Source organism: Dietzia sp. MNB45 (assembly GCF_051994785.1).
GTDB lineage: Bacteria > Actinomycetota > Actinomycetes > Mycobacteriales > Mycobacteriaceae > Dietzia > Dietzia kunjamensis.
Map to the genome: position 1 here is coordinate 1,020,853 of NZ_CP163397.1, position 115,343 is coordinate 1,136,195.

The window sequence follows — 115,343 nt, forward strand, 5'->3', positions numbered from 1 at the left end:
CCAACGCGGTGATCTCCCACGACGGACGCAACCTCGCCGTGGTGACCGGGGAGGGGGAGATCGGACCGCGCCGTGTCCTGGTGGGGCCGATCGACGGCGCGCCCGCCGAGGCCCTCACCGCCGGGACGGTGGCCGGCCCGACGTTCCACCCGGTGACCGGGCGGGCCTGGGTGCTGGTCGACGACGCGCGACTGCTCCGCATCGGGATGGGCGAGAACGCCCCCGCCGTCCAGGAGATGGACGCCGGGCCGCTGCTCGCCCTCGGGGCGAGGGTGACCGGCCTGCGTATCGACCAGTCCGGAACCCAACTGGCCGTGGTCGTCGACGGCAAGGTGTTCATCGGCGCGTTGTCCGCCGAGACCGGACAACCGCTGCCGGGCACGTTCCGCCAGGTCGGCCGCGCACTCGGGGAGACCGTCACCGCCGTGGCGTGGCGGGACCGGTCCACGATCGTCGTGGGTCGCGACACCACCGAGGCCCCCGTCGCGACCGTCTCCGTGGACGGGGCGATCGCCGAGCCGTTGTCCCAGCGAAACATCTCGGGGCCGGTGACCGCGGTCGCGGCGGCCGGGCGCGAGATCTACGTGGTGGACCGGCGGTCCCTGCTGCGACTCGACACCGGTGCCGACACCGGTGACAGGTACTGGCGGGAGATCGCCGGACTGGCCGCCATCCGCGCGGACCCGGTGGTGGCGGGCTGAGCCGGTGACCGCCGGGGACGAGGGTGCGCCGGCCCGGTGGCGCGGCGGGGAGACCTGGACCGCGGCTCTCGCCGACCTGGTCGTACCCGTGGAATGCGCCGGATGCGGCCGCCCCCGTCACCGGTGGTGCCCGGACTGCGCCGCCACACTCGCGGGCGCCCCGCTGGGAGTGCGGACCCGCGCCGACCTGCGGGTGCCGGTCTGGGCGCTGTCCCGGCACGCCGGCCCGGCCGCCCGGGCGGTGTCCGCCTACAAGGACCGCGGGCGGGCCGACCTGGCACGGCCACTCGGAGCGGCACTGGCCGCGGCCGTCGACGTGCTCCGGGCAGACGGGGAGATCGCGGAGGCGGGCGACCGCCCCACCGTGCTGGTGCCCGCCCCCGCGTCGGCGCGGGCCCGGCGGCGGCGGGGGTTCGACCACGTCCGCGGCGTCGTGGACGTCCTCGCCGCCGAGCTCGCCGGCTCGGTGCCGGGCGGGCCGGTGGTGGTGGCCCCGCTCCTCGAGGTCCGGGGACGGGTGCGGGACGCGGCCGGGCTCGGCGCGCAGGCCCGCGCGGACAATCTCTCGGGGCGGATCCGCCGCCGCCCGGTGGGCGCAGGGTTGCGGGCGACCCCGGGGGCGCCCGCGACCGTGCCCGCCCTGTTGGGGACACCGTCGACCGTGCTCCTCGTCGACGACGTGGTCACCACGGGCGCCACCGCCGCGCAGTGCGTCGCGGTCCTGGACGCGGGCGGGTTGCGCGTCACGGGTGTGCTCGCCGTGACCGCCGCCTGACGGCGGACCACTCCCCGCGGGGGAGGGGTCGACGCGACCTTCGCGGTCCGCGGGTCCGCGCCCACGCGAGGGGGTAGGGTGGGTTTTGGACGCGTTCACCAGCACGTTCGCCGCCTGGCGGCTCCGGTGGACAGCGTCTGCAGAGTATCCACTCAGCCATGTGGGTGGCCCCTTCGGCCGGGATTCCGGGCGGTTACCGGATCGGCCGCAGCGGCCCGCCGCAGGCCCGATGAGGAGGAGCTTCGATGGCGAAGACCCCCGCAGTCCTGCTTGATCCCGCCACCTTCGACGGTCCGTCGACAGACGACCCCGGTACGCCGGAGGCCCCGGTCACCATCCGTGGCCGCAATGTCGAGGTCCCCGAACACTTCGCGAGCCGCATCAACGCCAAGCTCGCGAAGATCGAGAAGATCTCGCCGGCCATCCAACGGTTCGACGTGATCCTGCTGCACGAGAACAACCCGCGGCTGTCCAAGGTGAGCCAGCGCATCGAGATCACCCTCAAGGGCAAGCCCGGCGTCGCTCGCGCGGAGGCGGCCGAGGACACCTTCTACGCGGCCCTCGAGTCGGCGGTCGCCAAGCTCGAGCGTCAGATGCGCAAGGCCCGCACGCGGCGCAAGATCAGCCACTCCGGCCACCGGCGCCCCCAGTCCGTCGCCGAGGCGACCGCCGAGCTGACGGCCGACGCCGCCCCGGCCGAGATGCTGGACGGGGTCGACGGCGCCGAGTACAACGACGGGGTCGACGAGCAGATGCCGGGACAGATCGTGCGGAAGAAGGAGCACGACGGCGCCCCGATGTCGGTCGACGAGGCACTCGAGAAGATGGAGCTGGTGGGCCACGACTTCTATCTCTTCCGGGATACCGAGACCGGACGCGCCACCGTCGTCTACCGCCGGCACGCGTTCGACTACGGGCTCATCACCCTGAGCGACGAGGGCTGACGGCCCCGTCCCGTAACCCCCGAGGGCGGTCCGGTCCCCCCTGACCGGACCGCCCTCGGCGTGTCACGACGGCCCACAGCACCTAGAATGAGGACGGGCCCGCGTGTCGCCACGCAGGTCGCCGTATCCACGACCACTTCCCCGACCACGAGGACGTTCGAGACTGTGTCGATTCTTTCCAAGCTGCTCCGTGCCGGCGAGGGGCGAAAGCTCAAGAAGTACACCGCTCTCGCCGACTACGTGGACACACTCGCCGACGAGACGGAGAAGCTGAGCGACGACGAACTGCGGGCAAAGACCGACGAGTTCAGGCGTCGCGTCGCCGACGGGGAGACGTTGGACGAGCTCCTCCCGGAGGCCTTCGCGGTGGCCCGCGAGGCGGCCCACCGGGTCCTCGGTCAGAAGCCCTACAAGGTGCAGATCATCGGCGCCATCGTGCTGCACACCGGCTCGGTCGCCGAGATGAAGACCGGCGAGGGCAAGACCCTGACCTGTGTGTTGCCGGCCTACCTCAACGCGCTGGCCGGTAACGGCGTGCACGTGGTCACCGTCAACGAATACCTGGCCAAGCGCGACGCGGAATGGATGGGTCGTGTCCACCGCTTCCTCGGCCTGTCGGTGGGAGCGATCCTCGGCGGGATGACCCCGGCGCAGCGCCGCGAGGCCTACCACGCCGACATCACCTACGGCACCAACAACGAGTTCGGCTTCGACTACCTGCGCGACAACATGGCGCACGACACCGCCGACCTGGTCCAGCGCGGCCACAACTACGCGATCGTGGACGAGGTCGACTCGATCCTCATCGACGAGGCGCGGACCCCGCTCATCATCTCGGGACCCGCCGACGGTTCCAGCAAGTGGTACGGCGAGTTCGCACGCATCGCGCCGTTGCTGGAGGAGGGGACCCACTACGAGGTCGACCGCAAGAAGCGGACCATCGGCGTGACCGAGCAGGGCGTGGAGTTCGTCGAGGACCAGCTGGGGATCGACAACCTCTACGAGGCCGCGAACTCGCCCCTGGTGAGCTACCTGAACAACTCCATCAAAGCCAAGGAGCTGTTCACCAAGGACAAGGACTACATCGTCCGCGACGGCGACGTGATCATCGTCGACGAGTTCACCGGCCGCGTCCTCGACGGGCGTCGCTACAACGAGGGCATGCACCAGGCGATCGAGGCCAAGGAGCGGGTCGAGATCAAGGCCGAGAACCAGACGCTGGCCACCATCACCCTGCAGAACTACTTCCGGCTGTACGACAAGCTGGCAGGCATGACGGGCACGGCCGAGACCGAGGCCGCCGAGCTCTACTCGATCTACAAGCTCGAGGTCATGCCCATCCCGACCAACCGGCCGATGGCCCGCGAGGACCAGGCGGACCTCATCTACAAGACGGAGGAGGCGAAGTTCGCCGCCGTCGTGGAGGACATCGCCGAGCGCGTCGAGAAGAAGCAGCCGGTGCTCGTGGGCACCGCCTCGGTCGAGCGCAGTGAGCACCTGTCCAAGCTGCTCACGCGCAAGGGCATCAAGCACCACGTCCTCAACGCCAAGTTCCACGCCTCGGAGGCGCAGATCATCGCGCAGGCCGGACGGCCCGGTGCGGTCACGGTCGCCACGAACATGGCCGGCCGCGGCACCGACATCGTCCTCGGCGGCAACGCCGACATCATCGCCGACCTCAACCTGCGCGAGCGCGGTCTCGACCCGGTCACCACCCCGGAGGAGTACGAGCAGGCCTGGGACACCGAGATCGAGCGGATGCGCACGCTCACCAAGGAGGAGGCGGAGCGGGTCCGCCAGGCCGGTGGCCTGTACGTGCTCGGCACCGAGCGGCACGACTCGCGGCGCATCGACAACCAGCTGCGCGGGCGCTCGGGACGTCAGGGCGACCCGGGCGAGTCACGCTTCTACCTCTCGCTGGGTGACGAGCTCATGAGGCGCTTCAACGGTGCTGCCGTCGAGGCGATCATGAATCGTCTGAGCCTGCCCGACGACGTGCCGATCGAGGCCGGCATGGTCTCGCGGGCCGTGAAGAACGCGCAGACGCAGGTCGAGTCGCAGAACTTCGAGATCCGCAAGGACGTCCTCAAGTACGACGAGGTCATGAACCAGCAGCGCACGGTGATCTACCGTGAGCGCAAGCGGATCCTCGAGGGCGAGGACATCACCGACCAGGTCGAGTCGATGATCTACCAGGTCGTCAGCGCCTACGTCGACGGTGCCACCGCCGAGGGGTACGTCGAGGACTGGGACCTGGACAAGCTGTGGGACGCGCTCCACCAGCTCTACCCGGTGACGATCGCGGCGCAGGACATCATCGACGGCGACGAATACGGGTCGTCCGGCGACCTGTCCGCCAAGAACCTCAAGGACGCCGTCCTCGACGACGTCTTCGCCCGCTACGACGAGCGTGAGGCAGAGATCGAGGGCATCGGCGGGGAGGGTGCCATGCGTCAGCTCGAGCGGTCGGTCATGCTGCAGGTCCTCGACCGGAAGTGGCGCGAGCACCTCTACGAGATGGACTACCTCAAGGAGGGCATCGGCCTCCGGGCGATGGCCCAGCGTGACCCGCTCGTCGAGTACCAGCGCGAGGGCTACGACATGTTCTCGGTGATGATGGACGGCGTCCGTGAGGAGACGGTGGCGTTCCTGTTCAACGTCAAGGTCGAGGCCAACCAGCAGCAGAAGGCGATGGCCGGTCCGTCCGCGTCGCAGGCGGCGGCACTCGCCGGTGCCAATCCGATCCTCCGGGCCGCCGGTACCGGCCGGGATGTGAGTGCGGACCAGATGCGGTTCTCCGGCCCGTCGGAGAGTGGCGACCCGGAGCTGGTCGACGAGGGTGCCTCCGCGAACCGGGCGGAGCGGCGGTCTCAGGAGCGGCAGCAGCGCGCAGAGCGCCGCGAGAGGGCGGCCAAGGCCGCCACCAGGGGCCGCCGGGACTGACCCGGCACCCCCGCGCGGCCCGCGGGATGGTTCAGACCAACCTGAGGGCTACGCAGCCGGCACCGGTGGGGGTGACCCGAATGCGGGCCGCGACGGCGAACAGTCGCGGCCCGCGGGCGTACGTGGCGCAGACCTCGTAGTCGACCGCCTCCGCGTCCGGCGCTCGTCCGGGGTCGGCCGTGCGGCTTTCCGAGCTGCCGGGCTCCGCCCGACCGGGGTCGGCGGCGTGGATGTGCAGCCGGTGAACCCTGGCTGGTCCCAGGTGCTGTCCGGGCACACCGTCACGCGCGAGCGTGCGCAGCATCTCTGCGAGATGGGGTGGGAACGCGCCCCTGGTGTGGTGCGGGGCCCGCCTGCGGTCCACGACCTCCAGCGCCATGACGACCAGGGCGTGCGCGGCCCGCCGCGCGGGGACCGGCACGCCGCGTTCCGGAGCGGGCACCGGCCTGGCGGACGGGGTGACGACGCACTCCCGATCCGTCGGACCCACGGCGCCCGGCACTCCCGGCGCGGGTTCGGTGGAGGGCAGGGGCCGCACGCGTCCGGTGTCCCGATCGGTTCCGGCCGACGGGGGAGGCCGCACCGTCGTGGGTGGTGAAACGGGCGTCGGTGTCATCTGGGGTCTGCTCCCTCCCGCGCCGGACCCGGGGTGGTCTGGCGTGCTCTACCCCTCATGACGCGCCGGAACGGGCGCCCGGTTCCACCTCGCCTACTGCACCGTGCCCGGGTGTTGCCTAGGCTGTCCCCATGCGTGGACTGATAGTCGACTACTTCGGGGTGCTGGACGGCACGGAGGAGGACCGTGAGAACTGGCGGTCGATCCTGACCGGTGCGAGGGCGAATGACGTCCGTCTCGCCGTGCTGAGCAATGAACCCGAGGGGCCGGGGGCGGACCGTGTCCGGGAGGACGCCCGCGATCTCGGGATCGAGCACGTGGTGCTCAGCGGTGTGACCGGGGTGGAGAAGCCCGAGCCCGAGGCGTTCCTGGAGGCGGCGCGCCGGCTCGAACTCGAGCCGCGGGAGTGCGTGATGGTCGACGACGCCATCGAGAACGTCCTCGGCGCCGTGCGGACCGGCATGATCGGCGTGTTCTACCAGGTGTTCGACCGCGCGGCCGTGGAGATCCGGGGACTCCTCGGGTTGGACGAGGTGGTCTGACACCGTGGCGACCAGGTTGGCCACCGCGGACGCGGATCTGCTCCTCGGTGACGCCACGCGTTCCCGGAGCAGGCACTCGTGCTCGTTGGCGCTGGTCGCCAGGGACGAACCGTGGGACATCGACCGCGTCATGGAGTTCGTCGACGCCCGCCTGGCCGACGCGCCCCGGTACCGTCAACGGATCCGGCACATCCCCTTCTCCCTGGCCAGGGCCGTCTGGGTGGACGACCCGGACTTCGACCTCAGTTTCCACGTCCGGCGGTCGGCGCTCCCCGCGCCCGGCGGGATGCGGCAGCTGGCCGACCTCGTGGCGAGGCTCGTCGACAGGCCGCTGGAGGCGGATCGCCCGCTGTGGGAGCTGTACCTCATCGAGGGGCTTCCGGACGGGCGGTTGGCGATCCTCACCAAGACGCACCACGCGCTGCTGGGCGGTCCCCACGCCGTGGATCTCGCCCAGGTCCTCGTGACGGACGAGCGGGCCTCCGCGGATGTCGACGAGGTCGCCACGTGGACCCCGGTGCCGGCGCCCGGGGACGGGGTCCTCGTCCTGGACGCGCTCATGACCATCGCGACCGACCCCCTGGAGCTGGTGCGCCGCTCGGCCCGCCTGGCTCACGCGCTGGAGCGGGCCACCCGCGGACTGGTCGGCGCGGCGAATCTGTCGGTGCTCCGTCCCGCAGGCGGTCTGGCGGAGATGTTCCGCACCACCCGTCCCCGCGGGAGCCGGGTGGGGTTGGCGTCCTTCCCCCTCGCGCAGGCGCGGGAGATCGCGCGCGAGCACTCCTGCAAGGTGAATGACGTCGTGCTCGCCGTGCTCTGCGGGGCACTGCGGTCCTGGATCCTGTCGTGCGGCCACCCCCTGTCCACCTCGGACACGCTCAGAGCGATCGTGCCGATGGCGGTGACCTCGGAGGCCGACGGGTCGGAGAACCAGAGCGAGGCCACCTCGGCGGAGATCGCCTCGGCGCTCATCGGCATGCCGGTCGGGGAGCCCAATCCCCGTATGCGTCTGGCGCAGATCGCCCGCGAGACGGCCACCCAGCGTCATCCGCGTGAGGCCGTGGGGGCCAAGTCCCTGGCGCGGCTGTCCGGGTTCGCTCCGCCCACCCTGCACGCGCTGGCCTCCCGGGCGGCGATCATGTTGCCGTCGGAGAGCTACGACCTGGTCGTCACCAACGCGCCCGGTCCCCAGCGCAAGGTGTTCTGGGGCGATGGCGAACTCGTCGAGGTCTACCCCGTCCCGGCCCTGCTCGAGGGGCAGGCGCTGGCCGTGTCGATGAGCAGCTATGCCGGGACCGTGTACTGCGGGTTCACCTCGGATCGCCAGGCCGTCCCGGACGTGGAGGAGATCGGAGAGCTCATCTCGTCCGCGTTGGACGAGCTCACCGGCACCGCCGGTTGAGCGGCACCGCCTGCTGACCATCACCCGCCCGAGGAGAGTCCATCATGCGTTTGTTCGTCCCCGCCACCATGGCGATGCTCGAGACCCTGCTCGAGGCAGGGGAGATGCCTGTGCGGAGCGGCACCGCGTTCGCGGCGACCCCCGCGCTCATCGAGTCCTACGCCGAGGGCGACATGGAGGAGATCGAACACGTGGCGTTCCTCGAGGCCGCGCGGGCGTCGCTCCGGCTGCTCGGCGGTGAACTCGACTCCGGCGCCGCGCACGAGGCCCACCCGTACCGGCGGGTCGTGGTGAGCGCGGACGTCCCCGACGGGCGGGTGCAGCCGCGGCCGGACCTGGACACCGCCGTGGTGCGGCTGGACGGTGCCACGGTGGGGACCGCGGAGATCGCCGCCGTCCACGTTGATCTGGCCGGGGCCGTGGACCTGGTGAAGGACGCGGTCGAGGTGGTGGACCGTGCGGATCTGGGGGACGAGGACGCCGAGCTCACCGTCGGTGACGCCCTCGACGTGGACCTGGCGTGGTACGACGCGGTGGAACTGCCGTTCCTGCTCACGCTGCTCTAGGGGTGCGGGCGCACCCGGGCCGGACACCGCCCGGATGCCGTGACTGCCCCGATCGCCTGCGGACCCGGGTCGACGGCGTGGAGAATCGGCCCGGGGGATCCCGCCGGACGGGAACCTACGCTACCGTAGGTTCATAGTCCGGAAGCGGCGGTCCGACCCCCGGGCCGCGGGGATCCGTTTTCAAGGAGGCACCAGTGTCCGAGTCGAGAAGTGGGCTCAATCGCGTCCTGCGTGCGGCGGCCGCGCGGGTTCCGGAGCCGCGGGGGGCGCGTACGTTCCTCAACCGCCTCACCCACCCGCTGCGGATGGACGACTACTCGTCGCTCATCTACCCGCTGTGGTCGTCCCGCGAGCTGCGCGGCGAGATCGTCTCCGTGCGTCGTGAGGCCGACGACGCGGTGACCCTCGTGATCAAGCCGGGTTGGGGCGCCACGCCCGAGTACCGCCCCGGCCAGTACCTGGGGATCGGCGTCCTGCTAAACGGCCGGTGGACCTGGCGCTCGTACTCGTTGACCTCGGCTCCCACGACGGGGCGTGGGGAGTACTCGGTGACGGTCAAGGCCCTGCCGGAGGGGCTGCTGAGCAACCACATCGTCGGAACGGTCGAGCCGGGGATGATCGTCCGGCTGCAGGCGCCGGCCGGTGATTTCCACCTGCCCTCGCCCACGCCCGAGAAGCTGATGTTCGTCACCGCCGGCTCGGGCATCACCCCGGTGATGGGCATGCTGCGGTCGCTGGACCGCCGCTCGGCCGACGAGGGGTTCCCCGACGTGGTGCACGTCCACTCGATCCGCGACCGTGATGACGCACTGTTCCACGACGAGCTCCTCGCGCTGGAGCGCACCCAGCCGGGTTACACGCTGCACCTGCGGGTGACCAGCGAGGACGGCCGCATCGACTCCGAGCAGATGTCGGCGCTCGTGCCGGACTGGTCGGAGCGTCCCACCTGGGCGTGCGGGCCCTCGGCGATGCTCGACGAGCTGACCGAGCACTTCGAGGCAACGGGACGGGACGACCTCCACATGGAGCGTTTCACCGTGGACCGCAACGCGGGCGCGTCGGGCGGGACGGTCAAGTACGGCTCGACCGACAAGACGGTGGAGCTCGACGGGGCCACCACGATCCTCGAGGGCGGGGAGAGCGTGGGCGTGCAGATGCCGTTCGGCTGCCGGATGGGTATCTGCCAGACGTGCGTCGTGGGCCTGGAGGAGGGCCACGTCCGCGACCTGCGCAACGGCACCGACCACGGTCCGGGGGAGCGGATCCAGACCTGCGTCTCGGTGGCGCTGGGGGACGTCGAGATCAAGATCTGATCGGCCGCCCGGCCGGCGCCCCCGTGAGGCCCGGGTGCCGGCCGGGCCACACCCGGCCGCCGGGCCACGCCCCGCCGCAGTCCACCGGATCAGTCCTGGTCGAACCCCAGCGCCCACGGGTCGTTGGACTGTAGCGCCCCGAGGAGTTCCCGCACCGCGAGCGCCCGCCGGTGCACGGCGGGGTCGGTGACGGCGTCGAAGGCACACTCGGGGTCCGCGGGCGGACCCTGGTGGGTGCATCCGCGCGGGCACGCGCCGGCGATCTCGTCGAGGTCGGAGAACGCGGCCACCACGTCGTCGGGGGAGACGTGCGCCAGCCCGAAACTGCGGATGCCGGGGGTGTCCACCACCCAGCCGCCCGTCGCCAGTTCGAGTGCGACGGACTGCGTGGAGGTGTGTCGGCCCTTGCCGACGCCGGAGACCACGCCCGTCGCCCTGTATGCATCGGGGACCAGGCGGTTGACCAACGTCGATTTGCCGACGCCCGAGTGTCCGATCATCGCGGAGATCCGGCCGTCGATCAGGTCGTGGAGGTCGTTCAGCTCGTCGTCGACCCCCACCCGCAGGACCGGCACGTCGAGTTCGGCGAATTCGGCGGCGAACACCGACGGGTCGTCCAGGTCGCCCTTGGTCAGGCACAGGACCGGGTCCAGCCCCCCGGTGTAGGCGGCGACGAGGGCGCGGGCGACGAACCCGGCGCGCGGCGGGGGGTCGGCGACGGCCACGACGATGAGCAGGAGCTCGGCGTTGGCCACCACGACCCGCTCGTAGGGGTCAGAGTCGTCGGCGGTCCGGCGCAGCACCGTCGAGCGTTCCTCGACGCGAACGATCCGGGCGAGGGTGTCGCGCGCGCCGGTGAGGTCGCCGACGACGCCCACGCGGTCACCCACCACCACGGGGGTCCGGCCGAGTTCGCGGGCCCGCATGGCGACGACGCGGGTCCCGGCGGTGTGGTCGGGGCCGTCGTCGAGCAGGACGCAGCCCCAGCGCCCGCGGTCGACGGCGACGATCATCGCGGCGGCGGCGTCGTCATGGCTGGGCCGACGTTTGGTCCTGGGGCGTGAGCCCTTCCCGGGCCGGACCCGGACGTCGGACTCGTCCCACCCCCGTGCGCTGCCCGCACCCCGTCCGCTCGGCATGGCCGCCCGTCAGCCCTGTCCGGCCAGCATGTCGGCCCACATCGCGGTGAAGCCGGGCATGGTCTTGGAGGTGGACTCGACGTCGTCGACCCCGACGCCCGGGGCCACGAGGCCGATGATGGCGCCGGCGGTGGCCATGCGGTGGTCGGCGTAGGCGCGCCAGGGCGCGCCGTGCAGCGGGGCCGGGGTGATCTCGAGGCCGTCGTCGAGCTCGGTGACGCCGCAGCCCACGGCGCCGAGTTCCGCGGCGAGCGCGGCGAGGCGGTCGGTCTCGTGTCCGCGCAGGTGCGCGATGCCGGTGAGCCGGGAGGGGCCGTCGGCGAGCGCGCACAGCGCGGCGACGGTGGGGGTGAGCTCGCCGATGGCGGACAGGTCCAGGTCGACGGGGGACAGGCGCTCGGGTCCGACGACGACGAGGGTGCCGTGGCCCGCACCGTCGGCGTCTTCGAGCGTGACCGACGCGCCCATGTCCCGCAGGATGCCACGGATGGCGTCCCCAGGCTGGGTGGTGGCGGCGGGCCAGTGCGGGACGCGGACGGTCCCGCCGGTGACCGCGGCGGCGGCGAGGAACGGGGTGGCGTTGGACAGGTCCGGTTCGACGACCCTGTCGACGGCCGCGATCGCACCCGGCGCGACCCGCCACGAGGACGGGGTCGGCTGGTCGACGGCGACGCCGGACTCGCGGAGCATCTCCAGGGTCATCTCGATGTGCGGCCCGGAGGGGACCGGCGAGGCGCCGACGTGGACCAACTCCGCGCCCTCGTCGAACCGCGCGGCGGAGAGCAGCAGGCCGGAGACGAACTGCGAGGAGGCGGAGGCGTCCATCTCGACGCGGCCGCCCCGCAGAGAGCCGGTGCCGTCGACGGTGAACGGCAGGCTGCCCCCGGTGATGGCGGCGCCCAGTGCGCGCAGGGCGTCGAGCACGGTGGCCTGCGGGCGGACACGGGCCGCGGGGTCGCCGTCGAAGGTGGACCGGCCGGTCGCCAGGGCGGCGACCGACGGGACGAAGCGCATCACCGTGCCGGCCAGTCCACACTCGACGTCGGCGCCCCGCAGCTCACCGGGGGTGATGACGAGGTCGGTGTCACCCGGGCCGAGCGGTCCGGACGGTCCCTCGATGCGTGTCCCCAGCGCCTGCAGCGCGCCGACCATGAGATCGGTGTCCCGACTGCGCAGCGTGCCGACCAGGCGGGAGGGGCCGTCGGCCAGCGCCGCGAGCACCAGAGCACGGTTGGTCAGTGACTTGGACCCGGGGATGGTGACGTCCGCGTCGACGGGGCCGGCGGCGACGGGCGCGTTCCAATGACTCACCTGGTCATTGTCGCCCATCGCGGCGGCATCCGCCGGACCCGGGTGCGAGGATGTCGGCATGTGTGGACGGTTCTCCCTCTCCTCGGACCCGGCGCTGCTCGCGGTGGAGCTGGACGCGGTCGACGAGGCGACGTCCCCGCCTCCCGGCCTGTTCCCCGCCAGCGCGCCCCGGGCCCCGCGGTTCAACATCGCGCCCACCACCACGATCCCGGTTCTGGCACTGGACGTCCCGCGGTCCGAGAGGCTCGTCGAGCCGGCCGGAACGGCGGCGACGGCGGGTCAGGGCGCGACCCCGGGCCCGGGCGCGGCGGCGGGCACGGCGACGCCCCGGCGGGTGCTCCGGGCGATGCGGTGGGGGCTCGTTCCCTCGTGGGCGGGGGACTCACAGCGGCTGCCGAACCTGTTCAACGCCCGGGTGGAGACCGCGTACTCCAAGCCGTCGTTCCGGTCCGCGGTCGCCCGCCGGCACTGCGTGATCCCGATGGACGGCTGGTACGAGTGGGTGCCGGGCGAGCCCGCCACCCCCGGCGGGAAGGCCGGTCCCAAGCAGCCGTACTTCATGAGCCTGCCGGGGGACCGCGGCCTGCTCATGGCCGGATTGTGGGAGGCCCGACGTGACCCGGTGGACGAGACGGTCACCCAACTGTCGTGCACGATCCTCACCACGGAGGCGCTCGGGTCACTGCGCCGGGTGCACGACCGGATGCCGTTGGTGGTCCGCCCCGAGGTACTCGGGGACTGGCTCGATCCCGCTGTCATGCGTGACCCGCGCGCCCTGGTGGACGGCGCGGGCGGTGACCTGGGCGAGTGGGCCGAGTCGGTGGAGATCAGGCCGGTGTCGCGGGCGGTGTCCACTGTCCGCAACGACGGTCCGGAGCTGGTGCGGCCGGTCGACCCCGCCGAGGGGATGCTCTTCTAGGCGGTCGCATCCGGACAGTCCTGTCCAGGCGGCCGTGTCTGGGCGGCCGTGACCGGGGCGGTCAGCCGGCCGTGATCGGGGCGGTCACCGCCCGGGTGATCGCCACCAGATCCACGGGGGCGAGCTCGATCTCCCACCCGCGTCTGCCGGCGCTGCACAGGATCGTGGGATGGGCCAGGGCCGAGGCGTCCACCACAGTCGCCAGGGGGCGTCGCTGGCCGACGGGCGACACGCCCCCGACGACGTACCCGGTGCTCTTCTCCGCCACGTCGATCGGCGCCAGGGTGGCTTTGCCGCACCCCAGGGCGGCGGCCGCGGCCTTGAGGTCCAGCGAGGAGGTCACGGGCAGGACCGCCACCGCGAGCGGGACCCGTGACCCCTCGGGAGGTCTGCCGGTGGCCAGGACCAGTGTCTTGAACACCCTGTTCGCGGCCACCCCCAGTCGGTCGCCCATCACGCGGGCCGCCTCGTCGCCGTAGGCCGCGTCACCGGTCACCTCGTAGGTGTGCACGGTGTGGTCGATGTCGGCGTCGCGCAGCGCGACGATCGCCGGGGTCGCCGCGGCGCCGCCTCGTCCCTTCCTGCTGCCCACGGGACGGGAGCCTAGCGGGTGACGGGGTCCGGAATACCGCGACGGCCCACCGCGTTGATTCCCAGCAGGTACCCGGGGTAGGTCCCGGGTCGGAAGGGAGGGTGCGATGCGGACCGCGGTCCTCGACGCCCCGGGCGTGCGGTTAGACTCCGGGACACCGACAGGTGAGGAGTTCCGGTTGCCGACCGAGTTGCAGCCCGACGAGGCCGACCAGCGCGCAGAGAAGTTCGAGGAGCTGGCGATGCCTCTCCTCGACCAGCTCTACGGCGCGGCCTTGCGGATGACCCGGAATCCCGCCGATGCGGAGGACCTGGTGCAGGAGGCCTACGCCAAGGCCTTCGCGGGATTCCACTCGTTCAAGCCGGGGACCAACTTCCGCGCGTGGATGCATCGCATCCTCACCAACGCGTACATCAACCACTACCGCAAGCGTCAGCGCCAGCCCGCGCAGTACCCGACCGATGAGATCACAGACTGGCAGTTGGCCGCCGCGGCCGAGCACACCTCGACGGGCCTCCGCTCGGCGGAGGTCGAGGCGATGGAACTGCTGCCGGACGACGAGATCCGGGCGGCCCTCGCCGAGCTGCCGGAGGAGTTCCGGATGGCGGTGTACTACGCCGACGTCCAGGACCTGCCGTACAAGGAGATCGCGGAGATCATGGACACCCCGCTGGGGACCGTGATGTCGCGTCTACACCGCGGTCGCAAGCAGCTGCGCGAGCTGCTGCGCGACGTGGCCACCGAGCGGGGTTTCGGCCGCGACCGAGAGGAGGGGGCGAAGTGATGAGGGAGCACGACCCACGACTCGACGAGATCGACTGTCGGTCGGCGAAGCGCGACCTGTCCCTGCTGGTGGACCTCGAGTGCGACGACGCCTGCCGCTCTCGACTCGAACATCATCTCGCGGGGTGTCCGGACTGCCGGGAGTTGTTCCTCTCGGAGCGCCGCCTCAAGGCGAAGCTCTCCAGTTCGTGCTGCGAGAAGGCTCCGACGGGGCTGCGGGAACGCCTGATGGTGGAGATCCGACGCACGACGGTGACCACGACGGATGCGGACGGCACCACCGTGGTTCACAGACACACGACCGTCGAGAGACGCGACTTCGGCTGATCCGCGGTCGCGGTGACGGACGACGAGGGGGCGGGCACCGGTCAGGTGCCCGCCCCCTCGTCGTCCACGGCGTCCGTACTCAGCTGTTCGGACGCTTACCGTGGTTGGCGTTCTTCTTACGGCGATCCCGCCTCTTGCGGCCACGCTTGCTCATGGTCGCCTCCTTTCGTCGGTGTACAAGTCTTCCATGCGCGGGCCCGTGTGGTTGCATTGGAGGTGTCCGGGGGCCGTTGTCGAGGAAGCAGAGGAATAATCCATATGACTGAACAGGTCCGTGCCGAGATGGTCGCGAACGTCTTGGAGGTCGTCGCGGCGGTCGGCACCGAGGTCGCCGAGGGCGACACGATCGTTCTCCTGGAGTCGATGAAGATGGAGATCCCGGTGCTGTGTGAGGGCTCGGGAACCGTGACGGAGGTCGCGGTGAAGCCCGGCGACGTCATCCAGGCGGGCGATCTCATCGCCGTCATCGACTGACCGATCGGCCGCCACAACGGCGGGAGGCCGGTTCCCACCCTGATCGGGTTGGGAACCGGCCTCTCGTACGCTGGCCGTCCTGGGGTCGGGCGACGTACGCGTCAGACGGTCGGGGTCAGACCGTGGTCCGGGTGCGGGCGCGGCGACGCTTGAGGGCGCGACGCTCGTCCTCGCTCATGCCGCCCCACACGCCGGCGTCCTGGCCGGACTCGAGGGCCCAGGTCAGGCACTCGGCGGTGACGGGGCAGCGGTTGCAGACGATCTTCGCCTCGGCGATCTGCGCGAGGGCGGGGCCGGAATTGCCGACGGGGAAGAACAGCTCGGGATCCTCGTCGCGGCAGATGGCCTTGTGGCGCCAGTCCATGGGAACTCCTTCGTCGTGAGACCGAGGTCGGGTGCGCCGGGCAGCACGAAAACGCCGTTCAGGCGTGGACCTGTACGATCGACGTGAGAACGTTCGTGTTCGGTGACACCCGACGGGGTGGTGGGGGTTGTACCCGCTCCGCGGGCTCGCTCCTGCTGGAGTGGCTCCCGGTTAAGGCAAGGCAAACACGGTGTGTCTGCGCTGTTACAACTGATCGTCCCACGATTCCCTGACAAGTCAACCCTCTTGAATCTCGATGTGGTAAACGTCACGCGCTTTGTCAAATCGGCGCGAAAGCGCACACCAGAGGCTGTTATCGCCTAGGCGGAGCGCGCCCCACCAGGGGTGTGGGGCCCGGTGGATCCGGTGCCACATAGTCTTGAGAGGTGAACGTGAGACGACAGGACGAGCCCCGTGTTCCGGCCGACCCCCGGATCGCGATCCCCGGCCCGGTCCGCCTCGCCGGCTGGATCGCCTCTGCTCAGGGGCTCATCGGCGTGGGCATCGCGGTGGTCCTGTTGGTCCGTGCGATCGGCGGCCACCGCGAGGAGACCGTGGTCATCAGCGGGTACGGGACCGCCGTGTGGTTCGCGATCCTCGGGGGCGGGTTGTTGGCCGCCGGGCTGGGACTGCTGCGCGGTCGGCGGTGGGGCCGCGGTCTGGTGGTGATCGCCGAGCTGCTGCTGCTCTTCGTCGCGTGGTACGTGGGGGTGGGGTCGCACCAGTACCTGGCCGGGATCGCTCTGGCGGTGGTGTGTGCCTCCGCCCTGGTGGCGTTGTTCCGGCGCGACGCCGTGGAGTGGTACGCCGCCTGACCGACTGGTACGTCGCCTGACCGTCTGATACGCCGCCTGACCGGCCGTCCGCGGCCCGGTCAGGCCAGCAGCTTGTAGGCGTGGATCGAGCCGCCGCGGCGTTCGTAGAGGATGTCGCCGATCTGCGCCAGCCCGGTGACGCCCTCGCCCTCTGCGGAGGTGGCACCCAGGCGGAGCGTCTCGACGCCCGAGTCGTGGTCCAGGAGTCCGAATCCGCCGGCGACGGGCAGCAGCACCCAATCCCGCGCGGTGGTGACGTCGGGGTCGGGTGACCACCCGCCGGTCAGTCCCGGGCCGGTCGTCCCGCCGGCCGTCCAGGTGTGCTGGCCGGTATCGGTCCGGAAGGCGTGGGTGGAGCCGCCGTCGAACCACCGTGCCTGGGTGTCGTCGCCGGAGAGTGTGGTGGCGCCCGGTTTGGCCGCGGGTTCGGAGTCCAGTCGCAGGACGGGGGAGTACTGGCGCGGGGAGGTGAACCATTCGACGGCCCAGGCGCCGTCGCGGTCGGTCAGTGCGAGGACGCCCTCGTCGGTGACGTCGATGATCCACAGGCCCCGGGCGCCGGTGGTCTCCGAGGCGATCTCCTCGGGCTTGCGGCTGTCCTCGGGGACGGTCTCGGCGAGCGTGAGCCGTGTGGAGTCGTCGCCGGGGCAGCGTTCGGCGACGGCGAACCGGTCGTCGGTGAGGTCGGCCGTTCCGAGGGTGCAGTCGGCGCGTGGTTGCATGTCGGCTTCCTGGGGCGCCTCGACGGCGCCGTACTCGACGGTGCGGACGAGGTCGTCGCGCCAGATCTCGAGCCGCTCGGGGCTGGAGGCCAGCGCGTGCCGCCAGGTCGAGGTCAGTTCCATCGCGTCGGGGAAGGCGCTCTGCCGGGTGCTCGTGTACTGCTGCGTCGTCGGATCGAGGGCGGTGACGTCACTGCACCCGGCGGCCCCGTCGAACGCCGCGGCGAGGATGTCGGCATAGAACGTGGCCGCGCAGGGACGCCCGGCGTGCGAGTAGGTCCACCGCTGCTCGCCCGAGCCCGCGTCGCGGCCCACGAGGGTCCCGTCGTCGTCGAGAGTGACGAGGTTGCCCTTTGTGGTCAGTGGGGCGCCCGCGCCCCCCGATGCGTGGGACCACAGGGGCTGGAGGGAGGTAGGGCGCTCGACCGCGGGCCCGTAGACGGGCTGCTCGTCGTCGGCGGCGCCGAAGTCCGATCGGTTCGCGCTCCCCGACAGCAGGACGGCGGCGGCCACCACCGCCATGACGACGACGATGACGGCTGCGGTCGCCAGATCGCGGCGTGTCCCCCGTTCCGAGGGCACACCGGGGAACCGTCGGCCCGGGCCGCCGGTGGCGTGTCTGTCTGCGCGCACGTGCCGTATGTGGGGAGGTGGTGGCCCGGTCAGTCCTGACCGGCCTGGTCGGGCGACGACGACGAGGGGCGCCGACGGCGACGGCGGCGCCGCGGGGGTGCGTCGCCGGGGGTCGCCGAACCGTCTGCGCTGTCGGTCCCGGGAGCGGGGTCACCGGACGTGGCGGGCGTCGAGGCCTCGTCAGCGCCGGAGGCCCCGGTCCGGGTACGCCGCCGACGGGGTCCCGATCCGGTCCCGGACTCCCGGGCGGGCCCGCGGGAGTCGCGGTCGGCCGGGCGGCGGCCGGAGCCGGTCCCGGTGGGAGCGCCGACGCGTCCGCCGGCGCTCTCCGGGATCCCGAGGTCGGACCGCAGGTGCGGGGACGTCGAGTAGGTCTCGGCGGGCTCACCGGACCCGAGCCCGAGGGCCTTGTCGATCAGGCCCCACCGGGGCAGGTCGTCCCAGTCCACGAGGGTGACGGCCACACCCGTACGTCCGGCGCGGCCCGTGCGGCCGATCCGGTGCACGTAAGTCTTCTCGTCCTCGGGGCATTGGTAGTTGATGACGTGGGTGACGTCGTCGACGTCGATCCCGCGGGCCGCGACATCGGTGGCGACGAGGACGTCGACGTCACCGGTGCGGAACGCCTTGAGGGACTTCTCACGCGCCCCCTGGCCGAGGTCGCCGTGGATGGCGCCCACCCGGAAGCCGCGTTCCGCGAGATCGTCGGCCAACTTCTGGGCGGTGCGCTTGGTGCGGCAGAAGATCATGGTGGCGCCTCGGCCCTCGGCCTGGAGGATCCGCGAGACCACCTCGGGCTTGTCGAGCGAATGGGCCCGGTAGACGTACTGGGTGGTGTTCTCGTGCGTGGCGCCGGAGTCGGCGGCCTCGGCGCGGATGTGGGTGGGTTTGGTGAGGAAGGTGCGGGCCAGGGTGATGATCGGGCCCGGCATCGTGGCCGAGAACAGCATGGTCTGGCGCTTCTCCGGGACCATGCGCAGCAGCTTCTCGATGTCGGGCAGGAAGCCCAGGTCGAGCATCTCGTCGGCCTCGTCGAGGACGAGGGCCTCGACCTTGCCCAGCACGAGCTTCGACTGGTTCGCGAGGTCGAGCAGGCGGCCGGGGGTGCCGACGACCACGTCGACGCCCTTCTCCAGGGCCTCGGTCTGCTGCTCGTACGGCGTTCCGCCGTAGATCGCGAGGACCTTGAGCGGGCGGGTGCCGGACCCGGAGGCCGCCGGCGCGGTGAGGCCGGTCGCGGCGATCTTGAGGTCCTGGGTGACCTGGACGCACAGCTCGCGGGTGGGGACGATGATGAGCGCCCGCGGGGTGCCGTCGAGCGTCCTCGTCGCCTCGCCGGTGGCGATGCGGTGGAGGAGCGGGACGCCGAACCCGTAGGTTTTGCCCATGCCGGTCCGGGCCTGACCGATGAGGTCGGATCCGGCCAGTGCCAGCGGGAGGGTGAGTTCCTGGATGGCGAACGTGTGGGTGATCCCGCGCTCGGCGAGCGCGGTGACGATCTCCGGGCGGACGCCGAGCTCGGCGAAGCTGGGGGAGGAGTCGGAGGACGGGGCGTCGACGACGGCGGTCGTCGTGGCCATGCCGTCGACTTCTTCGGTGGTGACATCTGTGGTGGACAGGGCGGTGCCTTTCTCGTCTCGCGCGCGGATGGTTCGGGCCGCACAAGGTCCGGCCTCGCGAGCGGGGCGCGCGCACATTTCCACGGGACCTGTCACGCCCGGCGCCGGAGCGATCCGGACCCGGGGAGTGATCCACGTGCACACATCCTATCCCGTGCCGCCGCCTTTCGAGCGCGTCGGGCTAGCCTGGACCGCACGCACCGCCGATGACGGCGTGACATGCGCCTACGACGAGAAGGGCAGGCACCGTGGAGGTCAAGATCGGCATCGCCGACAGCAACCGTGAGCTCGTGTTCAAGACCGGGATGACGCCGGAGGACGTGTACAAGCGCGTCGAGGCGGCCCTGACCGCGGAGGCCAAGGCGGTACTCGAGCTCGAGGACGAGAAGGGGCGCCGTTACCTCGTGTCCACCGATCGGGTGGCGTACGTCGAGATCGGCGAGACCGCGCGCCGCGCGGTCGGGTTCCTCTCCTGAGGGAGTGAACCCCGGGCCGGGGGCCGCCCTCGCGGCCCCGACCCCCGGGGGTCAGGCCTGGTTGTCCGGGTCGGTCCGGTCCCCTCCGTGACGCGGGATCTTGGACAGGCCGCCCCAGCACAGCGTGACCGTCGTCGAGACGGCGTCCGCGCGGGGGATCGGTCGGCCGGCGTCGAGCCAGTGCCCGGCGCTGACCCGGCTGGCCCCGACCAGTCCGACGGCCAGCAGTCGCGAGCGGTGGGCGTCGAGCCCGGAGTCCCCGCGGACGAGGTCGTGGACCGCGTCGATGCACCCGTCGGTGGCCCTGTCGAGTTCCCGCCGGACGTCCTCGTCACCGGACTCGGAGTAGAAGACCAACCGGAACCCGCGGGTGTCGGCGTCGGCGTACGCGAAGAACGTGTCGACGGCCGCCTCGACCCTGCGCCGGTTGTCGGAGGTCGAGTCCAGCGCGGCACGGATGCGTCCGAGCAGTTCGTCGACATGGTGGCGCAGCACCTCGATGTACAGGTCACGTTTGGAATCGAAGTGCTGGTAGAGCACCGGCTTGGAGACGCCGGCCAGGACGGCGATGTCATCCATCCCGGAGGCGTGGAAGCCCTGGTCGACGAACACGGTCCCGGCGGCGTCGATCAGCTGGCTGCGCCGGGCCCCGCGGGGGAGCCGGGCCGCTCGGGTGCGGCCCGGTGCGGCCGGGAAGGGTCCGTCCGGGCTCGTCATCTGCTGGCTCCTTCTCCGCCCGGGCGGGAGTCGACATGCGTCCGGGCCAGACGGACAATACCCGCAGCCGCGGAGTGCGGGAGGAGGCGCCTCACCCCTCATGTGGGATCGTGTAGGCCTTGACTTCAGGAGTGGACGTGGAGGTGTACGGATGAGCGACGGCCGTCGCCGGACGCCGGGCGGTGCGGACGCCGAGGGTCGTCAGCGACCCCCGTACTACCCTCCGCACGGCGAGCCGCTGCGCGCGCCGTGGGACCCGCAGGAGTCGACCCCGGGGCGCCGCCGGTCGGTGCCCGGATCCCGGGACCACCTGCGTCGGCAGACCCCGGTCGGCAGGTTCTTGGCTACCTGGGGCTGGCGCGCGTACGCGATCCCGGTGCTCGTGGTGCTCACCGCCCTGGTGATCGGGGACGCCATCGTCTCGCCGGGCGCGTCCGACGAGGACCGGGTGGTCCGGGCGGAAGAGACCCCGGCCGTGGTCGGGGTACCCGCGGCGGGTGAGGTCCCGCCCAGTGGTGAGTTGCCGGAGGGCGGCTCCTTCATCGGGGCCGCGAGCGGGGAGTTCAGGATCGTGCCCGGCGGCACCGATCCGGTGGGACGCCCGACGGCCGAGCAGTTCAGCTACACGGTCGAGGTCGAGGACGGGATCGACACCGTCGACTTCGGCGGGGACGACTCGGTCGCCAGGATGGTCGACGCGACCCTGGCCAACCCCAAGAGCTGGACGGCCGACGGCGCAGTCGCGTTCCGGCGGATCGCCGGTGACGAGCCCGCGTTCCGGGTCTCGCTGGCGAGCCCCATGACGGTCCGCGAGAACTGCGGGTACGACATCGAACTCGAGGCGAGTTGCTACAACTCGGCCACGGGTCGCGTCTACCTCAACCTCGCGCGCTGGGTGCGGGGAGCGAGGTCGTTCCAGGGCGACATCGGGTCCTACCGGCAATACCTGGTCAACCACGAGGTCGGCCACGCGATCGGCTACCCGGCCCACGAGCCGTGCCCCGCGGACGGCGCCCTGGCGCCGATCATGATGCAGCAGACGTTCGGCGTGAACAACGGCGACATCCACCAGTTGGATCCCGAGGGCGTGGTCCCGGACAACGACGACACGTGTCGATACAACGCGTGGCCGTTCCCCGACGGACCCCCGGTGGCGGGATGACCGCCGCGGGCGGACCGGGGGACCGCGGCCTTCCCCCGCTGGTGGACCCGGTACCGGAGCTGACGAGGGACGAGCGGGAACGGTACTCGCGGCACCTGTTGCTCGGCGCGATCGGCGACGAGGGGCAGCGTCGCCTGCGCGCCGCGTCGGTGTTCGTCGTGGGTGCCGGCGGCCTGGGTGCCCCGGTGCTCATGTACCTCGCCGCGGCGGGTGTCGGGCGGATCACGGTCGTCGACGACGACGAGGTGGACCTCGGCAACCTGCACCGGCAGGTGATCCACTCCGTCGGGGCCGTGGGCCGACCCAAGGTGGACTCGGCGAGGGACCGCCTGGCCGAGTTGGCGCCCGGGGTCCGGGTCGACGCGATCCACGCCCGACTCGACGCCCTGAACATCGAGTCGCTTCTCGAGGGCCATGATCTGGTGATCGACGGCAGCGACAACTTCGCGACCAGGTACCTGGTCTCCGACGCCTGCGAGATCGCGGGGATCCCGCTCATCTGGGGGACCATCGACCGCTTCCGGGCGCAACTCGCCGTGTTCTGGTCGCGCCCACCGGCGCCCGCCGACCCGGTGACCCTGCGGGACCTCTACCCGTCCCCACCGCCTCCCGGGTCGGTGCCCAGCTGTGCCGAGGCCGGGGTCGTGGGTGCGTTGTGTGGCACGGTCGGGTCGATGATGGCAATGGAGGCGGTCAAGCTCGTCACGGGAGCGGGCCGGCCCCTACTCGGACGCCTGGTCCTGATGGATCTGCTCGAGTCGACCCACCGGGCGGTGACGATCCGACCGGACCCGTCGAGGGAGCCGGTCACCCGACTGCCCGACGGGGCCGACGACGTCTCCTGCGAGATGCCGGCGGCCGGGCCGGCGGCCGGGCCGGTCGTCACCGCCGCCGAGCTCGCGGAGGAGTTGACGCAGGCGGGGTCCCCCGGCGCTGCCGCCCCGGTCCTCGTGGACGTCCGCGGGGCGGGTGAGCGGTCCATCGCCCGGATCGAGCCGTCGGTGTGGGTGCCCCTGGACTCGGTCGCCGAGGACGCCGCGGACCCCACCGGTGTCCTCGGTCGCGCCGCCGCCCGGGGGCGCCTGGTCCTCTACTGCAAGTCCGGTGTGCGCTCCGCGCGCGCCGCCACGACCCTGTCCGGGGCCGGATTCACCGGCGTCCGGTCGTTGGCGGGCGGAATCGACGCGTGGACACGCGACGTCGACCCGTCCCTGCCCGGGTATTGACCGAGGAGGTGGGTAGCGTGGGCGGCGTGAACGATGCGAGGGTCCCCGAGCACGTCCGTGGCGCGTTCGGCGTGACGGACGGCCCGGCCGTCCCCGTGGTCGCCGGCTCCGGGACCGGCTGGCTGGTGTCCACCTCCGGTGCCGCCGTCGTGCTCCGCCCCGTCGCGGACACGGCGCTGGCGAACTGGTCCGCCCGGGTCCGGGAGGAACTGGACGTGACGGGGCTACGGGTGGCCCTCCCCGTCCGCTCGACCGATGGACGCCACGTCGTGTCCGGCTGGCGCGCCGACCGGGTGGTGTCCGGTCGCCCCGAGGCGCGCGCCGACGAGACCATCGCGTGGTCCGCGCGGATCAACGCGGCGCTCGCCGACGTGGAGCCCCCGCGGCCCGCCACCCGCCCGGCGAGGCGGCCGTGGGCCGAGACCGACCTGTTCGCGTTCGCCGAGGCGGCCGCCTGGGACGGTGACCCCGAGCACGACCTGGCGCCCGGGATGGAGGACCGCGGTACGCCCTTCGCGACCCACCGTGCGGCCGCTCTGCTCGGTGCGACGGGCCTCATCCGGCACCGCAGGCCGGTCGGGATCCCCGTGACCGGCGTCGTCCACGGGGATCTCGCCCGGGGTCTGCTCTTCGACTCGTCCGCCGAACCCGCACTGACCGACGTCGTGCCCTATGCCCGGCCGACCTCGTGGTCGGCCGCGGTCGTCGCCGTCGACCACCTGTCGTGGGGGACGGCCGACATCGGGGTCCTCGGCAGATGGCGCCATCTCGAGCAGTGGCCCCAGATGGTGTTGCGCGCTGCCGTGTTCCGGTTGGCGGTACACGCGCTGCACCCCGGTTCGCGGCCGCACGCGATGGACGGGTTGCAGTCCATGGCCCGCGAGGTCGGCGAGTTCGTGGGGGACACGTCGGCATGACCCCCCGTTCCCCGCGGGCATCGTCCCGCCAGGGTGCCCTCGCGTTTCCGCTCGTGGCCCTCGTCGGCGTCGTCCTCGTCTCGCTGAACCTCCGGACCGCCGTCACCTCCCTCAGCCCGCTGCTCGGGGTGATCGACGCCGAGATCGGCCTCGGCGCCGCCGGGATGGGGCTGCTCGGGATGGTCCCGACCGCCATGTTCGCCGTCTGGGGTGTGCTCACCCCGATCGTCCTACGCCGGGTGGGTCTGGAGATGCTCACGGTCCTGGCGATGGTCGCGGCGGCCGTCGGGCAGCTCATCCGGGCCGCCGCCCACGACCCCTGGGTGATGGGCGCGGGATCACTCATCGCGCTGGCGGGGATGGGGATCGGCAACGTCGTCGCCCCGCCCCTGGTCAAGAAGTACTTCCCCCGGCACGTGGCCGCGGTCAGCATGGCCTACATCACCGGTCTGCAGCTGGGCACCGTCGTCCCGGCGCTGGTGGCGGTGCCGGTCGAGGAGGCCGCCGGGTGGCGGGTCTCCATCGGGTGGTGGGCGGTCCTCGCCGTCGTCGCCGCGATCCCCTGGATCGTCGAGGTCGTGCGGCCGGGCGTCCCCACCGACTCCCCTCGTGCCACCGGGTCCCCCCGCCCCGCAGACGGCTCCACCGGCAGCGCCCCCACCAGCGCCCCCACCGGCGCCCCCGGCGGCTCCGCCGCGACCCCCACCCGGCGCATCCGCCCGTGGCGTTCGCCCGTCGGCGTGGCGCTGGCCCTGTTCTTCGGAACCAACTCCTTGTGCACGTACGCGTTCTTCACCTGGCTCCCGGCCGTGGCCGAATCGATCGGGATGACGCGCGCGGAGGGCGGGTTGGCGTTGGCGGTGTACTCGGCGATCGGCCTCGTCGCGGCGTTGGTGGTGCCGTGGGCGGCGGGCCGCTTCGAGGACCCGTACGCCGTCGTCGTCGTCTCCGTCGTGTCCTACCTGGCCGGGTTCGCCGGCCTGCTCTGGGCTCCCGGCGCGGCGTGGGTGTGGATCTGCCTGCTCGGCGTGGGACCCAGCACGTTCCCGCTCTGCCTCACGCTGATCAACCTCCGCACGCGCACCCAGGCCGGCTCCGCCGCGCTCTCCGGGTTCTCCCAGGGCGTGGGGTACACGGCCGCGTCCCTCGGGCCGCTCGTGTTCGGCATGCTGTTCGACGGCCCCGGGCTCGGGGCGGGCCTGGCGTTCCTCACGGTGGTGTTGGCGATCATGACGGTCGTCTCGCGGACCGCGTGCCGCCCGAACATGCTCGAGGACACCCTGCGCTGACCCTCGCGGCGGGGCGATGTCGTAGGCGTGTGGTCTCATCGAGCCGTGACAGAGCCCGTCGACACCCCGACCGCCAGCCGCGCCGCCCGCGCCGACCGCGCGGTCGGCCGTCCCGGGACATCCTGGCCGGCGGATTTCGACGACCTCCTCGGTCGTGACTGGTCGGGCACCCGGACCGGTCGGCAGGATCGGTGGGTGGTCCGCGGGGGCCCGGGTAGCGGGAAGACCTCGCTGATCGTCGACGTGGTGCGTTCGGCGGTGGCCGGCGGGGTGGGCATGGACGGCGTCCTGGTCCTCACGGGTTCGGCGACGGCGGCGGCCGCCCTGCTCGAACAGTCCACTCGCGGCCTGCCTCCGGAGCTCGTGGTGGGCACCGATGCGCCGGTCCGTACCGTCCACTCCCTGGCCCACGCGGTCGTTCGGTTGGCGGCCGCGCGGGCCGACGCACCGCCCCCGCGGTTGCGCACCGGGGCCGAGCACGACGCGGTGGTGCGGGAGACCCTGTCGGGCGAACTGGCGGACGGGGCGCCGCACTGGCCGGAGCAGATGCGTCCGGCCCTGGCCACGGTCGGGTTCGCTCGCGAACTGCGCGACCTGCTCCTGCGCTCGCTGGAGAGGGGCATCGGACCACGCGAACTCGCCCGGTTGGGACGGACCGCGGGTCGGCCCGCGTGGGTCGCCGCCGCCGGGTTCTTCCGCCGCCACGAGGAGCAGATGGCATTGCGCTCCGGTGTGCGTTCCGGGCAGTCCGACATTCCGGAGGCGCTCAACGCCGCGGAACTGGTGGGGGCCGCCCTCGACGCGCTCACCGCCGATCCCGATCTCCGTGAGATCTTCCGGTCACGCCGGCTCGTCGCGGTGGACGACGCGCAACACCTCGATCCGCTCGCCGCCGAGTTCGTCGCGACGGTCGGTGGCGGCGCGGATGTGCTGCTGGTGGTCGAGGACGGCGACCAGTCGGTGTTCCGGTTCCGCGGGGCGGACGGCGGGCTCGCGCGGGCCGTGGTGGACCAGGGCGGCCGCGCCGTCGACCTCCACGCCGGACACCGCATGTCGCCGGCGATCACGGTGGTCGCGGCGCGTGTCGCGTCGCGGCTCCCCGGGGCCGCGCGCCACCGCCCCCGCGAATCGACCGGTGGTGCCGAGGGCTCGGTGGGGGTGACCGTCGCGGGCTCGGCCGCCGCGGAGGCGGCCGTCATCGCGGATTTCCTCCGCCGCCGCCACGTCCTGGACGGTATCGACTACGGGGAGATGGCCGTGGTGAGCCGCTCCCTGCCGCGGGTGGCGGATGCGGTCCTGGCAGCCCTCGACGCCGCGGACGTCCCCGTCGTCGACGCGGGTGCGGAGATCCCGCCGGCTCACGATCCCGTGGCGTCCGGGCTGCTTCTCCTGGTGCGCTCCGCGGTGGAGGGCGAGACCGGGACCGACGCCGAGCGGACCCTGGCCATGCTCTCGGGCCCGATCGGTCGCGCCGACGCGGTCGCGATGCGTCGTCTCCGGCGCGGCCTGCGGCGCTCCGGGATAGGCGGCACCGAACCGAGCGCGGACACGCTGCGTCGTCTGGTCCTCGCGGCGGAGGACCAGATCCCGCCGGGCCTCACCACCGTGGAGCTCGCGCCGGTGACGAGGATCCGACGGGCCCGGGCGGCTGTCCTTGCGGAGCTCGAGGCGGGCGGGACCGCGGAGGAGGCACTCTGGGCGGCGTGGTCGGCGTCCCGGCTGGAGCGACGGCTCGTCCGTCAGGCGGTGGCCGCCGACCCGTGGTCCCGGTCAGCGGACCGCTCGCTCGACGCGGTCGTGTCGCTGTTCGACCACGCCGCCGACTTCGTCGACCGGGTGCCCGGCGGATCCGTGGCGCTCTTCTGCGACATCGTCTCCGGCGAGGACCTGCCCGCGCCCGGTCGTGCGGACACCAGGGCCCGCGGAGGGGCGGTCAGCGTGCTGTCTGCGCACGCCGCGGTGGGCAGACAGTGGCGGGCCGTGGCCGTGTGCGGCGTGCAGGACGGGGTGTGGCCCGCGCCCCGCCGACGGTCCGGGCTGCTCGGGGTCGACGAACTGGTGGATCTGACCGAGATCGCCGGCGACGGTCCCGTGCCGTCCGAGGCCGAGCGGGCCGTGTCCTCCGCCGCCGCCCGCTCGGCCGAGGAACGGCGCCTGTTCTACGTCGCCTGTTCCCGCGCGAGCGATCATCTCCTGGTGACCGCGGTCGAGTCACCGGAGCAGGGGGATGTCGCCCCGTCCCGGTTCATCGACGAGATCTCCGACCTGGCCACCGTGGCCCCCACCACAGCCCCGACCGGGCAGGTGGCGGGCCTGCCCCCGCACGCGCCCACCGTGTTCACCCTGCCGCACCTGGCCGTCGATCTGCGGGCAGCTCTGCACGACCCGGCGACCGACCCGGAAGACGCCCGTCACGCGGCCGGGCTCCTCGCCGGCCTCCGCGACGCCGGGGTGGGGGTCGCCGATCCGCGGACCTGGTTCGGCGCCGCCGAGCCGTCCACGGCCGAGCCGGTGGTCACCGCGACGCCCGGAGTGCCCCTCGCGGTCCTCTCGCCGTCCGGTTTCGGCGCCCTGGAGGAGTGCCCCCTCCGGTGGTTTCTCCAGAAGGTGCGTGGCGACTCGTCGGACGCCGGATCGGCGGCGCCGCTCATCCGGGGCTCGGCGGTCCACGCGCTGACACAGGCGGTGGAGGGAGGGATCTCCGAGGACGCGGTACGCGCGGCCGTCCTGCGCCGAGCCGAGGCGCTCACGATGGCCCGCGGGTGGTTCGCCGAGCGGGGAGCGGAATCGATGGTCGAGATGGCCGAGACGTTCCGACTGTGGCGCTCCTCGACCCGCGACGAGTACACCACGGCCGGGGTCGAGGAGCCGTTCGAGTTCGAGGTCGAGGGCCCCGTGCGCGTCCGGGGTCGGATCGACCGGCTCGAGGCGACCACGGCGGGGCAGGTGATCCCGGTCGACGTGAAGACCGGCGGTGCCGTGGCGAGCCAGGCCGATGCAGCGGTCCACCCGCAACTCGCCCTCTACCAACTCGCCCTGGCCAACGGGGCGGTCGACTCCGCCGCGGGGCGGGAACCGGGCGGAGGCCTCCTGCTCTATCTGGCGGGTCGGGAGGGTCGCATGCCGTCCGAACGGACCCAGGACCCGCTCGGTGCCGAGGCGGCCGAGGCGCTCACCCGGCGGGTGACGGAGGCGGGCCGCGCGACCGTCGGGCCGTCCTACTCGGCGAGAGCGGGCCGCTGGTGCGACCACTGCGACGTCAGATCCAGCTGCCCCGCGCAGCCCGAGGGAGAACAGGTGATCGGATGACCGCGACGATCGAGCCCGATGCCATCGCCGACGCGCTCGGGGTCCACCGGCCGACCCGCGAGCAGGCCGAGGTGATCGCGGGTCCGGCGGAACCGACGCTGGTCCTGGCGGGAGCGGGTGCCGGAAAGACCGAGACGATGGCCGCCCGCGTGGTGTGGCTGGTGGCCAACGGGTACGCACGACCGGGGGAGATCCTCGGCCTGACCTTCACCCGTAAGGCCGCGCAGCAGTTGTCCCGCCGGATCCGCCGGCGACTCGACGCGCTCGCACGCAGTCCTCTGTGCACGGGCCCGGGAGCCGCCCCCGGGGTCGCCGAGGCGATCCGCACCGAGGATCCACAGATCTCGACCTACCACGCGTTCGCCGGGACACTGCTCGGGACGTACGGACTCCTCGTCCCCGTCGAACCGGACTCGCGGCTGCTCACCCCCACCGCCGCCTTCCAGCTCGCGCACGACGTGGTGTCGAGGTGGGAGAGCCCCCTGACGACCGGATCGAACCCCGGCAAGGTGACACGGGATGTCCTGGCGTTGGCGGGCCAATTGTCCGACCACCTCGTCACCACAGACGATCTGCGCACACACCCGGACCTGGTGACCACTCTCATCGCAACCCTGCCCCCCGGCCCGCGGCAACGCCAGACCCCCACGCTGTGGCTCCAGGAGACGGCCGACGTGCAGGGGCATCGCGACGAACTCGCGGACCTGGTGGACGCGGTCGCGGAACGCATGCGCGCCGAGTCGGCTCTCGACCACGGTTCGCAGATGGCCCTGTCGGCCACGGTCGCCCGCGACCACACCCAGGTCGGACAGGTCGAGCGCCGGGCGTTCCGGGTGGTCCTGCTGGACGAGTACCAGGACACCGGGCACTCGCAGCGCGTGCTGCTCGCGTCCCTGTTCGGAGGCGGGGCGGGGCCGGTGCCGGCGGTCACCGCAGTCGGGGACCCCATGCAGTCCATCTACGGTTGGCGCGGGGCCTCGGCCTCGAACCTCGACCGGTTCCGTGAGGACTTCCCCCTGGCCGGCGGTCAGCGCTCGCACCTCCGCGAACTCACCACCTCGTGGCGAAACCCCCCGGAAGTACTCACACTGGCCAACAGGATCACCGAGCCGCTGCGGGGCCGACCGGGGTCGATCCCCGTCCCCGAGCTGCGAGCCCGGCCCGGTGCCGAGCCTGCCGACCTCAAGGTCGCGGTCCTGGACACCGCGGCGGACGAACGGGAATGGCTGGCGGACGCGATTGCCGAGCGATACCGTGCGGCCGCCCGGGACGGGCACACACCGACCGCCGCGGTTCTGGTCAGGCGCAACGGGGACTCGGCGGCGATCGCCGACGCACTCGAAGCGCGCGGCCTGGCCGTCGAGGTCGTGGGCGTGGGAGGACTGCTCGACGTCCCCGAGGTCGCAGATGTGGTCTCACTGCTCACGGTGATCGCACGCCCGGGGGCCGGAGCCGCGCTGTTACGCCTGCTCACCGGCTCACGTTTCGCACTGGGAGCCGCCGACCTCGCCGCGCTCGCCCGGCGTGCCTCCCGCCTGTCGCTCCGTCGGACAGCGACCCCGAGCGGGGCGGTGACCGAACTCGATCAGTTGGAGGACATCCTCGACGCGATCGCCAGGGGAGAGGAGACCGACTCGGCCGGGCTGGCCGACGCCCTCGCGGACCCGGGTCCGGCGCGCGACTACAGCCCCGCCGGCACGGCGCGCATCGGCGAACTGGCGGGGATCATCTCGGGTCTGCGCGCCCGCTCCTCCGCACCCCCCGCCCGCCTGGTCGCTGCCGCCGAGCAGGCGCTGGGACTCGACGCGGAGGTGCGTCTCCGCCAACGCGCCGGGGCCGGGGAGGCTCGCGAACAACTCGACGCGCTGCAGGAGGTGGCGGCGGGATTCCGACCGGACCGGGGAACGGGGTTGGATGCGTTCCTGGCCTACCTCGACCTCGCGCGCACGGTCGACAGCGGACTGGCGCGCGGTGAGGTCGCCGCGACCCCGGGGCGGGTGCAGATCCTCACCGTCCACTCCGCCAAGGGGCTCGAGTGGGAGATCGTGGCCGTTCCGCACCTGGTACACGGGGTGTTCCCCTCCGACCAGGCACCCGAGACGTCGGTACGCACGGCGACCCAGTTGCCCGAGCAGTTGCGGGGGGACCGCGAGTCAGAGGACAACCCGGGCGGCGTCCCGGTGCCCCGGCTCGACGACGTGACCGACCGGAAACTCCTCCAGAACGCGCTGGAAAGCCACATCAAGCGGGTCAAGCGACGCTCCCTGGACGAGGACCGTAGGTTGTTCTACGTGGCGGTGACACGAGCGGAGCGGACGCTGCTGCTCTCCGGGTCGCACTGGATCGGAGCGACCGCGAAACCCAAGGGGCCCTCCGAATTCCTCGACGAGGTCGTCGAGGCGTGCGGGGGAGACGACCCACTAGGCGAGATCGACCACCTCGTCGTCACACCCTCGCCGATCAATCCCGCCACGGCGACTGTCGTGGAGGCCACGTGGCCGCGACCGGCCGCGCCGGACCGCGTCACCGTGGCCCGTGCGGTCGAAGCGGCCGCGCCCGTGGACCCGGAAAACGAGGACCCACCGGAAGCGGGACCGGCACGTCGCTGGCACCTGGCCGCGGCACCGTTGCTCGCCGACGCGCGGCGGGCGGCCGAACAGCGGGACGAGGTGGTGTTGCCCCGTCGGCTCACCGCGGGCCAGATCGTCGCCCTGGCGTCGGATCCCCAGGAGTTCGCGGACCGCCTGCGCAGGCCGGTCCCTTTCCGCCCCGACCGCTTCGCGCGGCGCGGCACCCGGTTCCACCTCTGGCTGGAGCACCGCTTCGGTGCCACCCACCTGTTGGACATCGACGACCTGCCCGGCGCCGGCGACCAGGGTGCTGTCGACGGGCTGTCCGAGGCGGACCTGACCGCACTGCAGGAGGCGTTCGAGTCGTCCCCGTGGGCACGGATGACTCCCGATGCGGTCGAGGTGCCCTTCGAGGTAGGACTCGGCGACCACCTGCTGCGCGGCAGGATGGATGCCGTGTTCGGGGCCGCCGGGGACGGCGACGGGTGGATCATCGTGGACTGGAAGACCGGACGCGTGCCTGCCGAACGCGACATGCCCGCTGTGGCCCTGCAGTTGGCGGTCTACCGCTACGCCTGGGCGAAGATCGCCACCGCCCGCCTGGGACGACCCGTGGAGCTCGAGAGTGTGCGCGCCGCGTTCCACTATGTGCGATCCGGGCGAACGATCGAACCAGCCGACCTGCCGGACGCCGACGAACTGCTCCGTATCCTCTCGGAGGGCCCCGGGCGGGGTCGGTTGTTGTCCCGGGGCGTGCGATAGGCGACTATTCATCTCGAAGATGGCAGGGTCCCCCGAGGGACACGTCGCGGAAACGGAGTCCCATGGTCAACAAGCGCGCACTGGCGTCGCGATTCCGTGGCCATGACCCGCTGGACGAGAGCCCCGACCACGCCCTCGTGGGCGTGGTGAGCATCCCGGAACACAGTGAGACGCCCTGGCGGCTGATCGGGAAACGCGTCGCGATGGCGCTCGCGGCGCTGTGTCTCGGGGTCCTCGTGGTGTGGCTCGACCGCGGTGGTTACACGGGCGGCGGCGGACCGGGCGGTGAGATGACGCTCGTCGACTGCTTCTACTACGCCACCGTCTCCCTCTCGACCACCGGGTACGGCGACATCACCCCGATCACCCAGCAGGCGCGGTTGATCAACACCATCGTCGTCACGCCGCTGCGCCTCGTGTTCCTCATCCTGCTCGTCGGCACCACATTGGCCGTGCTGACAGAGCAGTCCCGTCAGGCCTTCAAAATCCAGCGATGGAGGAGTCACGTGCGCAATCACACCGTCGTCGTCGGGTACGGCACCAAGGGCAGGTCCGCCATCGCGGCGATGCTCGCCGACGACACAGCCCCGGACGACATCGTCGTCGTCGACACCGACCCCCAGGCGCTCAAGGCCGCGGCCGCCCACGGACTGGTCACCGTCCACGGCTCGGCCACCCGATCCGATGTACTCAAACTGGCGGGACTCACGCGGGCCTCCGCGGTCGTGGTCGCCACCAACTCGGACGACACGGCCGTGCTGGTCACCCTCACCGCGCGAGAACTCGCGCCCAACGCCAAGATCGTCGCGACGGTCCGCGAGAGCGACAACAAACACCTGCTCAAGCAGTCCGGCGCGGACTCCGTGGTCGTCTCCGCCGAGACCACGGGACGGCTCCTCGGCCTGGCCACCATCACCCCGACCGTCGTGGGGATGATGGAGGACCTGCTGACCCCCGACGAGGGCTTCTCCATCGCGGAGCGGCGGGTCGAGGAGTCCGAGGTGGGCGGCTCGCCCCGACACCTCGCCGAACTCGTGCTCGGGGTGGTGCGCAAGGGGCAGCTCATCAAGGTCAACGAGTCCGAGGCGGACGCACTCGAGAGCGGCGACCGGTTGCTCTACATCCGGATGGTCTCCGGCTGAGGCGCGGGCAGCGCGAGGATGCCGAGGGGACCGGGCTACGCTCGGTGGCGCCCGTCACGCCCCCGCGAAAAGGACCCCACACGATGCCGCTGGACTTCACCCTCGACTCCGACCCGGTGCTCGCGGTGGCGGCACCCGACAGGGCTGCGCCCCTGCGGCAGGACACCGACGAACTGACCAGGGGATGGGCGACGGCTCGCGTCATGAAGGTGGACCGACGCAACAGGTTCGCCGTCGAGCCGGCGCCCGGTGACCGGCAGCGGATCCGCCTGGAACCGGCCGTACATCTCGCCGACGCGCTCCCCGAGGAGGCCGTGTTCCTCGGGCGGACCGAGGACGCGCGGCACATCTGGGCGGTCCCGGTCGAGGAGCTCCCCGCCGACCCCGCGGTGACCTCGCTCCGATCCTGCGGGGCGGACCTGGTCGAGGGTGACGGGTCTCTGGCCGCCCAGGCCATGGCCCTGCTCGGATGGCATCGCGACAACGTGCGTGGGCGCGACCGCACCCACCACCCGCGCAGGGTGGACGCGGGATGGGCGATCGAGGACCCGTTCCACGGTGGCCTCGAGTACCCACGGACCGACCCCGCCGTGATCTGTCTGGTCCACGACGGGGGACGACGAGTGCTCCTCGCCCGCCAGCCGATCTGGCCCGAGGGCATGTACTCGCACGTCGCCGGTTTCGTCGAGGCGGGGGAGTCCCTGGAGGGCTGCGTTCGACGTGAGGTCGCCGAGGAGGTGGGCGTGGTCGTCGACCGCGTGCGCTACCTGGGCAGCCAACCCTGGCCGTTCCCCCGGTCCCTCATGGTCGCATTCCACGCCATCGGCGACCCGGAGGCTCCGATCGTGCTCGAGGACGAGGAGATCAGTGAGGCCGCGTGGTTCGACGTCGACCGGGTCCGTGACGCGCTGGCCGGCCGTGGCGACCTCATGGTGGCGCCGGCCGTCTCCATCGCGCACGTGATGCTGCAGTCCTGGGTCGCAGCGGTCGACGGCGACACCGACGCCTGAGGGTGCTGGTGCCCGGCGTCGCCCCCCGGCCCGGACGAGCGCGTCAGGCCCCGACGAGTTCGGCGAGCTTGGCGCGCACCTGCGAGGCCGTGGGATTGGTGGCGGTGGTGCCGTCCGAGTACAGCGCCGTAGGGACGACCCTGTTGCCGCCGTTCACGCTCTCGACGAAAGCGGCGGCATCGGCGTCCGCCTCCACGTCGACCTCGGTGTAGCCGATCGCCTTCTCGTCCAGCAGCTTCTTGAGCCGCGTGCAGAAGGGGCACCACGTGGTGGTGTACAGGGTCAGGGCGCCGGCATCGTCGTTCGTCGTCACATCGCTCATGACGGGGTGTAACGCGCACGACCGCGGGAATCATCCCCGGGGGGAGGCCGCGGACGCGATGTCGGAGGCGGATGCCACGATGGGTGCGTGAGTGACATGCGGCGCGGACGGGGAGATGGTCGCGGACGGGGAGACGGTGCGGAGTCGGCCCTCGAGGGTCTCGACCCGCAGCAACGCCGTGCCGTGCTGGCGCCACGTGGACCCGTCTGCATCCTCGCCGGCGCCGGGACGGGGAAGACCCGCACGATCACCCGACGGATCGCCCACCTGGTGACCACCGGGCACGTCCGCGGCGACCAGGTGCTGGCGGTGACGTTCACCGCCCGCGCCGCCGGGGAGCTGCGCATGCGGTTGGCGGGGCTGGGAGTCGCGGACGCCCTTACGGGACCCGTACAGGCCCGGACCTTCCACTCGGCCGCCCTGCGGAACCTGTCGTACTTCTGGCCACGGGTGTACGGGGAGGAACCCTGGCAGCTGTTGGACGGGCAGTTCCGCGCGGTCGCCCAGGCGGTGCGCCGGGTCGGCCTGGACCCCGCCACGGAGACCATCCGCGACGTGCTGACCGAGATCGGCTGGGCCAAGTCCAGCCTGCTCACCCCGGACACGTACGCGGAGCAGGCCGTCGCACTGGGTCGCGACCTGCCGGTGCCGGCCCCCGAGGTCGCGCGCGCGTTCCGGGCATACGAGGACCTCAAGGTCTCCGGACCGGTCCGGATGCTCGATTTCGACGACCTCCTGAGCCACATGGCCGAACTCGTGGAAGAGGTCCCGGCGATCGCCGAGGAGTTCCGGGACCGCTACCGCTGCTTCGTCGTCGACGAGTTCCAGGACGTCACGCCGGCTCAACAACGGCTGCTCACCGCGTGGCTGGGCAGGAGGGACGACCTGACGGTGGTCGGTGACGTCAACCAGACCATCTATTCGTTCGCCGGCGCAGAACCGGACTTCCTGCTCGGCTTCGCGGACCGCTACCCGGGTGCCACCGTCGTGCGCCTGGAGTCCGACTACCGCTCCACGCCTCAGGTCGTGGACCTGGCCAACGCGGTGATCAGCGCCGGCAGCGGCCGGTTCCGCAGCGCCGGGCTCACCCTGCGGGGAATGCGGCCGCCGGGCCCCGAGCCGGTCCTCGCCGAGTACCCCGACGAGGACGCCGAGGCGGAGGCGGTGGCGGGGGCCGTCGCCGATCTCGTCCACGGCGGGATGGACCCCTCGGAGATCGCGGTGCTGTACCGCATCAACGCCCAGTCCGAGCGGGTCGAGGCGGCCCTGGACGAGGCCGGGATCGGATACCGGCTCAAAGGGGGAGAGGGCTTCTTCGAGAGGCCGGTGGTCCGTCGGGCCATGTCGGCGATCGACCGACTGATCGACGGCTCGGACGAGGCGCGGGCGCAGGCGTACTCCCAGCTGTCGGACCCCACGGAGATCGTCGCAGTCCTCAGGCAGGCGCTCGAGCCCCTCGGTCTCACCGCCGCCGAGCCGTCCGGTGCCCAGGCCAGGGAGACCTGGAACGCACTGAACTCGCTGGTGGGTCTCGCGGAGGAGATCGCCACGGCCGAGGCTCGCGAGGGCCTGCTACCGGTGGTCGCGGGGCTTCGAGAACGGGCGGCGGCACGTCACGCCCCGGACGAGCGGGGTGTGACGCTGGCATCGTTCCACGCCGCCAAGGGGCTCGAATGGGACGCGGTGTTCCTCATCGGAGTCCACGAGGGGAGTCTGCCGATCAGCCACGCGATCAACGCCGGACCGGACGCGATCGAGGAGGAGCGGCGCCTGCTCTACGTGGGCGTCACCCGCGCCCGCGAGCACCTGACGGTGTCGTGGAGTCGGAGTCGACGCGCCGGTGGCCGGGCCAGCCGACGCCCCAGCCGCTTCCTCGACCCCGTTCGCCCGGCCCAGTCCCCGGTCGGACCGCGCGGGTCCACCGACACCTCGGACAAGGGACGGTGCCGCGGGTGCGGGGAGAAGCTCACCGGGCCCATGCACCGCGCGCTCGGGCTGTGCCCGGAATGCTCGGTGGAGGTCGATACCGGCCTGTTCGAACGACTGAGGGACTGGCGCAAGGAGACCTCGGAACGGATCGGCAAACCCGCCTACACGGTGTTCACCAACGACACGCTCGCCCAGATCGCCCGGGAGCGGCCCGCCGACACCCGCGCACTGGGCCGGATCGGCGGGATCGGGGCGCACAAGCTGAGCGAGTACGGCGACGACGTGCTGAAACTGATCCGCGCCACCTGAACCCGCCCCGCGCGGGAGGCTCCCCGAGCCCGGGGCTGGTCAGCCCTCGTCGGGGAAGATCTCCGGCATCCAGCGCTGCACGATCTCCCGGTACGGGGCGGACGCCTCGAGTTGGCACAGCATGCCCACCGACGCGGACAGCACCCGGTGGATCAGGACGTACTCGCGCGGAAGGGTGAACGAGCGGGAGGTCCGGAACTCCCGCCCCGACACGTCACCGTAGACGGACATGATGCTCTGCATCCACGCGCGGCTGAAGTGGAAAACAGGCTCGCGCATCGGCTCGATGAACGGGTTCAGGAACGCCATCGCGTCGGCGGGGTCGAGGCCGTTCCGGCCGACGTATCCGGCCCGGGTCATCAACCGCACCAGTTCATCGGAATCACCGGCCAGGGCGAGCCGCATCATGGAGGTGAGAACCTCCGGCACGCCCTCGGGCAGGGGGATCGACGCGCCGAAGTCCAGGACCACCAGTCGACCGTCATCGGCGAGCAGGAAATTTCCGGGGTGGGGATCGCCGTGCATCATCCGGGCACGGGTGGGTGAACTGAACTGGAACTCGGTGAGGAGCTCGCCGGCCCGGTTGCGCTCTGCGGGGGTGCCGTCGCTGGAGATCCGGCTCAGGGCCCGCCCGTCCACCCACTCGGTGACCAGCACCTTGGGCGACGAGGCCAGCACGGAGGGCACCCGGACGAGGCGATCGTCGCGATAGGCGGCCGAGAACCCCCGCTGGGTGTCAGCCTCCGCGCGGTAGTCGAGTTCGCTCACGGTGCTGTCGTAGAGCTCGTCGATGATGCCCCTGATGTCGGTGCCGGGGTTGAGCGGCCGGAACAGGGGAGCCAGTCGCCGGAGTTGCCGCAGGTCCGAGCGGAGGGCCTCATCGGCGCCGGGATACTGGATCTTGACGGCCACCTCCCGACCGTCGGACCAGACGGCGCGGTGGACCTGCCCGATGGAGGCGGCCGCGGCGGCGTCACCGTCGAACTCGGCGAAGCGTTCACGCCAGCGCAGCCCGAGTTGGGTGTCGAGGACTCTCTCCACCTCGGCGGCGGGCATGGGGGGTGCCTCGGCCTGGAGCTTGGTGAGGGCCTCCCGGAACGGCTCGGCGTACTTGTCGGGCATCCCGGCCTCGAACACGCTGAGGGCCTGGCCGACCTTCATGGCGCCGCCCTTGAGTTCCCCGAGAACGGCGAAGACCTGCTCGGCGGCCTGATCGGCCAGTTCCTCGCTCAGATCCCCGTCCCCCCGCCCGAGGGCGCGTCGACCGAGTGAACCGGCGGCGCGACCGGCGATGCCCAGTGGGAGTCCCGCGAGGCGTGCTGCGCGGCGGGACGAGGTGCGGGGTAGGTCGGACACGCCTTCAATCATGACAGAGGACGGTCATGCGGGGCGGCCCCACAGTCGCAGGCTGCGTCGGCCTGCCATTCGAGCCGGCGCCACAGTCCCTCGGACGGGTTGATCTCGACGGTGGCCCCGATGGTCTGGAGCCGGGTGCGGGCTTCACGGCTGGCGGCGACCTCCGCCAACACCAGGGCTGCGGCGGCGGTGAGGGCGGGAACGGCGGCCTCGGGGCTGTGCCCGATGAGTTGGGCTGCGACGAACGGCCACCGCGGGTCCCGGCGGGCGCGGTACAGGTCGGTGCAGCGCAGACACGGGGTGACCCCCGGAACCACGGTCGGGCCCACCACCACACGGCCGTCCCGGCAGTACACGTGCATGTGCGTCTGTCCGGACCGGGCGAGGGCGGTGGTGACCACCGGATCCACGGAGACGGTGCCGGTGAGGATGACGAGGTCAGGGGCCACGCCCCGTCGGAACCAGGGCGGCCGCTCGGCGTCGAGTGTCAAGCCCGGGCTGGGGCCGGTGGTCACACGACAACCGTTGACGGACAGCGGCCCCCGGAGCACCTCCGAGATCTGGCCGACCCCCAGGATGTGGACGCGTCGCACCGGCGCGGGCCTCTGAGTGGAGCCCGTCGCGTGCGCGTCTGCGTCCGTGGCCGTTCCCGGCTCCGGCGGGTCGAGTCGTAGATGATCGAGGTCGGCCAGGTGGACGAGGATCCGGGCCACGGTCGCCATCCCCGCCGCGTCGATTCCAGCGCGCGCGGCGACGTCGTCGAGAGGAGCCCCGCCCTCGAGGCCACGGAGTAGTGCCGAGAGGCTGCGGGCACCCACGGTGGCGGGGGCGTCGACCACCACCGCGCGGTCAGGCGCCAGTCCCACCTGGACGGTGTGGTCATCCCGTGCGACCACCACGGTGCCGGGACGCAGGGTGGCCCGGACCCGGGAGGCAGAGGCCTCGGCCTGCACGGCGATGACGGGGGCGGTGGTGCGCGGGGAGACGGTCGCCACCGCCGCGGTGCCGGCACCGGTGCCGGTGGAGTCGACGGTGGCGGCGCGTGGCGGGTCGTCGGCAGGAGCGGTCACTGGGGTCACGGGGCACATCGTGGCACGCGGCGGTCCTGCCCGGGCCCTGCTCGGGCGTCGTTGTCCACAGGCGCCGGTCTCGTCGGTGCCTGTGGATAACCGCGCCGTGTGGGGTGGTCTACCGTGGTCCGCGTGTCGCCAGCCCCACGCCCCGCCGCCGTGTCCGCGAGCCCACCGTCACCCGGCCCGGGCCCGGCACCGGCGCTGCCCACCGAGCCTGATGATCCTCGGATCGAGGTGCGCCGCTCCACACGCCGTAAGAGGACGGTGTCAGCGCGGGTGGAGGGCGAGTCAGTGGTGGTCCTCATGCCGGCGGGGCTGCCACGCGCGGAGGAACGACGCCTCATCACCGACATGCTCGGCCGGCTCGCCCGGTCCGGTCGCCGCAAGGGTCACCGGGCGTCCGATGCGGACCTGATGAGGCGCGCCACGGAACTGTCGACGACGTGGCTGGAGGGTCGGGCGCGGCCGGCATCGGTGCGCTGGGTGCCGGCGATGACCACCCGCTGGGCGTCCTGCTCACCGGATTCCGGGGAGATCCGGATCAGCGAGACGTTGCGGGACGTGCCTGCATACGTGCTGGACTACGTCGTGGTGCACGAGCTGGCCCACCTCGTCGTCCCCGGGGGTCACCCGCCCGAGTTCTGGGAGGCGGTGCGCGGGTATCCGCGCACCGAGCGGGCGATGGGGTATCTGGAGGCCTACTCGCGGGTGCTCCGGTCGGGGGCCGGGTCGGACGCCCCCGGTGGCGCGGGAGAACCGGGGGTCGGGGGCGAGGGCGTGGGCGACCTGGTCGAGGGCGACGACGACGAGCCCGGCCTGTACTAGGCCGGCCCGCCCGTCACGACGCCCGCCGGTCATGCCCGCCGGCCTGTACTAGGCCGGCCCGCCCGTCACGACGCCCGCCGGTCATGCCCCGTCGCGCGGCCCCTTGGAGTCGGAACCCTCAGTGCCGGAACCCTCGGTGCCGGAGCCCTCGGTGCCGGAACCGGAGCCGTCGGCCCCCGAATCATCCGGGCCGGACGCCTCGGGTCCGCCGTCGCCGGCCTCTCCGGTCCCGCCACCCGATTCGCGGAGGAAACGCTCGATCTCGTCGACGCCGCTGGAGTCCCCGGTCGACTCGTCGAGGAGCCGGTCGATGACGGCGGCGGGGTTCTCGAGGTCCTCGCCGACGGGCAGCAGGTCGGGGTGGCTCCATAGTCCGTCGCGACGTTCGGTGCCGACGGCCTCGCCGACCCGGCGCCACAACTCGGAGGCCTCACGCGCCTTGCGTGGACGCAGTTCGAGTCCGACGAGCGAGGCGAAGGCCTGTTCGGCGGCGCCGCCGGTCGCCCGGCGTCGCAGCCACATCTCGCGGAGCTTGTCGGCGCTGGGCAGCCGGTCGCCGACCGCCGTGGCGACGACGACGTCGACCCAGCCCTCGACCAGCGCGAGCAGCGTCTCGAGCCGGCCGAGCGCGGCCTCGTTGACGTTGGTCACCTTGGGGCCGATCGCCCCTGCCCCGCCGGAGAGCAACTCCTGGAGCTTGGCGGGGTCCTGCAGGATGGACGGGTCGAGTCCGGAGGCGAGGTCGTCGAGCCCGGAGGTGTCCACGCGGATGCCGCGCGCGTACTCCTCCACGGTGGCCAGGAACCGGGCGCGCAGCCAGGGGGCGCCGGAGAACAGTCGCAGGTGTGCGGCCTCGCGTGCGGCGAGGAAGACCACGACCTCCTGCCGGGGCAGTTCCAGCTCGTCGGCGAACTCGTCTATCGCGGCCGGGCTGAGCGCGGCCACCCCGTCGTCGCCGAACGGGATACCGACCTCGGAGGAGAACAGCACGGCCGGCGCGAGCTTGCCCAGCCCCTGTCCGAGCTGCATGCCGAAGCCCATGCCGCCCATCTGGTCGAGCATGCCGAGCAGCGGGCCGGCGAGCTGGCGGGCCTCCTCGGGCATGGCGCCCTTGGTGGCCGAGTTCATCTGCTCGGCGACGGGCGTGCAGATCTTCTCCCAGGTGGGCAGGGAGTGCTCGACCCACTGCTGGGGCGTCCACACCTCGGTGCGGTGCACTCCGGAGGGGAACTGGGTGGTCTCGTCGAGCCACAGTTCCGCCAGGCGGACCGATTCCTGCGCGGCGGTGCGCGAGGCGTCGGTGATCACGGGCGTGCGACCGAGGGATTGGAGGGCGACCGTCCGCGCCAGTTGGTAGTTGACGGGCCCCGAGCTCCCCGGGCCGGACATGGCCGACCCCATGGAGCCGAGCATCTGTCCGAACTGGGAGAGCATCTGGCCGAAGTTGCCGAACTGCGAGGGGTCGAAGCCGCCGGGACCGTCGGGACCGCCCTGGCCGCGGTCGCGGTCGTCGTCGCGCCCGTCGTCGTCGGAAGCGGAGAAACCGAAGGGCTGGTTCATGCCACAACGGTACAGCGTGCAGGGGTGGGGGGTCCGGCCGCGACGCGGCCGGCAGCGGGTGCGGTCTACCCTTGCCCCGTGAGTCGTCGCCTGTTCACCGTTCTCGCCGCGCTGGTACCGGCGGTGCTGCTGCTCGTCCTGGCGACGTCGGCCACCGTCCCCCTGGTGTCGATGGGGCCCGGACCCACCTACGACACCTTCGGCACGGCCGAAGTGGAGACGGAGGACGGCGACACGGAACGGGTTCCGGTGGTCGACGTGGCGGGCAGGGAGGCGGACGAGACCGCCGGGTCCCTGTTCATGACGACGGTGGCGGTCCGCGACCGGCTGACGCTGCTCGACGCGATGCGGTTCTGGGTGGATCCGGCGCAGGTGGTGGTACCGCGCGACCAGGTGTTCCCGCCGGACCGGTCACGCGACGAGGTGCGCGAGTCCAACGCCGCGGAGATGGTCGGTTCGGAGAACTCCGCCGAGGCCGCCGCCTACCGGTTCCTGGGGATCCCCATGCAGCCGCGCGTCGAGGGGGTGGAGCCGGACGGTGCCGCCGCCGGGCGCCTGCGCCCGGGCGACGTGTTGACCTCCATCGACGGGGAATCCGTCGACGACGCCACGGCCGTGGTGGAGCGGGTCGGTGAGCGCCGCGCGGGTGACGAGGTCCGCATCGGGTTCACCCGGGACGGGCGTGAGGAGACGACGACGGCGACGTTGCAGTCCGCCGGACCGGACGGCGATCCCGAACAGGGCCGACTGGGCATCCTGGTCGGCGACACCCCGGCGGACGGCACCGACGTCGACATCACGGTGGACCCCGCGGTGGGCGGCCCCTCGGCGGGCCTGGTGCTGGCCGTCGCGATCGTCGACAAGCTGTCGCCGGGTGAGGCGACCGGGGGGACGCGGGTGGCGGGGTCGGGCACCATCCGTCCCGACGGGACGGTGGGGCCCATCGGCGGTATCCGGCACAAGATCCGGGCGGCCCACGACGCGGGGGTGAGCGAGTTCCTGGTCCCCGCGGCCAACTGTGCGGAGGCTGTGCAGGGCCCGCCGGAGGGCGTCCGGCTGATCGAGGTGGAGACGTTGGAGGGCGCGCTGGAGGCGCTGGAGACGGCGGCCTCCGGGGGCGAGCCACCGACCTGCGGCTGAGGCACGGCTTTTCCGTAAGGTGGGGGTCACGAGCATGTCCGCCCCAGCAGTGCAGGAGCTTTCCAGGTGTCCGTCCGCCCACCCGGCAATTCCCCCGGTCGGCCGATCGCGATCTCTCGTCGCGGTCGGGCCGTCGCCGTCGCCGTCGTCGTCCTCATCCTCCTCATCCAGGTCCTGCCCAGACTGAACACCGCGTACACGGACTGGCTGTGGTTCGGCAGTGTCGATGCCACCAGCGTGTTCCGGACCGAGTTGCTGGCGCGGCTCGGTCTTTTCGTGGCCGTCGCCCTCCTGGTCGGCCTGGCGGTGGGCGCCGGCATTCTGCTGGCCTACCGGTATCGCCCGGTGTTCCTGGCGCAGGCGGGCTTGCCGGACGCGCTGTCCCGCTACCGGGCGGCCATGGGGGCCTCGCCCGGCAGGACCGTGCTCTGGATCCCGGTCGTCCTGGCGATCCTGGCCGGGTCGGTCGCGCAGACCGGGTGGCAGACCGTGCTGGCGTTCTTCAACTCGACGCCGTTCGGTGAGACCGACCCCCAGTTCGGTCTGGACATCTCCTTCTACGCCTTCGAGCTCCCGATGTGGCGCGCGATCGTCACCTGGCTCATGGTGGCCGTCGTGCTGGCCTTCCTGGCCAACCTGTTCACCCACTACCTCTTCGGCGGACTGCGTCCCGGCGCCCGCGAGGGCGCCCTCACCCGCGCCGCCCGGATCCAGCTGGTGACGCTCGCCGGGCTGTTCGTGCTGGCCAAGGCCGCCGCGTACTGGCTGGATCGCTACGAGCTGTTATTCAGCGAGAACAGCACGTTCACCGGCGCCAGCTACACCGACGTCAACGCCCTGATGCCGGCGAAGATCTTCATGTTCTCGGTGGCGCTGGTGTGCGCGGCCGCGTTCTTCTCCGCCATCGTGATCAGGGATCTGCGGATCCCCGCGCTGGCCACCGTCCTGTTGCTGTTCTCCGCGCTCGTGGTGGGGTCGGCGTGGCCGCTGGCCGTCGAGCAGTTCTCGGTGAAGCCCAACCGTGCCGAGAAGGAACGGGAGTACATCGCGCGGAACATCGACGCGACACGCGCCGCGTACGACATCGGTGAGGAGCGGGTCACCTACATCGACAACTGGGGGGCGGCCGATCCGAACCCCCGCGACGCGGCCTCGGATCTCACGACACTGTCCAACGTCCGCGTGCTCGACCCGAACGTCCTGGCGCCGACGTTCACCCAGCTACACCAGTTGCGCAACTTCTACGGTTTCCCCGAGACGCTGGGCATCGACCGCTACACGATCGACGGCGAGATGCGGGACTTCCTCGTGGCCGCGCGTGAGCTCAACCCCGAGTCCCTGCAGGCCAACCAGCGGGACTGGATCAACCGCCACACGGTGTACACGCACGGCAACGGGTTCGTGGCCGCACCGGCCAACCGGGTCAATGAGATCGCCGACGACGCCGGCTCGGACCGCGGCGGCCTGCCGAATTTCCAGGTCTCCGACCTCGAGGCGATCTCCAGTGGTCAGGAGATGATGATCCCGGTGACCCAGCCGCGGACCTACTTCGGTCCGCTCATCGCGCAGGCGGACCCCGACTACGCCATCGTGGGGGACAACGGCGACGGGCCCCGTGAGTACGACACCGACACCGAGCAGTACACCTACACCGGCGAGGGCGGTGTCCCCGTCGGTGGCTGGGTCAACCGGATCGCCTACTCGCTCAAGTTCGCCGAGCGCAACATCCTGTTGTCCAGCATCCTCGGGGACGACTCGAAGATCATCTACGACCGCGACCCGCGGGACCGGGTGCAGAAGGTGGCCCCGTGGCTGACCACGGACACCAACACCTATCCGGCGGTGATCGACGGCCGTATCAAGTGGATCGTCGACGGGTACACGACGCTCAAGACCTACCCGTACGCCGAGCTCAGCTCGCTGGAGGCCATGACCTCGGACTCGCTCAACGACGCGAACGGCCGGGTCCTGCCGGACGAGGAGGTCTCCTACATCCGCAACTCGGTCAAGGCGACCGTCGACGCGTACGACGGCACCGTCGACCTGTACGCGTTCGACGAGTCGGACCCCGTGCTGCAGACGTGGATGAAGGCACTGCCGGACATCGTCCAGCCACGCGAGGCGATCTCCGAGGAGTTGGAGGAGCACCTGCGCTACCCGGAGGACCTGTTCAAGGTGCAGCGTGAGCTGCTGGCGAAGTACCAGGTCGACGACCCGGGTCAGTTCTTCACCAATGACGCCTTCTGGTCGGTGCCGTCCGATCCCACGGTGACCTCGTCGATCCAGAACCCGCAGGGTCCGCCCGTGGGCGGACCCGCCGGTGGTCCGGCAAGCAGCCCCGCCGGTGGTCCCGCCGGCGCCCAGACCGTCGACCGTGACGGGCCGGCCCAGCCGCCGTACTACGTGGTGGCCTCCGATCCGACCGACCCGGAGTCCGACGAGCCGTCGTTCCAGCTCATCTCGGCGTTCCGCGGCTATGAGCGTGAGTTCCTCGCCGCGCACATGACGGCGAGCTCGGACCCCGAGACCTATGGGCAGATCACGGTGCGGGTCCAGAGGCCGACAGAGCCGCTGTCGCAGGGGCCCAACCAGGCGCAGGACATCATGATCGCCTCGCCGGCGATCGCCGAGGACCGGCGACTGTGGGGTGAGACCGCCGAGATCACTGAGGGCAACCTCCTGGCGCTGCCGTTGGCGGACGACTCGGTGCTCTACGTGGAGCCGATCTACACCCAGCGCAAGGACCAGGACTCCGCCTTCCCGAGGCTTCTGCGCGTGATGGTCTCGTACGACCGGGCGGTGGGTTACGCGCCCACGCTGTACGAGGCGCTGCGACAGGTCGGGATCGAGGCAGACCCGGACGTCGTGCGGATCGACGAGAGCGGGGAGGCGGAGGCCGAGGCAGAGGAAGGCGCCGCCCGGCCCGCCGAGGGCGCCGCCCCGCGACCGTCGTCGCCGGCCACCGGGGGAGGCGCTGACGACTCCGAGCGGGCAGCCGCCGTGCGCGAGCTCAACTCGGCGCTGAATTCGGTCCGCTCGGCCCAGAGCGGGGGAGACCTCTCCGATCTGGGGCAGGCGCTCGAGGACCTGCAGGCCGCCGTCGACGCTTATCAGGGCCTGGGGAACTGAATTGACCTGCGGCGATGGGTGCGGGGGTGTGAGTTACGTCATCTTCTAGTCGTCGAGCGTCCACCGATTTGCAATGTCCGGTGAATGGCACGTAGTGTCATAGACGCAAACGACGCGGGGTGGAGCAGCTCGGTAGCTCGCTGGGCTCATAACCCAGAGGTCGCAGGTTCAAATCCTGTCCCCGCTACCACGCACCAGGCCCGGTTCCCGAGAGGGAGCCGGGCCTGAGGTCATTTCGGAGACCAGCCGGTCGGCCCCGCCGCCGAGCCGTGGCAGCTCCCCGCCACGCCCCCGCCGCGGCATGGTGCGCGCCGCCGGGCCCCCGCCGCGGCACGGTGCGCGCCGCCGGGCCCCCGCTGCGGGACGGTGCGCGCCCGGAATGGACCGATAGGGGCGCGCACCCCGCCCGATCGCGTACCGCGAGGGCGCGCACCCCGAACGTCCGGCGATGCGGTCGGCGGATCCCTGCCGCGCGACGGCGCCCGTGGCGACCTGGCCGGTCGAGCTGACCGACGCCGTGGTCGAGAGTGCGGAAGTAGTAGTTGCCTTCGGAGCGCTCGTCGCGCCTGTCCTCGTGTTCCGGCCCACGCAGCGGTTCGGTCCTCGTATGGTGGACAGGTGTCTGTTCGCATGTCCGATGCGGCCACGACGACGCCCGTGACGGCAGGAGAGCCCCATGACCACTTCACTCGACCGCGATGTCCTACTGATCGGCACCCAGTGGCGTTCCCCCGCCACCGATGACGTGATCGAGGTGATCAGCCCGCACACCGAGGAGGTCGTCGCCCGGGTACCCGAGGGATCGGTGGCGGACATGGATGCCGCGGTGGCTGCCGCGCGCGAGGCCTTCGACCACGGCCCGTGGCCCCGCATGAGCCCCGACGAGCGGATCGAGGTCGTCGCCAAGCTGTCCGCCCTGTACGCGGCGCGGCTCGACGACATGGCGACCGTCATCTCCACGGAGATGGGTTCCCCGATCTCGTTCAGCAAGCTCGCCCAGGCGCCCGCCCCGTGGATGCAGATCGAGGCCTTTCTCACCATCGCGCGTGAATTCCCGTGGGAGGAGACCCGCCCCGGCGTCCTCGGCGGGGAGGTGCTGGTGCGACACGAGCCCGTGGGCGTGGTCGCGGCGATCCCGCCGTGGAACGTCCCCCAGTTCACGGTCCTGTCCAAGCTGATCCCGGCCCTGCTGACGGGGTGCACGATCGTGATCAAGCCGGCGCCGGAGACGCCGCTGGACACCTACCTGCTGGGCGAGCTGCTCATCGAGGCGGGCGTGCCCGAGGGCGTCGTGAGCATCGTCGCCGGCGGCCGCGAGGTGGGCGAGCACCTGGTGCGGCACCCCGCGATCGACAAGGTGGCGTTCACCGGATCCACCGCGGCGGGCCGGAAAATCGGCGCGATCTGCGGCGAGCAGCTCAAGCGCTGCTCCCTCGAGCTGGGCGGCAAGTCCGCGGCGATCGTGCTCGACGACGCGGACCTGACGACCGTGGTCGAGGGGCTCAAGTTCGTCGGCGTGATGAACTCCGGCCAGGCGTGCGTGGCACAGACCAGGGTGCTGGTGAGTCGCGACCGCCACGACGAGGTGGCACAGGCGCTGGCCGACGGCATCGGGTCGATGGTGGTGGGGGACCCGCTCGACCCGGCCACGGAGATCGGGCCGATGGTCGCCCGTCGCCAGCAGGAGCGGGTGAACTCCTACATCGAGATCGGGCAGCAGGAGGGTGCGACGCTGCTCACCGGGGGCTCCGACCGCCCCGACGGCCTGGACACCGGCTGGTACGTCCGCCCGACCGTCTTCGCCGGGGTGGACAACTCCATGCGGATCGCGCAGGAGGAGATCTTCGGACCCGTGCTCTCGGTGATCGCCTACGACAGCGTGGACGACGCCGTGCGGATCGCCAACGATTCGGAGTACGGGCTCGCGGGCACCGTGTGGACCGCCGACCGCGAGGCGGGACTGGGCGTCGCGCGGCGGGTCCGGACCGGCACCTACGGCGTGAACACCTACACGATGGATTTCTCCGCCCCGTTCGGCGGCTTCAAGGCCTCCGGGGTGGGTCGCGAGTTCGGCCCCGAGGGGTTGGCCCAATACACCGAGCTCAAGTCCGTCTACCTGGAGCAGAGCTGACCATGGCGGGAGACGAGAGGACGACGGGCCTGTCAGTGTGCGATGCGGACCGGGTCCGCACCCTGACACTGGCGCGTCCCGATGCCCTCAACGCCTTCAACGAGGCGCTGTACGACGCGGTCACCGAGGCGTTGCACGCCGCCGCGGCAGACCCCACGGTCGCGGTGGTGCTGCTCACCGGTGAGGGCAGGGCGTTCAGCGCGGGCACCGATCTGTTGGAGATGGGCGAGCGGATCACCAACCCCGGGTTCGTCACCGGCGAGCACGGATTCCTTGGTCTCGTCGACGCGCTCGCCGGGTTCGACAAGCCGCTCGTCCTGGCGATCAACGGGCTCGGACTGGGTATCGGCATGACGATCATCGGCTTCGCCGACCTGGTGTTCATGGCCGATGACGCCCGTCTCAAGTGCCCGTTCACGAGCCTGGGAGTGGCGCCCGAGGCGGCGTCCAGCTATCTACTGCCGAGGCTCGTGGGTCGGCAGAACGCCGCGTGGGCCCTGCTGTCCTCGGAGTGGATCACCGCCCGCGAGGCCCACGAGATGGGCCTGGTCTGGCGACTGTGCACCCCGATGGAACTCCAGCAGGTGGCGGGCGAGCACGCCGCACGGTTGGCGAGACTCCCGATCTCGAGTCTGCGGGCGGTGAAGCGGACGATGACCGAACCGCTGGCGCGCCAGATCGCAGACGCCCGCGAACGGGAGAACAGAGCCTTCGCCGACCTCATGGGTGGACCGGCGAACTCGGAGGCGCTGGCGGCATTCGCCGAAGGGCGCACGCCGGACTTCGCCTCGTTGCCCGACGGGTCCTGACCCCGGAGCCTGCGCCGATCCCGCGCCCGCCCGTCCTCGCCGGAGCCGTATGGCCGACGATGGTGGCGTGACGCCCGATCAGGAGAGCCCCACCCGTCCGGTCGACGTGGTGGTGATCGGCGCCGGCCAGGCCGGACTGTCGGCCGGCTACCACCTCAGGCGGCGGGGATTCGCGCCGGTCGGCCGTGCCGAGGCGGGGGAGCGCACCTTCGTCATACTCGACGCCGAGGACGCCCCCGGCGGGGCCTGGCGGCACCGCTGGGAATCCCTCACCATGAGCACGGTCAACGGCATCTTCGAGCTGCCGGGCCGACCCGTCCCCGATGTCGACCGCACAGCCCCGAGTCGGGACGTCCTGCCGCCCTACTTCGCCGACTACGAAGAGCGATTCGACCTCGACGTCCGGCGGCCGGTCCGCGTGCGCTCGGTCCGCAGACCCACGCCCGGGCGGGACGGGCCGGAGTCCGACCACCTCGTCGTCGTCACCGATCCAGGCGGTGACACCCGCCCTGAGGCATGGGCGGCGCGCTACGTCATCAACGCCACCGGCACCTGGACCCGACCGTTCTGGCCGTACTACCCCGGCCAGGAGACGTTCCGCGGCCGACAGCTCCACGTCCACGACTACGTCGACGCCGAGGAGTTCGCCGGACAGCGCGTCGTGATCGTCGGCGCGGGGATCTCCGCGACGCAGCTGCTCGAGGAGATCTCGCGCGTCGCCGACACGCTGTGGGTGACCAGGCGGGAGATCGAATGGGAGACGGATCCCGCGCCGGAGAACTTCTCCGCCGCGATCGACCGGGTCGCCGAGCGGACCGCGCAGGGCTTGCCCCCGCAGAGCATCATCCGCGTCACCGGCATGTACCGCGCCCCGTGGATCGAGCGCGCCGACGAGCGTGGTGTCCTGGTCCGCCACCCCATGTTCACCCGCATCGAACCCGAGGGGGTGCGGATGCCCGACGGGCGACACGAACCGGCGGACGTCATCCTGTGGGCGACCGGGTTCCGGCCCGCGGTCGCCCACCTGGCGCCCCTGGGGCTGCGCACCCCGGAGGGCGGCATCCGGGTGGCCGAGGGACGGGCCCTCGACGAGCCGAGGCTGTTCCTCATCGGCTACGGCCCGTCCCAGTCGACCGTGGGGGCCAACCGGGCGGGCCGTGACGCCGTCCGGGCGATCGTCGCCGAGCTCTAGTGGACGCCGACCTCTACAGGGTCCGTGAGATGAGCTCCTTCATGATCTCGTTGGTGCCGCCGTAGATCTTCTGCACGCGGGCCGAGGCGTACATGCGGGCGATCGGGTACTCCGTCATGAAGCCGTAGCCACCGAAGACCTGCAGGCAGCGGTCGATGATCTCGCACTGCTTATCGGTGCAGTAGTACTTGGCCATCGACGCCGTCGACGGATCCAGCTCACCCTCGAGATGCAGGGTGATGCAGTGGTCCAGCAGGGTGCGCGCGGCGAGCGCCTCGGTCTTGCACTCGGCCAGCTCGAAACGCAGGTTCTGGAACTTGAGGATGGGCTTGCCGAACGCCTCGCGCTCCTTGGCGTAGTCCGTCGCCAGCGTCACGGCGGTCTCGGCCGCCGCGACCGCTGTCACAGCGATGATGAGGCGCTCCTGCGGGAGCTGCTGCATGAGCTGGATGAACCCCTGGCCCACGCCCTCCTCGCCACCCAGGGCGTTCCCGGCGGGCACGCGCATGTCGTCGAAGAACAGCTCCATCGTGTCCTGGTATTTCAGGCCGATCTTGTCGAGCTTGCGGCCGCGGTCGAAGCCGGGCAGGTCGGTGGTCTCCGCGACCAGCAGGGACAGGCCCTGCGCGCCCTCGCCGCCCGTGCGGGCGACGATGATGAGCAGGTCGCAGTGCATGCCGTTGGAGATGAAGGTCTTGGCGCCGTTGACCACGAAGTCGTCGCCGTCGCGCACCGCCGAGGTGCGCAACGCCTGCAGATCCGACCCGGCGCCCGGCTCGGTCATCGCGATGGCGCCGACCATCTCACCGGTCGCCAGCTTCGGCAGCCAGCGCTGCTTCTGCTCCTCCGTGCCGTACTGGAGGATGTAGTGCGCCACGATCGTGCTGTGCACCGAATTGCCCCAGCCGTCGTCGAGGGCTCGGGTCTGCTCCTCGGCGATCACGGCCTCGTGGGCGAATGTGCCGCCGCCACCGCCGTACTCCTCCGGGATGGAGATGCACAGCAGGCCGGCGTCGCCGGCCTTGTTCCAGAACTCACGGTCGACGGCGCCCTGCTCGGCCCAGCGCCCGAGGTGCGGGGCGGTCTCCTTCTCCAGGAACGCACGCGTGTGGGCGCGCAGTGCATCCAGATCGTCGGTCATCCACGGGGATCGGAACGGGGCGGTCTCTAGCACGGGGGACTCCAGCGATGGGGTGGGGGCCGGTTGTCGGCCATGACGATCCCCACCATACAACTGCATTGCTGGACATGCATGTGTATGGTCGACCTCCCGGCGGCACCCTCGGGCGTCGTACGTCGCGGCGAGACGAGGTGGGGCGAGTGAGCGCAACGGAACCCGGGTCGGGGGACGGTGTCCCGCGCTCTGCCGACGGTGACCTCACCGCTCGCGCGCGAATCCGCTACGCGGCGCTGGAGCTCTACTCCGATCACGGCGAGGACCGCGTCTCGATGCGGCGGGTCGCCGCCCGGGTGGGGGTCACCATCGGGTTGATCCAGCATCACTTCGGCACCAAAGAAGGGTTGCGCCTGGCCGTCGACGAGCTCGTGGTGGAGCAGGTGGTCGCCGCACTGGCGACGGTCGAGCACACCGGATCGGCAGCCGAGGTCGTGGCGGCCCGCGATGCCGCGGTGAGGGAGATGCTCGAGCGCAACCCGATGCTGGTGAAGTACATCAACCGGGCCCTCCTCGAGCCCGACGGCCGGGGTGCCCCGCTGCTCGAGTCGATCGTCGAACTCACCACCAGGGAGGTCGACAGCCTGCGGCGAGGAGGCCACGCCTCGACGCGGGCCTCGGACAAGGTCCAGGTGGTCCGCACGCTCATGGGTCAGGTGGGCGAGCTGTTCCTCGAGCCCGTCGTCGCGGGGATCTGGGCACAGATCGGCGGAGACCCCGACGCGCGGCCCTCCATCCGCATCATCGTCGAAGGGCGCTGACCGGGGGATCGGACCGGATTCGACGTGACGGGGCCAGCACCACACGGGTGGTGAGGGTCCGGCGGGTCCGCCCGTGGTGCACCGGCGGCTGATCGCCGCTACGCTGTCGAGGGCGTATACCCGGGCAGTCCGCCCGGGGTGGGAAGGACACATTCATGAGGCTCACCCGACTGGCGAAGCTCGCCGCGACGGCCGTGATGGCCGGTGCCGCCACGCTGATGGCGCCCGCAGCTGCCCAGGCCGCCGTGCCCGTCGGGGGTGCGACCCCTGTTCTGGTCGGGGGAGTGGCCGGATGCACCATCACCGCCGCCGGGTACGACGACTCCGGAGCGCCGGTCGCGTTCACCGCCGCCCACTGCAGTGAGCGGATCGACGCCCCGGTGATCCTCCGCGACGACCCGGGCGCCGGCGTGATCGGCACCATCGCCACCCGCAACGAGATCCTCGACTACTCCGTGATCCGTCTGGACCCGGGCGTCGCCGTCCCCGTCCGACAGGCGGGCATCGTGGGCCGCGGACCCGCGCCGCAGTTCGGCGACGTCGTCTGCAAGGACGGGCTGACCACCGGACACACCTGTGGCATCACCTGGCAGCGCGAGGGCGACCGGTTCTGGACCCACACCTGTGCCGGTTACGGCGACTCCGGTGGCCCCGTCACCCGCGAGGGGCGTCTCGTCGGGCTCCTCTCCGGCGGACACATGCCGCCGGACGCGGGATCGGCCGGCAGCGTCGGCCCGATCCTGCCCTCGTGCATCCACCCGGCGCAGACCCCGTTCTTCCTGCCGGCGGTGGCGTACTCGTTCGACGCGATCGTCGCCGACGCCACCGCGCGCGACTGGCCGGGGAGCGGCTTCCGGATGGCGTGATCGCCCGGCACCCCGCCCGTGGGAGAGGGGCGGACGAGGGCCCGGTGCCGACGCGGTCGGTACCGGGCCCTCGTCTGTGTCCGACCCCGTCGCTACCGTCCGCTCCATGCTCTGGACCGAGGACGCACCCACCCACTGCCCGTACGGGCATGAGCTGGGGCCCGACCGGGTCCTCGTCGGCTGGGATGCCGGTCGCAGCGGCAGTCTCGACCACGGTCACCGTGTCCACATCTGCCGGCAGTGCGGAACCATCATGTCGTGGACGCCGATCAGTCGGCTGGAGTGAGCCGGCCGAAACGGGCGGCGCCCCCGCGGACCGGATGTCCGCGGGGGCGCCGCTCAGAGCGGTGATCGCGCCGGGGTCAGCTCACTTGAGCTCGGCGCTGGACAGGTCCAGGATCCGTCGCGCGATCACCAGCTGCTGGATCTGCTGGGTGCCCTCGAAGATGTCGAGGATCTTGGAGTCGCGCGACCACTTCTCCAGGAAGCTGCGCTCGGAGTAGCCGTAGCTGCCGGCCAGCTCGACCGCGCCCAGGGTCACGGCGGAACCCGTGCGCCCGGCCTTGGCCTTGCACATCGACGCCTCCTTGGTGTTGGGCATCTTGTTGTCGGCCATCCACGCCGCGCGCAGCGTGAGCAGGTAGGCGGCCTCCCAGTCGGCCTCGAGCTCGAGGTACTTGGCCACGGCGGCGGGCTGGCTGGTGGCGGGCCGGTCGTAGTCGATCTCCATGCCGGCCTCCTCGAGGAGGGTGCGGATCTCCTCGAGCGCGGCGCGTGCGACGCCCACGGCCATCCCGGCCACCAGGGGACGGGTGTTGTCGAACGTCTGCATGGCCCCCGCGAACCCCTTGTCCACGCGGATCTCGGGGTCGCCCAGGAGGTTCTCCTTGGGCACCCGGCAGTTGTCGAACGTGATCTGCGCGGTGTCCGAGGCCCGGATGCCGAGCTTGTGCTCGAGCCGGTCCACGGTGACGCCGGGGTGCTCCCGCGGCACCACGAACGACTTGATCGCCGCGCGGCCCTTGCTCTTGTCCAGGGTCGCCCACACCACGATGTGGTCCGCGCGGGCGCCGGAGGTGACGTAGATCTTCGTGCCGTTGATGACGTACTCGTCACCGTCCAGCCGCGCGGTGGCCGAGACGGCGGCCGAGTCGGACCCGAAGTCGGGCTCGGTGATGGCCATCGAGGCCCACACCCGGCCGAACTTCTCCATCTGCTCGTCGTTCGCCACGGCGGCGATCGCGGAGTTGCCCAGGCCCTGACGGGGGATCGACAGCGTGAGGCCGACGTCGCCCCAGCAGGTCTCGATGATGTTGAGCAGCGACTTCATGTTGCCGCCGTTGGACACGCCCTCCCGCTTCGGGGCGCCGCCGGATCCCATGGTGGCGCCGGAGGCGGCCTGACCGGCGTCCTCCATGGCCTCCATCATGGCCTTGAGGGTGTCCAGCTCGACGGGGTACTCGTGCTCGGCGAGGTCGTACTTGCGGGAGACGGGTCGGAAGATCTGCGTGGCCACCTGGCGGGCCTGGTTCGCACCCGCCTGCAGCTTCTTGGGGAGTTCGAGGTTGATCATCGCTTCAGGTCCTTGGTCCGGTTCGGGAGGGTGGCGGAATGGGCGGAGGTCACAGGACCACCACGCCCTCGGCCACTCCCACGGCGCGCAGGTCGCGGTACCACCGCTCGACGGGGTGTTCCTTGGTGAACCCGTGGCCACCGAGCAGCTGGACACCGTCGAGGCCGATCTTCATGCCCTTGTCCGCGGCGATCTTGCGGGCCAGCGCGGCCTCGCGGGCGAAGGACAGTCCCTGCTCGGCGCGGGCGGCGCCGCGCCAGGTGACCAGGCGCATGCCGTCGAGCTCGGTGGCCATGTCGGCCACGGCGAACGCGACCGCCTGTCGGTGCGCGATGGGCTCGCCGAACGCCTGGCGCTCCTTGACGTACGGGGTCACGTAGTCCAGGACGGCGTGGGAGGTGCCCACGGCGAGGGAGGCCCAGCCCAGGCGCGAGAGTCGGATGACGTCGGCGTAGGCCGAGGACCGGTCCTCCGGCGAGACGTCGGGGCCGCCGAGGATGGCGTCGGCGGGCAGGGAGACGTCGGTGAGGACGAGTCGGCCGAGGCCGGCGGCGCGCAGGCCCATGGACGGGTCGGCCTCCACCACGAGTCCGTCGGTGTCGGATTCCACGACGAAGAAGGTCGGCGCGCCGTCGAGCGAGGCGGCGACGACGAAGAGTTCCGCGCTGCCGGCCGTGGGCACCATCGACTTGACCCCGCTGAGCGTGAATCCGCCGGCGGTCCGGGTGGCGGTGGTCTCGAGCCGGAACGGGTCGAAGAGCGGCCGCGGCTCGGCCACCACGACGGCGGCTGCGGGGACCTGCTCGGAGGCGAACGCCGGGAGGTACGACTTCTGCTGGGTGTCCGAGCCGAACTGCGTCAGGGTCGTGGCCACGCCGGACGGGGCCAGGATCGGCAGGGCCAGACCCATGTCGCCGTAGGCCAGGGCCTCGGCGACCAGCGAGTTGGTCACCACGCCGCGCTCGGAGGCGATGCCCTCGAACTCCTCGGGGACGTTGAGCATGGTGGCGCCGATCTCGGCCGAGCGCTCGAGCAGCGACGCGGGTGCCTCGGCGGCGGCGTCGGCGTCGTGCGCGGCCGGCCGGATGACCTCGGCGGCGAACTCTCGCACGGTCTGCGAGATCATCTGCTGGTCCTCGTCCAGCGTGAGGTCGAACAGGTCGGGCCGGGCCTCGGAGTCGGCGTCGGGAAGACGCTTGGGTGCGCCGCCGCCGGTGACCTTCTTGAACGACTTGGTCGCGGCACCGAGGGTCTTGAAACCGGTCTTGGTGGCCTCGTAGGTGACCCGGTCGACCTTCTGCCGCAGTCCGAAGCGCTCGGCGAACTCCGACCCGGTAATGGTGGTCAGCGCGCGCATGGCGGCGCCGATCGCGTCGATGCGCGCGGGGTTCTTGCCCGGTGTCGAGGTCTCCGCGCGTCCGGTCGTGGACGGGGCTGTGGGGTTCTTGCTCATCATCACCAGCTGTTCTCGTGACGGACGGTGGACTGTGCTGTCCCCGACACCTTACTTCGGAGTAAGTTCCGGGCGCCACACTTTCCTCGAACACGTCCCTGCCGCCGGCGGGAGGGGTGGTGTCAGCCGCGCAGGAGGTCGACCGCCTGCTCGACCGCGCCCGGGCGACCGGCCACGAACCAGTCGTAGCCGTTCACCTCGACGGTCGCGCACACCCCGCCCGCTCCCTCGACGAGTGCGCGGCCCGGTAGCCAGTCCCACTCGGGGCAGGAGTGCTGGCACCACACCGTGTGGATCCCACACGCGACGGAGGCCAGGTCCACGGACCCGGACCCGAGCATCCGGATGGTCGCCGCGCCGCGGCTCACGCGGTGGAAGGGCTCGGCGAGATGGGGATCGTCGAAGAACGGCGGGTGCAGGTAGGTGGCGAGGCTGCCGGCGGCCAGGTCCCCGGGGGCCAGGCGCGCGACGGGCACCCCGTTGCGGCGCGTCGGTACGTCCGAGCCGCCGACGAACGTCTCCCCGGTGACGGGTCGGTGGACCGCCCCGAGCAGGTAGTCGTCACCACCGGTGACCGCGACGGCCGAGCACCAGTAGTCGGAGCCGGAGACGAAGTTGTAGGTGCCGTCCACCGGGTCCACGACCCACCGCCTTTCGCCGCTGCCGGTGACGAGGGAACCCTCCTCGCCGAGGACGCCGTCGGACGGGCGGTGTTCGGCGAGGAGTGCGGTGATGTGTCGCTCGGCCGCGTCGTCGGCCTCGGTGACCACGTCGGAGACGGAGGTCTTGCGGCGGACGTCGAGCCCGTCCTCGCGCAGTCGCCGCGCGAGGTTTCCGGCGTCGACGACGAGGCGGGCGGCCAGATCGGCGTCGGTCATCCCCCCGGTGGACTCGTCGTGCAGGGGGCCCGGGTGGCGGGTGTCCATGGACGTTCACTTCCTCCGCTTGGTCGTCGCGGCTCGCTGACCACGAGCGGTAGCGGGTCCGAGGCATCCGACGCTACCGCCGGGGGGTGACGATCGGAGGGGTGGCAGGCCACGGGGAGGGGGCGGGTGGGCAAACGCTGGAAGGCGCCCGGGCCGCGTAGAGTTGGTAGGCGTGCACCCTGAAGTTTCTGCCGACATCGCTGCCCTCGACGCGACCCTGACCACGGTCGAGAAGGTCCTCGACATCGAGGAGCTCGCCCGCCGCGTCGACGAGCTCGAGCAGATGGCCGCCGACCCGGACCTGTGGAACGACCAGGACCGGGCGCAGAAGGTCACCAGCGAGCTGTCGTACATCCAGGCCGATCTGCGCCGCTGCCGTGATCTGCGTCAGCGGATCGAGGACCTGCCGCTGATGTACGAGCTGGCGGAGGAGGAGGGCGGCGGCGCCGTCGAGGAGGCGGACGCCGAGCGCTCCAGCCTGCGTGAGGACGTCGAGGCCATGGAGGTCAAGACGATGCTCAGCGGCGAGTACGACCAGCGTGACGCCGTGGTCAACATCCGTGCCGGCGCCGGCGGCGTGGATGCCGCGGACTTCGCCGAGATGCTCATGCGTATGTACATCCGGTGGGCGGAGAAGGCCGGCCACAAGGTCGAGGTGTACGACACCTCGTACGCGGAGGAGGCGGGGATCAAGTCCGCCACCTTCGTGGTCAAGGACCCGTACATGTACGGGACCCTGTCCGTCGAGCAGGGAGCGCACCGGCTGGTGCGGATCTCCCCGTTCGACAACCAGGGCCGCCGCCAGACCTCCTTCGCCGAGGTCGAGGTGCTGCCGGTCGTGGAGACCGTCGACTCCATCGAGGTCCCGGAGAACGAGGTCCGGGTGGACGTCTACCGCTCCTCCGGCCCCGGTGGCCAGTCCGTCAACACCACCGACTCGGCGGTCCGCCTCACCCACGTCCCGACCGGGATCGTCGTGACCTGTCAGAACGAGAAGTCCCAGCTGCAGAACAAGGTCGCCGCCATGAAGGTGCTGCAGGCCAAACTGCTCGAGCGCAAGCGTCAGGAGGAGCGGGCCGCCATGGACGCGCTCGGTGCGGGCGGCAACGCCTCCTGGGGGAACCAGATGCGGTCCTACGTGCTGCACCCGTACCAGATGGTCAAGGACCTGCGCACCGAGTACGAGGTCAACAACCCGTCCGCGGTCCTCGACGGTGACATCGACGGGTTCATCGAGGCCGGCATCCGATGGCGCATGCGGGAGGGGGCGGACGCCTAGTGGCCTTCCGGACAGACTTCAGCGGAGTCCTGGCCTGGCTGAGCAACGACGGCCTGGAGGTCGTCCTCCTCATCCTGGGTGCCGCCCTGATGACCCGGGCGATCGGCAAGGTCGCCCGGATGTGGACCGGCCGGATCGACGCAAGGAACGCCGACAAGGAGTTGTGGTCGGAGGAGTCCAAGCACCTCCACTCCCTCGTCCAGGTCGTCTCCTACGTCGCGGTGGGAATGTTGTACATCCTGTTCGGCATCCAGATCCTGCTCCGGTTCGGCGTCAACCTCGTCACGCTGGTGGCGCCGGCCACCGTCCTGGGCGCCGCGCTGGGTTTCGGCGCGCAGAAGATCGTCCAGGACTTCCTCGCGGGCTTCTTCGTGCTGGCCGAGCGTCAGTACGGCTACGGTGACATCGTCGAACTCACCACCGCGACCGGCGTCGCCGCCGGGACGATCGAGGACGTCACGCTCCGGATCACCCGGCTGCGCACCCTGGACGGCGAGGCGGTCATCGTCCCCAACGGTCAGATCGTCACCGCGATCAATCAGTCCCAGGACTGGGCTCGTGCGATCATCGACGTCCCCGTGCCCAACAACGCCGACATGGACAAGGCGCACGAGGTACTCGCCGAGGTCTGTCGCGACATCGTCCACGACGACCGTGTGGGTGAGTACGTGCTCGACGAGCCGTCGGTCATGGGTGTGCAGTCGATCAAGCTCGAGCAGACCGTCATCCGCCTGCTCGCCCGGACCAAGCCGGGAATGCAGTGGGAGGTGGGCCGTCGGATGCGTGCCGTCATCCTCCGCCGCTTCCGCCAGGAGGGGATCGTCCTGGAGCCGGAGGCGCTGGCCGCCATCCGCGCCGGGATGCTGCGACCGCAGACCGGAGAGGGGAGCGTCTGATGGCCCGGCACAGGGACGAAGACATGACGAGGCCCGACGGGACAGCCCCGCAGGGCGCCGCGATCGACAACGACCCGATCCTCGACCGGCCCGACCCGCTCGGATTGGGCGGGACGCCACCACCGGACGCTCCCTCGCGGAGTCCGAAGCCGCGGATCGTCGCACTGCTCGGCGAGTTCTTCAGGATGTCCCGGACGACCGCGATCCTCCTCGGCGCGTTCGTCCTGGCAGGCGTGCTGTATCTGCTCGTCCGCGACGAGCCGGTGGTCGCTTTCGGGCCGCAACCCGCGCAGGACCCCACCGGGACCTCGGAACCGGCCGAACCGGTCGACCCGTCGTCCACGCCGACGGATCAGACCACCGACACCACGGCCCCGACCTCGAGCTCGCCTCCGACTCCGACGGGAACGGGTTCCCGCACGACCGGCACCACCGTGACGGGAGGGACCGCGACGACGGGTCCCGATGCCGAGGGGCTCCCCGGTGGCGCCGATCAACAGTCCCCGCAGCAACAACAGCCACAGCAGTCGCCGCAGCAGCAGCCCGATCAGCAGTCGCAACCGCAGTTGCAGCAGGAGGCCCCGGGCGCCGGGGAGACCTCGGTGCCCGGCGGCGCCCTCGAGGGGTAGCGCCACCGGGTGGCCGCGCCGCGGCCGCCGCCCGCGATGATGTTCACTCCCGCATGACTGTGGCCTGTGTGGCGCTAGGCTATTGGTGTGATCACTGCTTCCCGTGTGACGAAGTCGTACCCGTCCTCGACGCGTCCGGCGCTGTCCGACGTGAGCGTGGAGATCGGTGACGGCGAGTTCGCGTTCCTCATCGGTGCGTCGGGATCGGGCAAGTCCACGTTCCTGCGGCTCGTTCTCCGCGAGGATCGCCCGGATTCGGGCCTCCTCACCGTGGCCGGCCACGACCTCACGCGCATGAAGGGCTCCGACGTGCCCGTGCTGCGACGCTCTCTCGGCTGCGTGTTCCAGGACTTCCGTCTGCTGGAGAACAAGACGGTCGCGGAGAACGTCGCGTTCGCGCTGCAGGTGATCGGCAAGTCCCGCCGGACCATCGACAAGGTGGTGCCGGAGACCCTGGACATGGTCGGGCTGGGCGGGAAGGCAGATCGCCGACCTCACGAACTCTCCGGCGGGGAGCAGCAGCGGGTCGCGATCGCGCGGGCGTTCGTCAACCGCCCGGTGCTCCTGCTCGCGGACGAACCGACGGGCAACCTCGACCCCGAGACCAGCGAGGACATCATGCTCCTGCTCGATCGGATCAACAGGACGGGGACCACCGTGCTCATGGCGACCCACGACAGGCACATCGTGGACCGCTCGCGGCGCCGCGTGGTGGAACTGGTCGACGGCTCGGTCGTCCGCGACGACGCCCGCGGAACCTACGGGGTGGACCGCTGATGGCCGCCGGGTTCGTCGCCTCCGAGGTCGGGCAGGGACTGCGCCGCAACCTGTCCATGACGTTGGCCATGATCATCACCACGGCGGTGGCCCTGGGCATGCTGGGGGCGGGCCTGCTCGTGGCCATGACCGCGTCCGCGAGTCAGGGCAAGTACGACTACCTCAACGAGTTCCGCGTCTACGTGGACCGGTCGATCTCGCTGGAGGATCCGGACTGCGCGGCGGAATGCGGCCGGATCCTCCAGCGGCTCGAGACGACGCCGGGCGTGGCGTCGGTGGAGTACAAGAATCCCGAGGAGACCTACGCCGAGTTCGTCGACCTGTTCTCCTCGACAGACCCGGTGCTGGTGGAGTCGACCTCGCCGGACGCCCTCGGCTCGCGGTTCACCCTCACACTGACCGACCCCACGCGGGCCGAGGCGGTGGCGCGTGACCTGGCGGAGGTGGACGGCATCGAGATCGTCCAGGGGCAGGGCGAGCTCGTCGAACGGGTCTTCTCCGTCCTCGACGGCGTCCGCAACGCTGCCTTCGCGATCGCGGTCGTCCAGCTGCTGGCCACCGTCCTGCTCATCGCCAACATGACGCAGATCGCCGCGTTCACCCGGCGGACCGCCCTGGGGATCATGCGACTGGTGGGCGCGAGCCGCTGGTACACGGAGTTGCCGTTCGTCCTCGAGGCGGTGATCGCGGCGGTGACCGGCGCCCTCCTCGCGGTGGGTGGCCTGCTGGTGGCCAAGAACGTCTTCCTCGACAGGGTGCTGGCGGAGGCCTACCGCGCGAACCTGGTCGAGCGGATCACCACCCCCGACATCCTCCTCCTCGCACCGGGGCTGGTCGTGGCGGGCGCGGTGGTCTCCGCGCTCACCGCCTGGATCACCCTGAGGCTCACGGTTCGGCACTGAACGCGCCCTCCATCTAGACTCTGGGGGCTGCGGAACGGCGGCGAGGGCACGGCAATCAGGAGGTGACGCGACGTGGCCAAGAAGAACAAGAAGAAGGGCGCGTCGTCCCTCGGCTCCGACGGGAGCATCGTCGCGAGCAACCGCAAGGCCCGGCACGACTTCCAGATCCTGGAGACGCACGAGGCCGGCATCGCGCTGGTCGGGACCGAGATCAAGAGCATGCGTGAGGGCAAGACCTCGCTGGTCGACGCGTTCGCGACGGTCGACGACGGCGAGGTGTGGCTCCGCGGGCTACACATCCCCGAGTACTCGCACGGGAGCTGGACCAACCACGCCCCGAAGCGTGCCCGGAAGCTCCTGCTGCACCGCCGCGAGATCGACTCGCTCGTGGGCAAGGTGCGCGACGGCAATGCCACCCTCGTCCCGTTGTCGCTCTACTTCGTGGGCGGCCGGGTGAAGGTCGAGCTGGCCGTCGCACGGGGCAAGCAGGCGCACGACAAGCGCCACGACATCGCCCGCCGGACCGCCGAGCGTGAGGCCGTGCGTGAACTCGGCAGGAAGATCAAGGGCATGCGGGCATGATGCCGGTCGCGTTGGCGTCGACTTCGGCGGTGGCGTACGGCATCAGCGACTACCTCGGCGGTGTGGCCTCCCGCCGCGCCCGCGTGCTGCGCGTGGTCAGCGTCTCCTATCCGCTGTCGATCGTGCTGGTGGGCGTCGCTGCCCTGGTCGCCGGTGGGTCGCCGACCGGGGTCGGTCTGGGGTGGGGCCTGGCCTCCGGGATGGCCTCGGGTGTCGCGGTGTGGTCGTTCTACCTGGCGCTCTCCCGCGGGCCGATGAGTGTGATCTCGCCGATCACGGCGGTCCTGGCGGCGGCGGTTCCGCTGGCGTTCGGTCTGGCGGCGGGGGAGCGGCCCGCGCCCGCGGCGGGGGCGGGCATGGCGCTCGCGCTGGTGGCGACCGTGTTGGTCTCCATGGAGAGCCGGGACGGCTCGTCCGCCCTGCACGGGCGCCTCACCCGTCGTCTCCTGGTGCTCACGCTCTTCTCCGGGCTGGCGTTCGCCGCGTTCTTCGTGTTGTTGGCGCAGGTGCCGCCGGGCCAGGGCCTGTGGCCGGTCGCGGCCTCGCGGATCGGGGCGACGGTGATGCTGCTGGTCGCCGCGGTCGCAGCCCGTGAGTCGTTCCGTTTCTCCCGGCGTCTCATCGCGATCGGCGTGGTGATCGCCGTGTTCGACGCCGTCGCCAACGGTGCCTTCTACTTCGCCTCGCAGGCGGGGATGCTCTCCCTGGTCAGTGTGATCGCTGCGCTGTACCCCGCTTTCACCGTAGCGCTGGCGATCGCCCACGGCGGGGAGCGGATGCGTGCGGTCCAGATGGTCGGACTCGTCCTGGCGGGGGTGGCGATCTCCCTGCTCGCACTCGGCTGAACCGGGTGCTCGGCTGAACCGGGTGCTCGGCTGAACCGGGTGCTCGGCTGAGAGGGGAGAGCGGGATCACTCTGGCGGGCGGCGCGTCACCGGGGTAGGGTGGGGAGTCCGTCGGCGGAAGTCGGCGGTCCTGACGGGGCTGACTTGGTTTCGACTACGTGAGTTGACGCAGGGGAAGCGTGCCGGTGCAGGCCAGAGACCACCGTAAGCGTCGTGGCAACCAATTACGCGCCGATACCAATCAGCGCGACTACGCCCTCGCTGCCTGATAGCGAGCCCGTAGTCTGTCGGCCCGGGGTCGCTCTCGCCCCGGTCACCGGCATCATCTAGAGAGATCACCGGCTCACCCGGTCACGGGGTGGGTCGGGACATCACACAGTGACTGGGATCGTCATCACCGACATGTCCGCATGAGGGTGAGATCCGAGTAGAGGCCAACGCGGACTGCGCACGGAGAAGCCCTGCCGATGCTGCGGAGGACCCGGGTTCAATTCCCGGCAGCTCCACCATTCGGGCCACACCCCCGGTCGACGCCGACCGGGGGTGTGGTGCATTTGCATCGACGGTGCGCGCGCGGGGTCGCTCCCACCGCTTCGGTACCCTCTGGCGTAGTGCCGGTCACCCGGAAGAGGTCGACGGTCTCCCAGTAGAGAAAGGCCCGCGTACACGTGAACGCCAAACCCAACAAGAACACCAAGGTCCTCCAGACCAAGTCCAACAACGGGATGCTCATCACCGTGGTCGCGCTCATCGCGGTCGCCGTCGTGGTCCTCGGTGGCGTCGTCTGGATGGCCCAGCGGGGCGGAGAGGCCAACCCCATCACGTTCGGCGAGACCAATGACGAGCTGATCGACATCACCGAGGCCGGCGTGGTCGTCGTCGGCCCGGACGAGGCGCCGACCGTCCAGATCTGGGAGGACTACATGTGCCCCGCATGTGGCTCCTTCGAGGCGCAGTACGGTGAGTCCATCTCCGAGGCCGTCGAGGCCGGGGATCTGCAGGTCGAGTTCCACGCCCTGAACTTCCTCAACGGCCAGTCCGGCTCCGGTGAGTACTCCACCCGCGCGCTCGCGGCCATCCAGTGTGTCGCGGCCAAGGACTCCCTGCCCGTGTTCTTCGACGTCAAGAATGCGTTCTTCGCCGAGCAGCCGGGGGAGGGCGGCGGCGACCTCTCGGCCCGCGAGCTCGCGGACATCGCGGAATCGGCCGGCGCGAACGCGGACTCGGTCGAGTGCATCGGCAACGTCGAGTCCAACGGCGGCATGGACAAGGCCTCCGACAGTGCGGACAACGCCCAGCAGAGCATCCGCGAGATCACCGATCGCGTGTCCACCCCGACGGTCGCCCACGAGGGCGAGGTCGTCGACATCGGCAACGCCGCCTGGCTCCAGGACATCATCGCGTAACTCGTCCGGCGAACCGCCCGGTGCTCGTGCCGGGTGCGCAACTGTGGCCCGGCCCCGCCCCTCCCGGTGGGGCCGGGCCCGATTTGGAAGCCCGAACCGTGGTGGTGTAACTTAGGTCGGGCCGGTCACCGAGAGGTGAGCGGCGGACAAATGGATACGGGGCTATGGCGCAGCTGGTAGCGCACCACACTGGCAGTGTGGGGGTCAGGGGTTCGAGTCCCCTTAGCTCCACCGAGGACGAGATCCCGGGACAACGGAAACGATGTCCCGGGATCTCGCCATGTGGCGCCTTCCGCCATCCGGTCCGCGGTCGTAGTGTCGGGGTATGGCGGGGCCAGGGGAGATCACGGACGTCGTCGACGTGCTCGACGCGCTCGTCGACCACGGTCGGCTGGTCGGGTACGTCTGTGGCGTCCGCGAGAGCGGGCGCTCCAGGATCGTCTCCGGCGGAGCCCGCATCGTGGGCGGACCCGCGCTGGGGGAGGACGCGGTGTTTCCACTGTCGTCCAACACCAAGCCGGTCGGCGGGATCCTGGCGATGCGTCTCGTGGAACGCGGTGTGCTGACCCTCGACGACCCGGTGGACACGTTCTTGCCCGAGCTGGCGGACCCTCCAGTGCTGGCCACGCCGGACGCCCCGCTGGACCGCACGGTCCCGGCCGAGCGGCCCCTCACACTGCGGCACCTGCTCACCATGACCGCGGGTGCCGGCTGGGTGGGGGAGAACCCCGCGTTGTCGGAGGCGATGTCCGACCGTGGGGTCGCCCCGGGGCCGTACGCCCCGGCCGTCGCGCCGGACGAGTATCTCCGTCGGCTGGCGGAGCTGCCCTTCGCGGGCCAGCCGGGCCAGCAATGGTGGTACCACACCAGCAGCGATGTCCTCGGGGTGCTCCTCGCCCGCGCCACCGGCTCGTCCGTGACCGAGTTGCTGGCCGAGTACGTCACCGGGCCACTGGGGCTGGCCGACACGGGGTTCACGGCCGACCTCTCCCGTCTCCCCACCTCGTACGGCCTCGGGCCCGACGGCAGGGTTTCGCCACTGGACACCGCGGGCAGGTTCGCGGTGCCGCCGGTCTTCGAGTCCCTCGCCTGCGGCCTCGCCGCGACGGTGGGCGATTATCTGGAGCTGTTGGGTGTGCTCGTCGACGGTGGCCCGGTGCTCGACCCGGAGAGTGCTCGGCTGATGGCCACCGACCACCTGACAGCGCGGCAGCGGGCGAGCGCGGAGGATTTCCTCGGGCCCGGCTGCGGCTACGGGTTCCAGGTGGAGGTGCGCCCGGGCGGCGTGGTCGGCTGGGCCGGGGGACTGGGGACGATCGGGTACGTCGACCGCGGCACCAGGCGGGCCGCGGCGGTCTTCACCACCCAGTCCTTCGACGTCCCCGGCACGACCGAGGCGCTCGAGACCGTCTGGTCGCTGCTGCGCTGACGACCCGTCCTCGCGGACCGGTCAGCGCCACCACGTGTCGAGCGGGGTGGCGGGCACCGTGCGCTTGTGGCGCGAGCCCAGGAACAGCTGCTCGATCCGCGCGGAGGCCTCGGGCGGGACGCCGTCGCGGCCCTCGAGGTAGTCGTCGATCTGGGCGTAGGTCACGCCGAGGGCGACCTCGTCGGGCAGGCCCGGCCGGTCATCCTCGAGGTCGGCGGTGGGGACCTTGCGCCAGGTGGAGTCCGGCGCGCCGAGGTGGCGTAGCAGTGCCGCGCCCTGTCGTTTGGTGAGACCGGTCAGGGGGGTCAGGTCGACCCCGCCGTCGCCGTATTTGGTGAAGAAGCCGGTGACCGCCTCGGCGGCGTGGTCGGTGCCGACGACGAGGAGGTTCAGTTGCCCGGCCACGGCGTACTGGGCGATCATCCGCTCACGCGCCTTGACGTTGCCGCGGACGAAGTCACGGAGCGGCGCCGCCTCGTCGGGCAGAGCCGTGAGTGCGGCGGAGGCGGCCTCGGAGGCGGCGTCGGACGCGGGGCGGACATCCACCGTGAGACTCTCGTCCGGACGGATGAACTCCAGGGCCGCCTGCGCGTCGGCCTCGTCGGACTGTTCGCCGTAGGGCAGGCGCATCGCCACGAACCGGGCGCGCGACATCCCCTCGTCCCGCAGTCGCTCCGCGGCGAGCTGACAGAGCCGGCCGGTCAGGGTGGAGTCCTGCCCGCCGCTGATCCCCAGGACGAAGCCCGTGGCGGGGGTCGAACGGAGGTAGTCGACCAGGAACGTGACCCGCGACCCGACCTCCTCCGCGGGATCGATGTCGGGACGGACGCCGAGTTCGGCGATGATGGTGGCGCGCAGGGCGGCAGCGCGGTCTGTCGTGGTCTCGGTCATGGCGTCAGCATAGGAACCACGTGTGACGACCGCGTGACATCTCCGCCGGTGGCCGCGAGTACCCGGAGCGCGGCCGGGGTGCGGGCGGGGTGCCGTCCGTCGCCGGTTGGAGTTCTGGCCGGGCAGTCCGTTACGATGGACCAGTTGTGTGTCGTACATCCGACCTTCCGGGACGGACGTGTCGCACAGTGATCCCCAGTCGTGTCGGCGGCCATAGCGGCCGCCCCGAGAGCCTAAGGAGCGCCAGATGAAGGTCCGCAAGTCCCTTCGGTCGCTGAAGAACAAGCCGGGCGCCCAGGTTGTCCGTCGTCGCGGCAAGGTCTACGTGATCAACAAGAAGGACCCCCGTTTCAAGGCCCGCCAGGGCTGACATGTCCGCGTGAGTCCTCACGCATCCTCGAGGGCCCGCCACCGGTTCGCCGGCGGCGGGCCCTCGTCGTCGTCGTACTCTTCCCGGCGCCCACCACGGCCCCGTGGGGACGACTCGCGCCCGGCGGTGAACCGTCCCCGGCCCGCCACATCCGTCCACGCCCCGGACGCACGATCATCCACGTGCTTGTGGAGGGCGTGGGGACAATCTGTGGGGTCCCTGGGGAGGTCCTGTGGGATGCCGACCCGCCGCTCCGGGACGGTGATCGCCGTGCGACCGTAGGTGTGCGCGGCGCCGGATCGACGGTCCGGGGGCGGGGTTCCCACCGGGGGCCCACGGTGTCCACAAGGCGGGATCGCGACCTGGGAATACCAGCGATGTAAGACCAAAATGTTGTGGTCGATTGACTCGCTGGCCACTAGGGGTAGTGTCTAGAAGCGTTGCGGCCCCAATGAATGTCACTCGTGGGATTCGGACCGTGACCCCCGACAGACACCGCGGTCATCCACAGGCCGGGCGAGAGCCCGGGCCCGGGAGGCCGCTACGAGAAGAGCCCCTCGCGCCGTCCGGCGCCGTGCCGAAAGAGGTCCTGAGACACATGGTCACCGTCTACACCAAGCCCGCCTGCGTCCAGTGCAACGCCACCTACAAGGCGCTCGACAAGCAGGGCATCGAGTACGAGATCATCGACATCTCGATGGACGACGAGGCTCGGGAGTACGTCATGGCGCTCGGGTACCTCCAGGCGCCCGTCGTGGTCGCGGGCTCCGACCACTGGTCCGGCTTCCGCCCGGACCGCATCAAGGCACTCGCCACCGTGGCGGCCTGACTGCGCGGTCATAGTCCGACGGCGCGGTAACACCAGGATTCCTTCGACAAGGGGGCGGCGATGGCGGCTCCGATACCGGCCGAGAAGCCGGTGAGGATCGTCTACTTCTCCAACATCTCCGAGAACACCAAACGATTCGTCGACCGGCTCGGTCTCCCCGCACTGCGTATCCCGGTGCGGAGGACCGAGCCCGTCCCGACGGTGTCGGACCCGTATGTTCTGATCGTTCCGACCTACGGGGGAAGCCTCGAGATCACAGGCAAGAACGGAGCCGCGGTCCCGCGGCAGGTGGTCGCGTTCCTCAACAACGCGCACAACAGAAGTCTCTGCCGGGGAGTCATTGCCGGCGGCAACACCAACTTCGGACGGGATTTCGGTCGCTCCGGCGACGTGATCGCCGAGAAGGTGGGGGTCCCGTACCTCTACCGCTTCGAGTTGATGGGCACACACGAGGACGTCATCCGCGTCCGAGAGGGATTGGAAGAGTTTTGGCAGCACCAACCGTGAACCCCGAGAGCATCACCGCGGGAGAGGCGGGCGACGGTCAGCGTCTCGACTACCACGCCCTCAACGCGATGCTCAACCTCTACGACGCGGACGGGAAGATCCAGTTCGACGCGGACCGCCGGGCGGCGCGGGAGTACTTCCTGCAGCACGTCAACCAGAACACGGTCTTCTTCCACAACCTGGACGAGAAGCTCGACTATCTGGTCGAGAAGGACTACTACGAGCGCGAGGTGCTGGACCAGTACGCGCGCAACTTCGTCCGCGAACTGTTCGACCACGCGTACGCCAAGAAGTTCCGCTTCCCGACCTTCCTCGGCGCGTTCAAGTACTACACCTCGTACACGCTCAAGACCTTCGACGGGAAGCGCTACCTCGAGCGCTACGAGGACCGCGTGTGCATGGTGGCGCTCACCCTCGCCGCCGGCGACCAGGTGCTGGCCCGCCAGCTGGTGGACGAGATCATCGACGGTCGCTTCCAGCCCGCCACGCCCACGTTCCTCAACTCCGGCAAGAAGCAGCGCGGGGAGCCCGTCTCGTGCTTCCTGCTGCGCATCGAGGACAACATGGAGTCCATCGGCCGCAGCATCAACTCCGCGCTGCAGCTGTCCAAGCGCGGGGGCGGCGTGGCACTGCTGCTGTCCAACCTCCGTGAGCACGGCGCGCCCATCAAGCACATCGAGAACCAGTCCTCGGGCGTCATCCCCGTGATGAAGCTGCTGGAGGACTCGTTCTCCTACGCCAACCAGCTCGGGGCCCGCCAGGGTGCCGGCGCCGTGTACCTGCACGCGCACCACCCGGACATCTTCAAGTTCCTCGACACCAAGCGGGAGAACGCGGACGAGAAGATCCGCATCAAGACGCTCTCCCTGGGCGTGGTGATCCCGGACATCACCTTCGAGCTCGCCAAGCGCAACGACGACATGTACCTGTTCTCGCCGTACGACGTCGAGCGGATCTACGGCAAGCCGTTCGCGGACGTCGACATCTCGGAGCACTACCACGAGATGGTCGAGGACAGCCGGATCAAGAAGACCAAGATCAACGCCCGGCACTTCTTCCAGACCGTCGCCGAGCTGCAGTTCGAGTCCGGCTACCCGTACATCATGTACGAGGACACCGTGAACCGGGCCAACCCGATCGCCGGCAAGATCACGCACTCCAACCTGTGCTCGGAGATCCTCCAGGTCTCCACGGCCTCGGAGTTCAACGAGGACCTGAGCTACTCCGAGGTGGGCAAGGACATCTCCTGCAACCTCGGTTCGCTCAACATCGCCAAGGCCATGGACTCACCGGACTTCGGTCAGACCATCGAGACGGCGATCCGGGGACTGACCGCGGTCTCCGACCAGACCCACATCGACTCCGTGCCCTCGATCGAGCGGGGCAACTCGGAGTCGCACGCGATCGGCCTGGGGCAGATGAACCTCCACGGCTACCTCGCGCGTGAGCGGATCCACTACGGATCCGAGGAGGGTGTCGACTTCACCAACATCTACTTCTACACCGTGCTCTACCACGCGCTCCGGTCGTCCAACGCGATCGCGCGGGAGCGTGGAACCTGGTTCGCCGGGTTCCCGGAGTCGAAGTACGCCTCGGGTGAGTTCTTCGACAAGTACACCGACCAGGTGTGGGAGCCGGCCACCGACCGGGTCCGCACGCTGTTCTCCGAGGCCGAGGTGACCATCCCCACGCAGGAGGACTGGCGCGCGCTGCAGGCCGACGTGCAGAAGTACGGCATCTACAACCAGAACCTGCAGGCCGTGCCGCCGACGGGGTCGATCAGCTACATCAACAACTCGACCTCGTCGATCCACCCCGTGGCGTCGAAGATCGAGATCCGCAAGGAGGGCAAGATCGGGCGCGTCTACTACCCGGCGCCCTACCTGACCAACGACAACCTGGACTACTACCAGGACGCGTACGAGATCGGCTACGAGAAGATCATCGACACGTACGCGGCGGCCACCCAGCACGTCGACCAGGGCCTGTCGTTGACCCTGTTCTTCAAGGACACGGCCACCACCCGTGAGGTCAACCGAGCCCAGATCTACGCGTGGCGCAAGGGCATCAAGACCCTGTACTACATCCGCGTGCGTCAGCTCGCGCTCGAGGGCACCGAGGTCGAGGGCTGCGTCTCGTGCATGCTCTGACCGCCCGGCCGCAGGCCTGCGTCCCGAACCCCACACGTCCCCAGGAGGAGATCCGATGACCGCCGAGCTGCACGCTCCGGGATCCCACAGTCCCGCCGCCGGCATCCAGCCCAAGCTGGTCGACCGGGTGTCGGCCATCAACTGGAATCGCGTCCCCGACGAGGTCGACGATCAGGTGTGGGGCCGGCTCACCACCAACTTCTGGCTTCCGGAGAAGGTGCCGGTCTCCAACGACATCCCGTCGTGGCAGACCCTGACCGAGTACGAGCAGCAGCTCACCACCCGCGTCTTCACCGGCCTGACCCTGCTGGACACCCTGCAGGGCACGGTCGGCGCGGTCAGCATGATCCCCGACGCGTCGACCCCGCACGAGGAGGCGGTGCTCACCAACATCGCGTTCATGGAGTCGGTGCACGCCAAGAGCTACTCGACGATCTTCTCCACGCTGTGCTCGACGCCGCAGGTGGACGACGCGTTCCGCTGGGCGGAGGAGAACCCCTTCCTCCAGAAGAAGGCAAAGATCGTGCTCGGCTACTACGCGGGGGACGATCCGCTCAAGCGCAAGATCGCCTCGGTGATGCTCGAGTCGTTCATGTTCTACTCGGGCTTCTACCTGCCCATGCGGTGGTCCTCGCGGGCCAAGCTCACCAACACCGCCGACGTCATCCGGCTCATCATCCGCGACGAGGCGGTGCACGGCTACTACATCGGGTACAAGTACCAGCGCGCCCTCGAGCACGTCACCCAGGCGGAGCGGGACGAGCTCAAGGACTACACCTTCGAGCTGCTGTTCGAGCTGTACGACAACGAGGCGGACTACACCGAGGATCTCTACGATCCGGTGGGGTGGACCGAGGACGTCAAGAAGTTCCTGCGGTACAACGCCAACAAGGCGCTGATGAACATGGGCTACGAGGGCATGTTCCCGAAGGATGAGACCGACGTCGACCCGGCGATCCTGTCGGCCCTGAGCCCCAACGCCGACGAGAACCACGACTTCTTCTCCGGCTCCGGCAGCTCGTACGTCATGGGCAAGGCCGAGGCGACCGAGGACGAGGACTGGGACTTCTGACGCACCGGTAGCGGCCCACGACGCCCCTGCGACCGAACACGGGCGCAGGGGCGTCGTCGATCCACTGTCGTGGAGGGACTGCTGGCTACCCGTCCGGTGCGACCCCGTTGATCGATCCCCGGATGTCGTCGAGGACCGCCCGCGCCGCCACCGGGCCCGCCCCCTCCCACACGGCACGGTCCACCACGAACACGCGCTGCGATCCCACGGCGTCGAGGTCCGTCCACCTGTCCGAGGCGAAGACCTCCCGCGCCTCGTCCTCGGAGCCGGGCCCGCCTCCGACCACCGCGAAGATCACATCCCCGTCCAGTTCGTCACCCACGGCCGGGGACTGCGGCAGGGGCGGGAGGCGCTCGCCGTCGCGCGTGCGTTGCGCAGGGGGGCGCTCGGCACCCACGGCCTCGAGCATCAGGGAGCCCAGCGTGTCCGGCCGCTGCACCTCCACGCCGTCACCGTCCCCTCCGGTCACCGACACCAGAGAGACCCGGGTATCCGACGGGGTGGTCGCGTCGGCGGTGCGCTGCGCCCGCTCGATCACCTCCAGTAGGAGATCGCCGCCGGCGCGGGGCCGACCGTAGGCGTCGGCGATCGCCTCGGTGGCCTCCGTCCAGTCCACGATGTCGGCGTCGTAGACCACGGTGGGGGCGACATCAGTCACGGCGGCGACGACGGCCGGGTCCACCTCGTCCGACCCGGCCAGCACGATGAGGTCCGGACGCAGTTCCCGCGCGGCCCGCGCGACCTCGTCGGCGTCCCCGCCGACGAGGGGACCGACCGTCGGGAGTCCGGTCAGTGAGTCGGGCAGGTAGACGTCCGCACCGTCGGGTAGGCCGGACGTGCCGACGACGAGGTCCTGCAGCCCGAGGGCACAGGCCGTGTCCACCGCGCCTGTGCCGAGCGCCAGGATCCTCTCCGGCGACCGCGGCACCTCCACCCGGTCCGGACCCGGCCCCTCCGTGGGGACCCTGCGGTCACCCGGCCCGGGGAACTCCGCGGGGAACGGTGCCGGGGCGCACGACTCCTCCGGCTCTGCCGAGCGCTGCAACTCCTCGCCGGCCATCCGCGACGGGGTCGTCGTCATCGGGTGCTCGACCATGTCGACGGGGGAGGGGCCACACGCCACGAGCGTCAGCCCGGCCGCCAGGGGGACCGCCGCCCTGACGGCGCGCCGGGCATACCCCCGCGCGGGGTGTCGGCGGGGGGCGGTCACGGAATCGGTCATGGGACAACAGCCTAGGAGATCGGCCGAGAAGGGCCGCTCATGCGGAGGTCGCGGGCGGGCGGCGGGTGCCCGTCCCGGCGTGCCGGACCACGGCGTGATTAGCGGGGGTGACCACCGGTGACGAGTTCGACGGGGCGGGTGGGCGTCTCTCTCAGGCGGGGGTTAGGATTGCGGTCACGCACTATTCCTATGCGTTCGACGTGGGGTCGGTGGTTCGACCCGCGACGTCGGGTGAGGCGTTCAGGAGGACCCTTATGACCGCAGTGGCCCCCAAGCCGGTCCACAAACTCGACCACCCGCCGGGTGAACCCACGGGTGATGCCCGGCCGGGCTCGTTCGTGTGGAAGATGCTGACGACGACCGACCACAAGTTGCTCGGCATCATGTACATCGTCACCTGCTTCATCTTCTTCTTCGCCGGCGGCCTCATGGCGCTGCTCATCCGGGCGGAGCTCTTCCTCCCGGGTATGCAGTTCCTGTCGAATGAGCAGTTCAACCAGCTGTTCACCATGCACGGCACGGTGATGCTGCTGCTCTACGGAACCCCGATCGTCGTCGGGTTCGCGAACTACATCATTCCGCTGCAGATCGGCGCCCCCGACGTGGCGTTTCCCCGGCTCAACGCGTTCGGCTTCTGGCTGTTCGCGGCGGGCGGCACGATCATGCTCTCCGGCTTCCTGACCCCCGGTGGCGCGGCGTCCTTCGGCTGGACCATGTACATGCCGCTGGCGGACAAGATCCACTCGCCGAACGTCGGCGCGGACCTCTGGATCCTCGGCGTCGGCATCGGCGGTATCGGCACCATCCTCGGTGCCGTCAACTTCGTCACCACCATCATCTGCCTGCGCGCACCGGGCATGACCATGTTCCGGATGCCGATCTTCACGTGGAACATCCTCGTGGCGTCGGTCCTGATCCTGCTGATCTTCCCGCTGCTCACCGCGGCCGCGCTCGGCGTCTTCTACGACCGGCAGTTCGGCGGGCGCATCTACGATCCGGGCAACGGTGGCGCCATCCTGTGGCAGCACCTGTTCTGGTTCTTCGGTCACCCCGAGGTGTACGTCCTCGCGCTGCCGTTCTTCGGCATCGTCTCCGAGGTCTTCCCGGTCTTCTCTCGCAAGCCGCTGTTCGGCTACGCCGGCCTGGTCTTCGCGACCCTCGCGATCGCCGCACTGTCGACGGCCGTGTGGGCGCACCACATGTACGTCACCGGCGCGGTGCTGCTGCCGTTCTTCTCCTTCATGACGTTCCTCATCGCGGTCCCGACCGGCGTGAAGTTCTTCAACTGGATCGGCACGATGTGGCGCGGCAAGATGACCTTCGAGACGCCGATGCTGTTCGCCCTCGGCTTCATCATCACCTTCCTCTTCGGCGGTCTGACCGGCGTGATGATGGCCTCGGCGCCGATCGACTTCCACATCTCGGACACGTACTTCATCGTGGCGCACTTCCACTACACGCTCTTCGGCACCATCGTGTTCGCCACGTTCGCCGGCGTGTACTTCTGGTTCCCCAAGATGACGGGCCGGATGTACGACGAGCGGCTCGGCAAGATCCACTTCTGGTTGATCTTCATCGGTTTCCACACGACGTTCCTGGTACAGCACTGGCTGGGCAACCAGGGCATGCCGCGCCGGTACGCCGACTACCTGGATTCGGACAACTTCACGGTCCTCAACCAGATCTCCACGGTCGGTTCGTTCATCCTCGGCATCGCGATGCTGCCGTTCATCTGGAACATCATCAAGAGCTGGCGCTACGGGGAGATCGTCACGGTCGACGACCCGTGGGGCGCGGGCAACTCCCTCGAGTGGGCGACCTCGTGCCCGCCGCCGCGCCACAACTTCGTGACGCTGCCCCGGATCCGCTCCGAGCGCCCCGCGTTCGAGCTGCACTACCCGCACATGAGCGAGCGGATGCGGGCGGAGGCCCACGTCGGGGGCCGTCGCAAGGCACAGGACCCGGACTCGGCCAAGGATGTGGCCGACCGGGGACCATCCCCGCAGAAGGGCTGATCGCCCGCCCGTACTCACCCACGGGCGTAGGTCCCGGGAACCCCGTCGGCGGCTCGTCCACCGGCGGGGTTTCCGCTTGTCAGGCCCCGCAACATCAGCACCGCCCTCCCCGATCACCTGTCAGGAGTACATGTGAGCACCACCGGCACCCCGGCTCTCCTCACCGTCACCGGGCCCGACCGCCCGGGCGTAACCGCGCGGGTGATGTCCGTCCTCGCGTCCCACCACGCCGATCTGGTCGACGTGGAGCAGGTCGTCGTCAACGGCCATCTGTCCCTGGGGCTCATGGTCCGGGTGGACGACGGCGCCGATGTGGTCACCGTCGTGCGGGAGCTCACCGAGCAGGTCCACGACCTCGGGATGCAACTCGAGGTCCAGTTCGACGACATCGCCCCCGCGGCCCCGCCCTCGACGCACGCGGTCGTGATTCTCGGCAGCCCCGTCCCGGCCTCCGCGTTCTCGGCCGTCGCCGGCTCGCTGGCCTCCATCGGCGCGAACATCGACACGATCCGCGGGATCGCCGACTACCCGGTCACCGGTATCGAGTTGCACGTGTCCACCGCCGGCCGGGACTCGGCCGACGATGCCCGCCTGCGCGAGACCCTCGCCCCCCTCTCGGACGCCCACGGCGTCGACATCTCGGTGGACCGGGCGGGGCTCGGCCGTCGGTCCAAGCGACTGGTGGTGTTCGATGTGGACTCCACCCTCGTCCAGGGCGAGGTGATCGAGATGCTCGCCGCGCACGCGGGCAAGGAGGACGAGGTCCGGGCCGTCACGGAGCGTGCCATGCGCGGAGAGCTCGACTTCGCCCAGTCCCTGCACGAGCGTGTCGCGACGCTGGCAGGTCTGCCCGCCACCGTGCTGGACGAGGTCGCCTCGAGCATCGTGCTCACGCCCGGGGCCCGCACCACCATCCGCACGCTCAAGCGGCTGGGGATCCGCTGCGGGGTGGTCTCCGGCGGCTTCATCCAGGTGATCTCCGGCCTCGCCGAGGAGCTGGGACTCGACTTCGCCCGCGCCAACACCCTCGAGATCGTGGACGGCACGCTCACCGGCCGGGTGGTCGGCGAGGTGGTGGACCGCGAGGCGAAGGCCGCCTACCTCCGCGAGTTCGCCGACGAGGTCGGTATCTCGCTGAGCCAGACCGTCGCGGTCGGTGACGGTGCCAACGACATCGACATGCTCACCACCGCCGGGCTGGGAATCGCGTTCTGCGCCAAGCCCGCCCTCCGCGAGGTGGCGGACGCGTCATTGTCCAAGCCGTTCCTCGACACCGTTCTGTTCGTGCTGGGGATCACCCGCGACGAGATCGAGGCCGCGGACACCGCCGCCGGCACGTACCGCCGCGTCCCCCTGACGTGACCGGCACGCCCGGGGCGGGGGAGGGCGGTCCCGAGACCGGTGGGCCCGTGATCGGCGGCCCGGCGACCGGCGCCGCACTCGACTGGTGCCACGCCCGGCTCCGGGCGGGCTCGGCCGGCGCGGAGGACCCCGAGGATCGTGCGACCGTTCGGTCGATGCCGATCGTACTGCACCTGCCCAAGGCGGACCCTCCGGCCCGGACCCCGCTGCTCGAGTCGGTGGCCGGCGCGGTCGCGGCGCTGTGCCTCGACGAACGGGTCGCGCCGGGAGGGCCGTGGCACGAGGCCTACGCCGCGTGGTTGGACGCCCGGATGCGCAAGATCGCCCGACGTGCCCGCGGCGCCCAGTGGCGGGCCTCGCTCGAGGTCCCCGGGGTGACCCGGGAGATCGACGGCGCCGCCGCGAGGGCGTTCGTCCCCGGCCCGGTGGACGAGGTGGACCCGCGGCTGGCCAGGCTGCAGATCGGCGGCACCGACCTTGAGCGTGACGAGCCCGGCGCGCCGCCCGAGGGGACGCCGGTGGTGTGGATCGACGGTGCGCTCGAGATGTCGACGGGAAAGGCGGCGGCGCAGGTCGGCCACGGGGTCATGCTGCTCATCGCCGCGATGGAACGCGATCGTCTCGATCGCTGGTTGGCCGACGGGCTCCCGGTCGCCGTCCGCGAAGCCGATCCCTCCCGGTGGCAGGACCTGGCCGAGGCGGTGGCCGCCGGGACACCGGGAGTCGCCGCGGTGGTGGACGCCGGCTACACCGAGGTGGCGCCGGGGTCGCTCACGGTCATCGCCGTCGACGCCTGAGCGGCGCCCCGGGGAGCGTTCAGGCGTCGCGCAAGCGCTCCAGGGCGCCGGTCACGACGTCCTTGTCGGTGGTCTGCCAGAACGGCGGCAGCGAAGCGCGTAGGTATCCGCCGTACCGCGCGGTGACCAGACGGGAGTCGAGCACCGCCACCACGCCGCGGTCCTCGGTGCGGCGGAGCAGCCGGCCCACGCCCTGTGCGAGCAGGAGGGCGGCGTGGTTACCGGCGACGGCGAGGAACCCGTTCCCCCCGCGGGCCGCCACCGCACGCTGACGCGCCGAGAGCAGCGGATCATCGGGACGGGGGAACGGGATGCGGTCGATCACGACCAGCGACAGGGTCCGTCCCGGGACGTCGACGCCCTGCCACAGCGACAGGGTGCCCACGAGGGTCGTCTCCTCGTCGTCGGCGAACGTCGCGACGAGGTTGGCCGTGGAGTCCTCGCCCTGGCAGAGGACGGGGGTGTCGAGTCGTTCGCGGAGCAGTTCGGCGGCGGCCTTCGCCGCGCGCATCGACGAGAACAGTCCGAGCGTGCGGCCCCCGGCGGCGGTGATGAGATCGACCAGTTCCTCCTCGGCCGCGGGCGACGGGCCCTCCCGGCCGGGCGCGGGGAGGTGAGCTGCCACGTAGAGGATGCCGTTGCGCCGGTAGTCGAACGGGGATCCCGCGTCGAGGCCCGTCCACCGCAGGGCGCTCGCGTCGTCGTCGGAGGGCGGTTCGAGCGACACCGCGCTCGCGGTGTCCGGGCGTGCCGACGAGGCGGGCGGCAGTCCCCAGGTGGCGGCGAGCCCGTCGAACTTCCCGCCCGTGGTGAGGGTCGCGGAGGTGAGGATCACCGTGGACTCGGCGAACAGGCGGGCACGCAGGAGCCCGGCGACGGACAGGGGAGCGACGCGCAGGATCCGTCCTCGTCGTTCCTCCACGCTCATCCATACGATCTCTAGGCGCTCGGTGACCGGCCGCTCGAACGAGGAGAGGATGCGGTCTGCGGCGTCGGCGATCTCGTCCAGCGCGGCGAGGGTCTTCTGACGGTCGGAGGCACCCTGTGGGTCACCGGCGGCCTCTCCGGGCTTGGGACCCGGGACCGCGCTGCGACAGTTCTCGGCGGTGTGGCGGACAGCGGCCAGCGCGAGGTCCGCGCCCTCGGGCATGAGGTCCCATCGCGCCTCGGGACAGATCTCCAGCAGCGTGGCGAGACCCTCCCCGGCGGCGACCATGCGGTCCGCGGTCTGCTGGTCGACGAGCTTCGCCGCCCGGCGCGCGGCCTGGATCACGGCCGCGCCGGTGAGTTCGGCGGTGGTCACGCCGGTCACCCGGTCGGACAGCTCGTGGGCCTCGTCGATCACCACCGCGTCGTGTTCGGGCAGCACGGAGACATCGGTCATGGCGTCGATCGCGAGCAGCGCGTGGTTGGTCACCACCACGTCGGCGCGGCCGGCCTCCTGGCGTGCCAGTTCGGCGAAGCACTCGGAGAACTCGGGGCAGACCTGCCCCAGACACTCGCGACTGGTCACCGACACCTGCCGCCACGCCGCGTCGGAGACACCGCGGGGCAGGTCGTCGCGGTCGCCGGTGTCGGTGTCCTGCGCCCAGTCGTGCAGGCGGGCGATCTCGCGGCCCAGCCACGAGCTCGGGCCGGTGTCCCGGGGGGTGGCCTCACGTGGGGTGCGCGCGGCCGTGGACTCGCCGCCGAGGGGCAGGTCGAACAGTTCCTCGGTCTCCACCTCCTCCGGGTCGGCCTCGTCGACCGGCCCCGAGCTCACCCGGTGCAGGCACAGGTAGTTGCCCCGGCCCTTGAGGATCGCGTGGGAGGGACTCACGCCGAGTTCCGGGCGGAGCGCCTTGGACAGCCGCGGCAGGTCGCGGTCGACCAGCTGGTTCTGCAGCGCGATGGTCGCGGTGGAGACCACCACGGTGTTCCCGGTGGCCACGGCGTGGCGCAGCGCCGGCACCAGGTAGGCCAGGGACTTACCGGTGCCCGTCCCGGCCTGGACTGCGAGGTGTTCCCCCGTCGCCAGGGCGTTGCCCACGGCCTCGGCCATCGTCACCTGGCCCGTGCGTTCGCTGCCGCCCAGGCCCGCGACCGCGGTGGCGAGCAGGTCGGAGACGGGGGGGAGCGAGTCGGTCACGCGGATACCCTAGCGGCCGCACCGGACAGTGGCCCGGGCCGCCGGGCGGCTCGGGGGCAGACCTGGCCGGCTCGGGGGCAGACCCGGTCGGCTCGAGGCCCACCCGGATGCGTCGGCGGACGACCGACAGCTCCGCTCAGCGGGTGGCCGGGGGGATGACCCTCACGGGGATGGCGGGGTCGCCCTGACTCAGCGCGAGCCCCTCCCACGGCAGGGACACCATCACGGCGGCGTGGTGGGCGCGTGACTGCTCGAGGGTCGGGAGCCCGGGGACGGTCTCGCCGCCCCGGATCAGCGGGACCATGAGATCGCGCGTCTCGAGACCGGGCTCCTCGGGGGCGTCCCCGGACCACGGCAGCAGCAACTCCTCGACGGCGGTGCCCGAGCGGCGGTGGTGGCGGACCGCGCGCTTGGCTCCGGGCAGGGACTCCTTCTGTGCGGAGCGTTTGGCCACGGGGATCCCGTCGACCTCGACGAGTTTGTAGACCATGCCGGCGGTCGGGGCGCCCGAGCCGGTCACGAGCCGGGTGCCGACGCCGTACACGTCGACCGGCTCAGCGCGCAGAGCGGCGATCGCGTACTCGTCGAGGTCCCCGGAGACCACGATCCGGGTGTTGCGGGCGCCGAGGGCATCCAGCTGGCTGCGGACCTGCCGGGCGAGCACCCCCAGGTCGCCGGAGTCGATACGGACGCCGCCGAGTCCGTGCCCGGCGACCTCGATCGCCGTCGCCACGCCCGTCGCGATGTCGTAGGTGTCCACCAGGAGGGTGGTGTCCACACCGAGGGTCTTCACCTGCGAGCGGAAGGCGGCCGCCTCGTCCGGACCCTGCGGGCCGGTGTGCAGCAGGGTGAACGAGTGGGCGGACGTCCCGGCGGAGGGCACGCCGTGCCGGCGCGTCGCCTCCACGTTGGAGGTGGAGTCGAACCCGGTGAGGTAGGCGGCCCGGGCCGCGGCGACCGCTGCTTCCTCGTGTGTGCGACGGGACCCCATCTCGATGATGGGGCGGCCGTACGCCGCGGAGGTCATCCGCGCGGCGGCGGAGGCGATCGCGCTGTCGTGGTTGAGCACGGACAGGACCAGGGTCTCGAGTACGACGCACTCCGCGAACCCGCCCCGGATGCTCAGCACGGGCGAGCCGGGGAAGAACAGTTCGCCCTCCGCGTAGCCGTCGACGTCACCCGTGAAGCGGAAGTCGCGGAGCCAGTCGGTGGTCCGCTCGTCGAGCGAATCCGACAGCGCCTCGATCTCCTCGTCGTCGAACCGGAAGTCCGCCACGCGTTCGAGGAGCCGACCGGTGCCTCCGACCACCCCGTACCGACGGCCGGAGGGCAGGCGTCGGGCGAAGACCTCGAACACACACGGCCGGTCGGCGGTGCCGTCCGCCAGGGCCGCCCGGATCATAGTGAGCTCGTACTTGTCCGTGAGCAGGGCGGTGGACGGTCGCCCGGTGGGGGGCGTGACATGGGAGGGAGTCGGCGGGGTCACGGGGGCGACTCTACGGCGTGGCCTACCCGGCGGGAACCCGTATCCTGGGTTCCATGCACCCTGTGACGACACCGCTTGCGGCCGTCCGGAGCACCGCCCCGGTGATGGCGATGCCGTCGGCCGCGCCCGTGGAGTCCACGGACGCGGACCTCGACGGTGGGGTGGACAGCCCCTGGCTCACCGTGGTCTGGGACGACCCGGTGAACCTGATGAGTTACGTGACGTACGTGTTCCAGCGGGTGTTCGGCTACAGCAGGGAGAAGGCGCATGGCCTGATGCTCAAGGTCCACAACGACGGTCGGGCGGTGGTGTCGTCCGGCAGCCGCGACAAGGTCGAGAACGACGTCCGCAAGCTGCAGGAGGCCGGACTGTGGGCCACGATGCAGCGGGATGCGTGAGGCGGTGAAGGCGTGGCAGCGCAAGGCGTCCCTCGGTGGGGCGCGCATCAAGTCGGTCATGGAGAACCATGAGGTGCAGATCCTGCACGCCCTGGTCTCCAACGTGGTGGACATGCTCGAACAGCGCCGGGACTCCGCCCCGCGCGATGAGCTGGCCGAGATCACGGGGATGCGCAGTGGCCACTCGCAGGTGCCCGCCGAGGCGCCCCTGGCGCGGTTGTTGCCGGACTTCCACCGCCCTGAGGCGGCCGACCGTGCGGACGGGTCCGACACGGACGGTGCGGCCGTCGCGCGGGCCCACAACTCGGGCATGCGGATGATCCACGAGCCGGCGATCATCGACGCGAAACTCGGCTGCGCGGGCGTGGTGTTGCGTTCGTTGCCGTCGCGGGGCGGGACGGTGTCGCTGACCCTCGAGCAGGCGAACTCGTGGATGCGGTGTCTCAATGATGTGCGACTGGGGCTGGGCGCGGTCCTGCTGGAGGCGGGCTCGTCCGACGGGGTCGCCGCCACCGATATCCCCGAGTACGTGCCCGACGATGACCCCCGGTCCCCCCAGTTGGACGTGTACCACTGGCTGACCTTCATGCAGGACTCCCTGTGCACGGCCCTGGACGGGCAGTGAGACGACGGGCTGTGAGACGACGGGCTGTGAGACGACGGGCAATGAGGAGAACATCGTGAACCGAGACCCCCGTTCGCCGTGGCCGGGTACCGGCGCCGGCGCGACCCGCCCGGCGGACCCGGGGCCGCGGCGCTGGCCGGCCCTGGTCCTGCTGTGGTCGTTCGTCGCCCTGATGTGGGTGGTCGAGGCGGCGGACCAGGTGTTGCTGCGGGTCACCGGGGAGCCCCAGGTGCTCGACGGCTACGGTGTCAGCCCCCTGGCGACGGACGGGCTGCTCGGCATCATGTTCCAGCCGTTGCTACACGGGGACTGGGCGCACCTGATCGGCAACTCGATCGCCCTGCTCGTGCTGGGGTCGATCATCGCCCTGTCCGGGATCCGGCCGCTGGTCACCGTCACCCTCGTGTCGTGGCTGATCTCGGGAGTGGTGTCCTGGTTGCTCGGCGGCACCGGGACCGTCCACATCGGGGCCTCCGGGATCGTGTTCGGCTACATCTTCTACGTCATCGTCCGGGGCTTCTTCTCCCGGCGCATCCTGCACCTGGTGATCGGACTGGTCATCGGCTTCTACTACGGGCTCGAGGCGCTGGCGGGCCTGTCGCCGATGCTGGACGGGGTGTCCTGGCAGGGCCATCTCGGGGGCGCGATCGGCGGCGTGGCGTCGGCGTACGGCCTCAAGCGCGACCGGAAACCCCAGCAGCAGCTTACCGCCCAGCCGCGGTGGTCCGCCGGACCGCGGAGGTGACGCGCCCCGACCCGCAGGCTCCCATCGGGGTGTTCGACTCGGGCGCCGGCGGTCTGACGGTGGCCCGGGCGATCGTGGACCAGCTGCCCGACGAGTCGGTCGTCTACGTCGGTGACACCGCCAACGGGCCGTACGGTCCGTTGCCGCTGGCCGAGGTCCGGGCGCACGCCCTCGCGGTGGCGGACGAACTCGTCGACCGCGGGGTCAAGGTGTTGGTGATCGCGTGCAACACGGCGTCGGCGGCGATGCTCCGCGACGCCCGCGAGCGCTACCCGGTACCGGTCGTGGAGGTCATCCAGCCGGCGGCCCGGCGCGCGGTGGCCACCACCCGGTCGGGGCGGATCGGGGTCATCGCCACGCGCGCGACGGTGGCGTCGCGGGCGTACGACGACGCGGTGGCCGCGGCCGCCGGGATCGAGCTGACGTCGGTGGCGTGTCCGAAGTTCGTCGAGTTCGTCGAGCGCGGCATCACCAGTGGCCGTCAGGTGCTCGGGTTGGCGGAGGCGTATCTCGCTCCGATCCGCGACGCCGACGTCGACACCCTGGTGCTGGGGTGCACTCATTACCCGTTGCTGTCCGGTGTGGTGCAGTTGGCGGCGGGGGACCACGTCACGCTGGTCTCGAGCGCGGAGGAGACCGCCAAGGACGTGCTGCGGGTACTCACCGCGCAGGACCTGTTGCGGCCGCACGACGCGGCCGAGCCGGCGACCCACGAGTACCTCGTCACCGGTGATCCCGACGCCTTCCGCCGGGTGGCGTCACGGTTCCTCGGCCCCGGTCTGGTGACCGTCGGGCGGGCGGTGGCGGACTGATGGACGGTGACACGCATCGCGGGCACAGCCGCGAACACCACGACACGCGGTGCGACGTGGCACGATGGTGCCCATGTTTCTGACTGTCCTCGGGTGCTCGGGAAGTATCGGTGGACCCACCTCGCCGGCGTCCGGGTATCTGGTCGAGGTCGACGGTCTCGCCCCCGTGGTGATCGACATGGGGCCCGGTGTCCTCGGCGCGCTGCAACGACACGTGGCCCCCGAGGACGCGACCGTCCTGCTGTCCCACCTCCACGCCGACCACTGCCTGGATGTCCCGAGTCTGTTGGTCCTGCGGCGCTTCGGCCCCGGTGCGAAGGGCGCGGGCCGCGTGCCGCTGGTCGGGCCGTCCGGGACGGCCTACCGGATCGGGGTGGCGTCGGCGGAGGAGCCGGGGACGGTCGACGACCTGTCGGACACGTTCGACGTGGCCACGTGGGACGTCGCGCCCGAGGTGGAGATGAGGGGCGACGACGACGAGGTGGCCCTGAGCGTGCGGGCCGACCGGGTGGAGCATCCTCCGGAGTCGTACGGATTGCGCCTGACCTCCCGTAGCGGCCGGGTCCTGGCGTACAGCGGCGACACCGCCTATTGCGACGCCCTGGTCGAGCTGGCGGTCGGCGCGGACGTCCTGCTCTGTGAGGCGTCCTGGACGCACGAGGAGGGACGCCCGCCGGGCATCCACATGTCGGGGGCGGAGGCGGGCCTGACCGCTCACCGCGCCGGCGTGGGTCGTCTCGTGCTGACCCACATCCCGCCGTGGGTGGACCGCGAGGCGGTGCGCGCGGAAGCGGCCGTCGAGTTCGGCGGGGAGATCCTGCTGGCGGAGCCGGATCTGCGGATCACCGTCTAGGTGGCGGGTCGGCTAGAAGGCGCCCCGGCCACCGGCATGGCCCCGGCCCCCTCCCGCCCCCGGCCCCCTCCCGCCCACGGCCCCTCCCGGCCGCTCCTGGCTTGTGGGCCACTCCCGGCTTGTGCTGGGGGAATGCACGCAAACGCCGGGGTTGAGCTGCGCGAATGGACCAAAGAGAGCGCATAGGTCAGTCCGGCGGCGTGAGCGTCGGCGTCTCACCGGCGGCACCTCGGCAGGAGGCGTCCGCCGGCCCCACCCACGCCGCCTGCCCCTCAGGCGCGGGCGTCCGGCGGCTAGGATCGGCGGTCGTGACCTCATCGAGCATCAGCAGAGCAGACGGACGCGGCGACGCCGACCTGCGGGACGTGACCATCACGCGGGGATTCACCTCGCACCCTGCGGGGTCGGTCCTCGTCACCTTCGGGCAGACCCGCGTCATGTGTACGGCAAGCGTCACCGAGGGCGTGCCGCGGTGGCGCAAGGGTTCGGGCCTGGGGTGGCTGACGGCGGAGTACGCGATGCTGCCGGCCGCGACCCACGAACGCTCGGGCCGGGAGTCGGTCCGCGGCAAGGTGGGCGGACGCACCCACGAGATCAGCCGTCTGGTGGGCCGCTCCCTGCGGGCCTGCATCGACCTGTCCGCGCTGGGGGAGAACACGATCGCGCTGGATTGCGACGTCCTGCAGGCCGACGGCGGGACACGGACCGCGGCGATCACCGGCGCGTACGTGGCCCTGGCGGACGCGATCACGTGGCTGCAGGCCAAGGGCGCGGTCACCGGCAACCCGCTCACCGGGGCGGTCGCCGCGGTGAGCGTCGGCGTCGTCGACGGACGCGTCCTGTGCGACCTGCCCTATGAGGAGGATTCGCGGGCCGAGGTGGACATGAACGTGGTGTGCACCGACGGAGGCAAGCTCATCGAGGTCCAGGGGACCGCCGAGGGCGCGGCGTTCGGCCGCGACCTGCTGGACGCGATGCTCGACTCGGCGCAGGCCGGCTGCGAGCGACTTTTCGAGATACAGCGCGAAGCCCTCGCGGCGCCGTACCCGGGCGAGTTGCCCTCGCCGCCGGCCGCACGGAACCGAGGGCGGTAGTCGTGACCGTTCGCCTGGTGGTCGCGAGCCGCAATGCCAAGAAGCTGGCCGAGCTGCGCCGGGTGCTGGAGTCGGCGGGGATCGTCGGCATCGAGCCGGTGGGACTGGACGAGGTGCCGGAGTACCCGGAGGAGCCCGAGGACGGCGCCACCTTCGCGGACAACGCGCTGATCAAGGCCCGATCCGGTGCGCAGGCGACCGGCCTGCCGTGCCTGGCGGACGACTCGGGACTGGCGGTGGACGCCCTGAACGGGATGCCCGGGGTGCTCTCGGCCCGCTGGTCCGGACGCCACGGCGACGACGCCGCCAACAACGAACTCCTGCTCGCGCAGTTGTCCGACGTCCCGGACGAACGCCGGGGGGCGGCGTTCGTCTCGGCGTGCGCACTGGTCGGGCCGGGCGTGCCCGGCGAGGTCGTCGAGGAGGGTCGCTGGCCCGGGCGCGTGCTGCGGGAGCCGCGCGGGGAGGGCGGGTTCGGGTACGACCCGCTGTTCCTGCCCGAAGGGTCGGATCGTGCGGCAGCCGAGCTCAGCCCGCAGGAGAAGGACGCGGACTCACACCGCGGCCGTGCCCTGCGCGCCCTCGTTCCGGCCCTGCGCGTGCTCGCCGAACGCGGCTGACAGCACCCCGGCCGGACATCACTTCGACGAGAAGGACGTTCCGCACACGTCGCCCGAGAGGGGAGGGTGCGGAACGTCCTTGTCGATGAGGGGGGTGGGTCAGACCGCGTACTCGGTGCGCACGTCGCGGGTCCGCCTGTGCTCGAACCAGAAAGACAGGAACGGGATCGTCCCCGCCAGCGCGGTGAGCAGGGTGCGAGACGCGGGCCAGCGGGCCTTGATCGCCAGGTCGAGCGTCATGAAGAGGTACAGGATGTAGAACACTCCATGGGCCTGACCGATGTAGGTGAACCAGTCCGGGGCGTCCGACGAGCTCTCCAGGATCAGGTACTTGTAGATCATCTCCACGGTGAGCACGAGCAACCACACGCCGGTGATCCAGGCCAGGACCCGATAGCGCTTGAGCGCGCCGGCGATCCTGCCCCCCGGATCGGGCTTGCGGTTGTCGGTCTGCTGGGTGGCTGCGGCGGTCATGAAGCAGGCTTCTCCTGATGGGTGCCGTCGGCCCGGTCTTTCCGGGCGAGTTCGGCGAGATAAGAGTTGTAGGCGTCCAGGCCCTCGTCCCGGACCGCCTCGTCCCGGGCGGGTCGACGCGTCGGCAGCAGGTCCGAGGGGATCTCCGTCATGACGGGGCCGCGGCGCCGGCCGGTTCGGTTCTTCCCGGTGATCGCAGTGACTCCGGAGGGCCGGCCGACCTCGTCGTCGTAGTCGCCGTCGTCGCCGCCGCCGTCGTCTTCCGCGTCGCCCCCCGCGCGGTGCCCACCGTCGACGCCGTCCGCGGCGGCGATCCGGTCACCCTCGTCGGCCTCCATGCGCACGTACTTCAGGTACGCGTAGACGAGGAACCCGGCGAGGAACGGCCACATGAACGTGTACCCGAGGTTCTGCGCGGTCCCGGTGGCCTCCTGGTAGCGGGCGAGCTGCCACAGCCCCATGCCCATGCAGAAGATCGCCCCCAGGACGACGAACGCGATCCACGCCGGGCGGTGCTTGACCCTGGTCCGCGCCGGGTCGCCGGAAGCCGTGGCACTTCCGGTCGCGTGGGAGCCAAGGGTGTCGGACACGCCTCCACGGTACCGCTGACCACACGGTAAACTCATCTCGCCCGGTACCCCGGGTGACGCGCCCGTGGCGGAATTGGCAGACGCGCTGGATTTAGGTTCCAGTGTCTACGGACGTGGGAGTTCAAGTCTCCCCGGGCGCACTGGTCTTTCCACTCGGATCGGGTGATCAGGATGAGTAGCCGGACAGCCGCGAGAGCAGCGGCCGCGTCGCTGATCCTGGTGGGCTGGACGGTGGTGAGCGGTTGCGCCGAGTTGGATACTGCGGTGAACGGGCAGCTCTCGTCGGTGGCCCCGGAGGGTCGGACTGCGGTCGAGCCCCCGGCGGATCCGTCCCCGGTGGAAGCGGAGACGAACGTACAGCGGAGCGAGAACGGCCTTCCGCCCCTGGACGCCAGCGAGAGGCTCCGCGACAGTGCCTGCGCGAAAGCGGACGACATGATCGCGAGGGACTACTGGGGGCACACCGCGCCCGATGGCAGCGGCGGCCCGTCCACGTTCATCCGGGAGGCCGGTGTCGACTACTCCAGGGCTGCCGAGAACCTGTTCTATTCGTCCACGGGCGGTCCGGATCCGGTCGCCAACTGGATGCAGAGCCCAGGCCACAGGGAGAACATCCTCGACCCGGACCTCACCCGCGTGGGTGTCTGCCTGCGGACGGCCGCGTACCAGGGCCTCCCGGAGGCTCATCTCTACGTCCAGCACTTCGCCACCCCGATGTCGGAGAGGTAGAAGGAACCGTCGTGGTCGGTACGGTCCGGGCATGTGGTTCGACAACTGGTCCGACATCCTCCGGATACTCCTCGTGGGCACCGCGGCGTACGTCTTCCTCGTGGTGGCGATCCGGGCGTTCGGCAAGCGCACCCTCGCGCAGCTCAACGCCTTCGACTTCATCGTCACCGTCGCGCTGGGTTCGACGCTGGCGACCATCATCCTCAGCTCCGACGTGTCGTGGGCCGAGGGCGCGGTCGCCCTGGCGCTGCTCGTCCTCCTGCAGTACGTCGTCTCCCAGTTGAGGCGACTGCCGGGCGGGCGTAAGGCCCTCACCGCACAGCCGACTCTGCTCGTCCGCGACGGGGTCATCCTCGACGACCAGCTGGCGCGGCACCGGCTCACGCACGCCGACATCCGCCAGACCCTCCGCTCCTCGGGTATCGGGGACCTCGGCGAGGTCGCCGCCGTCATCCTGGAGAGCGACGGGAGCAGGAGCGTCATCACCGGTTCGCAGCTGGGCAACGGCTCCGTTCTCGACGACGTCCCGGGGTGGCCGCGACGCGACGCGGACTGACCCGCCGGCGAGGGGGCGCGGACTGACCCGTTGGCGGGGTGCGTCAGAGGGCGGCGAGAACAGGGTCAGAGAGCGGCGAGGACCTCGTCCGCGATCTCGGACACCGGCAGCGTGATCGGGCAGACGATCCCGGTCTCGTCGGCCTCGAGCGGCTCCACGGTGCTCAGCTGGGACTCGAGGATTCGCTGGGACGCGAAGTGCCCCCGGCGGGCGGCGAGTCGGGCCGCGATGAGCTCGGGGTCGGTGCCGAGTTCGACGAAGAACACCGGGCGCTCCACCTGCCGCAGGATGTCGCGATAGGCACGTCGCAGCGCCGAACACGCGACGACGAGCCCCGTGCCGCTGCCCATCGTCCGATCGCGTTCCCGCATGCCGGCCCGGACCGCGGCCAACCACGGCCGGCGATCATCGTCGGTCAGGGGCTCACCGGCGCTCAGCTTCCGGCGGTTGGCGGGCGGATGCACGTCATCGGCGTCGAGGAACGGCGCACCGAGGCGTTCGGCGATCACACGGGCGACCGTCGACTTCCCGGCGCCCGAGACGCCCATGACGACGATGTGAGGTCCGGACACGGGCGACGACGGCGTCAGATGGTGAAGGCCAGCGACCCGAGGATCGTCCGGCCCAAATCCTCGTCGCCACTGATCTCCACGCCGCTGCCCGGCTCGGCGACGATCCGGCCGGTCGCCGCGCGGACGAAGGTCGGGGTGTCGAAGACCAGTTCCACGGTGGGCTGCGCGGTGTCGTCGACGTCGGCGAGGGCTGCGCGTCCGTCCACGACGACATCGGTGGCCAGCGGCAGATCGGTGCCCGCCTCACCCGTGACGCGGAACCGGACCCGGGAGCCGTCCGGCGCGGCGGCCTTCTTGCCGACGATGCGGGGCAGGGCAGTCACGATCTCCCCGACCGCGAACCGGCCGATGTCGCCGCCGAGGTGATGCTGCATCCCGATGGCCTGCCGGATGTCGTCCTCGTGGATCCAGCAGTCGAAGACCCGCACGCCCATGAAGCGGCGGAACGGAACGCGGCCGACGGGGGAGTCGGTCTCGGCCTCGAGGTCTGCGGCGCTCATCTCGGAGAGCTGCTCCGTGCGCTCGGCGACGACGTCGCGGAAGTCCTCGAACGCGTCCTCGACAGCCAGCGGGCGCGCCTCCTGTACGAACTTCTCGTTGAGCTCCGCTATCGGGTTGAGCACATACTCACGAGCCGAAGCCGGCAACTCGATATCCGGGACCTCCTCGCCCGCGAGCAGGTGCTCGGTGCCCGCCACGTGTGCCACGACATCTCGGACGGTCCACCCCGGCAGAGGGGTCGGTGCGATCCAGTCGTCTCTCTTGAGCCCGGCGAGCAGTTCGTCGAGGCGCTTCCACTGCTGGATGAGGTGACGGATCTCCTCGGGGGCCTGCCCGGCAGGCTCGGCGGCGGGGGCGTCGGTCGTGACATCGGGGCTGTTGGTGTCCATGGTCACACGCTACTGCGGCGCCGCCCCGCGGGTAGCGTCTGCGGCATGTCGCCGACCACGACCGACCGTCCCACCCTCGCGATCCTGGGAGCCGGTGGCGACCTCACCGAGCGACTCCTGCTCCCCGGGTTGGGGACCCTGCTCGCCACGGATCCCGACCGTGACGTCACCGTCATCGGCTCCGGGCGTTCCGGGATGGACGACGGTGACTGGCGCGACCTCGTCCGCGGTGCGTTGCGCGCCGGAGACCGCTCCCCGGAGCAGGTCGACGGGATCGTGGACTCGACCCGGTTCGTCGAACTGGACGTGACGGACGCCGAGGCCTTCTCCGACTTCATCGACGGGCTGGACGGACCGGTGGTGCTGTACTTCGCCCTCCCACCGGCCGTCACGGCCGCAGCGTGTGAGGGCCTGCGCGGGCGCCCACTGCGCGACGACGTGCGGTTCGCGCTGGAGAAGCCGTTCGGCGACGACCTCGCCTCGGCGCGCAGGGTGAACGCACTGCTCACCGACCTCGTGCCCGAGGACCGCGTGTACCGGGTCGACCACTTCCTCGGGGAGGCGACCGTGCTCAACATCCTCGGCATGCGGTTCGCCAATCGCATCATGGAGCCGGTGTGGACCGCGGAACACGTGGAGCGCATCGACGTGGTCGCGGACGAGACGCTCGCCCTCGAGGGCCGCGCCGGGTACTACGACTCCGCGGGCGCGCTCGTCGACATGCTCCAGTCCCACCTGCTGCTGGTGATGGCGCTGGCGACGATGGATGCACCCGCGCGCCTCGACGCCACCGAACTCCACGACCTCATCGTCACCACGCTGCGTGCGACGCGCGTGTGGGATGGCGATCCGCTCGTTTCCTCGCGCCGGGGCCGCTACACCGCCGGGCGGGCGGGTGGCAGGGACGTGGTGTCCTACGCGGATGAGGACGGCGTCGACCCGGCTCGGGGGACCGAGACGTTCGCCGAGGTCGTCCTCGAGATCCGGAATCAGCGGTGGGCCGGGGTGCCGGTGCGCCTGCGGTCGGGCAAGGCGCTGGGCGAGGACTCGATGCGGGTGACGGTGACGTTCCGGCCGCCGCGCCACGTGCCCGGGGCGTTCTCGGGGGATGTTCCGCCGACCCGGCTGACGATCGGGATCGCGCCCGACCGGGTGTCCCTCGACCTGGCGACGAACGCGGCCGACGACCGGTTCACGCTCGAGAGCACCCGGCTGGCCGCTGACCTGGGGGACAGCGAGCTGCTGCCGTACGGGGAGGTCCTCGGACGCATCCTCGACGGCGACCGACTGCTGACGGTCCGCGGTGACGTGGCCGAGGAGTGCTGGCGGATCCTCACTCCGGTGATCGAGGCGTGGGAGGCCGGCGGGGTCCCGCTCGAGGAGTACGAGGCGGGTTCCGACGGCCCGGCGGTGGGCGACCGCCGGGAATGACCCGGCCCCGGGTCCGTGGGCAGAACCGGGGCCGGGAGCTGCGGTTGGGCGGGGTCAGCCCCTGCCGCGTTCCGCCGCTTCTCGGACGGCACCCTCGTCGACCCCGTCGGGGTGGCTCGCGTAGTGGACGATGCTGGCGACGAGTCCGCCCCAGATCACGAGCAGGAACAGGACCATCATGATGATCGCGGGAGCATCCATTGCTCAGGCCTCCTTGGTCTTGCGGGGGGACGCCGTCGCACCGGACGGGCGGTCGGCGGCGGGAGGGGTGAGGCCCTCCTCGTAGGCGAAGTCGCTCGGATCGTCGTCGACCGTCGGGGGGCCGTCGAGCTGACGGGACCCGCGCCACGGCAGGAGGGACAGGACCACCGACAGCACGAGGATCGTGGCGATCATGCCCCAACCCCAGACGCCGAGGACGGATGCCTCGTACCCCTCGTACGGTTCGGAGATCAGGGTCATGATCTCGCGGATGAGGGAGTAGCCCAGCACGAGCGGCGTGATGACGGCCAGGCACACGATCCAGAACGTGCCCACCCTCCACGAGGACACCGAGTTGAGGTGGTCGCGCAACTGCGGGGCGAGTCGCATGCCGAAGATCACCACGACCAGCGCGATGAGCGAGATGCCGACGATGCCCAGACTGTTGACGAACTTATCGAGGATGTCGAGGTTCTGCAGGCCGGTCTCGGTGGGCATGAGCAGCAGGGAGATGACCGCCATCGGGACGCCCACCGCCAGCGTGGCCGCGGTGCGCGAGGACCCGATCTTGTCCTGGAAGGACGAGATGACCACCTCGGTGATGGAGATCAGGGACGTGAGGCCCGCCAGGATGAGGCAGAGGAAGAACACGACGCCCCAGATCGGCCCGCCCGGCATCTGCGAGATGAGGGCGGGGAAGGCGATGAACGCCAGGCCCGGGCCGCCCCCGACATCGTCCCAGCCGGCTCCCGCCGACGTGGTCACCAGGAAGCCGAGGGTGGCGAAGACGCCGATGCCGGCGAGGACCTCGAACGCCGAGTTGGAGAAGCCCACGACCAGGCCGGAGCTGGTGAGGTTGGTCTTGCGCTTGAGGTAGGACGAGTAGGTCAGCATGATGCCGAAGCCGACCGACAGGGAGAAGAAGATCTGACCGTAGGCGGCGATCCACACGGACGGCTCCGTGAGGACGCCCCAGTCGGGCGTGAAGAAGTTGTTGAGGCCCTCGAGCGCCCCCTCGAGGAAGAGGGAGCGGACCACCAGGGCCGCGAACAGGGCGACCAGCAGCGGGACGAAGAACATCGCGGTTCGTCCGATGCCCTTCTGCACGCCGGCGAGGAGGACGCCGAGGGTGGCGATCCAGACCACCGCGAGGACGATGGCGATGCCCGGCACGAAATCGATGCCGAACCCACTGCCCGCGCGGAGGAAGTCCTCGGCGAAGAAGGTCGCGGACTCCTCGTAGGTAGAGCCCCACCGCTCATCGAGCGAGAACCAGGCGTAGCTGGCAGCCCAGGCGATGATGACCGCGTAGTAGACGGCGATGACGAAGGAGACCAGGACCTGGATCCACCCGATGGGCTCGGCGAACCGGTTCATCCGCCGGAAGCTCAACGGGGCGGATCCGCGGAAGCGGTGACCGATCGCGTAGTCGAAGAACAGCAGGGGGAGACCCGCGGTGAGGAGCGCCACCAGATAGGGCAGCAGGAAAGCGCCGCCGCCGTTGTCGTAGGCCACGAAGGGGAAGCGCCAGATGTTGCCCAGGCCGACGGCGGAGCCGATGGCGGCGAAGACGAAGACGGAGCGACGGGAGAACGTCTCCCGGGGCTTCACCCCGCTCCGGGTGGTTGGTCGTGTCATGGGACGACTCCTTGTCGACGGGCGGGCCCTCGGGCCCGCGCGGTCCTGTCATGGGACGGTGCGTGCGTCCCCGGCGTGTACCAACTTCTAGCCCGGCCGTTGCGTGTTGGTGACCGGATCGACGCAATCTCTGCATCGAGATGTGTGACTCGTGGGAATACGGTAAGCCCATGAGGACCGATATCGGCACACGAAGCGCGGAGAACCGTACGTCTGCATTCCGCGCGGTGGTGTCGGCGGTCGTCGCCGGTGTCCTCGCGGTGGGTGCGGTGAATCCGGCGATCGCCTCCGCTCCGAGCACAGCAGGCCCGGCAGGCCTGGTCGGCTCACCGGCCCCCGTGGTGGCGCCGGTCCCGGTGACGCCGGTCCCGGGGCCTGCGGACCTCGTGGGGGAGACGGGGTCGTGGTTCGCGCACGGGTACACCCTGGATCTTCGCGCGGACGGGACGGGAACCTTCGCGGTGTGGGTCGGCGCCTTCAACGGGACCCGGATCGACGTGAGCCTCATCCCCGCTCCGGGGCCCGCCACCGTCGCAGAGGTGGTGGGTGTCGAGACGGTCGGCGCCGGCGCCCTGGGGCCGGACGGGACACCGGGCATCGGGGGACTGGTGACCATCGCCTTCGGCGCCCCGGTGCGGACGGCGCATGTCGAGTGGACGTCGGGGCCGCGACGACTCTCCGCCGATCTGTGTCCCACGGAAGGCCTCGACGCGGTCGCCATGGCGATCCTGCGCTGCGGCGCCTGACGCAGACGGGCCCGGGTCCGGCCCGCGACACGATGCGGGCGCGGTCGCGGCACGCTGCGGGGGTGTCCGCGACACGCCGTGGGGGGTCGGAGAACGCCTGAGAACGAGATAACGATCGGATAACGAGGCCGTTGAGAAACCTGAGGCGTCCCTCACCTGTCGATATGAGGTTCGCATCATGTCTTTATGTGGTGCGGATCACTTGGCGCGCGGCGAAAGGGGCCCCTGTTTCGGTCGCGCGTACCCCCTCAAGCTGAGGAACCCCTCAAGTTCGTGTGGCAATCTGTGTCCTGCGCCGTAACCGCTGGCCGGCCGACGCGATGTCCCTGACGCAGTGCCCAAGGAGTTCCCCACGTGACGATCGATGACCGCGACCTCACCCCCCGCCCGCTCGAGACCGGCTTCGCCGCCCGCCGCGGCGCCCCCGCTCTCGCAGACGAGCTCCGTGAGGGCACGGCCTATGCGCTCGCCTTCGGTGGACAGGGCATCGCCTGGCGCGACGCGCTGAGCGACCTCATCGACGGCACGGGTATCGGACCGGAGCTCCAGGACCTCGTCGACGCCTCCGTCGCGTTGACCGAGCCCGTCCACGACGAGATCGCCGTCGTCCGCACGCACGGCTTCCGGCCCATCGAGTGGGCCAACACCACCACCGGTGAGGACGAGGACGGCGCGGACCTGCCCGACGACGCCTCCCTCTCCGCTGCCGCGGTCTCGCTGCCCGCGGTGCTGCTCACGCAGATGGGTGCCCTGCGGGCTCTCGCCGCCGAGGGCTTCGACGTCAATGACACGACCCCCGCGGCCGTGGTCGGCCACTCCCAGGGCATCCTCGCCGTCGAGTCGGTGGAGACCTTCGGGTCCATCGACGACCGGCTGCTGGCCGTCGCCGAGCTCATCGGCGCCGCCGCCACCCTGGTCGGACGGCGCGTCGGTCTGTTCCGCCGCGGCGAGGCGAGCCCCATGGTGGGAGTGTCGGGGATCGACGGCGAGGACCTGCGCACGCTGGTCGACGAGCTGTTCGCCGGCGTCGACGCCACGATTCGCCCCACCGTCTCCATCCGCAACGCGCAGCGCCGTCACGTCGTGGTCGGTCGACCGGACGATCTCGAGGAGCTGCGTCGCCACTGCGCCGACCTCGAGGCCGAGTCGCGTCGTCGCCGAGAGGCCAAGCTCACCGGCGGCGAGATCTTCGCCCCCGTCTTCGACCCGCTCGACGTCGAGGTCGGGTTCCACCACCCCGCGATGGCCCCGGCCGTCGACGTCGTCTCCCGCTGGGCGGAGCGCTGTGGCCTGGACGCCGACCGCGCCGCCCACCTCGCCCGCCAGGTCTTCGCCGAGCCGGTCGACTGGGTGGAGGAGATGGCCGAGACCCTGCACGCCGGGGCCCAGTGGATCCTCGACATGGGCCCGGGCGAGGCGCTGACCCGCCTCAACCGCTCCGTGATCCGCGGCCAGGGCGTCGGCGTGGTCGCCGCCGCCACCCGCGGCGGCCTGCGCAACCTGTTCACCCCGGGTGCGACCCCGCCGATCGAGCGGCCGTGGACCGCGTTCCAGCCGCAGTTGGTCACCCTGCCCGACGGCAGCGTCCACGTGGAGACCTCCTTCACCCGCCTCACCGGCTGCTCGCCGATCCTCCTCGCCGGAATGACGCCGACCACCGTGGATCCCGCGATCGTCGCCGCCGCGGCCAACGCGGGCCACTGGGCCGAGCTCGCCGGCGGCGGCCAGGTCACCGAGGCGATCTTCGCCGAGAACACCCAGCGCCTCACCGAGCTCCTCGAGCCCGGTCGCAGCGCCCAGTTCAACTCGCTGTTCCTCGACCCCTACCTGTGGAAGCTGCAGGTCGGAGGCAAGCGTCTCGTCCAGCGTGCCCGCGCCGCGGGAGTGCCCTTCGACGGTGTGATCGTCACCGCCGGCATCCCCGAGCTCGACGAGTCGGTCGCCCTCATCGAGGAGCTCACCGAGGCCGGCCTGCGGCACGTGAGCTTCAAACCGGGCACCGTCGCCCAGATCCGCCAGGTCGTGCGCATCGCCGCCGAGGTCCCCCACATGCCGGTGATCGTCCAGGTCGAGGGCGGCCGCGCCGGCGGTCACCACTCGTGGGAGGACCTCGACGCCCTCCTGCTTGCCACCTACGCCATGCTGCGCGAGCGGCCCAACGTCGTCCTCTGCGTCGGCGGTGGCATCGGCACCCCCGAGCGGGCGGCCGACTACCTCACCGGGTCCTGGGCCAACGCCCACGGCTACCCGGCCATGCCCGTCGACGGCATCCTCGTCGGCACCGCCGCCATGGCCACCCTCGAGGCCACCACCAGCCCCCAGGTCAAGCAGATGCTCGTCGACACCGTGGGCGTCGACGCCTGGGTCGGTGCCGGTCAGGCCGACGGCGGCATGGCGTCCGGCCGCAGCCAGCTCGGTGCGGACATCCACGAGATCGACAACACCGCCGCGCGCACCGGGCGCCTCCTCGACGAGGTCGCCGGTGACGCCGAGGCCGTGGCCGCCCGCCGCGACGAGATCATCGCCGCGATCAACGGCACCGCCAAGCCGTACTTCGGCGACCTCGACTCCATGACCTACGAGCAGTGGCTGCGCCGCTTCGTCGAGCTCTCCCTCGCCCCCGGCGCCTCCGTCGACGGGTCGAGCACCCACACCACGGACGACTTCGACCTGGGCGCCGACTTCGGCGGCGACGTGGCCGACTGCACCCGCTCGGTGTGGCTCGACCCCACCATCCGCGAGCGCTTCCACCGCATGGTGCAGCGCACCGAGGCACGACTCGACGCCGCCGACACCGGTCGCATCGTCTCGGCGTTCCCTCGCGAGGAGTCCATGGAGCGCCCGGCCGAGGTGATCGCCGCCCTCGCCGCCCGGTACCCCGGGCTCGCCGACGCCGTGCTGCACCCGGCCGACGCCGCCGAGTTCTTCGACATCTGCCGTATGCCCGGCAAGCCCGTGCCGTTCGTGCCCGTCATCGACGGTGACGTGCGCCGCTGGTGGCGCTCGGACTCGCTGTGGCAGGCCCACGATCCGCGCTACGACGCCGACGCCGTGTGCATCATCCCCGGCACGACCGCCGTCGCCGGCATCACCCGCGTCGACGAGCCGGTCGGTGACCTCCTCGACCGCTTCGAGGCCGCCACCGCCGAGCGCGTGTCCGGCTACATGCCCTCCACCGAGGCCGTGAGCAGCCGCCGCCGCGGGATCGTCACCACCGCCTCCGGGCCCGTCGCCGACGTGCTCAACAGCCCCGACGTCACCTGGGCCGGCCGTCTCGTCATCAGCCCCGTCCACCGCCTCGGCGTGCTCCACGCCTGGGAGATCGACGCCGACGGCGTCGGCCGCCACCCCGTCTCCGGCGCCGTGCTCACCCCGGCCGCCGACGGCCGGACCGTCGACCTGACGCTGCCCGTCGGCCCGACCGAGATGACCATCACCATCACCCTCGGCGACGCCGTGGCCACCGGTGCCGCGCCGGTCGTCACCGACGCCGCCGCCGAGGCCGCCATGCGCACACTGCTCGCCACCGCCGCCGGCGTCGGCCGCGGCGGTGCGGGTGGCTCCGTGATCGACGCCCTCCCCGAGGTCGACGGCAACACCGCCACCGCGCGCTTCACCTTCGAGCCCACCCTCGCCGTCGACCACACGGGCGTGACCGCGGGCAGCCTGCCCACCTCGCTCGTGCCGTCCGCCGGCGTCCCGGACGCCCTCGTGGGCGCCGCCTGGCCCGCCGTGTTCGCCGTGCTCGGCGAGACGCGCCGCCCGCGTGGCACCGGCACAGTCGTCGAGGGACTGCTCGATCTGGTCCATCTGGACCACGGCGTCCGCATGCACGCGGCGCTGCCGCAGCAGGAGACCGACCTCGTTGTCGTCGCCCGGTCCGGCGGTGTCCGCGACACCGACCTCGGTCGGGTGGTCGAGGTGTCGGTCGAGGTGGCCGCGGAGGACTCCGACGGCACCCGCACCCCGCTGTGCACCCTGTCCGAGCGGTTCGCGATCCGCGGCCGCACGGGCCGCGCCGAGGTGGGCGACCCCCGCCCCGCCGGCGGCGCCCTCGTCACCGCGTCCGGTGGGGCCGCGGAGCCCGCCGAGACCTCCCGCCAGGCGCGCGTGTCCACCACGATCACGGCGCCGCACGACATGACCGCGTTCGCTCTGGTCTCGGGCGACCACAACCCGATCCACGTCTCCGACACCGCGGCCGAGCTGGCCGGACTGGGCGGCGTGATCGTCCACGGCATGTGGCTCTCGGCCGCCGCGCAGCACGCGGTGCAGGCCTCGGACGGGAAGACCCCCGCCCTGCGGATCGCCGGCTGGACCGCCCGCATGCTCGCCCCGGTCCGCCCGGGCGACCACATCAAGGTCCGTGCCGTGCAGACCGGCCGCCACGCCGGCGGCCAGGTCCTCGAGGTCACGTGCACGGTCGACGGCGCCACCGTCATGGCCGCCACCGCGCTGACCGAGGCCCCACGCACCGTCTACGCCTTCCCCGGCCAGGGCATCCAGGCCAAGGGGATGGGCATGGAGGGCCGCACCCGCTGCCCCGCCGCCCGCGAGATCTGGGACCGCGCCGACAAGCACACCCGCTCCGCCCTCGGCTTCTCGATCCTGGCGCTCGTCCGCGAGAACCCCACCGAGGTCACCGTGCGCGGTGAGGTCCACCGGCACCCCGACGGCGTGCTCTACCTGACGCAGTTCACCCAGGTCGCCATGGCCTGCCTGGCGGTGGCGCAGCGTGCCGAGCTCGAGGCCGACGGCCTGCTCATCGAGGACGCGTACTTCGCGGGTCACTCGATCGGCGAGTACGACGCCCTGGCCGCCATCTCCGGCGTGCTGGCGTTGGAGCCGCTGCTGGAGATCGTCTTCCAGCGCGGGTCGACCATGCACCAGCTGGTGCCGCGTGACGCCCACGGCCGCTCGGACTACCGCATGGCCGCGATCCGTCCGTCCCAGATGGGGATCTCGGACGACGAGGTCGCCGACTGGGTGGCCGGCGTCGCCCTCGAGTCCGGCGAGTTCATCGAGATCGTCAACTACAACCTGGCGGGCTCGCAGTACGCGCTCGCCGGCACCGTCGCCGGATGCAAGGCACTGGAGAAGGCCGTCGAGCGCGAGCTCGAGCAGTCGGGTGGCAAGAACGCCTTCATCCTGGTGCCCGGTATCGACGTGCCGTTCCACTCCACCGTCCTGCGTGGCGGGGTCCCGGATTTCCGGGCCACCCTCGACGCGCTGATCCCGCACGACATCGACATCTCGGTGCTCGTCGGCCGGTACGTGCCGAACCTCGTGCCGCGCCTGTTCAGTCTCGAGCGCGGCTTCGTGCAGGAGATCGCCGATCTCGTGCCGGCCGACTCGCTGGCCGAGGTCCTCGCGAACTGGGACGAGTGGGCCGCCACCCCCACGCGACTGGGCCGCCTGCTGCTCGTGGAGCTGCTGGCCTGGCAGTTCGCCAGCCCGGTCCGGTGGATCGAGACCCAGGAGCTGTTCTTCACGCCCGTAGAGCGTGGCGGACTCGGTATCGAGCAGTTCATCGAGGTCGGTGTCTCCAACGCCCCGACCGTCGCGAACCTCGCCTCCAAGACCCTCGACCTGCCCACGCACCGCGGCCCCCGGGCCCAGGTGATCAACATCGAGCGCGACTCGGCGACGTTGTACGGCACCCTGCCGCCCAGCGTGGAGGTCGACGACGACGAGCTGGACGCCGGCGACGGCTCCGCCTCCACCGGCTCCACGACCACTGGTTCGACCAACACCGCGGCTGCCGACCAGGCAGCCCCCACAGACCCCGCACCGGCCGTCAACACCCCCGGCACGGCCGGTGCGGACCGATCAGACGCGGCTCCGACCGCGACCGCCGCCCCCGGTGCACCCCGCCCGGACGACCTCGAGTTCGGCGCGCCCGCCGCCACCCGCATGCTGGTGGCGCTGCGCACCAAGGTCCGTCCCGAGCAGATCGCGTCCGGCGACTCCATCGAGACGCTGTGCGACGGCGTGTCCTCGCGCCGCAACCAGTTGCTGCTGGACCTGGGTACCGAGCTGAGCCTGGGCGCCATCGACGGCGCCGCCGAGGCGGACTTCCCGACCCTGGCCGACCAGGTCTCACGACTGGCGCGCGGATACGCCCCGTTCGGCCCCGTCCTGTCCGACGCGGTCGGCGAGGCGCTGCGCGCGGTCCTCGGCCGCACCGGCAAGCGGGCCGCCTACATCACCGAGCGCGTGACCGGCCCCTGGGAGCTCGGCTCCGGCTGGGCCCAGCACGTGATCGCCGAGATCGCGCTGGGCACCCGTGACGGCGCCTCCATCCGTGGGGGCGACCTGGCGACCCTCGACGCCTCGGGCGTCAAGGATGTGGCCGGCCTGGACTCGCTCATCGACGCCGCCGTGTCGGCCGTCGGTGCCGCGCACGGTGTGGCCGTCGCGATGCCGTCGTCCGGCGCCGGAGGCGGGGGAGTCGTCGACTCCGCCGCGCTGACCGAGTTCGCCGACGAGATCACCGGCGTCGACGGTGTCCTGGCCCGCGCCGCACGCGGCGTGCTCACCCGCCTCGGACACCTCGAGCCCGAGACGGTCGACCTGCTCGCCGAGGCCGACCCGGACTCCGAGCTGGCCGACCTCGTGGCCGCAGAACTCGGCGCCGACTGGCGCCGCGTGGTGGCCCCGGCCTTCGACGCCGGCCGCGCCGTCCTCATGGACGACCGTTGGGCCTCGGCCCGCGAGGATCTGGCCCGACTGTGGACCCGGTCCGACGTGCCCGCCGACGCGGCGGACGCCTTCCGCGGTGCCGGCGAGATCGTCGCCGAGCAGGCCCGCTGGTGGGCGGCCCGGGCGACCGATGCCCGCCGCGACGCCCTGGCGAGCGCCTACCGGGAGATCTCGGAGGTCGCGGCCGAGGAGTTCGTCGGCGAGTACGCGGGTGACGTCGCCGTCGTCACCGGCGCCGGCAAGGGCTCCATCGCCGCCGCCGTCACCGGACGCCTCCTGGCGGGCGGCGCCACCGTGGTGGCCACCACCTCCAACCTGGACCAGTCCAAGCTGGCCTTCTTCAAGGACCTGTACCGCAGCAACGCCCGTGGCGGCGCGGCGCTGTGGGTCCTGCCGGCCAACCTGACCTCCTACTCGGACGTCGACGCGCTGGTCGAGTGGGTCGGATCCGAGCACGCCGAATCGGCCGGTGGCCAGACCACCGTGCTCAAGCCGGCCCTCACCCCGACGCTGCTGTTCCCGTTCGCGGCTCCCCGCGTCCAGGGCTCGATGGCCGACGCCGGCCCGCGCGCCGAGACCGAGATGCGCGTCCTGCTGTGGGGCGTGGAGAAGCTCGTCGCCGGACTCGGTGCGATCGGTGCCGACACCGACGTCGACTCCCGCCTGCACGTGGTCCTGCCGGGCTCGCCCAACCGTGGCATGTTCGGCGGCGACGGCGCCTACGGTGAGGCCAAGGCCGCGCTGGACGCCATGATCGCCAAGTGGGGCTCGGAGAAGTCCTGGTCGGAGCGCGTGACCTTCGTCCACGCGATCATCGGCTGGGTCCGTGGCACCGGACTCATGGGTCACAACGACCCGCTCGTCGAGGCCGTCGAGGCCGCGGGCGTGTCCACCTGGTCGACGGCCGAGATGGCTGCCGAGCTGCTGCGCTGGTGCACCCCGGACTTCCGCTCCGCGGCCGGAGACGCCCCCGTCACCGTCGACCTCACCGGCGGACTCGGCACGGCCGACCTGGACATGTCCGCCCTCGCGGCGGACCGCCCGGCCGCCTCCACCGAGACCTCGACAGAGGACGCCGCGGGCACGATCGCCGCGCTGCCCTCGCTGCCGACGGTCACCGCCGACGAGCGTCCCGAGTGGGGCGAGGTCACCCAGCAGCTCGAGGACATGGTCGTGATGGTGGGCGCCGGCGAGGTCGGCCCCTACGGCAGTGCCCGCACCCGCTTCGAGGTGGAGACCACCGGCGACCTCACCGCCGCCGGCGTGGTCGAGCTGGCCTGGTCGACCGGGCTCATCACCTGGGAGGACTCGCCGCGCGCCGGCTGGACGGTCACCTCCTCCGGTGACCCGATCGACGAGGCCGACATCGCCGAGCGTTTCCACGACGAGGTCCTCGCCCGGGTGGGCGTGCGCACCTACGCCGACGATTCGCGCGCGGAGATGTTCGACAACACCTCGCCGCAGCTCACCTCGGTGTTCCTGCCGGAGGATCTGTCCTTCGTGGTGGACGACGAGGCCCAGGCCCGCGCCTACCAGTCCGACGACCCGGAGAACACCGTCGTCACCCGCAGCGAGGACGGCGAGTGGACGGTCACCCGCAAGGCCGGCACCGAGATCCGGGTGCCGCGCCGCGCCACCCTGACCCGTGTGGTCGGTGGGCAGATCCCCACCGGCTTCGACCCCACGGCGTGGGGCATCCCCGCCGACATGGTCTCCGGTATCGACCGGGTGGCGGCGTGGAACCTGGTCGCCACCGTGGACGCCTTCATCTCCTCGGGCTTCACCCCGGCGGAGCTGCTGGCCCACGTCCACCCGGCCGACGTCGCCAACACGCAGGGCACCGGCATGGGCGGCATGACCAGCATGCGCTCGCTGTACATCGACGGCATCCTCGGCCGCAGCCGCGCCAACGACACGCTGCAGGAGGCGCTGCCGAACGTGGTGGCCGCGCACGTCATGCAGTCCTACGTCGGCGGCTACGGTTCAATGGTCCACCCGGTGGCGGCCTGCGCCACCACCGCGGTGAGCGTCGAGGAGGGCTTCGACAAGATCCGCGCCGGCAAGGCCGAGTTCGTGGTGGCCGGCGGGTTCGACGACCTGTCCACCGAGGGCATCCAGGGCTTCGCCGACATGTCCGCGACCGCCGACTCCGCGGCCATGGCGGCCAAGGGGATCGACGAGCGGCACTACAGCCGGGCCAACGACCGGCGGCGCGGCGGGTTCGTCGAGTCGCAGGGCGGCGGCACGATCCTGCTGGCGCGCGGCGACGTCGCGGCCCGCATGGGCCTGCCGGTCACGGGCGTCGTGGCCTGGGCCGGGTCGTACGCGGACGGGGCGCACACTTCCATCCCGGCCCCCGGCCTGGGTGCGCTCGGTGCCGGTCGCGGTGGGCAGCGCTCGCCGCTGGCCCGCGGGCTCGCACAGCTCGGCCTGACCGCAGACGACGTGGCCGTGGTGAGCAAGCACGACACCTCGACCAAGGCCAACGACCCCAACGAGTCCGACCTGCACGAGCGGCTCGCCGCCGCGATCGGTCGGTCGGAGGGCAACCCGCTGTTCGTGGTGTCGCAGAAGTCGCTCACCGGGCACGCCAAGGGTGGCGCCGCGGCCTTCCAGCTCATCGGGCTGACCCAGATGCTGCGGTCGGGCACGCTGCCGCCGAACCGCGCCCTGGACTGCGTCGACGACGTCCTGGACCGCCACCGCCACCTGGTGTGGCTGCGAGAGACCCTGCAGCTTGGCGGTGACCTGCCGCTCAAGGCCGGTCTGCTGACCTCGCTGGGCTTCGGCCACGTCTCGGGCCTCATCGCCGTCGCCCACCCGGAGGCCTTCCACCGGGCGGTCGCCGCGGAGTACGGACAGGACGAGTCCGAGCGCATCCGCGAGGCCGGCCTGCGGCGCGAGCGTTCCGGCGCCCGTCGCCTGACCGATGCCATCTACGGCGGGGAGGCGCTCTACGCCCGTCCCGAGGCGCGTCGACTGGGCGAGGGTTCGGCCGACGAGGTCAAGGAGCGCGAGGCCGCGGTCCTGCTCGATCCGGCCGCGCGACTCGACTCAGACGGCATCCTCGCCGCTGCGGGGTCCACGGACACCGGGCCCGCGGAGACAGCCGCGTCTGCGCAGACCGCCGGCCGGTGACGGCCGGGCAGTGACGGCAGAGCAGTGACGACCGGGGTGAGAGGCGTCGGGGTCGACATCGTCGACCTCGGCGCCTTCGCCGCGTCTCTGGCCGAACCCGGCACGCGGCTCACCAGGGCGTTCTCGGCCACCGAGCGCAGGCAGTGCCGCGAACGCGCCGAATCCCGCGGGGCGAGACCGGGGGAGGCCACGGTGTCGTCGTCGTCAGGTGCGTCGGGGACCTCGGCGCCTGCGACCTCGGGGCCGGCGCCCGCCCGCCGGGAGGACCCGCTGGCGCGTCACCTCGCTGCCCGCTGGGCGGCGAAGGAGGCGGTCGTCAAGGCATGGTCGGCGGCGCTGTATGGCGAGCCCCCGCCCATTGCCCCGGACCTGCTGCGGTGGTCCGAGATCGAGACCGTGTGCGATAACTGGGGTCGACCCTCCGTGCGGCTGGGGGGAGAGGTGGCCCGTCAGGTGGCCGCGACAATCGGCGAGGGCGCTCGTTGGAACGTTTCACTCAGCCACGACGGTGGATCGGCGATCGCGTTCGTGGTGCTCGAGGGCCCGGGCGGCTAGTAGCGCGGCCGCCAGCCGCTGTGCGCGCCGGGCTGCCGTTTGCGTCCGGCCACCGCCGCGCCGGCGACTAACGCGTCCTCTTCGGCTTGTGCGTCCGGTCTGCTCGCAGATGGAGGTGCCGTGCGCTCTGAATGGTCCATTCCGGGCGCGCACCTGTCGGTGGAGTCGGTGCGACGCCACCGGGTCGGTAGCGCCCACCCGCGGGAACAGGCCCGTCGGGCCGCCGCCAGGCGGGTCAGTCGCTCTGGGCTGCTTCCTTCTCCGCCAGCCAGAGGTAGGCGGTGAGCATCCGCTTGAGCTCGGTGACGGTGGCGTCGTGGATGTCCTCGCCACCGGCCGAACCGCTGCTCGCGCCGGAGGAGACCCCGCTGCCATCCCCGGGGTCCGCGCTGGTGACGGGGCCCGGGGGGACGTGGCCGGCGCTGACCGAGAAGTTGAGCATCGAGTACGCCACGTGGACCAGGACCTCTGCCATGAACGCGCGGCGCTCACGCTCGGTGGCGGGCATGAGCGGTGCCAGCACGCTGGCGATCATCCGGGCGATCTCGCGCTCGTTCACCGCCGCCGTGGCGCGGGTGGCGGGAGTGGCCTGCGTCGCGAGCCAGACCGCCCGACGGGAGGGGTCGCGCAACCACAGGTCGGCCAGGTGGTCCAGGAAATCGTTGAGCAGCTCGGGCCAGTCCAGCGCCGGGATCTTCTGGGCGAACCGCTCGACCTCCTCGATCACCCCGTGGGCGTCCTGGCGGTCCAGCTCGCACACCAGCACGTACTTGTTGGCGAAGAACTGGTACAGCGTCCCGATCGGAACGCCCGCACGTGAGGCGACTTCCTCGCAGGTGAACGAGTCGAATCCCACCTCGACCAGCACTTCCCGGGCCGAGGACAGTAGCGCCTGGAATTTCTTGCGGCTGCGCTCCTGGATGGGCCGGCGGCGGGGGACGAGGATGTTCGGTTCGTCCTGGACGGCCTCGTCGGTGGGATCCTGCGGCGGCTCCTGCGCGCGTTCGGACGAGTCGGTGGTCATGGGTGGGTCAGCCCTCCGCGGGATCGGATTCGGGCAACTCGATCTCGAGCAGCTTGGCGACCATCGCCACGTGGCCCTTGGCGCGGACGTTGTACCGGGCCATCGACACGGTGCCGTCGGAGTCGACGACAAAGGTCGAGCGGATCACGCCCATCACCGTTTTGCCGTAGTTCTTCTTCTCGCCGAAGGCTCCCCACTCGGTGAGCATCGTCTTGTCCGGATCCGACAGGAGGGGGAACGTGATGCCGTACTTGTCACGGAACCGCGCCAGCTTCTCGGGGGCGTCGGGGGAGACGCCGACCACGCCGAGGCCAGAGTCGTTCAACTGTTGCAGCGCGTTCTCGAAGTCCACGGTCTCAGTGGTACAGCCCGGTGTCATCGCGGCCGGGTAGACGTACACGAGGACCTTCCCGTGCTCGGCGAGGAGCTCCCGGAGCGACGTGGGTGTGCCGTCGGCGTCGGGGAGGGTGAAGGCGGGGGCCGTCTGGCCCACCTCGAGCCGTGGTGCGGTCACCGGTGCTCCTGGGGGTCGGTTCGGGGCGGCGGACCATCCCAACCTATCCGATGCTTCGGCGCACGGGCGCGGATCCACGCCGGGTGCAGTAGCGTGGGCGGGGTCAAGAACCCGCGGGGCGCCCCGCGGACGAGCGATCGACGGAGGTCTCGTGTCCAGGAGTTACGACAGCATCGAAGGCGACATCGCCAAGGCGCGTGACGATCTCGCGACGACCTTGGACGAGATCATCGACCGGGTGAATCCGAAGAACCTCGCGTCCGAGGGCAAGGAGCGCGCCACCGCGGCACTCAAGGACCCGCGCGTCCTGGCGGTGCTCGGGGGTATCGCGACGTTGGTCGTCGGCGGGATCACCGTGTCAATGGTCAACAAGCGCAAGGAGCGTCAGCGCATCGAGGCCTACCTGGCGGCCCGTCGGGCCCTCTGAGTCGACCGGCCTCGCCCGGGCGTCCGGAGCCCCGCCCGGGGACCCTGCCCGCCCGGGCGTCCGGAGCCCCGCCCGGGGACCCTGCCCGCCCGGGCGTCCGGAGCCCCGCCCGGGGACCCTGCCCCGGCGGAGTCGTCGCCGCCCGACTCCCGAGAGCGTTCCGCCCACCCCCGTCACCGGGGGCGTGTGCGGGACGCTCTCGCCGTTTCCTCTCGGCTTCCCCGGTCGTCCCGTCCGACCGGCCACCCGTTGAGCCCCGCTCTGACAAGCGATCCGCTGCGGGGGAGGCGGCCCGGCACACGAAAAAGCCCCGGGTCGTGGACCCGGGGCTTTCTCTCTTGTGCGCCATCAGGGACTCGAACCCCGAACCCGCTGATTAAGAGTCAGCTGCTCTGCCAATTGAGCTAATGGCGCTTGCTTGGTGCGAGAGAAACAGTAACAGCAGCCGGGCTGGTTCACGAAATCGACTGGTCAGAAGGGGTGAGGCGGGGTTGAGGTCCCTGCGGCCCCAGGAGTTTCGATATGGAGTGCGGCCATGTGACCAGGCATACTGGAGGGGACATCTTCTCGGCCGCGGCTGCGTCCGCGGGGAAGCGCACGTCGGAAGGGGCATCAGTGAACGTGAGCACAACGGATCGGACGGGGCGGCGAGCGACCGGAATCTGGTCGAAGGCCCGCCTCGGACTGGCCGTGGTGTTCACGGGGACGCTCCTGCTCACCGGCTGCACCATCGGCGACGGCGGTGCGCAGGACACCCAGGTTGCCGAGGCACCGGCGGAGCCCTCCGCCGTGATCGACCTGTCGGTGGCGGAGGGTTCCACCGACGCCAACCCGGTCGAGCCCATCGTGCTCACCGCGAGGGACGGCCGGTTCGATTCGGTGGTGATGCGCAATCCCGAGGGCCTCCAGGTCGAGGGCGAGTTCAACCCCGAGTTCACCGAGTGGCGCACCACCGAGGAGCTCGGCTACGGCCGCCAGTACACGCTGGAGTCGACTGCCACGGACGAGGCTGGCCTGGTCACCCGGAAGAACGCCAGCTTCACCACGCTGACGCCCACCATCATGACGGCGGCCTACCTGACCACGGGTGAAGGTTCCGTGGTGGGCATCGGACAGCCGGTCGCGGTGATGTTCGACGAGCCGATCGCGGACCGTCGGGCGGCTCAGGACAACATCCACATCACGACCGAGCCCGCGGTCGAGGGCGCGTTCTACTGGGTCTCCGACCAGGAGGTCCGCTGGCGTCCGGCCGAGTACTGGGCGCCCGGCACCAAGATCGACGTCCACGTCGACATCTACGGCCAGGACCTCGGCGGCGGGATGTACGGCCAGCAGGACGCCCAGAGCAGCTTCGAGATCGGCGACGCCGTGATCTCCCGGGTGGACGACTCGACCAAGCAGATCGTCATCGAGCGCAACGGCGAGGTCGTCAAGACCATGCCCACCTCGATGGGCAAGGCCGCCACCCCGACCCCCAACGGGGTCTACGTCATCGGTGAGAAGCACGCCTCGATGATCATGGACTCGTCGACGTACGGCGTGGCCGTGGACTCGGCCGAGGGGTATCGCACCCCGGTGCAGTACGCGACCCGGATGTCGTACAGCGGCATTTTCGTCCACGCCGCGCCGTGGTCGGTCTGGGCGCAGGGAAGCCAGAACACGAGCCACGGCTGCCTCAACGTCACCACGGCGGACGCGAAGTGGTTCTACGACAACGCCAAGCGCGGCGACATCTTCGAGGTCACCGGCACGGTGGGCGACACGCTGCCGGGCTGGGACGGCCTGGGCGACTGGAACGTCCCGTGGGAGACCTGGAAGGCCGGCAACGCCGAGCAGGGCGCGGCCTGAGCCGATGGACTCCTCTCGGCTGGGCTTGTGGATCGGCATCGGGATGGGGATCGGCGTGGCGTTCGGTGCCGCGCTGGACAACATCGGGCTGGGCGTGGCCCTGGGCCCGTCGGTCGGGGTCATGATCTGGGCGGTGGAGGCCGCCCATCGCGAGTCGCGCGGCCCGGACGGTGACGAGCTCGACGCGGGGACCGGCGACAGCCGGGACCTCGAGTAGAACCCCCGGGTGACCGGCGGGCCCCGAGTGCAGTGGTGAGAACCCCGAGGCAGGGGTGAGAACCCCGTGGCGGGGTTCAGGACGACTTCAGGACGACGACGACGAGGTGGGCGACCTCGGATCGCGCTCTGCGGCCGCCCGAAACAGCGCGCGTCCGGGTGCGGCGGTGAGGCCGTGCGCGACGGTACTGGCCACGACGATCAGCGTGCCCGCGCCGAGCAAGACCGGGTCCGCGCCCGCGCGGGAGGCCTCTTCCGTCAGGTAGAACACCGCCGCGACGCCGACGGGCCCGAACCAGCCGAGGTAGGCGGCGCCCCGAGGCTTCAGCCCTAGCGGTCTCATCACGGCGAGGATCAGCGGCGGCCGGCGCAGCAGCAGCACCGCGGCCGTGAGCCACACCGCCCCCCATCCGAGCCGGCCCCACTCGGCCCACGGGATCATCGCGCCGAGGGCGACGAAGAAGGGGATCACGGCGAACTGGTTGACGGCCTCGTCGATCTCCACCTCGGTCCGGCGTTCACTGCCGGAGCTGGCGACGTTGAACGCGAGTCCGGCGACGAACGCGCCGAAGATGCCGTTGACCCCGATGATGCCCGATACTCCCAGGACGAGCAGCGCCAGGAGGAGCGTGTACAGCAGAATCGGCCCGGTCTCGGTGTCGTGGTGTCGTTCCGAGAAGTGCAGCGCCTTGGCGGCCGCCACGCCCGCGATGATCCCCACGACGAGGGCGCCCGCGATCTGCCAGGCGGCCTCACCGGCCGCCTGCCCGGCAGTGAGCGGGGTGGCGACCGCCAGGGCGACCAGGACGAGTGGGAGGGCGAGCCCGTCGTTCGCGCCCGATTCGAGCGACAGAAGCTGGCGGTCGTGCTCCGGCAGGTCCTCCTCGGCCTCCTCTCCGGTGACGACGCTCGACGCGAGGACGGGGTCGGTGGGGCAGATGGCGGTTCCGAACAGCAGGGCGAGTGCGAAGGGGATGCCGAGCACCCACATCGCCAGCCCGGTTGAGACGAGCGCCATCCCGGGCAGGACGAGCACCAGCAGCAACGCGAGTCGACGCCAGTGCGTCCTGATCGCTGAGAAGGGGTACCGCAGGGCCACGCCCATCACCGAGATGGCCAGGAGGATCTCCGCGCCGTGGTGGAGGGTCGAGTGCTCGGCCACGATGTCGGGCACGTCGAACACCCCGAGGACTGCCGGCCCCAGGACGATCCCGGCGACGAGCGCGAGCAGTGGCTCCGTCACGGGCCACTGGCGTAGTCGCGCGGAGAAGGCCACGATCACCACCCCGAGCGCCCCGACGATCGCCAGCAACACATCGAGCGTGGACAACGGTTCCTCCCCGGGGCAGTCGGATCACCCCGCACCATAGGAGAGCCCGGGCGCTTTCGCATCCGTGCCCTCCGCCCGCCGCGGCCCCTCGCCCGCCGCGGCGCAGGCACCTGCAAGAGTGATCGCATGACCGAGCGCGAGATCACCCGGCCCGTCGACCTGGCCCGCGGCCGCCGGCTCAACCCGGAGGGGGTGGGCTGGTCCCGGGCGCCCGTGCACCGCACGCGTATCGCCGGCTGGGGTCGCACCAAGCGCTGGGAGTACTGGGGGATCGTCACCGACCGCTTCGTGGTGGGGCTGACGGTGGCGGGGCTGGACTACCTGGCCAACTGCGCGGTTTACGTCCTGGACCGCCGGACGGGCGAGGAGACGACGCGCAGCGGCATCCGACCCCTGCATCGGCCGGGCTTCGGGGATGCGCCCGGTGACGGGACCCTGCGCGCCGCGGCCGGCGTGGGTGCGGGGCGCGTGGGGATCGAGATCGACGACGACGAGGGACGCACCTCCATCCGTGTGCAGGCGCGGGGACTGCAGGTGAGCCTGGAGGTCACCCGGCCCGGACACGACAGTCTCGCGGTGGTGGTGCCGTGGAGCGAGCGCCGGTTCCAGTACACGCTCAAGGATCTCGCCAATCCCGTCACCGGCACGGTGACCCTGGACGGCACGACGCACGGGCTCGGCACGGGGTGGGCGGTCCTGGACCGCGGGCGTGGCCGCTGGCGCTACGCGACCACCTGGAACTGGGGCGCTGGCAGTGGGGTGGTGGACGGTTCGACGCGCGCGATCCAGGTCGGCGGCAAGTGGACGGACGGCACAGGCTCCATCGAGAACGGGATCCTGGTGGACGGCCGGATGCACAAGCTCGGCGAGGACCTGCGGTGGAGCTACGACGTGGCGGATCCGGCGGGGCCCTGGCGGGTGCGGGGTGAGCGCCTCGACGCGACGCTCACGCCGTTCCATCTACGCCGCGACATCACCGAGCTCGGAGTGCTGGCGGTGAAGACGCACCAGGCGTTCGGCGTCTGGCACGGCACCGGGGTGCTGGACGACGGGTCGCAGGTCTCGCTAGACGGGCTGGTCGGCTGGGCGGAGCAGTCCCGCAACCGCTGGTAGCAGCCGGCGCGGCGATACCCCCGAGAACGTGAGGCGAATCGGCAGAAAGGAGCAAGGCCCGGACCGTGAGGTCCGGGCCTTGCGCTCGGGGTGGCTGACGGGGCTCGAACCCGCGACATCCAGAATCACAATCTGGTGCTCTACCAGCTGAACTACAGCCACCACCGCCGTCCTCGCGGACAGCGCTGACGACTTTACCCCGTGGGCCCCGTCGCCGAGAAATCCGCAGGTGGGGTCGGTCGTGAGTGGCCGGGCGGGGGTCAGTCGACCGCGGGCAGATCGGCGGCGGCCCGCTTGACCTCGTCGCTGGTCGGGCCGGGCTGGGGCACGAACGCGGTCGCCCGGTAGTACGCCAGCTCGCGGATCGATTCCTTGATGTCCGCCAGCGCGCGGTGCGACATGCCCTTCTCCGGCTGACCGAAGTAGATGCGCGGATACCAGCGGCGGCACAGCTCCTTGATGGAGCTGACGTCGATCATCCGGTAGTGCAGGTACGAGTTGAGTTCTGGCATGTCCCGGGCGAGGAACCCGCGGTCGGTGCCGATCGAGTTGCCCGCCAGGGGAGCGGATCCCGCCACCGGGACCCACTCGCGGATGTAGGCGAGGACCTGCTCCTCGGCCTCGGCGATCGTCACCGTGGACTCGCGGATCTCCTCGGTGAGGCCGGAGGAGGCGTGCATGTCGCGCACGACAGGCACCATCGCGTCGAGCTTGGCGTCGGGGGCGTGGATGACGATGTCGATCCCGTCGCCGAGCACGTTGAGCTCGGAGTCGGTCACCAGCGCGGCGATCTCCACGAGCGCATCGGACGAGGTGTCGAGGCCGGTCATCTCGCAGTCGATCCAGACGATGCGGTCGTTCTTGGACTCCTGGTGGGGCGTCGGCGAGGACGTGGGGGCAGGGGTCTCGGCGGAGGTCGGCTCTGGCATCACTCGACTATATCGCCGCAGGATCGCGGCCCCCGCGCGGGACGATCAGCCCTCCTGCTGACCCTCGCCGAGCTTGGCGTAGAACTTGCCCACGATCGGAGCCATGATCCCGCGCGGCGTGTAGTTCCCGGCCACGGACATCGCCTGGCTCAGCGGGCCGGGGACGATGCGCATCTTGTTGCGGGCGAGCGCATCCAGCGACACGCGGGCGGTGTACTCGGTGTCCACCCAGAGCCGGTCGGGGACGAGGCGGTCGACGAAGGTCTTCTCCTCCTCGGCGATCTCCTCGGTGCGCACCGGGCCGGGCGCGAGCAGCGTGACGTTGACGCCGGAGCCTTTGAGCTCGCCCCGCAGCGACTCGGAGAACGTGTTGAGGAACGCCTTGGACGCGGCGTAGGTGGCGTTGTTGGGGATCGGCATGTTGCCGGCCGCGGAGCCGACGTTGAGGATCGCCCCGGAGCGCCGCTCGACCATCCCGGGCAGCACCGCCAGCACCAGTTCGTGGCACGCCACGGCGTTGACCTGCACCTGGTGCTTCTCGTACTGCGGGTCCAGCGAGGCGACGGGGCCGAAGGTGGCGATGCCGGCGTTGTTGCACAGGACGGAGATCTCGCGCCCGGCCAGCTCGTCCAGCAGCGGCTGCCGTGCGGCGGGGTCGGCGAGGTCGCACGCGCGGACCTCCACGGTCACGCCGAACTCGCCCTCGAGCCGGGCGGCCAGCTCCTCCAACACGGACTCGCGCCGGGCCACCACGATCAGCGAGTGCCCACGCCGGGCGAGTTCGGTGGCCAGGGCCATGCCGATCCCCGAGGAGGCGCCGGTGACGACTGCTCGGTTCGACGCGGTGGGCGTGGGCAGGGACATAGGGCTCCTCGGGTCTTCCACTCGGCTCGCCCGCGTACGGCGGGTGTGGCAGCGCTGACCTTACCCGCGTGCCGCCCTCCGGAGCGTGGTGGAGGTCCTAGCCTGATCGGCGTGAGCAGCATCGGAACACCGCCCCCGTCAGCGACCACCTCGTCGTCGTCACCATCGCGTCGTGGCGTCGCCCGCGGGCAGGTCCTGGCGTGGGGGATGTGGGACTGGGGGTCGGCGGCGTTCAACGCGGTGATCGTCACCTTCGTCTTCTCCGTTTACCTCACCGACTCGGTGGGCGCGGACCTCGACGGGCCGTTCTCGGCGGCCACGTGGCTGTCGATCTCCATCGCCGTGGCCGGGCTGGTCATCGCCCTCACCGCGCCGGTGATGGGCCAACGCGCCGACCGTGGGGGTCGGCGCCGCCGCGCGCTGGGTCTCTGGACCTACGCGACGGTGCTGCTCACGGCGCTGATGTTCCTCGTCGACTCCGACGCGCCGTACCCGTGGTTCTTCGTCGGCCTGGCGCTGCTGGCGGTCGGGTCGATCACGTTCGAGTTCGCCGAGGTCGCGTACTTCGCGATGCTGCGCCAGGTCTCCACGCCGTCCACCGTCGGCCGCGTGTCCGGCTTCGGCTGGGCGATGGGGTACTTCGGCGGGATATTCCTGCTGCTCGCGGCGTTCGTCGGCTTCATCTACGGCGACGGCCCCGTGCGCGGGGTGTTCGGCATCACCACCGACGGTGGCCTCAACGTGCGGCTGGTCTGCCTCGTCGCCGCCGTGTGGTTCGCCCTGTTCGCGCTGCCGGTGCTGCGGTCGGTGCCCGAGCACCGCCCGGGGGCGGGGAGGAGCGACGACAACGACGACGACGACGAGCCCGGCTTCGGCGAGTCGTACCGCATCCTCTGGCGCGACCTCAAGGCCCTCTGGCGGCGGGATCCGCGGACCGTGAGGTTCCTCCTCGCGAGCGCGATCTTCCGGGACGGGCTGGCCGGGGTGTTCACCTTCGGGGCGATCCTGGCCGTGACGGTCTACGGGCTCGCCCCGGGGGACGTCCTGATCTTCGGCGTCGCGGCCAACGTCGTCGCGGCGCTGGGGGCGGCGGTCGCGGGACTGATCGACGACACGGTGGGACCCAAGGCCGTGATCATCGGCTCGCTGGTGGCGATGATCGCGACCATGACCGTCCTGCTGTTCGTCGACGGCACGGGCATGTTCTGGATCTTCGGACTGCTGATGTGCCTGTTCGTCGGGCCCGCGCAGTCCGCGTCGCGGTCCTTCCTGGCGCGGCTGGCCCCGCCGGGCGGCGACGGCCAGATGTTCGGGCTCTACGCCACCACCGGCCGTGCGGTCTCGTTCCTCGCACCCGCCCTGTTCGGACTGTTCACGTGGGCCTTCTCCGCCGACCGCGCGGGCATCGCGGGGATCGGGCTGGTGCTGCTGGTGGGGCTACTCCTGCTGCTGCCGGTGCGCACCCCGAGCCGCGCCGAGGCGGAGAGCACCTGGGTGGACGAGGAGCCCGCAGGCTGAAGGGTTTGAGGTGTGCGGTCAGAGCCGGCCGGCGTTCAGCAGGTCCAGGACCGCGGCGGCGTCGTCGACGATCTCCGAGAACCCGGCGGCGCGGAACTCGGAGTCGCCGATGCCGCCCGTGCGCACCGCGACCGAACGTATGCCCAGCTTGGTCGCCGCGATCGCGTCCCAGGTCGCGTCGCCGACCATGACGGCATCCGCGGCGTCGACACCGGAGCGCTCCAGGGCGATCTCGACGATCGTGGGATCGGGCTTGGCCCGGTCGACGTCCTCACCGGTCGTCACGGCGTCCACGTAGTCGTCGATGTCGAGCAACTCGCGGGCCCCGGCGAACTCCGACGGCGGCGCGGACGTGGCCAGCACAGTGATCCACCCCTGCTCCTTGGCGCCGCGTACGAGGTCGCGGGCACCGGGGAGCACTCGCAGCGACTCGGCCTGTTCGGCGTAGTACTCACCGTGCAGGTTCTTGGCCCGGCCCGCGATGCTCTCGCGCTCCTCGTCGTCGTCGATCCCCGCGATATCGAGCAGCTCCTCCACGATCGTCGAACCGTCCTTGCCGATCCGACGGTGGACGTCCACGAACGGCACCGGCGCACCGGCCTCGGCGAGAGCGCGGACCCAGGTCCAGACATGCACGTAGGTCGAATCCACGAGAGTGCCGTCGACGTCGAGGAGAAGAGCGCGCTGGGTAGTCATGTGTTCGACGGTGCCGCGCCCCGGGCCGGGCGGCAACCGCTTGGGGGTGTGGGGAGCCAGGCACGTGCGGCGGCGTCGATCCGACGCGGGGACCGGTGGCATCGCGGGACGGCCGCGCGCACGATCGATAGGCATGACGCGATTCGGATACACCCTCATGACCGAACAGTCCGGCCCCAAGGAACTCGTGCGCTACGCGGCCAAGGCCGAGCAGGCGGGGTTCGACTTCGAGGTGGCCTCGGACCACTACTTCCCCTGGCTCAGCTCGCAGGGGCACGCGCCGTACGTGTGGAGCGTGCTCGGAGCGGTCGCGCACGTCACCGAACGGGTCGACCTGTGCACCTACGTGACCTGCCCGATCCTGCGCTACCACCCGGCCGTGGTGGCGCAGAAGGCCGCGACGATGCAGATCATGTCCGACGGCCGGTTCATGCTCGGCATCGGCGCGGGGGAGAACCTCAACGAGCACGTCGTGGGGCAGCGCTGGCCGTCGGTGGATGAGCGCCACGAGATGACCGTCGAGGCGCTGGAGATCATCCGCGAACTGTTCGACGGCGGGTTGGTCACCTACTCGGGCGAGCACTTCCGCGTGGACTCCGCCCGACTGTGGGACCTACCCGATAAGCGCGTGCCGATCGGCGTGGCCGCCGGCGGAGAGAAGGCCCTCGCGCACCTCGGACCGCTGGGCGACCACCTCATCGCCACCGAGCCCGAGAGCAGCTACATCGAGAAGTGGAACGGCCTCGAGGGCCAGACCCGGATCGGTGACGGCGCCCGCGCGATCGCACAGATCCCCATCAGCTGGGACCCCGACTCGGAGTCCGCCGCCGTCGAGCGCGCGCACGACCAGTTCCGGTGGTTCGCCGGCGGGTGGGCCATGAACTCCGACCTGCCCACCACCGCCGGGTTCGCCGCCGCCACCCAGTTCATCCGCCCCGAGGACGTGGGGGAGCAGCTGGCGTGCGGGCCCGACCTCGACGCGATCGTCGAGAAGGTGCGGCCCTACTGGGAGGCCGGGTACACCGACATCGCGCTGATCCAGATCGGCGACTCCACCCTCGACCGGTTCCTCGAGGAGGCCGCCGAGCCGCTGCTGGCGCGGCTGCGGGAGGCCGCGGGCTGATCGCGGGGCCACGCAGTGACTGTTCGGCCGGCCGGGGCGAGTACCTCGGTCGGCCGGGCCCTTCGCGACGTCCCGCGGTCAGTGCTCGGCGCGGCCCTGCATGGCGGAACTGCCCAGATCGCTGCCGGTGAGCTCGGCCCCCGACGAGACGGACTCGACCCAGGCGTCGGTCGTGGCGACCGCGGCGAGA

The 115,343-nt window shown here is 71.2% G+C and carries 102 protein-coding genes, 5 tRNA genes and 1 other RNA gene (2 of these 108 only partly in view); 72 read left to right on the forward strand and 36 right to left on the reverse strand.

What is annotated here, in order from left to right; translation table 11 throughout:
• The 4 genes from AB5G72_RS04925 to secA all read left to right on the forward strand — a co-directional run.
• Positions 1-701 carry the 3' end of an LpqB family beta-propeller domain-containing protein gene (locus tag AB5G72_RS04925; protein ID WP_440221119.1) on the forward strand. It extends 1,045 nt beyond the left edge of the window, so the window shows 701 of its 1,746 coding nt (coding positions 1,046-1,746); the start codon falls outside the window, past its left edge; its stop codon occupies positions 699-701.
• 4 nt (positions 702-705) lie between these two features.
• Entirely contained in the window at positions 706-1,476 is a 771-nt protein-coding gene (locus tag AB5G72_RS04930; protein ID WP_167457921.1) for a ComF family protein, read from the forward strand.
• Between the two features lie 245 nt (positions 1,477-1,721).
• Positions 1,722-2,420: a ribosome hibernation-promoting factor, HPF/YfiA family gene (gene hpf, locus AB5G72_RS04935; protein ID WP_067712290.1), complete on the forward strand. Its 699-nt coding sequence runs from the start codon at positions 1,722-1,724 to the stop codon at positions 2,418-2,420.
• 165 nt (positions 2,421-2,585) lie between these two features.
• Entirely contained in the window at positions 2,586-5,363 is a 2,778-nt protein-coding gene (gene secA, locus AB5G72_RS04940; protein ID WP_440221120.1) for a preprotein translocase subunit SecA, read from the forward strand.
• Between the two features lie 31 nt (positions 5,364-5,394).
• Here secA and AB5G72_RS04945 read toward each other — a convergent pair whose 3' ends face one another.
• Entirely contained in the window at positions 5,395-5,853 is a 459-nt protein-coding gene (locus tag AB5G72_RS04945) for a hypothetical protein (RefSeq protein WP_440221121.1), read from the reverse strand.
• Positions 5,854-6,110: 257 nt separating this feature from the next.
• Here AB5G72_RS04945 and AB5G72_RS04950 point away from each other — a divergent pair, with 257 nt between their 5' ends.
• The 4 genes from AB5G72_RS04950 to AB5G72_RS04965 all read left to right on the forward strand — a co-directional run bounded on the left by AB5G72_RS04950 (position 6,111) and on the right by AB5G72_RS04965 (position 9,802).
• Positions 6,111-6,521: an HAD family hydrolase gene (locus tag AB5G72_RS04950; RefSeq protein ID WP_067712297.1), complete on the forward strand. Its 411-nt coding sequence runs from the start codon at positions 6,111-6,113 to the stop codon at positions 6,519-6,521.
• Between the two features lie 4 nt (positions 6,522-6,525).
• Entirely contained in the window at positions 6,526-7,923 is a 1,398-nt protein-coding gene (locus AB5G72_RS04955) for a wax ester/triacylglycerol synthase family O-acyltransferase (protein ID WP_440221122.1), read from the forward strand.
• 44 nt (positions 7,924-7,967) lie between these two features.
• Complete coding sequence (locus AB5G72_RS04960) at positions 7,968-8,489, forward strand: DUF6912 family protein (RefSeq protein WP_067712302.1); 522 nt, start codon at positions 7,968-7,970, stop codon at positions 8,487-8,489.
• 194 nt (positions 8,490-8,683) lie between these two features.
• Positions 8,684-9,802 (forward strand): ferredoxin reductase, encoded by a 1,119-nt coding sequence (locus AB5G72_RS04965; protein ID WP_067712304.1) that lies wholly within the window; start codon positions 8,684-8,686, stop codon positions 9,800-9,802.
• Between the two features lie 89 nt (positions 9,803-9,891).
• Here AB5G72_RS04965 and rsgA read toward each other — a convergent pair whose 3' ends face one another.
• Positions 9,892-10,941 carry a ribosome small subunit-dependent GTPase A gene (rsgA, locus tag AB5G72_RS04970; protein ID WP_440221123.1) on the reverse strand — a complete coding sequence of 350 codons (1,050 nt, stop codon included), beginning with the start codon at positions 10,939-10,941 and terminating at the stop codon, positions 9,892-9,894.
• Positions 10,942-10,950: 9 nt separating this feature from the next.
• The gene (aroA, locus tag AB5G72_RS04975; protein ID WP_440221466.1) at positions 10,951-12,270 is read right to left on the reverse strand and encodes a 3-phosphoshikimate 1-carboxyvinyltransferase; all 1,320 of its coding nucleotides are present in this window, start codon (positions 12,268-12,270) and stop codon (positions 10,951-10,953) included.
• Positions 12,271-12,310: 40 nt separating this feature from the next.
• Between aroA and AB5G72_RS04980 the strand changes: the two genes are divergently transcribed.
• On the forward strand, positions 12,311-13,171 hold the full coding sequence (locus AB5G72_RS04980; protein ID WP_440221124.1) for an SOS response-associated peptidase: 861 nt from the start codon (positions 12,311-12,313) through the stop codon (positions 13,169-13,171).
• Positions 13,172-13,232: 61 nt separating this feature from the next.
• Here the strand turns inward: AB5G72_RS04980 and AB5G72_RS04985 are convergent, their stop codons facing one another.
• Positions 13,233-13,763, reverse strand: a complete 531-nt coding sequence (locus AB5G72_RS04985) for an aminoacyl-tRNA deacylase (protein WP_096905878.1) — start codon at positions 13,761-13,763, stop codon at positions 13,233-13,235.
• Positions 13,764-13,869: 106 nt separating this feature from the next.
• On the opposite strand from AB5G72_RS04985, the gene AB5G72_RS04990 reads away from it, so the two are divergent.
• Positions 13,870-14,547 carry a sigma-70 family RNA polymerase sigma factor gene (locus tag AB5G72_RS04990; protein WP_067712319.1) on the forward strand — a complete coding sequence of 226 codons (678 nt, stop codon included), beginning with the start codon at positions 13,870-13,872 and terminating at the stop codon, positions 14,545-14,547.
• Entirely contained in the window at positions 14,547-14,873 is a 327-nt protein-coding gene (locus AB5G72_RS04995; protein ID WP_067712322.1) for a zf-HC2 domain-containing protein, read from the forward strand. Before AB5G72_RS04990 ends, AB5G72_RS04995 begins: the two co-directional genes overlap by 1 nt.
• Positions 14,874-14,952: 79 nt before the next feature.
• On the opposite strand, the gene AB5G72_RS05000 is transcribed toward AB5G72_RS04995, so the two are convergent.
• Complete coding sequence (locus AB5G72_RS05000) at positions 14,953-15,027, reverse strand: 50S ribosomal protein bL37 (protein WP_370452405.1); 75 nt, start codon at positions 15,025-15,027, stop codon at positions 14,953-14,955.
• Between the two features lie 104 nt (positions 15,028-15,131).
• On the opposite strand from AB5G72_RS05000, the gene AB5G72_RS05005 reads away from it, so the two are divergent.
• Entirely contained in the window at positions 15,132-15,347 is a 216-nt protein-coding gene (locus AB5G72_RS05005; protein ID WP_067712324.1) for a biotin/lipoyl-binding carrier protein, read from the forward strand.
• A 115-nt stretch (positions 15,348-15,462) separates the two neighbouring features.
• On the opposite strand, the gene AB5G72_RS05010 is transcribed toward AB5G72_RS05005, so the two are convergent.
• Positions 15,463-15,711 (reverse strand): WhiB family transcriptional regulator, encoded by a 249-nt coding sequence (locus tag AB5G72_RS05010; RefSeq protein ID WP_067712327.1) that lies wholly within the window; start codon positions 15,709-15,711, stop codon positions 15,463-15,465.
• A gap of 386 nt (positions 15,712-16,097) precedes the next feature.
• Here AB5G72_RS05010 and AB5G72_RS05015 point away from each other — a divergent pair, with 386 nt between their 5' ends.
• Positions 16,098-16,526: a hypothetical protein gene (locus AB5G72_RS05015; protein WP_096905877.1), complete on the forward strand. Its 429-nt coding sequence runs from the start codon at positions 16,098-16,100 to the stop codon at positions 16,524-16,526.
• Between the two features lie 59 nt (positions 16,527-16,585).
• Here AB5G72_RS05015 and AB5G72_RS05020 read toward each other — a convergent pair whose 3' ends face one another.
• On the reverse strand, positions 16,586-17,830 hold the full coding sequence (locus AB5G72_RS05020) for an Rv3212 family protein (protein ID WP_440221125.1): 1,245 nt from the start codon (positions 17,828-17,830) through the stop codon (positions 16,586-16,588).
• Positions 17,831-17,910: 80 nt separating this feature from the next.
• Positions 17,911-19,530, reverse strand: a complete 1,620-nt coding sequence (locus AB5G72_RS05025) for a DEAD/DEAH box helicase (RefSeq protein ID WP_440221467.1) — start codon at positions 19,528-19,530, stop codon at positions 17,911-17,913.
• A 218-nt stretch (positions 19,531-19,748) separates the two neighbouring features.
• On the opposite strand from AB5G72_RS05025, the gene AB5G72_RS05030 reads away from it, so the two are divergent.
• Positions 19,749-19,976 (forward strand): DUF3107 domain-containing protein, encoded by a 228-nt coding sequence (locus AB5G72_RS05030; protein ID WP_067712332.1) that lies wholly within the window; start codon positions 19,749-19,751, stop codon positions 19,974-19,976.
• A gap of 51 nt (positions 19,977-20,027) precedes the next feature.
• Here AB5G72_RS05030 and AB5G72_RS05035 read toward each other — a convergent pair whose 3' ends face one another.
• Entirely contained in the window at positions 20,028-20,693 is a 666-nt protein-coding gene (locus AB5G72_RS05035; RefSeq protein ID WP_119191975.1) for a TetR/AcrR family transcriptional regulator, read from the reverse strand.
• Between the two features lie 151 nt (positions 20,694-20,844).
• Here AB5G72_RS05035 and AB5G72_RS05040 point away from each other — a divergent pair, with 151 nt between their 5' ends.
• The 8 genes from AB5G72_RS05040 to nudC all read left to right on the forward strand — a co-directional run bounded on the left by AB5G72_RS05040 (position 20,845) and on the right by nudC (position 34,080).
• Positions 20,845-21,855, forward strand: coding sequence for a DUF3152 domain-containing protein (locus AB5G72_RS05040; RefSeq protein ID WP_067712339.1), 1,011 nt, complete (start codon positions 20,845-20,847; stop codon positions 21,853-21,855).
• A complete protein-coding gene (locus tag AB5G72_RS05045; RefSeq protein ID WP_440221126.1) occupies positions 21,819-23,081 on the forward strand; it encodes a ThiF family adenylyltransferase in 1,263 nt (420 codons plus the stop codon). Before AB5G72_RS05040 ends, AB5G72_RS05045 begins: the two co-directional genes overlap by 37 nt.
• A gap of 26 nt (positions 23,082-23,107) precedes the next feature.
• Positions 23,108-23,998, forward strand: coding sequence for a TIGR02569 family protein (locus AB5G72_RS05050; RefSeq protein WP_167457919.1), 891 nt, complete (start codon positions 23,108-23,110; stop codon positions 23,996-23,998).
• Entirely contained in the window at positions 23,995-25,287 is a 1,293-nt protein-coding gene (locus AB5G72_RS05055; RefSeq protein ID WP_268091757.1) for an MFS transporter, read from the forward strand. Before AB5G72_RS05050 ends, AB5G72_RS05055 begins: the two co-directional genes overlap by 4 nt.
• A 45-nt stretch (positions 25,288-25,332) precedes the next feature.
• Positions 25,333-28,596, forward strand: a complete 3,264-nt coding sequence (locus AB5G72_RS05060) for a PD-(D/E)XK nuclease family protein (protein WP_440221127.1) — start codon at positions 25,333-25,335, stop codon at positions 28,594-28,596.
• A complete protein-coding gene (locus AB5G72_RS05065) occupies positions 28,593-31,928 on the forward strand; it encodes a UvrD-helicase domain-containing protein (RefSeq protein WP_440221128.1) in 3,336 nt (1,111 codons plus the stop codon). Before AB5G72_RS05060 ends, AB5G72_RS05065 begins: the two co-directional genes overlap by 4 nt.
• A gap of 62 nt (positions 31,929-31,990) precedes the next feature.
• Entirely contained in the window at positions 31,991-33,070 is a 1,080-nt protein-coding gene (locus AB5G72_RS05070; RefSeq protein ID WP_268091759.1) for a potassium channel family protein, read from the forward strand.
• 83 nt (positions 33,071-33,153) lie between these two features.
• The gene (gene nudC, locus AB5G72_RS05075) at positions 33,154-34,080 is read left to right on the forward strand and encodes an NAD(+) diphosphatase (protein WP_440221129.1); all 927 of its coding nucleotides are present in this window, start codon (positions 33,154-33,156) and stop codon (positions 34,078-34,080) included.
• Positions 34,081-34,123: 43 nt separating this feature from the next.
• Here nudC and AB5G72_RS05080 read toward each other — a convergent pair whose 3' ends face one another.
• Complete coding sequence (locus AB5G72_RS05080; protein ID WP_132063690.1) at positions 34,124-34,402, reverse strand: mycoredoxin; 279 nt, start codon at positions 34,400-34,402, stop codon at positions 34,124-34,126.
• A gap of 96 nt (positions 34,403-34,498) precedes the next feature.
• Here AB5G72_RS05080 and AB5G72_RS05085 point away from each other — a divergent pair, with 96 nt between their 5' ends.
• On the forward strand, positions 34,499-36,640 hold the full coding sequence (locus AB5G72_RS05085; RefSeq protein ID WP_440221468.1) for an ATP-dependent DNA helicase UvrD2: 2,142 nt from the start codon (positions 34,499-34,501) through the stop codon (positions 36,638-36,640).
• A gap of 39 nt (positions 36,641-36,679) precedes the next feature.
• Here AB5G72_RS05085 and AB5G72_RS05090 read toward each other — a convergent pair whose 3' ends face one another.
• Positions 36,680-37,996: an ABC1 kinase family protein gene (locus AB5G72_RS05090; RefSeq protein WP_440221130.1), complete on the reverse strand. Its 1,317-nt coding sequence runs from the start codon at positions 37,994-37,996 to the stop codon at positions 36,680-36,682.
• Positions 37,997-38,004: 8 nt separating this feature from the next.
• Positions 38,005-39,075: a hypothetical protein gene (locus tag AB5G72_RS05095; RefSeq protein ID WP_440221131.1), complete on the reverse strand. Its 1,071-nt coding sequence runs from the start codon at positions 39,073-39,075 to the stop codon at positions 38,005-38,007.
• A gap of 270 nt (positions 39,076-39,345) precedes the next feature.
• On the opposite strand from AB5G72_RS05095, the gene AB5G72_RS05100 reads away from it, so the two are divergent.
• On the forward strand, positions 39,346-39,894 hold the full coding sequence (locus tag AB5G72_RS05100; protein WP_325769218.1) for a M48 metallopeptidase family protein: 549 nt from the start codon (positions 39,346-39,348) through the stop codon (positions 39,892-39,894).
• Positions 39,895-39,975: 81 nt separating this feature from the next.
• Here AB5G72_RS05100 and AB5G72_RS05105 read toward each other — a convergent pair whose 3' ends face one another.
• The gene (locus tag AB5G72_RS05105; RefSeq protein WP_440221132.1) at positions 39,976-41,454 is read right to left on the reverse strand and encodes a zinc-dependent metalloprotease; all 1,479 of its coding nucleotides are present in this window, start codon (positions 41,452-41,454) and stop codon (positions 39,976-39,978) included.
• 78 nt (positions 41,455-41,532) lie between these two features.
• Here AB5G72_RS05105 and AB5G72_RS05110 point away from each other — a divergent pair, with 78 nt between their 5' ends.
• From AB5G72_RS05110 to AB5G72_RS05135, 6 genes are all read left to right on the forward strand, one after another.
• Positions 41,533-42,594 (forward strand): YlbL family protein, encoded by a 1,062-nt coding sequence (locus AB5G72_RS05110; RefSeq protein ID WP_440221133.1) that lies wholly within the window; start codon positions 41,533-41,535, stop codon positions 42,592-42,594.
• A gap of 66 nt (positions 42,595-42,660) precedes the next feature.
• Positions 42,661-45,723: a UPF0182 family protein gene (locus AB5G72_RS05115; protein ID WP_440221134.1), complete on the forward strand. Its 3,063-nt coding sequence runs from the start codon at positions 42,661-42,663 to the stop codon at positions 45,721-45,723.
• Positions 45,724-45,836: 113 nt separating this feature from the next.
• Positions 45,837-45,913, forward strand: a tRNA-Met gene (locus AB5G72_RS05120).
• A gap of 486 nt (positions 45,914-46,399) precedes the next feature.
• Positions 46,400-47,854 (forward strand): aldehyde dehydrogenase, encoded by a 1,455-nt coding sequence (locus tag AB5G72_RS05125; RefSeq protein ID WP_154830274.1) that lies wholly within the window; start codon positions 46,400-46,402, stop codon positions 47,852-47,854.
• A gap of 2 nt (positions 47,855-47,856) precedes the next feature.
• A complete protein-coding gene (locus AB5G72_RS05130) occupies positions 47,857-48,663 on the forward strand; it encodes an enoyl-CoA hydratase/isomerase family protein (RefSeq protein ID WP_154830273.1) in 807 nt (268 codons plus the stop codon).
• 49 nt (positions 48,664-48,712) lie between these two features.
• Positions 48,713-49,855, forward strand: coding sequence for an FAD-dependent oxidoreductase (locus tag AB5G72_RS05135; protein WP_440221135.1), 1,143 nt, complete (start codon positions 48,713-48,715; stop codon positions 49,853-49,855).
• 13 nt (positions 49,856-49,868) lie between these two features.
• Here AB5G72_RS05135 and AB5G72_RS05140 read toward each other — a convergent pair whose 3' ends face one another.
• Complete coding sequence (locus AB5G72_RS05140) at positions 49,869-50,996, reverse strand: acyl-CoA dehydrogenase family protein (protein ID WP_440221136.1); 1,128 nt, start codon at positions 50,994-50,996, stop codon at positions 49,869-49,871.
• Between the two features lie 179 nt (positions 50,997-51,175).
• Here AB5G72_RS05140 and AB5G72_RS05145 point away from each other — a divergent pair, with 179 nt between their 5' ends.
• The 3 genes from AB5G72_RS05145 to AB5G72_RS05155 all read left to right on the forward strand — a co-directional run bounded on the left by AB5G72_RS05145 (position 51,176) and on the right by AB5G72_RS05155 (position 52,942).
• Positions 51,176-51,790: a TetR/AcrR family transcriptional regulator gene (locus AB5G72_RS05145; protein WP_394344333.1), complete on the forward strand. Its 615-nt coding sequence runs from the start codon at positions 51,176-51,178 to the stop codon at positions 51,788-51,790.
• Between the two features lie 155 nt (positions 51,791-51,945).
• A complete protein-coding gene (locus tag AB5G72_RS05150; RefSeq protein WP_154830269.1) occupies positions 51,946-52,656 on the forward strand; it encodes a trypsin-like peptidase domain-containing protein in 711 nt (236 codons plus the stop codon).
• A gap of 106 nt (positions 52,657-52,762) precedes the next feature.
• Entirely contained in the window at positions 52,763-52,942 is a 180-nt protein-coding gene (locus AB5G72_RS05155) for a hypothetical protein (protein WP_132063683.1), read from the forward strand.
• 81 nt (positions 52,943-53,023) lie between these two features.
• On the opposite strand, the gene AB5G72_RS05160 is transcribed toward AB5G72_RS05155, so the two are convergent.
• From AB5G72_RS05160 to AB5G72_RS05170, 3 genes are all read right to left on the reverse strand, one after another.
• Positions 53,024-54,229 carry an acyl-CoA dehydrogenase family protein gene (locus tag AB5G72_RS05160; protein WP_185951402.1) on the reverse strand — a complete coding sequence of 402 codons (1,206 nt, stop codon included), beginning with the start codon at positions 54,227-54,229 and terminating at the stop codon, positions 53,024-53,026.
• 49 nt (positions 54,230-54,278) lie between these two features.
• Positions 54,279-55,685, reverse strand: a complete 1,407-nt coding sequence (locus tag AB5G72_RS05165; protein ID WP_119191991.1) for an acyl-CoA dehydrogenase family protein — start codon at positions 55,683-55,685, stop codon at positions 54,279-54,281.
• Positions 55,686-55,804: 119 nt separating this feature from the next.
• Positions 55,805-56,608, reverse strand: coding sequence for an inositol monophosphatase family protein (locus tag AB5G72_RS05170; RefSeq protein ID WP_271799694.1), 804 nt, complete (start codon positions 56,606-56,608; stop codon positions 55,805-55,807).
• 172 nt (positions 56,609-56,780) lie between these two features.
• Between AB5G72_RS05170 and prfB the strand changes: the two genes are divergently transcribed.
• The 11 genes from prfB (at position 56,781) to AB5G72_RS05225 (ending at position 65,353) form a co-directional block, all read left to right on the forward strand.
• Entirely contained in the window at positions 56,781-57,887 is a 1,107-nt protein-coding gene (prfB, locus tag AB5G72_RS05175) for a peptide chain release factor 2 (RefSeq protein ID WP_154830266.1), read from the forward strand.
• Positions 57,887-58,783, forward strand: coding sequence for a mechanosensitive ion channel family protein (locus AB5G72_RS05180; protein ID WP_325769231.1), 897 nt, complete (start codon positions 57,887-57,889; stop codon positions 58,781-58,783). Before prfB ends, AB5G72_RS05180 begins: the two co-directional genes overlap by 1 nt.
• Before the next feature lie 23 nt (positions 58,784-58,806).
• Positions 58,807-59,412 carry a hypothetical protein gene (locus AB5G72_RS05185; RefSeq protein ID WP_440221137.1) on the forward strand — a complete coding sequence of 202 codons (606 nt, stop codon included), beginning with the start codon at positions 58,807-58,809 and terminating at the stop codon, positions 59,410-59,412.
• A gap of 87 nt (positions 59,413-59,499) precedes the next feature.
• Entirely contained in the window at positions 59,500-60,189 is a 690-nt protein-coding gene (gene ftsE, locus AB5G72_RS05190; RefSeq protein WP_182634067.1) for a cell division ATP-binding protein FtsE, read from the forward strand.
• Positions 60,189-61,091: a permease-like cell division protein FtsX gene (gene ftsX / locus AB5G72_RS05195; RefSeq protein WP_154830263.1), complete on the forward strand. Its 903-nt coding sequence runs from the start codon at positions 60,189-60,191 to the stop codon at positions 61,089-61,091. The genes ftsE and ftsX overlap by 1 nt, the downstream gene beginning before the upstream one ends.
• Positions 61,092-61,163: 72 nt before the next feature.
• Entirely contained in the window at positions 61,164-61,673 is a 510-nt protein-coding gene (gene smpB, locus AB5G72_RS05200) for an SsrA-binding protein SmpB (protein WP_067712405.1), read from the forward strand.
• Positions 61,670-62,518, forward strand: a complete 849-nt coding sequence (locus AB5G72_RS05205) for an EamA family transporter (protein WP_067712408.1) — start codon at positions 61,670-61,672, stop codon at positions 62,516-62,518. The genes smpB and AB5G72_RS05205 overlap by 4 nt, the downstream gene beginning before the upstream one ends.
• Positions 62,519-62,653: 135 nt before the next feature.
• Positions 62,654-63,027: a transfer-messenger RNA gene (gene ssrA / locus AB5G72_RS05210) on the forward strand.
• Positions 63,028-63,186: 159 nt separating this feature from the next.
• Complete coding sequence (locus tag AB5G72_RS05215) at positions 63,187-63,924, forward strand: DsbA family protein (RefSeq protein ID WP_440221138.1); 738 nt, start codon at positions 63,187-63,189, stop codon at positions 63,922-63,924.
• A gap of 158 nt (positions 63,925-64,082) precedes the next feature.
• Positions 64,083-64,155 (forward strand) — tRNA-Ala (locus AB5G72_RS05220).
• A 94-nt stretch (positions 64,156-64,249) separates the two neighbouring features.
• The gene (locus tag AB5G72_RS05225) at positions 64,250-65,353 is read left to right on the forward strand and encodes a serine hydrolase domain-containing protein (RefSeq protein WP_067712414.1); all 1,104 of its coding nucleotides are present in this window, start codon (positions 64,250-64,252) and stop codon (positions 65,351-65,353) included.
• 21 nt (positions 65,354-65,374) lie between these two features.
• Here AB5G72_RS05225 and nadE read toward each other — a convergent pair whose 3' ends face one another.
• Entirely contained in the window at positions 65,375-66,244 is an 870-nt protein-coding gene (gene nadE, locus AB5G72_RS05230) for an ammonia-dependent NAD(+) synthetase (RefSeq protein WP_206474608.1), read from the reverse strand.
• Between the two features lie 247 nt (positions 66,245-66,491).
• Here nadE and ykgO point away from each other — a divergent pair, with 247 nt between their 5' ends.
• The 5 genes from ykgO to nrdF all read left to right on the forward strand — a co-directional run bounded on the left by ykgO (position 66,492) and on the right by nrdF (position 71,172).
• Entirely contained in the window at positions 66,492-66,614 is a 123-nt protein-coding gene (gene ykgO, locus AB5G72_RS05235) for a type B 50S ribosomal protein L36 (protein WP_003852698.1), read from the forward strand.
• A gap of 598 nt (positions 66,615-67,212) precedes the next feature.
• Positions 67,213-67,443 (forward strand): redoxin NrdH, encoded by a 231-nt coding sequence (locus AB5G72_RS05240; RefSeq protein ID WP_067712419.1) that lies wholly within the window; start codon positions 67,213-67,215, stop codon positions 67,441-67,443.
• A 60-nt stretch (positions 67,444-67,503) separates the two neighbouring features.
• Positions 67,504-67,950, forward strand: a complete 447-nt coding sequence (gene nrdI, locus AB5G72_RS05245; RefSeq protein ID WP_067712422.1) for a class Ib ribonucleoside-diphosphate reductase assembly flavoprotein NrdI — start codon at positions 67,504-67,506, stop codon at positions 67,948-67,950.
• 68 nt (positions 67,951-68,018) lie between these two features.
• Complete coding sequence (gene nrdE / locus AB5G72_RS05250) at positions 68,019-70,100, forward strand: class 1b ribonucleoside-diphosphate reductase subunit alpha (protein ID WP_440221469.1); 2,082 nt, start codon at positions 68,019-68,021, stop codon at positions 70,098-70,100.
• A gap of 55 nt (positions 70,101-70,155) precedes the next feature.
• Positions 70,156-71,172: a class 1b ribonucleoside-diphosphate reductase subunit beta gene (gene nrdF, locus AB5G72_RS05255; RefSeq protein WP_067712425.1), complete on the forward strand. Its 1,017-nt coding sequence runs from the start codon at positions 70,156-70,158 to the stop codon at positions 71,170-71,172.
• An 85-nt stretch (positions 71,173-71,257) separates the two neighbouring features.
• Here the strand turns inward: nrdF and AB5G72_RS05260 are convergent, their stop codons facing one another.
• Positions 71,258-72,394: an ABC transporter substrate-binding protein gene (locus AB5G72_RS05260; protein WP_253003335.1), complete on the reverse strand. Its 1,137-nt coding sequence runs from the start codon at positions 72,392-72,394 to the stop codon at positions 71,258-71,260.
• A 254-nt stretch (positions 72,395-72,648) separates the two neighbouring features.
• Here AB5G72_RS05260 and ctaD point away from each other — a divergent pair, with 254 nt between their 5' ends.
• From ctaD to AB5G72_RS05275, 3 genes are all read left to right on the forward strand, one after another.
• Positions 72,649-74,409 carry an aa3-type cytochrome oxidase subunit I gene (gene ctaD / locus AB5G72_RS05265; RefSeq protein ID WP_253003336.1) on the forward strand — a complete coding sequence of 587 codons (1,761 nt, stop codon included), beginning with the start codon at positions 72,649-72,651 and terminating at the stop codon, positions 74,407-74,409.
• Positions 74,410-74,541: 132 nt separating this feature from the next.
• Positions 74,542-75,771, forward strand: coding sequence for a phosphoserine phosphatase SerB (serB, locus tag AB5G72_RS05270; RefSeq protein ID WP_067719911.1), 1,230 nt, complete (start codon positions 74,542-74,544; stop codon positions 75,769-75,771).
• A gap of 47 nt (positions 75,772-75,818) precedes the next feature.
• Complete coding sequence (locus tag AB5G72_RS05275; RefSeq protein WP_067719974.1) at positions 75,819-76,568, forward strand: peptidyl-tRNA hydrolase; 750 nt, start codon at positions 75,819-75,821, stop codon at positions 76,566-76,568.
• Positions 76,569-76,587: 19 nt separating this feature from the next.
• Here AB5G72_RS05275 and AB5G72_RS05280 read toward each other — a convergent pair whose 3' ends face one another.
• Positions 76,588-78,696: an ATP-dependent DNA helicase gene (locus tag AB5G72_RS05280; RefSeq protein WP_067719908.1), complete on the reverse strand. Its 2,109-nt coding sequence runs from the start codon at positions 78,694-78,696 to the stop codon at positions 76,588-76,590.
• A gap of 136 nt (positions 78,697-78,832) precedes the next feature.
• Positions 78,833-80,182, reverse strand: a complete 1,350-nt coding sequence (locus tag AB5G72_RS05285; protein WP_067719906.1) for a nicotinate phosphoribosyltransferase — start codon at positions 80,180-80,182, stop codon at positions 78,833-78,835.
• Between the two features lie 53 nt (positions 80,183-80,235).
• Between AB5G72_RS05285 and clpS the strand changes: the two genes are divergently transcribed.
• The 7 genes from clpS to rdgB all read left to right on the forward strand — a co-directional run bounded on the left by clpS (position 80,236) and on the right by rdgB (position 85,329).
• The gene (gene clpS, locus AB5G72_RS05290; RefSeq protein ID WP_067719971.1) at positions 80,236-80,580 is read left to right on the forward strand and encodes an ATP-dependent Clp protease adapter ClpS; all 345 of its coding nucleotides are present in this window, start codon (positions 80,236-80,238) and stop codon (positions 80,578-80,580) included.
• A 4-nt stretch (positions 80,581-80,584) separates the two neighbouring features.
• Positions 80,585-81,205: a DUF2017 domain-containing protein gene (locus AB5G72_RS05295; protein WP_440221470.1), complete on the forward strand. Its 621-nt coding sequence runs from the start codon at positions 80,585-80,587 to the stop codon at positions 81,203-81,205.
• Positions 81,206-81,260: 55 nt separating this feature from the next.
• On the forward strand, positions 81,261-81,950 hold the full coding sequence (locus AB5G72_RS05300; protein ID WP_154830507.1) for a rhomboid family intramembrane serine protease: 690 nt from the start codon (positions 81,261-81,263) through the stop codon (positions 81,948-81,950).
• The gene (gene murI / locus AB5G72_RS05305) at positions 81,947-82,762 is read left to right on the forward strand and encodes a glutamate racemase (RefSeq protein WP_440221139.1); all 816 of its coding nucleotides are present in this window, start codon (positions 81,947-81,949) and stop codon (positions 82,760-82,762) included. The genes AB5G72_RS05300 and murI overlap by 4 nt, the downstream gene beginning before the upstream one ends.
• A 73-nt stretch (positions 82,763-82,835) precedes the next feature.
• Positions 82,836-83,615: an MBL fold metallo-hydrolase gene (locus AB5G72_RS05310; RefSeq protein WP_440221140.1), complete on the forward strand. Its 780-nt coding sequence runs from the start codon at positions 82,836-82,838 to the stop codon at positions 83,613-83,615.
• Between the two features lie 308 nt (positions 83,616-83,923).
• Positions 83,924-84,709 (forward strand): ribonuclease PH, encoded by a 786-nt coding sequence (rph, locus tag AB5G72_RS05315; protein ID WP_132062084.1) that lies wholly within the window; start codon positions 83,924-83,926, stop codon positions 84,707-84,709.
• 2 nt (positions 84,710-84,711) lie between these two features.
• A complete protein-coding gene (gene rdgB / locus AB5G72_RS05320) occupies positions 84,712-85,329 on the forward strand; it encodes an RdgB/HAM1 family non-canonical purine NTP pyrophosphatase (protein WP_301162309.1) in 618 nt (205 codons plus the stop codon).
• Positions 85,330-85,428: 99 nt separating this feature from the next.
• Here rdgB and AB5G72_RS05325 read toward each other — a convergent pair whose 3' ends face one another.
• The gene (locus AB5G72_RS05325; RefSeq protein ID WP_185951414.1) at positions 85,429-85,803 is read right to left on the reverse strand and encodes a DUF3817 domain-containing protein; all 375 of its coding nucleotides are present in this window, start codon (positions 85,801-85,803) and stop codon (positions 85,429-85,431) included.
• A complete protein-coding gene (locus tag AB5G72_RS05330; RefSeq protein ID WP_185951415.1) occupies positions 85,800-86,393 on the reverse strand; it encodes a hypothetical protein in 594 nt (197 codons plus the stop codon). Before AB5G72_RS05330 ends, AB5G72_RS05325 begins: the two co-directional genes overlap by 4 nt.
• A 58-nt stretch (positions 86,394-86,451) precedes the next feature.
• On the opposite strand from AB5G72_RS05330, the gene AB5G72_RS05335 reads away from it, so the two are divergent.
• From AB5G72_RS05335 to AB5G72_RS05345, 3 genes are all read left to right on the forward strand, one after another.
• Positions 86,452-86,533, forward strand: a tRNA-Leu gene (locus tag AB5G72_RS05335).
• 31 nt (positions 86,534-86,564) lie between these two features.
• Positions 86,565-87,122 carry a CAP domain-containing protein gene (locus AB5G72_RS05340; protein ID WP_440221141.1) on the forward strand — a complete coding sequence of 186 codons (558 nt, stop codon included), beginning with the start codon at positions 86,565-86,567 and terminating at the stop codon, positions 87,120-87,122.
• 31 nt (positions 87,123-87,153) lie between these two features.
• Positions 87,154-87,678, forward strand: coding sequence for a DUF421 domain-containing protein (locus AB5G72_RS05345; protein ID WP_182634531.1), 525 nt, complete (start codon positions 87,154-87,156; stop codon positions 87,676-87,678).
• A gap of 65 nt (positions 87,679-87,743) precedes the next feature.
• On the opposite strand, the gene AB5G72_RS05350 is transcribed toward AB5G72_RS05345, so the two are convergent.
• Both AB5G72_RS05350 and AB5G72_RS05355 read right to left on the reverse strand, forming a co-directional pair.
• Positions 87,744-88,250, reverse strand: coding sequence for a gluconokinase (locus AB5G72_RS05350; RefSeq protein WP_253003349.1), 507 nt, complete (start codon positions 88,248-88,250; stop codon positions 87,744-87,746).
• Positions 88,251-88,264: 14 nt separating this feature from the next.
• Positions 88,265-89,140 (reverse strand): maleylpyruvate isomerase family mycothiol-dependent enzyme, encoded by an 876-nt coding sequence (locus AB5G72_RS05355; protein WP_440221142.1) that lies wholly within the window; start codon positions 89,138-89,140, stop codon positions 88,265-88,267.
• Between the two features lie 45 nt (positions 89,141-89,185).
• Between AB5G72_RS05355 and AB5G72_RS05360 the strand changes: the two genes are divergently transcribed.
• A complete protein-coding gene (locus AB5G72_RS05360) occupies positions 89,186-90,571 on the forward strand; it encodes a glucose-6-phosphate dehydrogenase (RefSeq protein ID WP_440221143.1) in 1,386 nt (461 codons plus the stop codon).
• Between the two features lie 54 nt (positions 90,572-90,625).
• Here AB5G72_RS05360 and AB5G72_RS05365 read toward each other — a convergent pair whose 3' ends face one another.
• Both AB5G72_RS05365 and AB5G72_RS05370 read right to left on the reverse strand, forming a co-directional pair.
• Entirely contained in the window at positions 90,626-90,772 is a 147-nt protein-coding gene (locus AB5G72_RS05365) for a methionine/alanine import family NSS transporter small subunit (protein ID WP_120286360.1), read from the reverse strand.
• Between the two features lie 3 nt (positions 90,773-90,775).
• The gene (locus AB5G72_RS05370; protein WP_440221144.1) at positions 90,776-92,410 is read right to left on the reverse strand and encodes a sodium-dependent transporter; all 1,635 of its coding nucleotides are present in this window, start codon (positions 92,408-92,410) and stop codon (positions 90,776-90,778) included.
• 170 nt (positions 92,411-92,580) lie between these two features.
• Here AB5G72_RS05370 and AB5G72_RS05375 point away from each other — a divergent pair, with 170 nt between their 5' ends.
• The 3 genes from AB5G72_RS05375 (at position 92,581) to AB5G72_RS05385 (ending at position 103,551) form a co-directional block, all read left to right on the forward strand.
• Positions 92,581-93,156 (forward strand): hypothetical protein, encoded by a 576-nt coding sequence (locus AB5G72_RS05375; protein ID WP_440221145.1) that lies wholly within the window; start codon positions 92,581-92,583, stop codon positions 93,154-93,156.
• A 354-nt stretch (positions 93,157-93,510) separates the two neighbouring features.
• Positions 93,511-102,996 carry a fatty acid synthase subunit beta domain-containing protein gene (locus AB5G72_RS05380; protein WP_440221146.1) on the forward strand — a complete coding sequence of 3,162 codons (9,486 nt, stop codon included), beginning with the start codon at positions 93,511-93,513 and terminating at the stop codon, positions 102,994-102,996.
• 24 nt (positions 102,997-103,020) lie between these two features.
• A complete protein-coding gene (locus AB5G72_RS05385) occupies positions 103,021-103,551 on the forward strand; it encodes a holo-ACP synthase (protein ID WP_440221147.1) in 531 nt (176 codons plus the stop codon).
• 235 nt (positions 103,552-103,786) lie between these two features.
• Here the strand turns inward: AB5G72_RS05385 and AB5G72_RS05390 are convergent, their stop codons facing one another.
• Both AB5G72_RS05390 and AB5G72_RS05395 read right to left on the reverse strand, forming a co-directional pair.
• Positions 103,787-104,575, reverse strand: a complete 789-nt coding sequence (locus AB5G72_RS05390) for a TetR/AcrR family transcriptional regulator (RefSeq protein WP_154830494.1) — start codon at positions 104,573-104,575, stop codon at positions 103,787-103,789.
• A gap of 7 nt (positions 104,576-104,582) precedes the next feature.
• A complete protein-coding gene (locus AB5G72_RS05395) occupies positions 104,583-105,089 on the reverse strand; it encodes a peroxiredoxin (protein WP_120286354.1) in 507 nt (168 codons plus the stop codon).
• 151 nt (positions 105,090-105,240) lie between these two features.
• On the opposite strand from AB5G72_RS05395, the gene AB5G72_RS05400 reads away from it, so the two are divergent.
• Entirely contained in the window at positions 105,241-105,516 is a 276-nt protein-coding gene (locus AB5G72_RS05400; RefSeq protein ID WP_067719851.1) for a DUF3618 domain-containing protein, read from the forward strand.
• A gap of 341 nt (positions 105,517-105,857) precedes the next feature.
• On the opposite strand, the gene AB5G72_RS05405 is transcribed toward AB5G72_RS05400, so the two are convergent.
• Positions 105,858-105,930 (reverse strand) — tRNA-Lys (locus AB5G72_RS05405).
• Between the two features lie 201 nt (positions 105,931-106,131).
• On the opposite strand from AB5G72_RS05405, the gene AB5G72_RS05410 reads away from it, so the two are divergent.
• Together AB5G72_RS05410 and AB5G72_RS05415 are read left to right on the forward strand one after the other, a co-directional pair.
• A complete protein-coding gene (locus AB5G72_RS05410) occupies positions 106,132-107,364 on the forward strand; it encodes a L,D-transpeptidase (protein WP_132062068.1) in 1,233 nt (410 codons plus the stop codon).
• A 4-nt stretch (positions 107,365-107,368) separates the two neighbouring features.
• Positions 107,369-107,581, forward strand: coding sequence for a hypothetical protein (locus tag AB5G72_RS05415; RefSeq protein ID WP_067719850.1), 213 nt, complete (start codon positions 107,369-107,371; stop codon positions 107,579-107,581).
• A gap of 87 nt (positions 107,582-107,668) precedes the next feature.
• On the opposite strand, the gene AB5G72_RS05420 is transcribed toward AB5G72_RS05415, so the two are convergent.
• Positions 107,669-108,910, reverse strand: coding sequence for a cation:proton antiporter domain-containing protein (locus AB5G72_RS05420; protein WP_440221148.1), 1,242 nt, complete (start codon positions 108,908-108,910; stop codon positions 107,669-107,671).
• A gap of 126 nt (positions 108,911-109,036) precedes the next feature.
• On the opposite strand from AB5G72_RS05420, the gene AB5G72_RS05425 reads away from it, so the two are divergent.
• Complete coding sequence (locus AB5G72_RS05425) at positions 109,037-110,023, forward strand: DUF2804 domain-containing protein (RefSeq protein ID WP_440221149.1); 987 nt, start codon at positions 109,037-109,039, stop codon at positions 110,021-110,023.
• A gap of 89 nt (positions 110,024-110,112) precedes the next feature.
• Here AB5G72_RS05425 and AB5G72_RS05430 read toward each other — a convergent pair.
• The 3 genes from AB5G72_RS05430 to cmrA all read right to left on the reverse strand — a co-directional run bounded on the left by AB5G72_RS05430 (position 110,113) and on the right by cmrA (position 111,816).
• Positions 110,113-110,185 (reverse strand) — tRNA-His (locus AB5G72_RS05430).
• A gap of 98 nt (positions 110,186-110,283) precedes the next feature.
• Entirely contained in the window at positions 110,284-110,952 is a 669-nt protein-coding gene (orn, locus tag AB5G72_RS05435; protein ID WP_154830489.1) for an oligoribonuclease, read from the reverse strand.
• 45 nt (positions 110,953-110,997) lie between these two features.
• Positions 110,998-111,816: a mycolate reductase gene (cmrA, locus tag AB5G72_RS05440; RefSeq protein ID WP_440221150.1), complete on the reverse strand. Its 819-nt coding sequence runs from the start codon at positions 111,814-111,816 to the stop codon at positions 110,998-111,000.
• Between the two features lie 207 nt (positions 111,817-112,023).
• Between cmrA and AB5G72_RS05445 the strand changes: the two genes are divergently transcribed.
• Positions 112,024-113,334 (forward strand): MFS transporter, encoded by a 1,311-nt coding sequence (locus tag AB5G72_RS05445; protein ID WP_440221471.1) that lies wholly within the window; start codon positions 112,024-112,026, stop codon positions 113,332-113,334.
• A gap of 18 nt (positions 113,335-113,352) precedes the next feature.
• Here the strand turns inward: AB5G72_RS05445 and AB5G72_RS05450 are convergent, their stop codons facing one another.
• On the reverse strand, positions 113,353-114,030 hold the full coding sequence (locus AB5G72_RS05450) for an HAD family hydrolase (protein ID WP_440221151.1): 678 nt from the start codon (positions 114,028-114,030) through the stop codon (positions 113,353-113,355).
• Between the two features lie 133 nt (positions 114,031-114,163).
• Here AB5G72_RS05450 and AB5G72_RS05455 point away from each other — a divergent pair, with 133 nt between their 5' ends.
• Positions 114,164-115,153 carry a TIGR03557 family F420-dependent LLM class oxidoreductase gene (locus AB5G72_RS05455; RefSeq protein WP_067719842.1) on the forward strand — a complete coding sequence of 330 codons (990 nt, stop codon included), beginning with the start codon at positions 114,164-114,166 and terminating at the stop codon, positions 115,151-115,153.
• A gap of 78 nt (positions 115,154-115,231) precedes the next feature.
• Here the strand turns inward: AB5G72_RS05455 and AB5G72_RS05460 are convergent, their stop codons facing one another.
• Positions 115,232-115,343, reverse strand: the 3' end of a protein-coding gene (locus AB5G72_RS05460) for a cysteine hydrolase family protein (RefSeq protein WP_119192386.1). The gene runs 518 nt beyond the window's last position; 112 of the gene's 630 nt are visible here — the last part of the coding sequence; its start codon lies off the right edge, out of view — the gene reads right to left on this strand; the stop codon is at positions 115,232-115,234.

Coding starts and splice junctions, on each gene's coding strand:
- hpf (WP_067712290.1), top strand. CDS start 1,722: ATGGCGAAGACCCCCGCAGTCCTGCTTGATCCCGCCACCTTCGACGGT.
- AB5G72_RS04950 (WP_067712297.1), top strand. CDS start 6,111: ATGCGTGGACTGATAGTCGACTACTTCGGGGTGCTGGACGGCACGGAG.
- AB5G72_RS04960 (WP_067712302.1), top strand. CDS start 7,968: ATGCGTTTGTTCGTCCCCGCCACCATGGCGATGCTCGAGACCCTGCTC.
- rsgA (WP_440221123.1), bottom strand. CDS start 10,941: ATGCCGAGCGGACGGGGTGCGGGCAGCGCACGGGGGTGGGACGAGTCC.
- aroA (WP_440221466.1), bottom strand. CDS start 12,270: ATGGGCGACAATGACCAGGTGAGTCATTGGAACGCGCCCGTCGCCGCC.
- AB5G72_RS04980 (WP_440221124.1), top strand. CDS start 12,311: ATGTGTGGACGGTTCTCCCTCTCCTCGGACCCGGCGCTGCTCGCGGTG.
- AB5G72_RS04990 (WP_067712319.1), top strand. CDS start 13,870: ATGCGGACCGCGGTCCTCGACGCCCCGGGCGTGCGGTTAGACTCCGGG.
- AB5G72_RS04995 (WP_067712322.1), top strand. CDS start 14,547: ATGAGGGAGCACGACCCACGACTCGACGAGATCGACTGTCGGTCGGCG.
- AB5G72_RS05005 (WP_067712324.1), top strand. CDS start 15,132: ATGACTGAACAGGTCCGTGCCGAGATGGTCGCGAACGTCTTGGAGGTC.
- AB5G72_RS05010 (WP_067712327.1), bottom strand. CDS start 15,711: ATGGACTGGCGCCACAAGGCCATCTGCCGCGACGAGGATCCCGAGCTG.
- AB5G72_RS05035 (WP_119191975.1), bottom strand. CDS start 20,693: ATGACGAGCCCGGACGGACCCTTCCCGGCCGCACCGGGCCGCACCCGA.
- AB5G72_RS05040 (WP_067712339.1), top strand. CDS start 20,845: ATGAGCGACGGCCGTCGCCGGACGCCGGGCGGTGCGGACGCCGAGGGT.
- AB5G72_RS05055 (WP_268091757.1), top strand. CDS start 23,995: ATGACCCCCCGTTCCCCGCGGGCATCGTCCCGCCAGGGTGCCCTCGCG.
- AB5G72_RS05065 (WP_440221128.1), top strand. CDS start 28,593: ATGACCGCGACGATCGAGCCCGATGCCATCGCCGACGCGCTCGGGGTC.
- AB5G72_RS05070 (WP_268091759.1), top strand. CDS start 31,991: ATGGTCAACAAGCGCGCACTGGCGTCGCGATTCCGTGGCCATGACCCG.
- nudC (WP_440221129.1), top strand. CDS start 33,154: ATGCCGCTGGACTTCACCCTCGACTCCGACCCGGTGCTCGCGGTGGCG.
- AB5G72_RS05080 (WP_132063690.1), bottom strand. CDS start 34,402: ATGAGCGATGTGACGACGAACGACGATGCCGGCGCCCTGACCCTGTAC.
- AB5G72_RS05085 (WP_440221468.1), top strand. CDS start 34,499: ATGCGGCGCGGACGGGGAGATGGTCGCGGACGGGGAGACGGTGCGGAG.
- AB5G72_RS05105 (WP_440221132.1), bottom strand. CDS start 41,454: ATGAACCAGCCCTTCGGTTTCTCCGCTTCCGACGACGACGGGCGCGAC.
- AB5G72_RS05125 (WP_154830274.1), top strand. CDS start 46,400: ATGACCACTTCACTCGACCGCGATGTCCTACTGATCGGCACCCAGTGG.
- AB5G72_RS05130 (WP_154830273.1), top strand. CDS start 47,857: ATGGCGGGAGACGAGAGGACGACGGGCCTGTCAGTGTGCGATGCGGAC.
- AB5G72_RS05135 (WP_440221135.1), top strand. CDS start 48,713: ATGGCCGACGATGGTGGCGTGACGCCCGATCAGGAGAGCCCCACCCGT.
- AB5G72_RS05140 (WP_440221136.1), bottom strand. CDS start 50,996: ATGACCGACGATCTGGATGCACTGCGCGCCCACACGCGTGCGTTCCTG.
- AB5G72_RS05150 (WP_154830269.1), top strand. CDS start 51,946: ATGAGGCTCACCCGACTGGCGAAGCTCGCCGCGACGGCCGTGATGGCC.
- AB5G72_RS05155 (WP_132063683.1), top strand. CDS start 52,763: ATGCTCTGGACCGAGGACGCACCCACCCACTGCCCGTACGGGCATGAG.
- AB5G72_RS05160 (WP_185951402.1), bottom strand. CDS start 54,229: ATGATCAACCTCGAACTCCCCAAGAAGCTGCAGGCGGGTGCGAACCAG.
- AB5G72_RS05165 (WP_119191991.1), bottom strand. CDS start 55,685: ATGATGAGCAAGAACCCCACAGCCCCGTCCACGACCGGACGCGCGGAG.
- AB5G72_RS05170 (WP_271799694.1), bottom strand. CDS start 56,608: ATGGACACCCGCCACCCGGGCCCCCTGCACGACGAGTCCACCGGGGGG.
- AB5G72_RS05185 (WP_440221137.1), top strand. CDS start 58,807: ATGACGAGGCCCGACGGGACAGCCCCGCAGGGCGCCGCGATCGACAAC.
- ftsX (WP_154830263.1), top strand. CDS start 60,189: ATGGCCGCCGGGTTCGTCGCCTCCGAGGTCGGGCAGGGACTGCGCCGC.
- AB5G72_RS05205 (WP_067712408.1), top strand. CDS start 61,670: ATGATGCCGGTCGCGTTGGCGTCGACTTCGGCGGTGGCGTACGGCATC.
- AB5G72_RS05225 (WP_067712414.1), top strand. CDS start 64,250: ATGGCGGGGCCAGGGGAGATCACGGACGTCGTCGACGTGCTCGACGCG.
- nadE (WP_206474608.1), bottom strand. CDS start 66,244: ATGACCGAGACCACGACAGACCGCGCTGCCGCCCTGCGCGCCACCATC.
- ykgO (WP_003852698.1), top strand. CDS start 66,492: ATGAAGGTCCGCAAGTCCCTTCGGTCGCTGAAGAACAAGCCGGGCGCC.
- AB5G72_RS05240 (WP_067712419.1), top strand. CDS start 67,213: ATGGTCACCGTCTACACCAAGCCCGCCTGCGTCCAGTGCAACGCCACC.
- nrdI (WP_067712422.1), top strand. CDS start 67,504: ATGGCGGCTCCGATACCGGCCGAGAAGCCGGTGAGGATCGTCTACTTC.
- nrdE (WP_440221469.1), top strand. CDS start 68,019: ATGCTCAACCTCTACGACGCGGACGGGAAGATCCAGTTCGACGCGGAC.
- nrdF (WP_067712425.1), top strand. CDS start 70,156: ATGACCGCCGAGCTGCACGCTCCGGGATCCCACAGTCCCGCCGCCGGC.
- AB5G72_RS05260 (WP_253003335.1), bottom strand. CDS start 72,394: ATGACCGATTCCGTGACCGCCCCCCGCCGACACCCCGCGCGGGGGTAT.
- ctaD (WP_253003336.1), top strand. CDS start 72,649: ATGACCGCAGTGGCCCCCAAGCCGGTCCACAAACTCGACCACCCGCCG.
- clpS (WP_067719971.1), top strand. CDS start 80,236: ATGCACCCTGTGACGACACCGCTTGCGGCCGTCCGGAGCACCGCCCCG.
- AB5G72_RS05310 (WP_440221140.1), top strand. CDS start 82,836: ATGTTTCTGACTGTCCTCGGGTGCTCGGGAAGTATCGGTGGACCCACC.
- AB5G72_RS05325 (WP_185951414.1), bottom strand. CDS start 85,803: ATGACCGCCGCAGCCACCCAGCAGACCGACAACCGCAAGCCCGATCCG.
- AB5G72_RS05340 (WP_440221141.1), top strand. CDS start 86,565: ATGAGTAGCCGGACAGCCGCGAGAGCAGCGGCCGCGTCGCTGATCCTG.
- AB5G72_RS05345 (WP_182634531.1), top strand. CDS start 87,154: ATGTGGTTCGACAACTGGTCCGACATCCTCCGGATACTCCTCGTGGGC.
- AB5G72_RS05355 (WP_440221142.1), bottom strand. CDS start 89,140: ATGGACACCAACAGCCCCGATGTCACGACCGACGCCCCCGCCGCCGAG.
- AB5G72_RS05360 (WP_440221143.1), top strand. CDS start 89,186: ATGTCGCCGACCACGACCGACCGTCCCACCCTCGCGATCCTGGGAGCC.
- AB5G72_RS05365 (WP_120286360.1), bottom strand. CDS start 90,772: ATGGATGCTCCCGCGATCATCATGATGGTCCTGTTCCTGCTCGTGATC.
- AB5G72_RS05370 (WP_440221144.1), bottom strand. CDS start 92,410: ATGACACGACCAACCACCCGGAGCGGGGTGAAGCCCCGGGAGACGTTC.
- AB5G72_RS05375 (WP_440221145.1), top strand. CDS start 92,581: ATGAGGACCGATATCGGCACACGAAGCGCGGAGAACCGTACGTCTGCA.
- AB5G72_RS05390 (WP_154830494.1), bottom strand. CDS start 104,575: ATGACCACCGACTCGTCCGAACGCGCGCAGGAGCCGCCGCAGGATCCC.
- AB5G72_RS05415 (WP_067719850.1), top strand. CDS start 107,369: ATGGACTCCTCTCGGCTGGGCTTGTGGATCGGCATCGGGATGGGGATC.
- AB5G72_RS05425 (WP_440221149.1), top strand. CDS start 109,037: ATGACCGAGCGCGAGATCACCCGGCCCGTCGACCTGGCCCGCGGCCGC.
- orn (WP_154830489.1), bottom strand. CDS start 110,952: ATGCCAGAGCCGACCTCCGCCGAGACCCCTGCCCCCACGTCCTCGCCG.
- cmrA (WP_440221150.1), bottom strand. CDS start 111,816: ATGTCCCTGCCCACGCCCACCGCGTCGAACCGAGCAGTCGTCACCGGC.
- AB5G72_RS05445 (WP_440221471.1), top strand. CDS start 112,024: ATGTGGGACTGGGGGTCGGCGGCGTTCAACGCGGTGATCGTCACCTTC.
- AB5G72_RS05450 (WP_440221151.1), bottom strand. CDS start 114,030: ATGACTACCCAGCGCGCTCTTCTCCTCGACGTCGACGGCACTCTCGTG.
- AB5G72_RS05455 (WP_067719842.1), top strand. CDS start 114,164: ATGACGCGATTCGGATACACCCTCATGACCGAACAGTCCGGCCCCAAG.